This is a genomic window from Arthrobacter sp. MDT1-49-2 (assembly GCF_059090185.1).
The window spans coordinates 167,696-281,261 of record NZ_JBNHFK010000005.1; the positions used below are offsets into that span (position 1 = coordinate 167,696).

Annotated in this window: 100 protein-coding genes, 5 tRNA genes and 1 pseudogene (2 of these 106 cut by a window edge); 62 read left to right on the forward strand and 44 right to left on the reverse strand. The window is 66.7% G+C overall.

Features of this window, described 5'->3' with window-relative positions; genetic code table 11:
• A protein-coding gene (locus AC5RTS_RS08910; RefSeq protein WP_493991710.1) for a TetR/AcrR family transcriptional regulator crosses the window boundary here: on the reverse strand, window positions 1-33 show its 5' portion. It extends 540 nt beyond the left edge of the window; only the first 33 of its 573 coding nucleotides appear in the window; its start codon is at window positions 31-33; its stop codon lies beyond the left edge, outside the window.
• A gap of 47 nt (window positions 34-80) precedes the next feature.
• On the opposite strand from AC5RTS_RS08910, the gene AC5RTS_RS08915 reads away from it, so the two are divergent.
• A complete protein-coding gene (locus tag AC5RTS_RS08915; protein WP_493991711.1) occupies window positions 81-1,142 on the forward strand; it encodes an NAD(P)-dependent alcohol dehydrogenase in 1,062 nt (353 codons plus the stop codon).
• 67 nt (window positions 1,143-1,209) lie between these two features.
• Here the strand turns inward: AC5RTS_RS08915 and AC5RTS_RS08920 are convergent, their stop codons facing one another.
• From AC5RTS_RS08920 to AC5RTS_RS08930, 3 genes are all read right to left on the reverse strand, one after another.
• A complete protein-coding gene (locus AC5RTS_RS08920; protein WP_493991712.1) occupies window positions 1,210-1,956 on the reverse strand; it encodes a YcnI family copper-binding membrane protein in 747 nt (248 codons plus the stop codon).
• A 70-nt stretch (window positions 1,957-2,026) separates the two neighbouring features.
• Window positions 2,027-2,638: a hypothetical protein gene (locus tag AC5RTS_RS08925; RefSeq protein ID WP_493991713.1), complete on the reverse strand. Its 612-nt coding sequence runs from the start codon at window positions 2,636-2,638 to the stop codon at window positions 2,027-2,029.
• A gap of 110 nt (window positions 2,639-2,748) precedes the next feature.
• Window positions 2,749-3,204 (reverse strand): 23S rRNA (pseudouridine(1915)-N(3))-methyltransferase RlmH, encoded by a 456-nt coding sequence (locus AC5RTS_RS08930; RefSeq protein WP_229960300.1) that lies wholly within the window; start codon window positions 3,202-3,204, stop codon window positions 2,749-2,751.
• Window positions 3,205-3,360: 156 nt separating this feature from the next.
• On the opposite strand from AC5RTS_RS08930, the gene AC5RTS_RS08935 reads away from it, so the two are divergent.
• Window positions 3,361-4,227, forward strand: coding sequence for a patatin-like phospholipase family protein (locus AC5RTS_RS08935; protein ID WP_493991714.1), 867 nt, complete (start codon window positions 3,361-3,363; stop codon window positions 4,225-4,227).
• Between the two features lie 18 nt (window positions 4,228-4,245).
• On the opposite strand, the gene AC5RTS_RS08940 is transcribed toward AC5RTS_RS08935, so the two are convergent.
• Window positions 4,246-4,545 (reverse strand): hypothetical protein, encoded by a 300-nt coding sequence (locus AC5RTS_RS08940; RefSeq protein WP_493991715.1) that lies wholly within the window; start codon window positions 4,543-4,545, stop codon window positions 4,246-4,248.
• A 213-nt stretch (window positions 4,546-4,758) separates the two neighbouring features.
• Here AC5RTS_RS08940 and AC5RTS_RS08945 point away from each other — a divergent pair, with 213 nt between their 5' ends.
• A complete protein-coding gene (locus tag AC5RTS_RS08945; protein WP_493991716.1) occupies window positions 4,759-5,640 on the forward strand; it encodes a manganese catalase in 882 nt (293 codons plus the stop codon).
• Window positions 5,641-5,751: 111 nt separating this feature from the next.
• On the opposite strand, the gene AC5RTS_RS08950 is transcribed toward AC5RTS_RS08945, so the two are convergent.
• The 4 genes from AC5RTS_RS08950 to AC5RTS_RS08965 form a co-directional block, all read right to left on the reverse strand.
• Window positions 5,752-7,737 (reverse strand): serine/threonine-protein kinase, encoded by a 1,986-nt coding sequence (locus tag AC5RTS_RS08950; protein WP_493991717.1) that lies wholly within the window; start codon window positions 7,735-7,737, stop codon window positions 5,752-5,754.
• A 65-nt stretch (window positions 7,738-7,802) separates the two neighbouring features.
• Complete coding sequence (locus tag AC5RTS_RS08955) at window positions 7,803-12,152, reverse strand: type VII secretion EssC family protein (protein ID WP_493991718.1); 4,350 nt, start codon at window positions 12,150-12,152, stop codon at window positions 7,803-7,805.
• Between the two features lie 64 nt (window positions 12,153-12,216).
• Window positions 12,217-13,560 carry a type 1 periplasmic-binding domain-containing protein gene (locus AC5RTS_RS08960; RefSeq protein ID WP_493991719.1) on the reverse strand — a complete coding sequence of 448 codons (1,344 nt, stop codon included), beginning with the start codon at window positions 13,558-13,560 and terminating at the stop codon, window positions 12,217-12,219.
• On the reverse strand, window positions 13,557-16,448 hold the full coding sequence (locus tag AC5RTS_RS08965) for a hypothetical protein (RefSeq protein ID WP_493991720.1): 2,892 nt from the start codon (window positions 16,446-16,448) through the stop codon (window positions 13,557-13,559). Before AC5RTS_RS08965 ends, AC5RTS_RS08960 begins: the two co-directional genes overlap by 4 nt.
• Before the next feature lie 229 nt (window positions 16,449-16,677).
• Between AC5RTS_RS08965 and AC5RTS_RS08970 the strand changes: the two genes are divergently transcribed.
• The 4 genes from AC5RTS_RS08970 (at window position 16,678) to AC5RTS_RS08985 (ending at window position 24,248) form a co-directional block, all read left to right on the forward strand.
• Window positions 16,678-16,959 carry a pyrophosphorylase gene (locus tag AC5RTS_RS08970; RefSeq protein WP_227904994.1) on the forward strand — a complete coding sequence of 94 codons (282 nt, stop codon included), beginning with the start codon at window positions 16,678-16,680 and terminating at the stop codon, window positions 16,957-16,959.
• A 248-nt stretch (window positions 16,960-17,207) separates the two neighbouring features.
• Window positions 17,208-22,703, forward strand: coding sequence for a DUF6531 domain-containing protein (locus tag AC5RTS_RS08975; protein ID WP_493991721.1), 5,496 nt, complete (start codon window positions 17,208-17,210; stop codon window positions 22,701-22,703).
• Window positions 22,704-22,725: 22 nt separating this feature from the next.
• Entirely contained in the window at window positions 22,726-23,199 is a 474-nt protein-coding gene (locus tag AC5RTS_RS08980) for a hypothetical protein (protein WP_493991722.1), read from the forward strand.
• Window positions 23,200-23,489: 290 nt separating this feature from the next.
• Entirely contained in the window at window positions 23,490-24,248 is a 759-nt protein-coding gene (locus tag AC5RTS_RS08985) for a hypothetical protein (protein WP_493991723.1), read from the forward strand.
• Window positions 24,249-24,315: 67 nt separating this feature from the next.
• Here the strand turns inward: AC5RTS_RS08985 and AC5RTS_RS08990 are convergent, their stop codons facing one another.
• The 4 genes from AC5RTS_RS08990 to tadA form a co-directional block, all read right to left on the reverse strand.
• A complete protein-coding gene (locus AC5RTS_RS08990; RefSeq protein ID WP_493991724.1) occupies window positions 24,316-24,843 on the reverse strand; it encodes a DivIVA domain-containing protein in 528 nt (175 codons plus the stop codon).
• Between the two features lie 563 nt (window positions 24,844-25,406).
• Window positions 25,407-25,496 (reverse strand) — tRNA-Ser (locus AC5RTS_RS08995).
• Between the two features lie 74 nt (window positions 25,497-25,570).
• A complete protein-coding gene (locus AC5RTS_RS09000) occupies window positions 25,571-26,056 on the reverse strand; it encodes a pyridoxamine 5'-phosphate oxidase family protein (RefSeq protein WP_493991725.1) in 486 nt (161 codons plus the stop codon).
• Window positions 26,057-26,131: 75 nt separating this feature from the next.
• On the reverse strand, window positions 26,132-26,602 hold the full coding sequence (tadA, locus tag AC5RTS_RS09005) for a tRNA adenosine(34) deaminase TadA (protein ID WP_493991726.1): 471 nt from the start codon (window positions 26,600-26,602) through the stop codon (window positions 26,132-26,134).
• A 74-nt stretch (window positions 26,603-26,676) separates the two neighbouring features.
• Here tadA and upp point away from each other — a divergent pair, with 74 nt between their 5' ends.
• The 3 genes from upp (at window position 26,677) to AC5RTS_RS09020 (ending at window position 29,300) form a co-directional block, all read left to right on the forward strand.
• A complete protein-coding gene (gene upp, locus AC5RTS_RS09010; protein WP_227905014.1) occupies window positions 26,677-27,309 on the forward strand; it encodes a uracil phosphoribosyltransferase in 633 nt (210 codons plus the stop codon).
• A 535-nt stretch (window positions 27,310-27,844) separates the two neighbouring features.
• Window positions 27,845-28,711, forward strand: a complete 867-nt coding sequence (locus AC5RTS_RS09015; protein ID WP_493991727.1) for a winged helix-turn-helix domain-containing protein — start codon at window positions 27,845-27,847, stop codon at window positions 28,709-28,711.
• A gap of 64 nt (window positions 28,712-28,775) precedes the next feature.
• On the forward strand, window positions 28,776-29,300 hold the full coding sequence (locus AC5RTS_RS09020; RefSeq protein WP_227905016.1) for a SixA phosphatase family protein: 525 nt from the start codon (window positions 28,776-28,778) through the stop codon (window positions 29,298-29,300).
• 45 nt (window positions 29,301-29,345) lie between these two features.
• On the opposite strand, the gene AC5RTS_RS09025 is transcribed toward AC5RTS_RS09020, so the two are convergent.
• The 4 genes from AC5RTS_RS09025 to AC5RTS_RS09040 form a co-directional block, all read right to left on the reverse strand.
• Window positions 29,346-31,412: a YhgE/Pip domain-containing protein gene (locus tag AC5RTS_RS09025; RefSeq protein ID WP_493991728.1), complete on the reverse strand. Its 2,067-nt coding sequence runs from the start codon at window positions 31,410-31,412 to the stop codon at window positions 29,346-29,348.
• A complete protein-coding gene (locus AC5RTS_RS09030; protein ID WP_493991729.1) occupies window positions 31,409-31,978 on the reverse strand; it encodes an ABC transporter ATP-binding protein in 570 nt (189 codons plus the stop codon). Before AC5RTS_RS09030 ends, AC5RTS_RS09025 begins: the two co-directional genes overlap by 4 nt.
• A gap of 258 nt (window positions 31,979-32,236) precedes the next feature.
• Window positions 32,237-33,664, reverse strand: a complete 1,428-nt coding sequence (locus tag AC5RTS_RS09035) for a dihydrolipoyl dehydrogenase family protein (protein WP_493991730.1) — start codon at window positions 33,662-33,664, stop codon at window positions 32,237-32,239.
• A gap of 97 nt (window positions 33,665-33,761) precedes the next feature.
• Window positions 33,762-33,837, reverse strand: a tRNA-Arg gene (locus AC5RTS_RS09040).
• Between the two features lie 303 nt (window positions 33,838-34,140).
• Between AC5RTS_RS09040 and AC5RTS_RS09045 the strand changes: the two genes are divergently transcribed.
• Entirely contained in the window at window positions 34,141-36,024 is a 1,884-nt protein-coding gene (locus AC5RTS_RS09045; protein WP_493991731.1) for a phosphoenolpyruvate carboxykinase (GTP), read from the forward strand.
• Between the two features lie 97 nt (window positions 36,025-36,121).
• On the opposite strand, the gene AC5RTS_RS09050 is transcribed toward AC5RTS_RS09045, so the two are convergent.
• Window positions 36,122-36,577, reverse strand: coding sequence for a hypothetical protein (locus tag AC5RTS_RS09050; protein ID WP_493991732.1), 456 nt, complete (start codon window positions 36,575-36,577; stop codon window positions 36,122-36,124).
• Between the two features lie 2 nt (window positions 36,578-36,579).
• Window positions 36,580-37,986: a phosphomannomutase/phosphoglucomutase gene (locus AC5RTS_RS09055; RefSeq protein WP_493991733.1), complete on the reverse strand. Its 1,407-nt coding sequence runs from the start codon at window positions 37,984-37,986 to the stop codon at window positions 36,580-36,582.
• Window positions 37,987-38,081: 95 nt separating this feature from the next.
• On the opposite strand from AC5RTS_RS09055, the gene AC5RTS_RS09060 reads away from it, so the two are divergent.
• Window positions 38,082-40,244: a RecQ family ATP-dependent DNA helicase gene (locus tag AC5RTS_RS09060; RefSeq protein ID WP_493991734.1), complete on the forward strand. Its 2,163-nt coding sequence runs from the start codon at window positions 38,082-38,084 to the stop codon at window positions 40,242-40,244.
• A gap of 9 nt (window positions 40,245-40,253) precedes the next feature.
• On the opposite strand, the gene AC5RTS_RS09065 is transcribed toward AC5RTS_RS09060, so the two are convergent.
• Window positions 40,254-41,099, reverse strand: coding sequence for an alpha/beta fold hydrolase (locus tag AC5RTS_RS09065; protein WP_493991735.1), 846 nt, complete (start codon window positions 41,097-41,099; stop codon window positions 40,254-40,256).
• A gap of 197 nt (window positions 41,100-41,296) precedes the next feature.
• Here AC5RTS_RS09065 and AC5RTS_RS09070 point away from each other — a divergent pair, with 197 nt between their 5' ends.
• Window positions 41,297-41,785, forward strand: a complete 489-nt coding sequence (locus tag AC5RTS_RS09070) for a hypothetical protein (RefSeq protein WP_493991736.1) — start codon at window positions 41,297-41,299, stop codon at window positions 41,783-41,785.
• Here the strand turns inward: AC5RTS_RS09070 and AC5RTS_RS09075 are convergent.
• Window positions 41,770-42,606: a crotonase/enoyl-CoA hydratase family protein gene (locus AC5RTS_RS09075; protein ID WP_493991737.1), complete on the reverse strand. Its 837-nt coding sequence runs from the start codon at window positions 42,604-42,606 to the stop codon at window positions 41,770-41,772. The two genes, AC5RTS_RS09070 and AC5RTS_RS09075, sit on opposite strands and share 16 nt — an antisense overlap.
• An 87-nt stretch (window positions 42,607-42,693) precedes the next feature.
• Here AC5RTS_RS09075 and AC5RTS_RS09080 point away from each other — a divergent pair, with 87 nt between their 5' ends.
• Window positions 42,694-43,233, forward strand: coding sequence for a hypothetical protein (locus AC5RTS_RS09080; protein WP_493991738.1), 540 nt, complete (start codon window positions 42,694-42,696; stop codon window positions 43,231-43,233).
• A gap of 95 nt (window positions 43,234-43,328) precedes the next feature.
• Here AC5RTS_RS09080 and AC5RTS_RS09085 read toward each other — a convergent pair.
• From AC5RTS_RS09085 to AC5RTS_RS09100, 4 genes and pseudogenes are all read right to left on the reverse strand, one after another.
• Window positions 43,329-44,368 (reverse strand): annotated as a pseudogene (locus AC5RTS_RS09085) (aldo/keto reductase).
• 34 nt (window positions 44,369-44,402) lie between these two features.
• A complete protein-coding gene (locus AC5RTS_RS09090; RefSeq protein ID WP_493991739.1) occupies window positions 44,403-44,951 on the reverse strand; it encodes a GNAT family N-acetyltransferase in 549 nt (182 codons plus the stop codon).
• A 120-nt stretch (window positions 44,952-45,071) separates the two neighbouring features.
• Window positions 45,072-45,162: transfer RNA gene (locus AC5RTS_RS09095), tRNA-Ser, on the reverse strand.
• 95 nt (window positions 45,163-45,257) lie between these two features.
• Entirely contained in the window at window positions 45,258-47,381 is a 2,124-nt protein-coding gene (locus AC5RTS_RS09100; protein WP_493991740.1) for a prolyl oligopeptidase family serine peptidase, read from the reverse strand.
• A gap of 107 nt (window positions 47,382-47,488) precedes the next feature.
• Here AC5RTS_RS09100 and AC5RTS_RS09105 point away from each other — a divergent pair, with 107 nt between their 5' ends.
• The gene (locus AC5RTS_RS09105; RefSeq protein ID WP_493991741.1) at window positions 47,489-49,486 is read left to right on the forward strand and encodes an FAD/NAD(P)-binding protein; all 1,998 of its coding nucleotides are present in this window, start codon (window positions 47,489-47,491) and stop codon (window positions 49,484-49,486) included.
• Here AC5RTS_RS09105 and AC5RTS_RS09110 read toward each other — a convergent pair.
• Window positions 49,483-50,256: a hypothetical protein gene (locus AC5RTS_RS09110; protein WP_493991742.1), complete on the reverse strand. Its 774-nt coding sequence runs from the start codon at window positions 50,254-50,256 to the stop codon at window positions 49,483-49,485. The two genes, AC5RTS_RS09105 and AC5RTS_RS09110, sit on opposite strands and share 4 nt — an antisense overlap.
• Window positions 50,257-50,460: 204 nt before the next feature.
• Here AC5RTS_RS09110 and AC5RTS_RS09115 point away from each other — a divergent pair, with 204 nt between their 5' ends.
• Complete coding sequence (locus AC5RTS_RS09115; RefSeq protein ID WP_493991743.1) at window positions 50,461-51,411, forward strand: zinc-binding dehydrogenase; 951 nt, start codon at window positions 50,461-50,463, stop codon at window positions 51,409-51,411.
• Window positions 51,412-51,496: 85 nt separating this feature from the next.
• Here the strand turns inward: AC5RTS_RS09115 and AC5RTS_RS09120 are convergent, their stop codons facing one another.
• Window positions 51,497-52,990, reverse strand: coding sequence for an aldehyde dehydrogenase family protein (locus AC5RTS_RS09120; protein ID WP_493991744.1), 1,494 nt, complete (start codon window positions 52,988-52,990; stop codon window positions 51,497-51,499).
• 262 nt (window positions 52,991-53,252) lie between these two features.
• On the opposite strand from AC5RTS_RS09120, the gene AC5RTS_RS09125 reads away from it, so the two are divergent.
• On the forward strand, window positions 53,253-54,143 hold the full coding sequence (locus tag AC5RTS_RS09125) for a DUF2382 domain-containing protein (RefSeq protein WP_493991745.1): 891 nt from the start codon (window positions 53,253-53,255) through the stop codon (window positions 54,141-54,143).
• 68 nt (window positions 54,144-54,211) lie between these two features.
• Here the strand turns inward: AC5RTS_RS09125 and AC5RTS_RS09130 are convergent, their stop codons facing one another.
• Window positions 54,212-55,078, reverse strand: coding sequence for an alpha/beta fold hydrolase (locus tag AC5RTS_RS09130; protein ID WP_493991746.1), 867 nt, complete (start codon window positions 55,076-55,078; stop codon window positions 54,212-54,214).
• Window positions 55,079-55,230: 152 nt separating this feature from the next.
• On the opposite strand from AC5RTS_RS09130, the gene AC5RTS_RS09135 reads away from it, so the two are divergent.
• Complete coding sequence (locus AC5RTS_RS09135) at window positions 55,231-56,340, forward strand: carboxylate-amine ligase (protein WP_493991747.1); 1,110 nt, start codon at window positions 55,231-55,233, stop codon at window positions 56,338-56,340.
• Between the two features lie 155 nt (window positions 56,341-56,495).
• Here AC5RTS_RS09135 and AC5RTS_RS09140 read toward each other — a convergent pair whose 3' ends face one another.
• The 4 genes from AC5RTS_RS09140 to AC5RTS_RS09155 all read right to left on the reverse strand — a co-directional run bounded on the left by AC5RTS_RS09140 (window position 56,496) and on the right by AC5RTS_RS09155 (window position 65,056).
• Window positions 56,496-60,998: an ExeM/NucH family extracellular endonuclease gene (locus tag AC5RTS_RS09140; protein ID WP_493991748.1), complete on the reverse strand. Its 4,503-nt coding sequence runs from the start codon at window positions 60,996-60,998 to the stop codon at window positions 56,496-56,498.
• 364 nt (window positions 60,999-61,362) lie between these two features.
• On the reverse strand, window positions 61,363-61,926 hold the full coding sequence (locus tag AC5RTS_RS09145; protein WP_493991749.1) for a septum formation family protein: 564 nt from the start codon (window positions 61,924-61,926) through the stop codon (window positions 61,363-61,365).
• Between the two features lie 106 nt (window positions 61,927-62,032).
• Window positions 62,033-63,925, reverse strand: coding sequence for a glycoside hydrolase family 2 protein (locus AC5RTS_RS09150; RefSeq protein WP_493991750.1), 1,893 nt, complete (start codon window positions 63,923-63,925; stop codon window positions 62,033-62,035).
• A gap of 132 nt (window positions 63,926-64,057) precedes the next feature.
• Entirely contained in the window at window positions 64,058-65,056 is a 999-nt protein-coding gene (locus tag AC5RTS_RS09155) for a LacI family DNA-binding transcriptional regulator (RefSeq protein WP_493991751.1), read from the reverse strand.
• Between the two features lie 177 nt (window positions 65,057-65,233).
• Here AC5RTS_RS09155 and AC5RTS_RS09160 point away from each other — a divergent pair, with 177 nt between their 5' ends.
• Genes AC5RTS_RS09160 through galK form a run of 5 tightly spaced genes read left to right on the forward strand, consistent with a single transcriptional unit; the run spans window position 65,234 to window position 70,826 of the window.
• Complete coding sequence (locus tag AC5RTS_RS09160) at window positions 65,234-66,556, forward strand: extracellular solute-binding protein (RefSeq protein WP_493991752.1); 1,323 nt, start codon at window positions 65,234-65,236, stop codon at window positions 66,554-66,556.
• 10 nt (window positions 66,557-66,566) lie between these two features.
• Complete coding sequence (locus AC5RTS_RS09165; RefSeq protein ID WP_493991753.1) at window positions 66,567-67,520, forward strand: carbohydrate ABC transporter permease; 954 nt, start codon at window positions 66,567-66,569, stop codon at window positions 67,518-67,520.
• Between the two features lies 1 nt (window position 67,521).
• On the forward strand, window positions 67,522-68,484 hold the full coding sequence (locus AC5RTS_RS09170; protein WP_493991754.1) for a carbohydrate ABC transporter permease: 963 nt from the start codon (window positions 67,522-67,524) through the stop codon (window positions 68,482-68,484).
• 48 nt (window positions 68,485-68,532) lie between these two features.
• Entirely contained in the window at window positions 68,533-69,621 is a 1,089-nt protein-coding gene (gene galT, locus AC5RTS_RS09175; protein ID WP_493991809.1) for a galactose-1-phosphate uridylyltransferase, read from the forward strand.
• Window positions 69,618-70,826 carry a galactokinase gene (gene galK / locus AC5RTS_RS09180; protein WP_493991755.1) on the forward strand — a complete coding sequence of 403 codons (1,209 nt, stop codon included), beginning with the start codon at window positions 69,618-69,620 and terminating at the stop codon, window positions 70,824-70,826. Before galT ends, galK begins: the two co-directional genes overlap by 4 nt.
• A gap of 7 nt (window positions 70,827-70,833) precedes the next feature.
• Here the strand turns inward: galK and AC5RTS_RS09185 are convergent, their stop codons facing one another.
• The 3 genes from AC5RTS_RS09185 to AC5RTS_RS09195 form a co-directional block, all read right to left on the reverse strand.
• Window positions 70,834-71,463: a hypothetical protein gene (locus AC5RTS_RS09185; RefSeq protein WP_493991756.1), complete on the reverse strand. Its 630-nt coding sequence runs from the start codon at window positions 71,461-71,463 to the stop codon at window positions 70,834-70,836.
• Entirely contained in the window at window positions 71,460-71,960 is a 501-nt protein-coding gene (locus tag AC5RTS_RS09190; RefSeq protein WP_493991757.1) for a MarR family winged helix-turn-helix transcriptional regulator, read from the reverse strand. The genes AC5RTS_RS09185 and AC5RTS_RS09190 overlap by 4 nt, the downstream gene beginning before the upstream one ends.
• Window positions 71,961-72,038: 78 nt before the next feature.
• Window positions 72,039-72,126 (reverse strand) — tRNA-Ser (locus AC5RTS_RS09195).
• 62 nt (window positions 72,127-72,188) lie between these two features.
• Here AC5RTS_RS09195 and AC5RTS_RS09200 point away from each other — a divergent pair.
• The 8 genes from AC5RTS_RS09200 (at window position 72,189) to AC5RTS_RS09235 (ending at window position 79,580) form a co-directional block, all read left to right on the forward strand.
• On the forward strand, window positions 72,189-73,166 hold the full coding sequence (locus AC5RTS_RS09200) for an NAD(P)H-quinone oxidoreductase (protein ID WP_493991758.1): 978 nt from the start codon (window positions 72,189-72,191) through the stop codon (window positions 73,164-73,166).
• A gap of 167 nt (window positions 73,167-73,333) precedes the next feature.
• Window positions 73,334-75,646, forward strand: coding sequence for a carbon starvation CstA family protein (locus AC5RTS_RS09205; RefSeq protein ID WP_493991759.1), 2,313 nt, complete (start codon window positions 73,334-73,336; stop codon window positions 75,644-75,646).
• Window positions 75,643-75,843, forward strand: coding sequence for a YbdD/YjiX family protein (locus tag AC5RTS_RS09210; RefSeq protein WP_493991760.1), 201 nt, complete (start codon window positions 75,643-75,645; stop codon window positions 75,841-75,843). Before AC5RTS_RS09205 ends, AC5RTS_RS09210 begins: the two co-directional genes overlap by 4 nt.
• 132 nt (window positions 75,844-75,975) lie before the next feature.
• Window positions 75,976-76,233 carry a hypothetical protein gene (locus AC5RTS_RS09215; protein ID WP_493991761.1) on the forward strand — a complete coding sequence of 86 codons (258 nt, stop codon included), beginning with the start codon at window positions 75,976-75,978 and terminating at the stop codon, window positions 76,231-76,233.
• 44 nt (window positions 76,234-76,277) lie between these two features.
• Window positions 76,278-76,997: a bacterial proteasome activator family protein gene (locus AC5RTS_RS09220; protein ID WP_493991762.1), complete on the forward strand. Its 720-nt coding sequence runs from the start codon at window positions 76,278-76,280 to the stop codon at window positions 76,995-76,997.
• Between the two features lie 10 nt (window positions 76,998-77,007).
• A complete protein-coding gene (locus tag AC5RTS_RS09225) occupies window positions 77,008-77,469 on the forward strand; it encodes a hypothetical protein (protein WP_493991763.1) in 462 nt (153 codons plus the stop codon).
• A gap of 106 nt (window positions 77,470-77,575) precedes the next feature.
• Window positions 77,576-78,586 (forward strand): NAD-dependent epimerase/dehydratase family protein, encoded by a 1,011-nt coding sequence (locus AC5RTS_RS09230; protein ID WP_493991764.1) that lies wholly within the window; start codon window positions 77,576-77,578, stop codon window positions 78,584-78,586.
• A gap of 157 nt (window positions 78,587-78,743) precedes the next feature.
• Window positions 78,744-79,580, forward strand: coding sequence for an aldo/keto reductase (locus AC5RTS_RS09235; RefSeq protein ID WP_227929397.1), 837 nt, complete (start codon window positions 78,744-78,746; stop codon window positions 79,578-79,580).
• Between the two features lie 96 nt (window positions 79,581-79,676).
• On the opposite strand, the gene AC5RTS_RS09240 is transcribed toward AC5RTS_RS09235, so the two are convergent.
• The 4 genes from AC5RTS_RS09240 to AC5RTS_RS09255 are packed head-to-tail and all read right to left on the reverse strand — an operon-like array spanning window position 79,677 to window position 82,856.
• Window positions 79,677-80,060: a flagellar assembly protein FliW gene (locus tag AC5RTS_RS09240; protein WP_493991765.1), complete on the reverse strand. Its 384-nt coding sequence runs from the start codon at window positions 80,058-80,060 to the stop codon at window positions 79,677-79,679.
• Entirely contained in the window at window positions 80,057-80,947 is an 891-nt protein-coding gene (flgL, locus tag AC5RTS_RS09245) for a flagellar hook-associated protein FlgL (protein WP_493991766.1), read from the reverse strand. The genes AC5RTS_RS09240 and flgL overlap by 4 nt, the downstream gene beginning before the upstream one ends.
• Window positions 80,948-80,950: 3 nt before the next feature.
• Entirely contained in the window at window positions 80,951-82,351 is a 1,401-nt protein-coding gene (flgK, locus tag AC5RTS_RS09250) for a flagellar hook-associated protein FlgK (RefSeq protein ID WP_493991767.1), read from the reverse strand.
• A gap of 19 nt (window positions 82,352-82,370) precedes the next feature.
• Window positions 82,371-82,856 (reverse strand): flagellar protein FlgN, encoded by a 486-nt coding sequence (locus AC5RTS_RS09255; RefSeq protein WP_493991768.1) that lies wholly within the window; start codon window positions 82,854-82,856, stop codon window positions 82,371-82,373.
• A 304-nt stretch (window positions 82,857-83,160) separates the two neighbouring features.
• Here AC5RTS_RS09255 and AC5RTS_RS09260 point away from each other — a divergent pair, with 304 nt between their 5' ends.
• From AC5RTS_RS09260 to csrA, 30 genes are all read left to right on the forward strand, one after another.
• A complete protein-coding gene (locus AC5RTS_RS09260) occupies window positions 83,161-84,003 on the forward strand; it encodes a sigma-70 family RNA polymerase sigma factor (protein ID WP_493991769.1) in 843 nt (280 codons plus the stop codon).
• A gap of 156 nt (window positions 84,004-84,159) precedes the next feature.
• A complete protein-coding gene (locus tag AC5RTS_RS09265; protein ID WP_493991770.1) occupies window positions 84,160-85,017 on the forward strand; it encodes a flagellin N-terminal helical domain-containing protein in 858 nt (285 codons plus the stop codon).
• Window positions 85,018-85,197: 180 nt separating this feature from the next.
• Window positions 85,198-86,532 (forward strand): flagellar filament capping protein FliD, encoded by a 1,335-nt coding sequence (fliD, locus tag AC5RTS_RS09270; protein ID WP_493991771.1) that lies wholly within the window; start codon window positions 85,198-85,200, stop codon window positions 86,530-86,532.
• Between the two features lie 2 nt (window positions 86,533-86,534).
• Window positions 86,535-86,972 (forward strand): flagellar export chaperone FliS, encoded by a 438-nt coding sequence (gene fliS, locus AC5RTS_RS09275; protein ID WP_493991772.1) that lies wholly within the window; start codon window positions 86,535-86,537, stop codon window positions 86,970-86,972.
• Window positions 86,962-87,306 (forward strand): hypothetical protein, encoded by a 345-nt coding sequence (locus AC5RTS_RS09280; protein ID WP_493991773.1) that lies wholly within the window; start codon window positions 86,962-86,964, stop codon window positions 87,304-87,306. Before fliS ends, AC5RTS_RS09280 begins: the two co-directional genes overlap by 11 nt.
• A gap of 240 nt (window positions 87,307-87,546) precedes the next feature.
• A complete protein-coding gene (locus AC5RTS_RS09285; RefSeq protein ID WP_493991774.1) occupies window positions 87,547-87,888 on the forward strand; it encodes a flagellar basal body rod protein FlgB in 342 nt (113 codons plus the stop codon).
• Window positions 87,888-88,280 (forward strand): flagellar basal body rod protein FlgC, encoded by a 393-nt coding sequence (gene flgC / locus AC5RTS_RS09290; RefSeq protein ID WP_493991775.1) that lies wholly within the window; start codon window positions 87,888-87,890, stop codon window positions 88,278-88,280. Before AC5RTS_RS09285 ends, flgC begins: the two co-directional genes overlap by 1 nt.
• Complete coding sequence (fliE, locus tag AC5RTS_RS09295) at window positions 88,280-88,585, forward strand: flagellar hook-basal body complex protein FliE (protein ID WP_493991776.1); 306 nt, start codon at window positions 88,280-88,282, stop codon at window positions 88,583-88,585. Before flgC ends, fliE begins: the two co-directional genes overlap by 1 nt.
• A complete protein-coding gene (fliF, locus tag AC5RTS_RS09300) occupies window positions 88,585-90,180 on the forward strand; it encodes a flagellar basal-body MS-ring/collar protein FliF (protein WP_493991777.1) in 1,596 nt (531 codons plus the stop codon). Before fliE ends, fliF begins: the two co-directional genes overlap by 1 nt.
• 26 nt (window positions 90,181-90,206) lie before the next feature.
• Complete coding sequence (fliG, locus tag AC5RTS_RS09305; RefSeq protein WP_493991810.1) at window positions 90,207-91,250, forward strand: flagellar motor switch protein FliG; 1,044 nt, start codon at window positions 90,207-90,209, stop codon at window positions 91,248-91,250.
• Window positions 91,240-91,851: a FliH/SctL family protein gene (locus AC5RTS_RS09310; RefSeq protein ID WP_493991778.1), complete on the forward strand. Its 612-nt coding sequence runs from the start codon at window positions 91,240-91,242 to the stop codon at window positions 91,849-91,851. The genes fliG and AC5RTS_RS09310 overlap by 11 nt, the downstream gene beginning before the upstream one ends.
• Complete coding sequence (locus AC5RTS_RS09315) at window positions 91,848-93,179, forward strand: FliI/YscN family ATPase (protein ID WP_493991779.1); 1,332 nt, start codon at window positions 91,848-91,850, stop codon at window positions 93,177-93,179. Before AC5RTS_RS09310 ends, AC5RTS_RS09315 begins: the two co-directional genes overlap by 4 nt.
• On the forward strand, window positions 93,179-93,613 hold the full coding sequence (locus AC5RTS_RS09320) for a flagellar FliJ family protein (RefSeq protein WP_493991780.1): 435 nt from the start codon (window positions 93,179-93,181) through the stop codon (window positions 93,611-93,613). Before AC5RTS_RS09315 ends, AC5RTS_RS09320 begins: the two co-directional genes overlap by 1 nt.
• Entirely contained in the window at window positions 93,610-94,305 is a 696-nt protein-coding gene (locus AC5RTS_RS09325) for a C40 family peptidase (RefSeq protein ID WP_493991781.1), read from the forward strand. The genes AC5RTS_RS09320 and AC5RTS_RS09325 overlap by 4 nt, the downstream gene beginning before the upstream one ends.
• Entirely contained in the window at window positions 94,302-95,981 is a 1,680-nt protein-coding gene (locus AC5RTS_RS09330) for a flagellar hook-length control protein FliK (protein WP_493991782.1), read from the forward strand. Before AC5RTS_RS09325 ends, AC5RTS_RS09330 begins: the two co-directional genes overlap by 4 nt.
• Window positions 95,982-95,995: 14 nt before the next feature.
• Window positions 95,996-96,508: a flagellar hook capping FlgD N-terminal domain-containing protein gene (locus tag AC5RTS_RS09335; protein ID WP_493991783.1), complete on the forward strand. Its 513-nt coding sequence runs from the start codon at window positions 95,996-95,998 to the stop codon at window positions 96,506-96,508.
• A 42-nt stretch (window positions 96,509-96,550) separates the two neighbouring features.
• Window positions 96,551-97,738, forward strand: a complete 1,188-nt coding sequence (locus AC5RTS_RS09340) for a flagellar hook protein FlgE (protein ID WP_493991784.1) — start codon at window positions 96,551-96,553, stop codon at window positions 97,736-97,738.
• Window positions 97,739-97,948: 210 nt separating this feature from the next.
• Window positions 97,949-98,290 carry a flagellar FlbD family protein gene (locus AC5RTS_RS09345; protein WP_493991785.1) on the forward strand — a complete coding sequence of 114 codons (342 nt, stop codon included), beginning with the start codon at window positions 97,949-97,951 and terminating at the stop codon, window positions 98,288-98,290.
• Window positions 98,290-99,102, forward strand: coding sequence for a motility protein A (locus AC5RTS_RS09350; protein WP_493991786.1), 813 nt, complete (start codon window positions 98,290-98,292; stop codon window positions 99,100-99,102). The genes AC5RTS_RS09345 and AC5RTS_RS09350 overlap by 1 nt, the downstream gene beginning before the upstream one ends.
• The gene (locus AC5RTS_RS09355; protein ID WP_493991787.1) at window positions 99,099-99,911 is read left to right on the forward strand and encodes an OmpA/MotB family protein; all 813 of its coding nucleotides are present in this window, start codon (window positions 99,099-99,101) and stop codon (window positions 99,909-99,911) included. Before AC5RTS_RS09350 ends, AC5RTS_RS09355 begins: the two co-directional genes overlap by 4 nt.
• 74 nt (window positions 99,912-99,985) lie before the next feature.
• Window positions 99,986-100,870 (forward strand): flagellar motor switch protein FliM, encoded by an 885-nt coding sequence (locus AC5RTS_RS09360; RefSeq protein ID WP_493991788.1) that lies wholly within the window; start codon window positions 99,986-99,988, stop codon window positions 100,868-100,870.
• 4 nt (window positions 100,871-100,874) lie between these two features.
• On the forward strand, window positions 100,875-101,573 hold the full coding sequence (fliN, locus tag AC5RTS_RS09365; protein ID WP_493991789.1) for a flagellar motor switch protein FliN: 699 nt from the start codon (window positions 100,875-100,877) through the stop codon (window positions 101,571-101,573).
• The gene (fliO, locus tag AC5RTS_RS09370; protein WP_493991790.1) at window positions 101,573-102,079 is read left to right on the forward strand and encodes a flagellar biosynthetic protein FliO; all 507 of its coding nucleotides are present in this window, start codon (window positions 101,573-101,575) and stop codon (window positions 102,077-102,079) included. The genes fliN and fliO overlap by 1 nt, the downstream gene beginning before the upstream one ends.
• Window positions 102,076-102,930, forward strand: a complete 855-nt coding sequence (fliP, locus tag AC5RTS_RS09375; protein ID WP_493991791.1) for a flagellar type III secretion system pore protein FliP — start codon at window positions 102,076-102,078, stop codon at window positions 102,928-102,930. The genes fliO and fliP overlap by 4 nt, the downstream gene beginning before the upstream one ends.
• Window positions 102,930-103,205 (forward strand): flagellar biosynthesis protein FliQ, encoded by a 276-nt coding sequence (gene fliQ, locus AC5RTS_RS09380; RefSeq protein WP_227905168.1) that lies wholly within the window; start codon window positions 102,930-102,932, stop codon window positions 103,203-103,205. The genes fliP and fliQ overlap by 1 nt, the downstream gene beginning before the upstream one ends.
• The gene (locus AC5RTS_RS09385) at window positions 103,206-103,964 is read left to right on the forward strand and encodes a flagellar biosynthetic protein FliR (RefSeq protein WP_493991792.1); all 759 of its coding nucleotides are present in this window, start codon (window positions 103,206-103,208) and stop codon (window positions 103,962-103,964) included.
• Entirely contained in the window at window positions 103,965-105,092 is a 1,128-nt protein-coding gene (locus AC5RTS_RS09390; RefSeq protein WP_493991793.1) for an EscU/YscU/HrcU family type III secretion system export apparatus switch protein, read from the forward strand.
• Window positions 105,089-107,146: a flagellar biosynthesis protein FlhA gene (locus AC5RTS_RS09395; RefSeq protein ID WP_493991794.1), complete on the forward strand. Its 2,058-nt coding sequence runs from the start codon at window positions 105,089-105,091 to the stop codon at window positions 107,144-107,146. Before AC5RTS_RS09390 ends, AC5RTS_RS09395 begins: the two co-directional genes overlap by 4 nt.
• Complete coding sequence (locus tag AC5RTS_RS09400) at window positions 107,121-108,146, forward strand: hypothetical protein (RefSeq protein WP_493991795.1); 1,026 nt, start codon at window positions 107,121-107,123, stop codon at window positions 108,144-108,146. The genes AC5RTS_RS09395 and AC5RTS_RS09400 overlap by 26 nt, the downstream gene beginning before the upstream one ends.
• Window positions 108,147-108,226: 80 nt before the next feature.
• The gene (csrA, locus tag AC5RTS_RS09405; protein ID WP_493991796.1) at window positions 108,227-108,478 is read left to right on the forward strand and encodes a carbon storage regulator CsrA; all 252 of its coding nucleotides are present in this window, start codon (window positions 108,227-108,229) and stop codon (window positions 108,476-108,478) included.
• Between the two features lie 155 nt (window positions 108,479-108,633).
• On the opposite strand, the gene AC5RTS_RS09410 is transcribed toward csrA, so the two are convergent.
• The 5 genes from AC5RTS_RS09410 to tmk all read right to left on the reverse strand — a co-directional run bounded on the left by AC5RTS_RS09410 (window position 108,634) and on the right by tmk (window position 112,755).
• Complete coding sequence (locus AC5RTS_RS09410) at window positions 108,634-108,966, reverse strand: hypothetical protein (RefSeq protein ID WP_493991797.1); 333 nt, start codon at window positions 108,964-108,966, stop codon at window positions 108,634-108,636.
• Window positions 108,967-109,188: 222 nt separating this feature from the next.
• Window positions 109,189-109,261: transfer RNA gene (locus AC5RTS_RS09415), tRNA-Thr, on the reverse strand.
• An 85-nt stretch (window positions 109,262-109,346) separates the two neighbouring features.
• Complete coding sequence (locus AC5RTS_RS09420) at window positions 109,347-110,969, reverse strand: alpha/beta hydrolase (protein WP_493991798.1); 1,623 nt, start codon at window positions 110,967-110,969, stop codon at window positions 109,347-109,349.
• Window positions 110,969-112,111, reverse strand: coding sequence for a DNA polymerase III subunit delta' (locus AC5RTS_RS09425; RefSeq protein ID WP_493991799.1), 1,143 nt, complete (start codon window positions 112,109-112,111; stop codon window positions 110,969-110,971). The genes AC5RTS_RS09420 and AC5RTS_RS09425 overlap by 1 nt, the downstream gene beginning before the upstream one ends.
• Window positions 112,108-112,755, reverse strand: a complete 648-nt coding sequence (gene tmk / locus AC5RTS_RS09430) for a dTMP kinase (RefSeq protein ID WP_493991800.1) — start codon at window positions 112,753-112,755, stop codon at window positions 112,108-112,110. The genes AC5RTS_RS09425 and tmk overlap by 4 nt, the downstream gene beginning before the upstream one ends.
• Before the next feature lie 239 nt (window positions 112,756-112,994).
• On the opposite strand from tmk, the gene AC5RTS_RS09435 reads away from it, so the two are divergent.
• On the forward strand, window positions 112,995-113,566 hold the 5' end (the start) of the coding sequence (locus AC5RTS_RS09435; RefSeq protein WP_493991801.1) for a trans-sulfuration enzyme family protein. It continues 580 nt past the right edge of the window; only the first 572 of its 1,152 coding nucleotides appear in the window; the start codon lies at window positions 112,995-112,997; the stop codon falls past the right edge of the window.

Consider the following 113,566-nt stretch of genomic DNA (forward strand, 5'->3'; position numbering starts at 1 on the left):
TATGCGGCGGCGGGTTTCCTCGGCGTTTGGCATGGGAAAAGTATATCTTTACTACCAACTAGTAGGTAGTGTCTCCCGGTATGGAAACCATTGCCCTTCAGTCCTTAACCACCGGCGGTCCTCTGGAGACCGCAGTAATCCGGCGGCGTCCGTTGCGCGACGACGATGTGGATATTCGGATTGCTTTCTGCGGGATCTGCCATACAGATCTTCACGCCCTGCATACGGGTGTCGGGGGCGCCTTTCCGCTGGTGCCGGGACACGAGTTCATCGGGGAAGTTGTGGCGGTTGGTCCCGCCGTGACGCGGTTCGCGCCGGGGGACGGGGTGGCAGTAGGCAATATCGTTGACTCCTGCGGGGCCTGCAGGATGTGCCGGGCCGGGCAGGAGAACTTCTGCGAGGAATTTCCGACTTTGACGTACGGCGGGAAGGACCGCGTGGACGGGAGCCTGACCGCGGGCGGGTATGCCGGGCGGTACGTGGCCCGGGAAGACTTCGTTTATGCCCTGCCCGACGGACTCGACCCAGCCGGTGCTGCGCCGCTGATGTGCGCCGGGGTGACCGTGTGGGAGCCGCTTCGGGCAGCCGGCGTTGGGCCCGGCACCAGACTCGGTGTCGTCGGACTGGGCGGCCTCGGGCACCTCTCCGTACGGCTGGGCCGGGCGCTCGGAGCAGAGGTCACGGTCTTTACCACCACCCGCGCCAAGGCTTCAGACGCCCGGGCCCTGGGCGCCGGGCAGGTAATAGTTTCAACCGATGCGCGGGCCATGCAGGAGAGCCGCGGCACTCTCGACGTTGTCCTGGATACGGTGGCTGTTGAGCATGACCTGGCGCCGTACCTGAGGGCACTGGATCTCGACGGCATCCTGTATTCCCTCGGCTATCTCGGCTCATTCACCCTGGCCACCACGGATCTACTGATCGGGCGGAAGCGGCTGGCGTCCGCGGGAAGCGGGGGACACCGGCGCACGCAGGAGTTATTGGATTTCTGTGCCCGGCACGGCATTGTTGCCGACGTTGAGACTCTTCCGTGGAAGGAGGCGAACCTCGCCTTGGAGAGGCTGGGACGGAACGATGTCCGCTACCGTTTCGTGCTGGACCTCCGCGGCATAGATGAAGGCCTGGCGGGCACAGCCGAATAGCAGTGAGGCCCGTCCCTGCTTGGAGCTGGGACGGGCCTCAATGTGAAGAAACCTGGGAAAGGAGTGGCTAGCCCCGGGCGCGGCCCCGGGTGCGGATCAGTGCGGTGACGCCGGCGGCCAGACCCAGCAGCCCGGCACCGAGTCCGGTGTAACCGGCCACCTGGGCGGCCTCAACACCGTCGTCATCGTCGCGGTCGGAGTCATCCTCAGTCCCGGAGGACGCCGATGCCGGGTTGCCGTGGCTGTCCGTGGAACCGCCGTCGTGGCCGTGCCCGTCATCGTCCGCCTCGGTGATGGTGACCACCGGGGCGGGGGAGTCCAGGTCGTGGCCGGACTGCCCCTCCGCGGGCACCTGCGCCCAATCGGTTTCGCCCTCGGTGCAGGTCTGCAGGACGGGGAAAGCCAGGGTGGCGCCCTCATCCTCCGGCAGCGTGACGCTGAGCGTAAAGGTGTCCCGCACGCCGTCGGCCAACGGGTCCTGGGCGGTGTACACCACGGCGCTGGTGCGCGTGCTGACCTGTGAGCCGTTGGGCAGGGTCCGGGGTTCGGAGAGTTCCTCGGTGACCTTTTTGACGTCCCAGCCGGCGTGCGCGGTGGGGGTGGCATCCGTCAGCTCATCGGGAAGCGTGAAGGTCAGGGCCGTGGTGGGGGAGCCTTCGCAGCCGTGCGAGAGGTCAAAGGTGAGCAGGGCCGTGTCGCCGGCGCCCGTGGTGTCCGGAGTGACGTGGACGTGGGCAGCGGCAGAGCCGAGGCCCAGGGTCATCAGGGCGGCGGTGCCGCCGGCGGCAAGCAGGGCAGAGGTGCGGGTACGCATGGGTAAGCCTTTCAATGGCGCGCAGGGGCGCCGGGAGCCGCAGATTGCGGCAAGGGATAAGGAAAAGGGTTTAGGCCAAGGCGTACGACGGCGGTCCGCGCACCGGGCGGGCGGGGCAGTGCCGGGAGCGGGCCCGGCCGGGCGTCGGTGCAGGAACGGCCGCGGGGCGGACGATCCGGAAGGTGTGGGGTGCCGGAGCGGTGAACAGCGGGCGCAGCCAGGCCGCAGCTGCGTGCAGCGCATCTTCGCCGCGGGCCAGTGCCAGAGTTGTGAGGACCACTGCCGCAAGGTGCGCCAGGAACAGGGCGGGGCCGGCGTCGTGCAGGCCGTGCCCGGCAGCCGCAGGTACGGCAGCCGGCAGGCAGTCCAGCACCGCGCCATGGTGGCCGCCGTGCCCGGGTCCGGGAGTGCAGGAGACGGGATTGGCCGGCGTGAGCAGGGCGAAGGCCTGGTGCAGGCCAAGCTGGGCGGCGCCGAGCACCAGGAACAGGCGTCCCGGACGGAACCGGTGCCCCGCCGTGGCTGTGACGCCCGCGAGCGTAAATGCGGCGAGGGCGAACATAAGGACGGGCGCCGGAAGCGTTCCGCCCGCTGCCGTGTGTGCGCCTACGGCCAGGGCGAGGATCACTGCGGTGGCGGCTGCGGCACGCAGCAGCCGGAAGGGGTCAGTGCGCTGGGGCATGGCTCCCTTTCCGGTCCTGCCGGCTGCGGCGCAGGGCCAGCCGGACTGCTAAAAAACTGCCCCCAGTTTACCCCGGTCCGCTGCCCGGTCCGGCCGGATGTGAGGCGTGCCTATTCGTGGTGGTACGGGCGGCCGCCGGCAATCTCCTGCGCCCGGTAGACCTGCTCGGCCAGGATCAGCCGGACCAGCTGATGCGGGAAGACCAGCGGGGAGAGGGACCAGACGAAATCCGCCCGGTCATGCACGCTCTGGTCCACTCCGTACGCTCCGCCGATGATCAGCGTGACGTTGCGGGAGGAATCCAGCGGTTTCTGCAGGGTCTTTGCCAAGGCGGGGGAAGTGATGGCCTTGCCGCGTTCATCGAGCAGGATCACATAATCGGAGCCGACCTTGGCCAGCAGCCGCTCGGATTCCTCCTTCCGGGCTGCGTCACCCTCCCGGGCCGAATGTGGAATGGGCACCCACGTCAGGTCGAAGGGCTTCTTCAGCCTCTTCTCGTACCGGCGGATTCCGTCCACCACCCAGTCCTCGTGCTTGCGGCCCACCATTAGAACTCTTAATGCCATAAACCCATTCAAGCCCGGAACCGGCGCCGGAAGGTAACCGGCGGAACCAACCGCCGGTATGTCCCGGCGGACGGGGATCGGGCCTACACTGCCCAACAAGGTAGCGCGGGCCGGAACCGGCCTGCCGTCGACGGCGGAAGCCAAGGAGGAACAACTATGCGTTCAACGCGTGCTGTGGTGCTGGGTGGCGGCGGGGTGGCCGGTATCGCCTGGGAAATCGGGCTGCTGGCGGAACTGCTGGATCTGGGGGTGGATCTCAACGAGGCGGACCTGGTGTTGGGCACCTCAGCCGGATCAGTGGTGGGAACAGCCCTGCGGTTCGGGCAGGTGCGCGCCGCCGTGGCGGCCCAGGAAGCGTCGCCGGAGGGGACCAGCGGCAGGGACTACCAGGAGCCGGATACGTTCGACGGCGAGCGGTTCATGAACATCATGGGCGCGGCCGGCCAGGGCGGCGGCGGGGAAAAAGCCGCCCGCGCCCGGTTGGGGCGGCTGGCGCTCGCGGCGGATACCGCGCTCACTGAAGAAGCTTGGGTGAACAGCATCCGTACGCTGGTGCCCTACCCCGCGTGGCCCGAAAAAGCGCTGGGGGTTGCCGCCGTAGATGCCGAGGACGGCAGTTTTACCGTTTTTGACGGCAGCTCGGGGACTGACCTGGGGCTGGCGGTCGCGGCCAGCTGCACGGTGCCCACCGTCTGGCCGCCGGTGCACATCGACGGGCGGGTCTACATGGACGGCGGCATGCGCTCGGCAACCAATGCCGATGTTGCTGCCGGTCATGACAAGGTGCTGGTGGTGTCCTGCGGCCTGGAGGCACCGCAGAGCCCGTTCGGACCCACCCTGCCGCAGGCGCTGAAGACCATCTCCAAGGAGGGCAAGTCCTACCTGATCGAGGCGGACGCGCAGGCACTGCAGGCCTTCGGAACCAACATGCTTCTCGGCTCCACACGCAAGCCGTCAGTGGCTGCCGGCAGGCGCCAGGCCAAGGAAATTGCCGACGACGTCCGCCGGTTTTGGGAGGACTGACGCCTAAGGCGGGCTCCGCTACCGGTTGTCGGCGTCGACGTCGGTTTCCAGATCGGAACCCGGTTCGATCACCACGCCGTCTTCGCGCTGTTCAACGCCCGCGCCCTGCGCCTGCCCAGGGTCCGGCGCGCCGGAAGGGTCAGCGGTGCCTGCTGCCGCTGCCTCTTCGCGCTCCTGAATGTGCTTGACCAGGAACTCCAGTTCGTCGCTGTACTGCTGCAGACGGTCGGTGCGGGTCTCGTTGGCCAGAGCGAGCACCAGCTCCGTCTGGCGGTTGCGCAGCTGGGCAAGGGTGGGCTGTGATCCGTTGGTGTCCATGTGCTTCATCCTACAAAGGCAACGGCAGGGCAGGGTGCGTCCCTGCCGAAGGAAGGTGGCCGCAGCTCCCCTAGTTGTCAGCAGAGAGGGAAATGGCCACCCTTAGTAAGTTTGCTTACTACCTCCGGATTGGACTAGGTTTCTGTCACCGGCCTGCGGACCGCCACGTTTGGCGACCCGATCCGATGCGGGCCTGATATGCGGAGGTGAATAGTGTTCTTTCATAAGCAGGAACTACAGTTCAAGGCGACACCGGACAAGCCGGATGCCGTCTACGCGCGCAAACTCCAGGAAGTGCTCGGCGGCCAGTACGGTGAAATCACCGTAGCCATGCAGTACGGCTTCCAGTCCTGGAATTCCCACCTTCCCGGCAAGTACCGGGATCTTCTCTACGGCATTGCCGCTGAAGAAATGGGCCACGTGGAAATGCTGGCCATCATGATCGCCCAGCTGCTCGAAAAGGCACCGCTGGGCATTACCGACGACGCGGTCCAGTCGGATCCGACCATCGCAGCTGTGGTGGGCGGCATGGATGTCCAGCACGCCATTGTGGCCGGGGCGGGCGCCCGTCCCGTGGACAGCAACGGCAACCCGTGGACTGCCGGGTACGTGACTGCTTCCGGCAACCTGCTGGCAGACTTCACGGCCAATGCGAATGCGGAGATGCAGGGCCGCCTGGCCGTGGCCCGGCTCTACCACATGACGGATGACAAGGGTGTGCGGGATCTGCTTTCCTTCCTGCTGGCACGCGACACCATGCACCAGAACCAGTGGACTGCCGCTGCGAAGGAACTGCAGGAAGAGGGCTACGAACTCCTGCCTGTCCCGAGCAACTTCCCGATCAAAAAGGAAGAGCGCGAAGTGTCCTACCAGTACCTGAACTTCTCTGACGGAAAGCATGCCTCCGAGGGCTCCTGGGCCTCAGGTCCCACCCCGGATGGCAAGGGCGAGTTCAGCTACCACGAGGGCCCGACGACGTCGGCACCGATGCCGGACGTCACCCGCCCGGACGCCCGCTACTACGGCACCACCGACGTCCCCAACGTGGTGGAAAAGGTTGCCGGCACGGTTCAGGACAAACTGCACCGCGAGTAGCTCGGCCGTGACGTAAGGGGAAGGGGCCCGAAGGCCGCAGCCTGCAATCCAGGCAGCGGCCTCCGGGCCTCTTTGCGTGCGTCCGGCCGGAACATCGCCGCCCGGCGGGACCTACTCGCCCGAGCTCTCCCGCGAGGTGATGCTGAAGGGTGGGGACTGCAGCTCGGTGAAGTTGCCGACGCTGGCCCTTACGGTGCACTGCGGGGTGATCTGCAGGGCCGTCACGGTGAGCCCGGAGCTGTCCACGGCCAGCGCCCCGCCGCACCCGTCGGAAAAGCGCAGGCCCTTCTCGCCGCCGGTCACTGCGGTAAGCATCTGGGAGGGCCTGCCGGACGCGGGGCTGACGTACAGCGGATTGAGCTCATCGGCGCCTCCGGCCCACACGGGAAGCAGCGTGATTTTCAGCGGGCTGGGCGTCACCACGCGGGCAGGCGTGCGTACTTCCACGCCCATCAGGCGCTGGGCCGGATAGGCTGTGCCTTTCACCTCCGGATCCTGCGCCGCCGCCGTCGTGGCCTCGGATCCGGCACGCAGCCACTCATCGAAGGCCTGCTGGTCAGCCGGGGCCACCGGCACCTCGGCACTGACCTCAACGGACCCGCCGGCCGGGATCTGAAGGTCTGAGAGTTTCCAGCCGCATTCCACGTCGACGCCGGTGATCGAGGCCTGGTTCCGGGTCACCGCAGCGCCCTCCCAAGTAACGGCGGGACAGGTGTCACCTTCGGCGAGCCCCGGGATGATTTCAAGGAAGTCACCTGAGAGTGGAGCTTTCTGCGCCGCGTAGGCGAGGCTCAGCCGGACCTTGCCGCTGGACGGCTCGAAGGATGCACTGCGGGAAATGGTCAGCCCGGTGGGCATCGCGGTTCCCGCGGCCTGCGCGGAGAGACGCTCGGCAGCCACAGCGGTGTCGGCCTTTTTGCCGGACGGCGCCAGGACCACGAACCCGACAACCATCGCGACAAGGAGGAGCACTGCGGTGCCGCCGAGGAGCAGTGCCTTGCGGGTGCGCCAGAACGGCGGCTCCTGCGGCTCTGCGGCTGCGGCGGCCTCGGTCCGGGAAGACAGCTCGCGGCGCGGCAGGGGACGGGCGATGGTGGCGTTGCCGGATTCTCCCAGTTCGGGAACCACGGTGTTGACGCCCTCCGCCGGGGGCGAGGCCAGATCGGTAAGGTCCGCGTCGGAGAACGCTCCCCGGACCAGGGTGGCGGGGCGTTCCACTTCGTCGAATTCCTCGGGCGCCTCGCCGCGCGGCAGGGGTGACTGATCCGCCAGGCGGGGAGCCAGACGACGGAGTTTTGCGGCGGCCTCCGGTGCGGTGGGCCTGCCGGCCGGGTCCTTGGACAGCAGCCCGTCCAGGATTGTCCAGAGCTCATCATCCACGGGGATCCGCGGCGGACGGGAGGACACATGGCGGTACGCAACGCTGAAATCCGGTCCGGGGCCGGCAAAGGGGGTCCGGCCCGCGAGGAGCTCGTAAAGCAGAACCCCCGTGGAGTAGACGTCACCGGCGGGACCGGAGCGGCCGCGGCTGATGAGCTCGGGCGGCATGTACTGCGGTGTGCCGATGAGCCCGGTGGTTTCGCGGATCCGTTCACCCACAACATCGGCAATGCCGAAGTCGGAGACCCGGACATCTCCCGGGGTCCACTGGGGCCAGGGGTTTTCAAGCAGGACGTTGTCCGGCTTGATGTCACGGTGCGTGATGCCATTGGCGTGGGCCGCGGCCAGCGCATCGAAGACTTCGGCCGCCACGGCAAGCGCGTCCGCCGGCCGTAGCGGCCCGACGTCCTTGACCACTTCGCGCAGCGAACCGCCGGCCACGTAATCCATAACGATCGCCAGGCGGGAGCCCTCCACGACCATGTCGCGGACCGTAACAATGTTGGAACCCTGCAGCCCCAGGAGCACCGAACGCTCACGGACAAACCGCTCTACCAGGGAGGGATCATCAGCGTGTTCGGGGCGCAGGATTTTCGCAGCATAAGTCCGGCCGTCGGCGGACGTAACCGTCCAGACCTCGCCGGCAGCACCCGAGCCCACACGCTCGCCGAAGCGGTAGGACGCTCCCAGGGCCTGGCCCGTTTGTGCCAATTGCATGCCTTACTCCCCAACGCTGATGTTCTGTTTCCCCAAGCACCGCCGCCTTGCCCCGGCCCGATCCCTTAGGAACGGACCCCGGCGCTGATCGACTGAATCAACGCCATCCTGCCGCCGATGCCGATGTACCCGCGTCCGGTGGTGATGGCCACCGGAGCCTTCCGCGGGAGCATGCCGCCCAGCAGCTCGCCGTCGTAATCTACATCGGGTTGCAGCAGGACGCCCAGCCGGGATTTGCGCACTGTCTTGGTCCAATGACTGTACAGCCCGCGCAGATCCGCCGAGCGGCCCGCCGCGATGACACACAGCCCCGCCTGGCCGGACGCCACCACCCCGCCGATGGACTGATCGGCGTCTTCGAACCGTTCGGCGTCGTCGATCAGCAGGAACACCGGCCCGCGCTCAAGCCGCAGCGAAGCCAGCAGGGCGGGTACTTCATCCGTCCCGACGGCGACCCGGTCCAGGTCCGCGGAGGCCAGCGGGGACCGGCGGTCGCAGATGCCCCAGACCTGCGCCGGCCCCTGCGGTGTGGCGGTACCGCGCAGGGCGTCGGCCAGGGCGAGCAGCAGCGTGGACTTGCCGGAGCGGGCCGGGCCGGCAATCAGTGCGTGCTCGCCTTCGTAGATTTCCAGGAAGGCCGGGGAGAAATCCGCTTCCTGCATACCCACCGGGATCAGCCACGGCTCGCCCTCAAGCTGCGGCCGGGCGCCGAGTTCCTCCAGCGTGATGTCCGAGGGCAGGCGCCGGATGGCCGGAGCCTTCGCGGGCACATCCCCCCAGATCTGCCGGACCCTTTCCACTGCCTCGGCTATTCCGACGGCGGGGGTGGCCACGTGCATCTGCAGCGTGTTCCGCGGATCCACGCAGCGTCCGGGCAGGGGAGCGGGGATCGCCTTGCCGCGGATGCCGAGGGAGGAATAGTCATAGGTGTCGGCAAGGCGGAAGAGCCAGCGCTGCAGCGTCACTTCGTTCATGGCGGTGGGAACCGCCTTGGCACGTGTGGTGGAGACCGCGAATGACAGTCCCACGGCGGGGCCGTCGGCGTACGCCCGGTACAGCAGGTCCAGCAGCTGCTGGCCCTCATAGTCCTGGAACTCGTCACGCAGGGAGGCCAGACCGTCCAGCAGCACCACGGTGCGGCTCTTCCGGCTCGGATCCGCGCGGCGGGCCTCCATTTCGGTGTGCAGGTGCCGCAGGAAGCGGGCCTGCTGTTCCTTGGCCCCGGCGCCGGTGCCCACATAGGCCACGGTGTGCGGCAGGTCCTTGAGCACTTCGAGCTCCCGGGAGCCCATGTCCAGGATCATCAGGTCCAGGTCCGCCGGATCCGTGGAGCCGGCGAGGGTCAGCGCAATGGAGGCCAGGGTGGTGGTGGTGCCCGAACCCGCCACACCCAGCAGCATCAGGTTCCCGGCGGACATGTCCCAGCCGGAGGGGGACTGGCGCTGCAGCTCCGGCTCGTCCATCAGGGTGACCAGGACCGAGGAACCCTCGACTCCGCCGACCATCGGGACGGCGGGGTCTGCCGGGGACGCGACCGTCGTTGTTCCCGTCGGCTCGACGTCGGCCCCTTCGGCGTCACCCGGTTCAGTGCCGGCCTGCGGGAGGAAGCCCGCCAGTTCCACGCGTTCGCCCAGGGCCTCGGGCCAGACCGGGCGCGGCGGGGCGTACCCGGCGTCGGCGTTGGCCTCGACAATGGCGTCGATGAGCAGGTCCAGATCATTCTCGTCCGCGACGGCGGAGCGCGGCGGCGCGGGCGGCGGGACGGGGACGCCGAACGGGCCGATCTCGCGGACATCCACCGCAGGCCCGCCGCCGATCTGCGCGCGTCCGGTGACCAGGGCGGTCTGCACGGGCGTGATGTCGTCCTGGCCCAGTTTCACGTAGGCGCGGCCCATCTGGGCCCGGCCGATCGCGGAGGCGTCGGGGACGCCGATGACGTTGTTGGAGTCTTCGCGGCTCTGCACCCGCAGGGCCACGCGCAGGTTGGTGTTGGCCAGGATGTCGTCATTGACGACGCCGGCGGGCCGCTGCGTCGCCAGGATCATGTGCACGCCCAGGGTACGGCCCACGGCACCCACGCTGACCAGGGCCTGCAGCACGTCCGGGAAGTCCTTGGCCAGCATGGCGAATTCGTCAATCACCAGCAGCAGCCGGGGCATCGGCTCGGCCGGGTTGGTCGCCATGTAGGCGGGAAGGTTGTCGATGCCTTCGCCTGCGGCAGCGAACACCCGCTGCCGGCGCTCCATTTCTGCCTCCAGGGCCTGCAGGGCGCGGTCCGCGAGCTGCTCGTCCAGGTTGGAAATGGTGCCGATGGTGTGCGGCAGGCGTTCACACGCCTTGAACGCTGCACCGCCCTTGAAGTCGATCAGGATGAAGTTCAGCCGGGTGGGATCGTTACGCGCCGCGAGGCCGGCCACGAACGAGCGCAGGAACTCGGACTTACCGGAGCCCGTGGTGCCGCCCACGAGCCCGTGCGGGCCGTCCTTGACCAGGTCCAGGCTCAGGGCCCCGTCCTCACCGGTGCCGATGGGAGCGGAAATCCCGGTGGGAGCGTCCCAGAGCCGGCGGATGGCCGGTGCATCGGGCTGGCCGTAGCCCAGGAGGTCGGGCAGCCGCACGAGGGACGGCAGTGACGCGCCGGGAACGTTGAGTTCCGGATCGTCGAAGTGCGCCACCCGCATGGCACAGCGCAGGGCTTCCTCATGGTCGAGCCCGGCCAGGATGACGTCTTCCACGCGGGTGAGGTCCTCCGGCTGGTCCAGTGTGGCCGCGGAGTCTTCCCCCACCCTGATGATGGAGGTGCAGGAGGCCGGCAGCTGTTCCTCCGACGTCGCAATCACGATGCCGGCGGCCCGGGCCGGGCGGTCCTTCGGGTTGATGTGCGCTCCGGGGGCGGAGCGGCCCATGCCGAGCAGGGCGCGGGCGGGAGCGTCCCGTCCTTCGGTGAGTACCTCGGAGTCCAGCACCACCAGCAGTGCCGGGGTGGGCAGTTCCTCCACGGTGTCCTTGAGCGCCCGCAGCATGGCGACACTGGTCTCGCGGTGGGAGGACATCCAACGCTGGCCGTTGCTGCTGCCTGCCTGGCGGGTATGCGGCAGCCAGGAGGCCCACTCCCATTCCTCGGCGCGGCCGGCGTCGCAGAAGACGCCGACGGTCAGGTCCGCCGGGCCCACGTGCACCGCGGCCTGGACCAGCAGTGACCGTGCGAGGGCGAGGGCGCCGTCGCGCGGGCCCACAATGCCCACCACACCGGCATCGGTGAGGTCCACCAGTACCGGGGCGGCGAGCAGCCGGGCGGCGGCCAGGGATTCCTTGACCTTTTCATCCAGGCGTGATGAGGCTGCGCGGTCCACTTCGGGTTTCCACGGGACGTCACCGGTGCCGGCGTGCAGGGCGAGGAAATCGTCCGCATCGGCCCGGCGCTGCCACAGGGAGGTGGCGGGCAGCGCGGGGCGGCGCACCACCGTGGCCGGATCCGGGATCATCCGGTGGCGGCGGGCCGTCTCGGCTTCGGCCGCGGTGCGGATCTGCTGTTCGAATTCCTTGATCGCCCCGGTGAAGCGCTCGTCCTCATCCTTCAAGCCGCGGGTGTGCCGGCGTTTTTGCTCGAACCACATGCCCACGGCCATTACCGGGCTGAGCATGGCAAACATGGCGAAGCGCATATCGCCCAGGACCGCCACCATGACACCGGCCATCACCAGCGGCGCCAGGACCGTGATGTAGCTGAACTTGCTGGCCGGGGGCACGTCCTTGCGGGTGGGGGGAACCAGTGCGTCGCCGGGCGGGGCCTGCCCCGGCCGGGGAGGACGGTTGAACGGCGCCGTTGCTGCCGGGGTGAGGTTGTGCAGGCTGCCGGGCGCCGGGGCGGGGGTCTCGTCCAGTGAACGTCGCAGGAGGAGAACCGTGCCGCCGGCAGTGACGGTTGCAGTGTCCTCGACCAAGATGCCTTCCTCGCCGACGGTCTCACCGTTAACCAGGGTGCCGTTGGTGGAACCGCTGTCCAGGACCCGCAACCCGTCCTCTTCCCGGCGCAGGCGGCAATGGTCCCAGGACGCACTTTCGGCCGGAAGCGTCAGGTCCGCGTGCGGTGACCGCCCGATGAGCATTTCCCGGCCCTGCGGAACACTGGTGACGGTGCCGGCGCTCTGGCCCCCGGCCAGGGTCACGCTCCACCCGCGCACCCGCGGGGTGGCGGGCCACGGTGTCCGGGCAACGCGGCTGCCCTCGAGCAGCACCAGCTCGGAGACCGGCGTGGAGCCGGAGACCTGGGAGTCGTCCAGGAACACTGCCTCGGTGGGTGCCAGGCGCGGCCCGCCGGCGGTCTCCACGAGGTCTGCCAGCGTGGTGGACTGGGCAGCGTGCGCCACTTCGCATTCGAAGCGGCGCTCGTCCAGATCGATCAGCAAACGCACCGGGGCGTTCCTTCCATAGAGGAATGATGCCCCGTCCGGTATGAGACGGGCCGGGGCCGGGGAATCAGGGGGCGGCCGGAGACGGCACCCAAACGAGCCGCGGAGCGTTCTCGTCTGCCGGGCGCAGACCCAGATCCTGGGCTGAGGCGTGGACCGGGACCGGCTTCACGGTCAGTGCCAGGGGGCTGGTGAAGTCCAACGCCGGTCCGGCCAGCCCCTCACCCGGGCCGAAGGACATGGTGCGCAGCGCATCGCCCACCTCAGCCGGGTCGCTGCTTTCCGCCTGCGCGGCGGCACGGACCAGCGCGACGACGGCGTCGTGGCTGGACGTGTCGGCAGCCCATGCGGAGGCGGCCAGCGGAGCATCGCCGGTCAGGTTCCTGACCTTGGTATCCCCGGAGGCCAGGCGCACGGCGGAGAGGAATGCGGACATGCCGCGGCCCTGGGCATCCTGCTGCAGGGCTGCGCCGTCGCCACCGGCCGGTGCCAGGGTGATCAGCTGACCGGTGGCGGCTCCGTCCAATGCGGCGAGTTCGGCGGCAAAGGCCGGTGCGTCCGCGCCGTTCGGCAACACCATCGGAACCGATACATCGCGGGCCTGCAGTGCCTGCACCAGGCGGGCGAGACGCTGCGGTGTGGCGGCGGAGACAACGACGGCGTCAGCGGGGTCGGTGATCCGGACGGACTCAGCGTCCGCCGGGGCGCCTTCCACCGGCGGGAGCGGCTGGTTGCCGGTCTGAATGGCGGCCTCCTGGGCCAGGGCGGTAACGTCTTCAAAATCCTGGAGGTTCAGTGCCTGCGCGGCTTGGACCGTGGAGGGAACGGCGCCGCCGTCGTTGACTACCAGCACCCGGGACTTCCCCTCCAGGGCTGGGCCGATGGCTTCCTCGAGTGCGGCGCCGGAGGCCTTGGTGGTCCAGGTGGAGGGGGCCGGTTCCGAAGCCTCCGCGTACGGGAGGATGGCCGGCAGCCCCAGCTCCTCGGCGGCCTTGGCCGCTGCCAGTGCCTGCGGTCCGGTGCTGGTTACCACAATGCCGGAGACGCCGTCTTCGGCGAGGGCGCGCACGGCTTCGCGGGCGCCTTCTTCCGTGCCGCGGTCATTCCGGGGCGCGAGGGTTACCTCGGCGCCGCCCTGGCTGAACCGCTGGGCAGCCACCACGGCGCCCTGTGCGGCATTGTTGTATTCCGAGCCGGGTTCGCCGGAGGATCCGTACGTCAGGACAATGCCCAGGGACATCTTCTCCGGCAGCCCGTCAGCCTTCAGGGCCACGGGAACCGTCGCGGCTACCGGGTCGGTCTGCGGTGCTTCCTTGGGCCGGTTCAGGGTGACCGTCAGGGCGATCACCGCGGCGGCAACAACGGCCACCCCCGCGATGAGCAGGGTCATCAGGCGCGTGCGCGGGCTCATTCGCCGCCTCCGATCCGCAGGGTGTACAGGGTCTGCGACGACGCGCCGGCCGGCACCTCTAGGTGGAACGCCGGCAGTTCTTCAACAGCAGTGAGTGCGGCTTTGAACTGCGCCTGGCGGAGCAGCAGCCCGTCCACGTCGCGGGAGCGGATATTGGCATACCCTTCCGCATTCTGTGCGGCCAGGGCCAGCTGGTAATCGGCTGTATCCGCCTTGGCGGCGCTGGTGGTCATGGATCCGAGCAGGCCGGATCCGTTGACGGTCCGGTCACCCAGGTCCAGCATCACCTTGTTGAGGCTTGAGGACAGAAGGGCGTCCGCACCCTCCACGTCGCGGGTGGAGCCCGACGTGCTGGCGGCAATGCGCTCCAGGGATGCCTGGGTGCTCTTGGCCAGGGCACCGGCGAGGGCGCCGCTTTCCTCCTGCAGCTCACCGCGCTGCTTGTCCACGGTTTCGCCTGCGTCTCCCACAACCTGATCCGAGGTGGATTTCAGGCCGGAGATGGAGTTGTTGAAAGCGGTGGTGACGGAATCGGTGCTCTTGTCGCCAACATCGGTGACTTCGCGCACCTGGCCGTCCACGGCTTTCCGCACCGCTTCTGCAGTGTTTTCCTGGACGCCCTTCAGGGCTTCCTTGATGTTGTCCCCGAGTTCACGCTGCTGCTTTTCCAGTGCTGCGAGGTTGGTGCTGACTCCGGTGTAGGAGTCGATGGCGACGCCGAGGTCCGTTTCCAGGGTTTTGAGTCCAACCTCGGTGTCGTCGTAGCGTCCGGTGGCCGTACCGTCGAGAGCCTTGACTGCTTTGCTGACGTCATCCAGCTTTTTGTTGGTCTCGTCGAAGGACTTGTCCAGCGTCGAGAACGCCTGGTTGATCGCCGCGTCAGCATTCTTCGTGTCGACCTGGGCAAGGACGTTGTCCCAGGCCGTGGACTGCTCTGCCAGGCGCATGTCCAGCGGGTTGGAGAAACCGGCGGGCGGCGTCAGCGGCTGGGCCTCGGTGCCGTCAGCATTCTCGGGATTGCACGGAACCGACGTCAGATAGGAACGAAGCACCTCGGCCTGCTCAGCGGAGAGCTTGCCCTCGTCGGGGTCTTCAGGGTCTCTCCTGTCCACCAGTCGGCAAATCTCTGCAGCGAGGGCTTCGTTCTGCTTCGTCATTGACTTATCCCAGGGCGCCCCGACGCCAAGTTCGTACTGGGCGTCCGCTGCGGTGCCTCCGATAATCTCCAGCTGTCCCCGTAGTCCGTCGATGCTGTCCTTCGCGGCCTTGGACGCCTCGCGGGAAGCCCCGAGGGATGCCTTGGCAGCTTCGATGGCGTCATTGACCCCCTTCAGCGCCGCGGTGTAGTCATCCTTCGGCTTCGCCCGGTTCTGGAGGGCGGTGAGGCCTTCGCTCACTTTTGCCAGTTGTTTGGCGGAAGCTTCCTGCTCTGCAATGGCCTCCGTGACCAGCTCCGGGTTGAGCTCCTCCACCAGTGCGTCTCCGTCTTCGACCAGACCAATCAGGGCAGCGGAGATTGTTGCATTGGAGCCGTACAGCGAGCAGGTAATGGAAACTGCGCCCTCTTCGCCGCTCTCAGCCTCGGCCGCACAAACCTCAGCGGTCGGCTTCTCCGGCCCGATGGCGGTGCGCATGTCCGCCACAACCAGTTCGCGGCAGTCCGCGCTGACTGTTGCGTAGGCGTCCAGCTGGGATGCCATGGTCAGGATGCTGCCGTAAACGGTGCCCGCCTGCTCCGGCTTCGTGACGACGGCGGCACAGCCGTCGTCGCTGATTTCCGCCGGCGGAGGCGTGGCCGAGGTATCGCCGAGCATGGAGTCCACCGCGGCAACGGTCTGCTGCAGCTGGGCCATGGTCACCGACTCGGTGCCCTTGGTTGCGGTTTCCAGATCGGCGCCAAGGGAGGTGAGCTGGCTCTTCAGCCCGGTCATGGTTCCGGCCAGTGCCTCGGAATTGTCCCGCAGCTCGCCGGCGGTCTTGACGCCCAGGGTCTGGGAGGTGGTTTCCAAGTTCTTTCGGACTTCGGTGATGGTGGCGCCGGCCTTGATCAGTACGGTGTTGACGTCCGAGACCAGGGAAATGGTGCGGGTCTGCAGCTCCATTTCGGACCCGGCGCCGGAGGAGAAGGCTCCGGCGAGCACGCCTTCTGCGCTCATGTTGGTGCTGATGCCGGGCTGGACGGCCACGTCAATGGCGGGGACCTGGAAGTCCTTGACATCGGCGACGAGGCGCAGCGTGGTGCTCGCACCGGAACGCGGCGGTGCCAGCACCGTGGCCCACTGGACGACGGCGGCGCCGTCGTCTGCCCGGCTGAGCACGCCGTTGGTGCCCAGCGTGCCGTCCGCGGAGCCCGGAGTGATGTCGTCCACCCGCACGCCGTCGAGCTTGGTGGAGGCGGCAATGGTCAGCGGAGCGCCCACCAGGGCGGTCTCGGAACGGGTCTGGCCCGCGGCGTCATACTCAATGACCTGGGGCTTGACCGTCAGGTTCTCCACCGTCAGGTTGATCTCGACCGGGCCGGTATGGCCCTGCAGCTCAGCGAGGTCGGAACCGGATTTCTCGCCGGCACGGTATTGCAGGCCCACGCGGACCGGAAGTTCACCGACCACTTCTTCGGCGGTGTACTCGGTATCTTCAGCGGAGGATGCCCCGTCGGCGGCCACCGAAATGGTGGTTCCCTCGATGGTCTGGACACCGGCCGCCGGGGACAGCCCCACGTGCACGTTCTGCAGGAGCTTGACCGGGTTGGATACCGGCTCCGGCTCCTCCTCCGGGGTGCATGAAGTCGTCGCAATCAGCGCCGTGGATATAAGGACCACGCCCAGCAGCCGACTCCGTGCGGTCTTACCCCGCGGGTTCGGCAGGTGGGTTTTAGTTTGTCTGGGCATGGTGAATCGTCCCCTCATCCGTTCGCTGTGCCTTGAGCATCATAAGGGTTAGTTGCAAGAAAACAACCATCTTGACTCTGTTTGCGGTTGTTCAACCGAAATCGCGGCGTCAGAAACGGTTTATTTGTTCCTTGTCGGTTTCATGAGTTGTTGGTAGGGTTCCGTCCGTCCGGTCACCGGCGGTTATCTGTCCGGTGTCGAAGCAGTGACTCAATAGGGGGAAATTTTTATGTCACGCGTGTTGTCCACTGAACAGGCCAAGTCCGCCATCACCCAGGTGCAGTCCATCATCAACGGCGGTTTCACCGACCAGATCTCGGCATTGGATGCGCAGGGCAAGATCCTGTCCGATCCGAACACCTGGGACGGCCCGCTGGCCGCCCAGTTCCGGGGATCCACGTGGCCGGAAACCAAGGCCGCCCTGGATAAGGCCCGCCAGGAACTCGAAGAGCTTCGCACGCAGCTGCAGAAGATCTCGGAGAACATCTTCTCCGCCGGCGGCGGCGCCTAAGCGCCAGGCAATTCTCATCGTGTACATGCCCGGGTAGCCGGCGCCGCTGCGGCGGCTGGCTGCCCGGGCATTGCCCGGTTCACCGGCCCGGTTGAGGAATCCCGGGTCCGTTTCTGATGGTGTCCCTACCGGACGCCCTATTCCTGCTGCCTATCCCGGCGTTTCTTCCCGGGCGGCAACTTCATGCGTTGTTCGATATTCCGTTTTGTTCAGTGGGGGCCCTGATTATGGATTCTGATGTTGTTGAAATGAAGTTGTTGCCGGAGTCGCCAGCCGGTTACGGTGGCGGGCCGTTCAACTTCGCCAAGGCCAGTGAAGTGGCCACAGCGTTCGATAACGAGGTAACGAGAATATACGGGCAGTCCGGCTCCAGGGCCGCGCTGGTCGCCGAAGGTAAAACGGACTTTCAGGGATACTTTTCGCGTTTGTTCGAGACCAACGCCGCCACCGCAGCGAAAAGTGCAGCGGACCTCGCCGGTGCGCTGAGCTCGGTGGCAGGCCTGATCCGCGAGGTGATCTCCTACGCCGAGCAGGAAAACAACCGCCGCGAAGAGAACAACGAGTATGTCCGGGACTACCGGAACCGCAATGGGTGGGAGAAATTCCTGGACTGGTGGAACGGCGGGGTGGATGGCGAACAGCCGCCAAACACCGACCCCCTTCCCGGGCCCACTTTCTCCTCTGTGGCACCCGTTGTAGGTGTCAGAAACGATCCGACCCCGGGCAGCGGGGGCTATGGCGGCGGAACATCTTCCGCCCGGCCCGAAAACCTGTGGAACTTCGCCGCCGGCTCGCGCAGGCTGGACGATGAGCTGAAGAATACCCTCACCACACTGGAAGGTCTTCTTGAGGAGTTCAAGCAGCAGTGCATGTGGGGAGCCGTTGACGCCTCCGGCGTCATGCGCGCCTACCACGACTATCTGAGGGCCAATGAGAACGATGCCCGCTGGGCCGACCTCGTCGCGGGTGCCTTCTTTTCCGCCGGCAACAACGGGGGAGTCGCGGTGGTTTCGGATGCCGCATTGGCGGCATCACTCGCCGCTGCCGGCATAGACATAGCGAGGGACGGACTGACCATTGATCCGCCCAAGGCCTATGGTGCGATGCCGACCACCGGGTACGCCAACGACCCGGTGAACACGGCCACGGGTAACTTCATCGAACCGGAAACGGACCTGGGTTTTGCCGGAGCCGCCTCGAACCTGGTCCTGTCCAGAATGTACAACTCTCTGGCGCCGCAGGAAGGGCCCGGCGTGTTTGGCCCGGGTTGGTCTTCGGTGCTGGACCAGCATCTGGTGCTCTCGGATGAAGGCGCCCGCTGGATCCTGGCCGACGGCCGTGCCGTGGATTTCCCCCGCGAAGGCGAGGGTTGGGGCCGGTCGGTAGGGGAGAACTACTGGCTGACCCGCGAGCCGGCTGCAGCCGGACCTTGGTCGGAACTGAGCCTGCCCGAAGGCACCGCAGAGATCCTCCTTGTGAAGAATAATGAGGGTTCATGGTGGGCCTACACTACGGCCGGGGTCTGGCTCGGGGCCGGGTCAGGGCCGGGACGCATTGTGTCTGTGCACCGCGAGGATTCATCCGACGACGCCGGCCGCCTGGGTGAGGTCACCCGGCTGTCCCACGTGCGCGGCCGCTTCCTGGAGATTGACTATGTGAACGGGCGCGCCGCCGTGGTGCGGGCGTCCGACGGGCGCCGGGCCGAATACGGGTATGACGACGCAGGCCGCCTTGTCGCCGTCACTACCGAAACGGGCACCCGGACGTACCGGTGGAACGACGCCGGCCTGATCGACGCCGTCTACTCCGCCGCCGGCGTGCTGGAAGCGGAAAACACGTACGACGAGCAGGGCCGGGTCATCCTGCAGGTCACCCAGCATGGCCGCCGCACCCGTTTTGCATACCTGCCCGGCAGGGTCACTGTGGTTTCGGATGAGGACGGTACGCGGTCCAACTCCTGGATCGCGGACGCCAAAGGCCGTCTCGTCGGCGTGCTGGATTCGCACGATCAGCGGCAGTCCATGGCGTATGACCGGCACGGCAATCTCGTGTCCCTCACTGAACGTGACGGGTCCGTCACCGTGCACGCCTATGACGACCGCGGCCGCCGGATCCGCACGGTAACTCCTGAAGGTGCGGACCTGACCTACGGGTGGGACGAGCAGGACCGGATCACTACCGTAGTGTCCGAGTCCGGATCCGTTGTCACCTATGAATACGCCGATGACCTGACACGGGATCCGGCTGTGATCCTCGATCCGCTCGGCGGGCGGACCGAACTCACATGGGAGCGCGGTCTCCTGACCAGGATCACCGATCCGGTCGGAGTCACGGTCGCCTTTGAGCACGACGCGTATGGGAACCTGGTTGCCACGCGCAACGCACTCGGAGAGACCGCAAGGATCCTCCGTGATGCGGCCGGCCGCCCGCTCGAATCCGTCATGCCGTCCGGGGCCGCGACACGGTTCGCCTATAACGCTGCCGGGCTGCTGGTCCGGCGCGAGGATGCCGACGGCGCCGTCTGGACCTTTGAACACGATGCCGCCGGTCGGATCACCGCGTCTATCGCCCCCGACGGGGGCCGGACCGAGCTGCAATACGGTGCCAATGGCGAACTGGTGCGCACTACCGACCCGCTGGGCCGGACCAACGAGCGGGTATTTGACGAACTCGGGAACGTGACCGTGGCGATCCTGCCCGACGGTGCCCGCTGGGGCTTTACGCACGACTCCCTGTCCCGCCTGACCGGCGTCACCGACCCCGATGGCCATGACTGGGTGCGCGAGTATGACAGGATCGGGCACCTCACCGCCGTCGTCGACCCGACCGGTGTTCGTGCAGAGGCACGTACGGACCGGAAAGGAGGCAGCTCCAGCGTCTCCAGCGCTTTTGCCACTTCCGGCTACAGCTTTGATGTGTACGGGCGCCCCATCCGGGAAGAAGCCGAAGACGGTTCCGCGAAGCTCGTCACGTACGACGCCGCCGGCAACCCGGTGGAACTGGTGGACGGCGAAGGCGGACTGACCCGCCTGGGCCGTGATGTCTCCGGGAAGATCATCTCGGTGACTTCACCATCCGGAGCGGTGACCCGGTACGAATACGACATCTGTGGGCGTCCCTGGAAGACCGTCGACCCCCTGGGTGCGGTCACTGAACTGGTCTACGACGCGGACCAGCGGGTGGCTGCCCGGATTCTGCCCACCGGCGAAGCTGAGACCTTTGAGTACGACCCCTGCGGCAGGCTCGTTCTGCGGCAGACCCCCGGTCAGGGCAATGCCCGCTACGGGTATGACAAGGCGGGACGGCTGAATTTCTCCCAGGATTCCTGGTACGGCACCCGCCGGTTCAAGTACAACGCGGCCGGGGAACTGGTTGAAACGGTTAACGGTGTGGGCGGTCGGACCCGGTTCGAGTACGACCTCCGCGGGCGGCTGATCCGGATCACTGACCCGCTGGGCGGAGTGACCACTCGCACCTACACGGAAACCGACAAAGTCGAGTCGGTCAGGGATCCGCTGGGACGGGTCACCACGGCGACCTACGATCCGGCCGGGCGCCAGCTCTCCCAGACCGACCCTGACGGCAACACCACCACCTGGGTATATGACGCTGCCGGGCGGGAAGAGAGCACGTCCTACAACGGAAAACTCCTGGCCAGCGCTCATCGTGACGGGTTGAACCGCCGTGTGGTGGTTACCGACTACACCGGCGCGGACGGGCTGACGGTGGAGCATGAACTCGGCTTCAACCGGCGGGGCCAGCTGGTCTCACGCACCCGCGGCGGGCGGGGGCTGTCCTGGCACTATGACGCGGACGGTAACCGCACATTGTTCACCGACGCTGCCGGAACCACTACCGCCTACGTTCGGGACGCCGTCGGCCGGGTGACAACCGTGCGCAACTCCCGCCTGGGTGAAGCTGCGTTCACCTATGATCCGGCCGGACGCCTGACCGGGGCCACGGCCGGGGAGCTGGTCCAGGAATGGGAATACCGGAACGGCTACATCGCGGAGCACACCCGCACTGACCGGGCAGAGACCGCCGAAACTACGCTGATCGGTAGGGACGAGGACGGCAGGATCACCGGACTGACCCGTGCCGGGGCTGTCACTCGATACGGGTATGACAATGCCGGCCAGCTGGTTGCCGCAGCAACCACGGGCGGTTCTTCGACGTCCGTATTTGAGTGGGAGTACGACGCCGGTGGGCGGTTGGTGCGGGAAATGACCCCAGACGGTCCCCGAACCTACAACTACGATGCCGCAGGCCAACTGACAGCTGTCACGAACCAGGACGGCAGTCGGACGGAGTACGTCCATGACGGGCTGGGGCGTCGTTCCCGGCTCATCGGCTCGGACGGGTCATGGACTGAGTATGCCTGGGGCCCCACAGGTTACCTGCAGGTCGCGCTGGACCGCACCCCGGACGGTACGGAAACGCGTCGGCACGAGGTGTGGGTGGATGCCTTGGGTGAGCTGTCCTCAGTGGATGGCTGCCCGGTGTGGTGGGACAGCGCCACCTCGATACCTTCCCTGGCCGGGTTCGGCTCGGAACAGGTCCTGAACCTTCCCGGAGGGGTTACCGGAATAGGGGAAGGGTGGCTGGCACCGGGGTGGCGTGCTGCCCGGGCCACGGACCAGGCCGATCCGTGGGCTGTTCTGGGCGCCTCGGTTGTCCCGAAGCCGGGAATGGTTTCCGGGAGTGGCTCGGCGTTGTCCGGGATGGCAGGCGGGCTGCCGGCCGGGATCGGTCTGACAGCCGACGGAGGCATGGACATTGCGGGACTCGAGTGGCTGGGCGCCCGGGCATATGACCCGGCCGCCCGCGGTTTCCTGTCCACCGACCCGCTGGCCCCGGTGCTCGGCGCCGGCTGGGACGGCAACCGCTATTCCTATGCCGGCAACAACCCGCTGAACGCGAGCGACCCAACGGGCCTGAGCCCGCTGACGGATGCTGAGTTGGCGGACTTCCAGAAGTCACTGGGGAGTCACTGGGAATATGTGGCGGCAGGTGCTGCCGTCGCTCTGGGCGTTGCCCTTATGTTTACAGGCGTTGGTGGTCCGGTGGGCGTGGCGCTGATTGGTGCCGCATCGGGTGCATTGATCAGCGGAGGCATGTCGATAGCAACGTCGAAGGCCCAGAACGGGACAGTGGACTGGGCCCAGGCCGGCAAAGACGCTCTGATCGGCGGTCTTGGCGGCCTCGCCGGCGGTGTAGCGGCAGGTGCTCTGACCAAAGGCGCGGTGTATGCGGCTCGGACAGCCTCTGCATCCGGGGCAAGTCAGGCGGTGCAAACCGCTATCCGTCATGCCACCAGCAGTACGGTGCGTGGTGTGCTCTCAGCTGGAGCCTCCGGGGCTACATCCGGCGTTGCTGAGTACAGACTCAACACCCCCGATGGGGAGAGAACCGCGGGGGGATATATCCAGGCGGGAGGAGTGGGCTTCGTAGTCAATGCAGGGTTCGGCTACGGCAGCGGCAAGCTCTCTGAAGTGGCCACCGCAAGACTGCCGATTCCGCCCCTGCCGCCAGGGGCCAACGCTCATGTGGCTCCTACTTCACCTTGGGCACCGATAGTGGAGGACGCGGTGGGTCGCGCAGCCGGGGTTACCCAGGCGGTGATTGAGGAGACGATAGAGACAAGGGGCATCCCCAGCCCGGAAGATCTTGTTCCGGCCATTATCAGCGGCGGACTAAACGGCTCCGGTGGGCCCGTCGTTCAGCACCATGAGTTACCAAATTAGTATCAAGGAGGAACAGATTTAATTGGGTAAAGGAGAGGAGGATGAATTGAACCCACAAGCCGAGGGCAACATCTCAGCGGATCCGCCGAAGAAGCCGTCACGGTCTTGGAAGAGTAATTTGGCCTTTTGGGGAATTTTGCCCACCTTTGGGGTGCTCTTCCTAGCGCTGACGGTTGGACCGTTCGTTGTTAACGCCTATGACGACGACCACCGGGTTCGGATGGAATGCACTGTCACGGATGCTGAGGGAGGCACCTACAGTGGTGCCGGTCGTAATGTCGGATCGAGGCCGGAGCTAATCATCAGGACGTCGGACTGCGGGACGTTGACCTTGATTCATGAATTTGACCAGGCGGCCAACGATGAGATGGCTTCCGAGCTGGCGCAGGGAGGTAGGTTCGAGTTCGAACTGGGCCAGGCGTCGCACACCTTGATGGGTTTCTTTAACGTCATCGGTATGGCACCAGCGGTTTCTTCATACGACAAAGTCGACTGACTCAACCGAGGTCTATCCGCCTGCCTCCCCGAGGCAGGCGGATAGGGGCGCTGGCTGCTGCCGGACCTTGCCATTACCGGCGGCATTTTGGGGAGGCCCAGCTATGTGGTGTCGATTGGTGCAATGAATCTTATCGCCGGGCTTCGACCCATGCATGTCGCATTGGGCGGTCGCCCTTTTTGATCTGCGAAGAGGGCAAAGATCCGTCCGGTTACAGGAAACAGAGCGGCAGACGAGCAAATCGGTACTGAGCCAGTGAGGGGATGAAAGTGGCGGCTGCTTTAGCGCTTATGGCTGTTGTCGGTGCGGCCTCTTTCGGCGTAACCGTGCTGGCGATGCGCAGCTTCAAGGTTCGCCAGTTAGGCAGGAAACCCGTCCGCGGAGCCACGGTGAGGGTGGACGGGAGGGCTCTCGTATCGTTCGGGCTGCTGCTATCAGGTGTGTGGGTTTCTGTATCCGCCGGCGTGATTCTCGTGGTGTACACGACGGTACTTCCCGCCGTCGTCGTAGGCGTCCTGGTGTTCCTGATGGTGCTCCTACGGCCTGTGATTCACGCCAGGGGGCAGTCCGTTTTCTCCCTCCGCTACCAAGAAACCGTTGGTCAACGGCTTGATGAAGGACGAAACGATCTGGTGAAGGACGGCGCTCATCCGGGGATTGAAAAGCGGTCCGTGGTTGTTACGGAGCGCGATATTGAGCTCGGCGCCAGGGCGAACAAAGTCGCAAAGGTATTGGGTGTATGTGCTTTGATCCTGACTCTGGGAATCGCAATATTTGTGCTGGTTCTTCTTCCCCTGGATACGCGACTTGCCTATAGCGGGAGGTTGGGTCGGAACGGAATTCCCATGCCCATTGCGGTGGCGGTAATGCCGCTGGCAATTTTCCTGACCATACGGCCTGTGCTGAAACCTAAGTCCGATATAGATCATATGAATAAGGGTGACCGAGTGATCATCTATTGGATCGGTGTGCCCATGTCCCTGTTTTTCCTCTACGGACAATGGGTTATTGCCGAATCAATGCTCAGTGATGCCGGGGTGTTAGGCTGACCGATCGGCCCGGGCAGACCGCACGGAGGTCCGGCTGACGTAAACCGGCCGGGGCGTTTTACCAGGGTCAGGAAGCGTTGCCCAAGGTGTTGCCCGAAAGCTCAGACCTGAGCTTCGCATTTTCGGCGTTCCACTCCCGGAGGCCGAGAACAACCCGGTCCAGGAAATCGTCCACTTCGGCCGGCGAAACACCTTGCCGAATTTTCATTGTCTGGAACTTTCGGTTCACTACCTGATCCGGCGTAATCACCGGGCTGCCCATCAGGACGGGTTGGCTTAGGGGATCGGCTTTTTGCTGCTGGAGGCGTAGGTTCTCGTCGGCCAGCCGCCGCAGTTCAAGCACCGTTTGGTCCAACAGGTCACTGACCTGTTCCACGTCGTACCCACGTTCCCTGAGTCGCGGGGGCCTGAACCTGATGCCCTCGACGTCCTCGGCGGTCAGGGAAGGCCGGAATTTGGCTCCCGGTTTCGAGGCGGCCGCGGCCTTGGCCTTCAGTGTTTTGGCGAGCACATAAATCAAAACCAAAACCACTACGGCAATCCCCAGCCAAAGCAGCGGAGAAGCGCCGCCGTTTTCCGTCTCGTTCTGCACCACTGCAGAAAGTCTTCCGGTGAACATGTAGTGCAACCTTTCGCGAGCCGGCCACCTCTGCATGGTCTATGTCCCGATCAGTCTCGGGCCATCCGCCGGCGGATCCTTTTTGAACGTTGTTGCCTCAGCCTACCGGGCAATATCGGAATGCCAGCCGTTCCGGTTATGGTTATCTGCTCGCGGTGCCTGTCCGGTATATAAATGCCGGCACTCAAATGACTTCAGCATCTAAAAACGTGCTCGACATATCAGTAATACGACAAACACAGCACCTGGAGTGACAAGATTGGGCCTATCGACAGGCAATCGCCCAGGGAAGCCAGTGAGGGGAACCTGTGGATAGGTAACTAACCTCAACAGGAACGATCCTCAATGTCCGGCCCCGGTGGTCAGGCAATTCCGTCGCTTCGGTGGTCGCTTCCACGGCCCCAGCATAGGCGGCGTTCATCGACGTCCAGGGAACCATGACTCCCTCGAATCGGTCATCCATCACCCGAGATCACTGGAGCATGCACCACGAAGAGGCCGTTAATGCAGAAAACCCCCGGTTTCCCGGGGGTTTTCGCTGGCGGTGACGGTGGGATTTGAACCCACGTTGGCTTTTACACCAAACAACATTTCGAGTGTTGCACCTTCGGCCGCTCGGACACGTCACCAACGCGTCAACCTTACCGGGTCGAGGGCCCAACACCCAAAAGCTGCCCCGCCGCAGCCGCTGAAGCCTCGGGAACTAGAGGTCGATGACGTCGTTCTTGCCGACGTCGGGCGTTCCGCCGGTCACGGCAGCCTTGCCGATCTTGAACATGCTGGCGATCTTCGGCTCATCCGAGGCCCAGTATTCGGCCGTGGAGGAATCAACCTTCAGCAGCGCCACCGCCGGATCCTCGCGGCCGTGCTCGAACCAGGCTTCGACCGAGCTCTTCCACAGCTCCTCGATCTTCTCCTGGTCCTTGGTCACCGTGGCGGTGCCGCTGATGGAGAGGAAGCCCTCGGAATCGTTGATGGCCACATTCACATGCGGATTCGCGCGCACCTCGTCGGCCTTGGGGGAAGGATCGGGAGTGAAGAACCACAGGTTCCCGTCCTTGTCCGCCTCCTGCAGCTGCAGCGGCCGGCTGACCAGGTTTCCCTGCAGATCCGTGGTGGTTACCGTGGCGATCCTGGCCTTCTCGAGGATGCTGACAACAATGTCCCGTCCGTCCTGCTCTGATGCCATTGCGGAAACTCCTTTGCTCGTAGCGTTCCGGAGTTAGTAAGCCTACGTATAAACAGGGGCTGACGGAACGGGGGTTCAGGGGTTTCGCTTGGAGCCGAAGAAGTCGCGCAGCAGGCGGGCGGACTCTTCTTCGCGTACGCCGGGGAACACTTCCACCCAGTGATTCAGGCGCCGTTCGCGGAGGATGTCGAACACGGAACCGGAGGCGCCTGCCTTCTCATCCCAGGCGCCGAACACCACCTTCGGCACCCGGGCCAGCACAATCGCTCCGGCGCACATGGCGCACGGCTCCAGGGTGACCACCAAAGTGCAGCCGGTGAGCCGCCATTCGCCCACGGCCTCGGCCGCCGCACGGATCGCCAGGACCTCGGCGTGGGCCGTCGGATCCCCGGTTGCCTCACGCTCGTTGCGCCCGGTGCCCAGCACCTGGCCGTCCGGCCCAACGACGACGGCGCCGATGGGCACATCTCCGGTATCCAGGGCCAGCCGCGCTTCGGTGAGGGCAAGGTCCATCCACGCTTCGTGGGTCCGGGAAAGGTGCTGCATGCCACCATCGTCCCGCATCTGCGCGCCCGCGGGCGAACGCGGATAAGGGCGGGCCGGAATGGTAGTTTTGAGGTATGCGCGTACTTGTAGTGGATCACCCCCTCGTTGCCCACAAACTCACCGTTCTCCGCGACAAGGACACACCTTCACCGGTCTTCCGTCAGCTGACTGAGGAACTGGTTACCCTTCTGGCCTATGAGGCCACCCGGACTGTCCGCGTGGAGCCGGTCCCCATCGAAACCCCCGTCACCTCCGCCGTGGGCACCGGGCTGGTTAAGCCCACGCCCCTGGTGGTTCCCATCCTGCGCGCCGGCCTCGGCATGCTCGAAGGCATGACCCGCCTGGTCCCCACCGCCGAAGTCGGCTTCCTGGGCATGGCGCGGAATGAAGAGACACTGGAGGCCATCACCTACGCCGAGCGTCTGCCCGATGACCTCACCGGCCGCCAGGTCTTTGTGCTGGATCCGATGCTGGCCACCGGCGGAACCCTGCGTGAAGCCATCAAGTTCATGTTCAAGCGCGGCGCCGCAGAGGTTATCTGCATCTGCCTGCTTGCAGCCCCGGAAGGCCTCTCGGTGCTCCAGGAGGAGCTGCAGGACGCCAATGTCACGGTGGTGCTGGCCTCGATCGACGAGCGCCTGGATGAGAAGGCCTACATCGTGCCCGGACTCGGCGACGCCGGAGACCGCCTCTACGGCGTGGTCTAACCCCACCCGTCTCCACCCTTGGGCGGTGCCACCTCGTATCGCGGGCCGTCCAATATGTGGACAACTTTCATTTCTTGACGGCATCCGATCCGTAAGCGTGCTTACGGGACGGGTGCCGTTTTTGCTGGTTCCGATGCATCGTTTCTGAAACAGTTAGCGAAGGCTACAGGCATCTCGGTTAGGGCTTATGCATATTTATGCATAGCTATTCACTATGTCGTTTTGTGAAGTACGTCACAAAACGACCCATTGTGTCCACGATGTGAGACGGATGCGACATTGTTACTTGCGCACCAACCTTTGTTACATGCAATAATCCGAAGTGTGAACACCAACACGACAGCACCAGTCGCAGTCTTCCCCGGTGGCCTCCGTGCCACGCAGGAGACGTGCTGTTGTCGAATGCATATCTCTGGAGCCACCCCTTTCCTTAGATAAGACTCAGGCCCAAGTACGGGCATAACAGGCGCCATCTCGACCGGGCACACCCCCTGCATTCGAGCCGTGATGACGGCGATTCACGATGAGGTTCCACATGTCAGTAGCATCCGGTTACGTCCACATCTCCCTGCGCAATGCGCAGAATCGCGCCGGATCAGTTTCCCCGCGCCAGTCCGCCGGGGGCGGTTTCGACCGTTCCTACGCTGCCCAGCCGTTCGGAAACCAGTCCTACAGCGTCCAGTCCACCCTCGGGGCCCGTCCGCTCCGCACCTTTCCCGGACAGGATGCCAACCCCGTCACCGCACCCATGCCCGTGGTGACACCCAACGGGATTCCCGGTCCGCAGTCTGTCAGCACTGACACGTCTGCGCGCGGGTTTGTTATTTATGTGGGACTCGATGAGGACACCGCTGCCGCGCACGGCACGTCCCTCACGAAGCTTGCCCAGGAGATCCGGGCCCACGTCCAGACCCTGGTCCCCGGCGCCCAGAGCCACGCCGCGGTTGCCCTGGCTCCGGCCAGCGCCACCGGCACGGACATCGAGGTGGTCCGCCAGGCACTGGGGGATCCCACCGTGGCCCGCCGCCAGCCTGCGGCCCAGCCCGTGCCGGCGCCGCAGGTTCCGGCAGCAACGCGCCCGTCCGGGGTCCTGATTGACCTCTCCCGGCGGGAAGTGCACCTGGACGGGGATACGCTGAACCTCACGTTCAAGGAATTCGAGCTGCTGAACTACCTGGTGGAGAACGCCAGCCGGACGGTGGGCCGGGAAGAGCTGCTCGCGGGGCTGTGGCGCAATGCCGAAGAAGTGCCGAACGAGCGCACCATTGACGTGCACATCCGGCGCCTGCGGTCCAAGCTCGGACGCCTGGCCAACACCGTCCGCACGGTCCGCGGACAGGGCTACCGCTTCTACGAGCACCCCGAGGTTGTTGTCTGGGCTGCACCGGAATACAGCATCTAGCAGCGGGACGGGTGGCCGGTCAGCGGACGGAACTGGGGGTTCCGTCCGCGGCTAGACTTGGCAAATGACCGGCCACCATCTCAAAAAACTCCAGCTCCTGCGCCACGCTAAGGCCGACTGGCCGCGCGATGTTGCAGACCACGAGCGGCCGCTCTCCGGCCGGGGGCACCGGGACGCACCGCTGGCGGGGGAGTGGATGCGCGAGCACGGCAGCATCCCGGACTTCATTCTCTGTTCCTCGGCGCTGCGGGCACGGCAGACCTGTACCTGGGTCTGCAAGGAACTCGGCGACAAGGCGCCCACCGCCAAACTGGAGGACAGGCTCTATGCTGCCTCCCCGGAACGCATCCTCAGCCTCATCAACCATGTGCCGGAAACCGTGACCAGCCTGCTGGTGATTGCCCACCTGCCCGGCGTGCAGGAACTTGCGATGCGCCTTGCCTCGCCGGACTCGGATGAAGAAGCCGTCATGGAGATGGCCACGCGCTATCCGACGTCGGGCCTCACCGTGATGGAACACGCGCTGCCGTGGGCGGAACTGGACGGCCGCGACGCCCGGATTACCGACTTCGTGGTGCGCCGGGGCTGAGCCCCGCCGCCCAGCGCCCGCCGCGCAGCCCCCACAGGCCCGGCGCTAAATGTCGATTTCCGGCTGCAGGGTCTTGAGCGTCCAGAGGCGGTGCCGCTTGGCGGCGGTCAGGGACAGCACCAGTCCCAGCGCGGTATAGAGCAGCAGCCCCGCCGCAACGGCGCCCACCTGCCCCAGATCCCCGCCGTAGAGCAGCTGGCGCAGCCCGTTCACCATGTGTCCCATCGGCAGCACATTGTGCGCCACATGCAGCGGTTCCGGGATGGTCTGCCAGGGGAAGGTGCCGCCGGAGGAAACCAGCTGCAGCACCAGCAGGACGAGCACCACAAACTTGCCCACCGAGCCCAGCAGGGCCACGATGCCCTGGATCAGCGCCGAGAAGGCCATGGCGGCCATCAGCAGCAGCACCCAGGCGAGCACCGGATGGGCCGGATCAAGACCCAGGCCGAAGCGCACCGCGGCGTACAGGACGGTGGCCTGCACCAGGGAGACGGCCAGGAACGGCAGCCAGCCGCCCAGCGCGATCTTCCAGGGCGGGGCATTGGAGGCCAGGGCCCGGCGGCTGATGGGCCGCATGGCCTGCGCCAGCATGAAGATGCCCACCCACATGGCCAGGGTCAGGAAATAGGGGGCCAGCCCGGCACCGTAGGTTCCGGCCTCCGCCTGGTCCACCGTGCTGACGGTCAGCGGATCCGCGATCACTGCCGAGGCATTCGCCTTCTCCTCCTCATTCGGGTTGGGAACGTTGCCCGCGCCGTCGGCCAGCCGCCCGGCCAGTTCGTCAGCTCCAGCCTTCAGCCGGCCGAGGCCGTCCTGCAGGTTCGAGGCGCCGGCCGCGGCAGAATCCGCGCCGGCGGCCAGCTGCCGGGAACCCTCCAGGGCCTGCTGCTCGCCCGCGGCCAGGGTGCCGGCCCCCGTGGAAAGCTCACCGGCACCGGCGGACAGGTCCGCGGCGCCGGCGGCAAGCTGGGAGGCGCCATCGTTGGCGGCGCCGATGCCCTGCGTCAGTTCGGGGGTGGCGGAGGCCAGGGACTCTGCTCCGGCGGCAACCTGTGCGGCGCCGTCGGCCAGGGCCTGCAGCTGTTCCATCCCGTCCGTGCCGGTCTGTGCGCCGGCCAGCTCCTGTTGAAGCGCTGCGGCCTGCGCCGGGGTCAGGACGCCGCTGCCCACCAGACGGGCGACGGCGTCCGTAACGTTCTGCCGGGCGGCCTGGGCGGTCTCGGCAACCGTGGTGTTCAAGGCCGCCGTTCCATCGGCCACCTGCCGGGCGCCGTCGGCCAGGGCACGGGTCTGTTGCGGCAGCTGCGCGGTGGAGGCGGACAGCTGGCCAAGACCGTCCGATAGCTGGCCGGCACCCGAGGACACCTGGTCTGCGCCTGCGGACAGGTCTGCCGAGCCCGCAGCGAGGGCATCCGCGCCGGACACCAACTGCTCCTGCCCTGCCACCAAGGACCCGGCGCCGGAAGCGAGCGAGTCCAGGCCCGTGCCCAGCTCGGCGGCGCCGGAGTCCGCCGAGGCTGCTCCGTCGGCCAGCTGCCGGGCGCCGTCGGCGGCCTGTTCCAGCTGGGAGTGCACGGTGCTGAAGCCGGTCAGCAGCCGGCTGGCCGATTCCTCGCCCACTTCGGCGGCAACCGTGTCATGGACCGAGGCGGTCAGCTTGTCCACGATGCTGCTGAGCAGGTAGTTGTTGGCGTCATTGGTGGTGACATGCAGTGTCGCCTGGCGGGCACCGCCAAGGTCCGCGGGAGAGGCAAGGTTCGCGGAGAAGTCCGCCGGGATGGTCAGGGCGAATTCGTAGCTGCCGGCACGCACCCCGTCATCGGCGGCACCGGCCCCGTCAACGATTTCCCAGTCGAAAGTGCCGTCCTCCAGCAGGTTCTCCCGAACGGAGGCGCCGACGTCGAGGCGGCCGTCAGCGGTGTCCGCACCTTCATCGTCAACCACCAGCGCTGCCTTGACGCCGTCGAGGTTTCCGTAGGGATCCCAGTTGGCGTACAGGTAGATGGCGCCGTACAGCAGGGGCACCAGGGAGAGGGCAAGGATGGCCAGCTTGGGCAGGATGCCGGCGGTCATGCGTTTGAGCTCGCTCAGGGCGAGGCGGAAGACAGTCATGCGGAAGCTTTCGCGGTCTGGGCAGTTTCGGCGGCATCAGCCGGGGAACCTGTATCGGTATCGGCAGTGTCGCCGGTATCACCGGCAGCGGCGGAGGGTCCGGCCCACTCCGCGGGGATCTGTGCCACCACGGCAACAGCGGTCACCTGTCGGCCGGGTGCGGAGACGGCTTCAGCCAGGAGGGTGAGCCAGGTGTCCGGGTCCGGCCCGTGGCGGTCCGGTGAATCAATAACCAGCAGGTCGACGGCGGTGTCCGCCAGTGCCAGCCGGAGCAGCAGGTCCAGCCTCGCTGCCGGGCCAAGTTCCTCGATCCACAGCGGGCCCAGGCCTTCCAGCCCTTCGGCGGACAGCCAGGCGGCGGCGCCCGTTCGCGGCCGGCTGCGGCGGGGAATCAGTGCCAGGTCTTCGGCCACCAGGTCGCGGACGCGCAGGTGCCGTTCCGGTTCGGTGACCTCGGGGCAGTCCAGGAGTGCTGCATGCCGGCGCAGGTGCTCCAGCCGGGAGTCACGGCCCCAGGATACGGATCCGGAGGTGGGACGCATCCGGCCCGAAAGCGTCAGGGCCATTGCGGTCCGCACTGGCTGGCTCGGGCCGCAGGCAAGGAGCAGCTCCCCGGCACCGACCGTCAGGGATGTTGGCGGCAGAAGAGGGCTGTGACGTCCCTTCACGAATAGCTTGTCCGCACTGAGCATGGTCTTCGCCTCTTTGTCCGTGGATGCTGCGCGCCGGGCACACCGCGGGCGCATCTGCCAACCTAGGCCAAACTGACTGGTCAGTGCAAATAAGTGAACGGAGAGTTCTGCCACGTTGCGGAGGCGGCTGCCCTACAGGCCGTATTTCTCCAGCAGCCGGAGCCATACCTCGCTGATGGTGGGGTAGGCAGGGACGGCGTGCCACAGGCGGTCCAGGGGAACCTCGCCAACAATCGCGATGGTGGCCGCGTGCAGCAGTTCCGAGACGCCCGGGCCGGCAAACGTCACGCCCACCAGGACGCGGCGGTCCTCATCCACCACCATCTGCGCCCAGCCGGAGTAGTCGTCCGCATACAGCGCCGACCCCGCCACGGCGATGTCCAGCGAGGTCTCGGACACGTTGAGCCCGTCGGCCCGTGCCTGCTCAGCGGTGCGCCCCACCATGGCGATCTCGGGATCGGTAAACACCACCTGCGGCACGGCATACCTGTCCGCGGTGGCGGTGTAGCGGGTCCAGGCCGCCGAGGCGGGCGCGGGATTCCCGGCGGCCCGGGCCGCAATGGCATCACCGGTGGCGCGGGCTTCGTATTTACCCTGATGGGTGAGCAGCACCTTTCCGGCAGCATCCCCCACGGCATACAGCCAGCCGCCGTCCACACCTGCCACCTGTCCGGAGTCATCGACGTCCAGGGTGCGCGGATCCAGGCCCACCACCTCTTCCAATCCGAGGTCCGCCAGTGCCGGGCGGCGCCCGGTGGATACCAGCAGCTTGTCCGCCGCCACCGACCCGCCGCCCTCCAGCTCAATGCGGACGCCGCCGTCGTCGGATGCCCGGACCGAGGCAGGGGAGGTGTTGGTGCGTACATCCACCCCGGCGTTCTTCAGCCCCTGCTCCACCAGGTTGCGCGCCGGTTCCGGAAAGGATTTGAGGAGAGGGCCGCGGGCGAGCAGCGTGACGGCCGCACCGAGCCGGGCGTAGGCCTGGGCCAGTTCCACGCCGGAGACTCCGCCGCCGATCACCACCAGCCGGCCGGGAACCTCCTGCGCGGAGGTGGCCTCCCGGGTTCCCCAGTAATCAACGGTGTCCAGTCCCGGAAGCGGGGGAGGGGTGGGGGTGGAGCCGGTGGCCAGCACGACGGCGTGACGGGCGGAGATGTGCAAGGTCCGGCCGTCGGTGGTCCGGACGTCCACTGCGCGCGGTGCGCTCAGCCGTGCCCGTCCGCGGATCAGTTCGATCCCGGCGTCGGCCACCCACTCGGCCTGACTGGTGTCATCCCACTGCGAGGTGAAGGAATTCCGGCGCTCCAGGACGGCTGCGGTGTCCAGGGTGCCGGCGACGGCCTCGCGGGAACCGGCCACCGACCGGGCCTCGGTCAGAGCGGTGCCGGGGCGCAGGAGTGCCTTGGAAGGCATGCAGGCCCAGTAGGAGCACTCGCCGCCCACCAGGTCCGCTTCGATGAGGACGGCGGAGAGTCCGCCCTGAATCACGCGGCCGGCCGCGTTTTCACCCACGGCGCCGGCGCCGATAACCACTACGTCGGTCTGCAGAGTCTCAGTCATGGACCGAGCCTTGCACCCCCGGCGGGCCGGGGCAACCGGTGGGCGGACAACAAAAAACCCGGCCCGATCAGGTTGTCCTGATCGGGCCGGGTCCGAGTGGTGCGCGCGAAGGGATTCGAACCCCCAACCTTCTGATCCGTAGTCAGATGCTCTATCCGTTGAGCTACGCACGCATAAGAACTAGTCTATCAAAACCGATTCTCACCGGTTTCTTTCAAGTTCTTCCGTGGCTGTTTGGCCGTAGATAACTATAGCGGGCTTTTGAGGGGAGCGCCAATCGAGGACGATGACGTCTGTGTCACTAGACCGGTCTATGTGACGTTAGTCACATTAACCTGGGGTGCAGGGCACATAACTCGTGGATTTCAGGGAGTCTTTCCATTGCAGCCGCCAAAGGTGCGACCTTTTCAGCCGAAGCCGTTCGGAAGGCGCCACTAGCATCAAAACACACCACTGACCCAACGAAGGGAAGAGTCATGGGCGATGACGCGCGTCAGCTAGTTCTCGATGAGAGCGGCGAAAACGCTGCTAGCCAGCCGCTGGACAGCAAAGACGGTGGGGCTCCTGCCCCGACCACCCACCAGGCCCTCCTTGCGTGGGTGAAGGAAGTTGCCGAGCTGACGCAGCCTGACCGCGTGTATTGGGTCGATGGCTCTGAAGAGGAAAACCGGATCCTCACGGATGAACTTGTGGACGCCGGCACCCTGGTCCGGCTGAACCCGGAAACCTTCCCGAACTCCTTTGCGGCGTTCTCCGACCCGAAGGACGTGGCCCGCGTCGAAGAGCAGACCTTCATCTGCTCGGAAAAGCGCGAAGACGCCGGGTTTACCAACAACTGGATGGACCCGCAGGAAATGCGTACCAAGCTGAACGGGCTTTTCGCCGGTTCCATGCGCGGACGCACCATGTACATTGTTCCCTTCGTGATGGGCCACCTTGAGGCCGAAGACCCCAAGTTCGGCGTCGAAATCACCGACAGCGCCTATGTGGTGGCCTCCATGCGCATCATGGCCCGGATTGGCACCGACGTGCTGCGCAAGATGGAAGAGCTGGATGCCTTCTTCGTGCCGGCGCTGCACTCCGTGGGGTACCCGCTGACCGACGGCGCAGAGGATGTTGCCTGGCCCTGCAGCGATGAGAAGTGGATTGTGCACTTCCCGGAGGACCGGTCCATTTGGTCCTACGGCTCCGGCTACGGCGGCAACGCCCTGCTGGGCAAGAAGTGCTATGCCCTGCGCATTGCCTCCATCATGGCCCGCGACGAGGGCTGGCTGGCCGAGCACATGCTCATTCTCAAGCTCACCAGCCCGGAGCAGAAGGACTACTACGTTTCCGCCGCCTTCCCCTCGGCCTGCGGCAAGACCAACCTGGCCCTCCTCGATCCCACGATCGAGGGCTGGAAGGTCGAAACCCTCGGTGACGACATCACCTGGATGCGCTTTGGCAAGGAAGGGGAGCTCCGCGCAGTGAACCCCGAGGCGGGCCTGTTCGGCGTCGCCCCCGGCACCGGGTGGAGCACCAACCCCAACGCCATGCGCGCCATTGCCAAGGGCAACTCCATTTTCACCAACGTGGCACTGACCGACGACGGCGGAGTCTGGTGGGAGGGCATGACCGACGACGCTCCGGCACACCTGACGGACTGGCTCGGCCAGGACTGGACCCCCGAGTCCGGCCGCCCGGCAGCCCACCCGAACTCCCGGTTCTGCACCCCGATCGACCAGATCGACATGCTGGCGGACGAGTACCACTCCCCGAACGGCGTCCCGGTCTCCGCGATCCTCTTCGGCGGCCGCCGCAAGACCACTGTCCCGCTGGTGACCGAGGCCCGCGACTGGGCCAGCGGCATCTTCATGGGGTCCACCCTGTCCTCCGAAACCACCGCGGCCGCCGCCGGCCAGGTGGGCGTGGTCCGGCGCGATCCGATGGCCATGCTGCCGTTTATGGGCTACGACGCCGGGGACTACCTGCGGCACTGGATTGAACTCAGCGGCAAGGCCAACCAGGAGACGCTGCCCAAGATCTTCCTGGTCAACTGGTTCCGCCGCACTGCCGACGGCGGATTCGCGTGGCCGGGCTTCGGCGACAACGCCCGGGTGCTCAAGTGGGTCATTGAACGCCTCGAGGGCAAGGCCGGCGCCGTGGAAACCCCCATCGGGTTTGTGCCGACCGGAGACTCCATTGACCTCACCGGCCTGGACATGACGCCCGAGGATGTGGAGCAGGCAGTGCGCGTGGATCCGCAGGAATGGGCCACCGAACTGGACGGCATCGACGAGTGGTACGCCCGCTTCGGGTCCACCCTGCCGCAGGAGTTGCAGGACCGGCTGGCTGAACTGAAGGAACGGTTCGCTGCCTGACGCTGAAGATCACCGGTAAAAGCAAAAAGGGTGGTCCCGCCGAATCCGGCGGGACCACCCTTTTGTCTAGCTGCTGCTTTTGTTTAGCTGCTGTCGGTTACGCTTCGTCAGCGGCCCAGACGATCGGCTCGCCGGCTTCCCAGATGGGCTCGTTGAAGGTCCATTCCTCACCATTGACGGAGTACGCCTGGATGGCGGAAATGCAGACACCTTCGGAGTGCTCGGTCACCACGTGGATGGCGTCGGTGTTTTCTTCCGGCAGGTGGATGTCCGAGAACACTGCCACTGCACGGTTCTCGCCCTTCTGCTCGGTGAGCACCGTGTAGATGTCATCGATCATCGCGTCGGCGTCGAGGTCTTCGTCGCTTTCCTCCGGGGCAACGGCGATCATCCGCAGCTCGCCGTCGTTCTGCACCACCAGCGCGGCGGGCAGGAACGCGCCCTGCGCTTCCAGCTGTTCCTGGGCGACGCCCAGGGCCGTGCCGATCAGGGAGTTCAGGTCCTCCTGGACCTGGGCTGAGGGTTCGCTGCCGTTCAGTTCTACATCTGCCATGTTTATTTCCTCACTAGTTCAAGTACGTGGTCGCGGACGCGCTCCATGGTGGGCAGGTCCTCTGCTTCAGCGTTCAGCCGCAGGAAGGGTTCGGTGTTCGAGGCGCGGAGGTTGAACCACCATGCGCCGTCGTCGGAAGTGAAGGTCAGGCCGTCGAGGGCGTCCACCGTCACGCCGTCGCGCTCGTATTCGGCACGCACGCGGGCCAGCGCGGCCGGAACGTCCTCCACCCGGGAGTTCACCTCGCCGGAGGAGTGATACGGCTCGTATTCGCGGGCCAGGTCGGAGAGGGTGCGGTTCTGCTCGCCCAGGGCGGCCAGGACGTGCATGGCCGCCAGCATGCCGGTGTCCGCGTTGTAGAAATCGCGGAAGTAGTAGTGCGCGGAGTGCTCACCGCCGAAAACAGCGCCTTCACTGGCCATCACAGCCTTGATGAAGGAGTGTCCCACCCGGGTGCGGACGGCGCGGCCGCCGTCGTGCGCCACCAGCTCGGGCACCGCACGGGAGGTGATCAGGTTGTGGATGATCACCGGGGTCTCTTCCCCGCCTGCCTTCGCGCGGGCAATTTCCCGGCGGGCCACCAGTGCGGTGACAGCGGACGGGCTGACCGGCTCGCCCTTCTCATCGATCACGAAGCAGCGGTCGGCGTCGCCGTCGAACGCGAGGCCGATGTCGGCGCCGTGCTCGATGACGGCGGCCTGCAGATCCCGCAGGTTTTCCGGCTCCAGCGGGTTGGCCGGGTGGTTCGGAAAGGACCCGTCCAGTTCAAAGTACAGCGGCACAATATCCAGCGGCAGGCCGGGCAGGATGCTGTCACCCAGCACCGCCGGGGTGGTCATGCCGGCCATGCCGTTGCCGGCGTCCACCACAACCTTCAGCGGGCGGATCCCGGAGAGGTCCACCAGGTTGCGCAGGTAGCCGGCGTAATCGGCGAGCACGTCGCGGACGGAGATCCGGCCGGGCTGGGCCACGGTGTCAAAACCCTGGCCGTTCAGGTACTGCTCGGCGAGGGCCTGGATTTCCTGCAGCCCGGTCTCGGAGGAGATGGGCACGGCGCCGGCCTTGGCCATCTTGATGCCGTTGTACTGCGCCGGGTTGTGGCTGGCCGTGAACGTGACGCCGGCGGCGTTCAGCACGCCGCAGGCGTAGTACAGCTCGTCTGTGGAGATCAGGTCCAGCAGCAGCACATCGGCGCCCCGTGCGGTGGCCCCGCGCGCAAAGTCCCGGATGAACTCGGGCGAGGACGGACGCATGTCACCGCCCACCAGTACCGTCTGTCCGGCCAGGCCCTGCACGTCAACAAACGCGGCCCCTACGGCCTCGACGATCTGCGGGGTGATTGTCTCGCCTACGACGCCGCGGACGTCGTAGGCCTTAAAGGACGCGGAGAGGTCGAATGCATTGTTCACGTGGGCCAGTCTATAGGGCGCTCTGCGGCAGGGGACTTGTGCACACCGGTAATCCGGCGCAGGAAACAGTCAGAGGAGGCTGGGATAGTGGAGGTATGGAACGCACGGATATAGACGCACCTTCTGACCCCACATCCGACGGCGCGGCCCGGAACCCCGCCCTGCATGCCGAAGCCGTGCAGCTGCTGCGGGCACTGGTGGGGAACGATTCGGCGGAGTTCCACCAGGACCAGTTCGAGGCCATTGAGGCGCTGGTCTCCGGCGGCCGGCGTGCCCTGGTGGTCCAGCGCACCGGCTGGGGAAAGTCCGCCGTGTACTTCGTCGCCAGCCTGCTGCTGCGTGCCCGCGGAGCCGGGCCCACGCTGATTGTCTCCCCGCTGCTGGCCCTGATGCGGGACCAGGTGGCCGCCGCCGGGCGTGCCGGCGTCCGGGCCGAAGCCATCAACTCCGCCAACCAGCTGGAATGGCAGGAGATTTCCGCCAAGCTGGAAGCTGATGAGGTGGATGTGCTGCTGGTGTCGCCGGAACGGCTGAACAACCCCGGCTTCCGGGAACAGCACCTGCCCGAGCTGATCCGCCGTTCCGGGCTGCTGGTGATTGATGAAGCGCACTGCATTTCCGACTGGGGCCACGATTTCCGTCCGGATTACCGCCGCATCCGGAATCTGATCGAACAGCTCCCCGCCACCGTGCCGGTGCTGGCCACCACGGCCACCGCCAACAGCCGTGTGGTGAAGGACATAGAGGACCAGCTCGCCGCCGGCGGCGAAGATGTCTTTACCATCCGCGGTCCGCTGGCCCGGAAGTCACTGCGGCTGGGCGTGCTGCGGCTGCCCAATCCTCGGGCCAGGCTCGCCTGGCTGCTCACCCATTTGGAGGAGCTGCCCGGCAGCGGCATCATTTACGCGCTGACGGTTTCCGGCGCCGAAGACACCGCCCGGCTGCTGCAGAAGGCCGGGCATCCGGTCCTCGCGTACACCGGGCGCACCGATCCGGCGGACCGGGAGGAAGCCGAAGCGGCACTGAAGGAAAACCGGGTCAAGGCGCTGGTAGCCACCAGCGCGCTGGGCATGGGATTCGACAAACCGGACCTGGGCTTCGTGATCCATCTGGGTGCCCCCTCCTCCCCGGTGGCGTACTACCAGCAGGTGGGACGTGCCGGGCGCGGCACCCCCAACGCCGATGTCCTGCTGCTGCCCGGCGCCGAGGACCGGGATATCTGGCAGTACTTCGCCACCTCCTCCATGCCCGCCGAAGGTCCGGCCACCGCGGTGCTCGCGGAACTGGCCGACGGCGCGGTGCTGTCCACCGGGGTGCTGGAAACCCGGGTCAACCTCAAGCGCTCGCCGCTGGAACTGCTGCTGAAGGTGCTCTCCGTGGACGGCGCGGTGGAAAAGGTCACCGGCGGCTGGCGGGGTACCGGGCAGCCGTGGCACTACGACCGCGAACGCTACGAGCGGATTGCCGCAGCCCGGGTGAAGGAACAGCAGGCCATGCTGGATTACGAGAGCACCTCCGGCTGCCGGATGCAGTTCCTGTCCCTGCAGCTCGATGATCCCGCCGCGGCCCCGTGCGGGCGGTGCGACAACTGCGCGGGCCGGTGGTTTGCCTCCGACGTTGCCGAGGAGGCGGCGGACAACGCAGGACAGGCCCTGAGCAAGGTGGGTGTGGACGTGGACCCGCGGGGCATGTACCCCTCGGGCATGGACCGGCTGGGCGTGCCCGTGAAGGGCAAGATCAAACCGGCCCAGGCGGTGTCCTCCGGCCGGGCCTTGGCCCGGCTCACCGATCTGGGCTGGGGCGGGCGGCTGCGGGAAATCTTCGCTGCCGGCGCCGGAGACACTCCGGCGGATCCCGCCCTAATCAACGGGTGCGTCCAGGTGCTGGCCCAGTGGGGTTGGGACACGCGCCCGGTCGCCATTGTGTCCGTTCCCTCGCGGTCCCGCCCGCAGCTGGTGGATTCGCTGGCCCGCGGCCTGTCCGAGCTGGGCCGGATCCCGTACCTCGGGGCGCTGCAGGCTCCGCACGGCGGCCCCACGGGCGGGCCCGGCGGCAACAGCGCCTTCCGGCTCGCGTCGGTCTGGGACCAGTTTGCCGTGCCGCCCGAGGGCGCCGCGTGGTTCGCCGCGAACCCGGGACCGGTGCTGCTGGTGGACGACTTCGCGGACAGCCGGTGGACCCTGACCGAAGCAGGCCGGGTGCTGCGCGAGGCCGGGGCCGAATCGGTGCTGCCGTTTGTCCTGGCGCTGAAGGCCTGACCGGCAGCCTCAGCCCTGGGCGACGAAGCCCAGCAGCGCCTTGTTGACCTCGCTGTGGTGGGTCCACAGCAGGCCGTGGGGTGCGCCGTCGATCTCCACATACTCCGCCTCCGGCACCAGCGTGCGGAACCGGCGGGCCGTGGCATCGATGGGCAGGATGTTGTCTGCCGTGCCGTGCAGGATCAGTACCGGCTTCCCGCTGTCGCGGACCGCATCCACGTCCGCCCGGAAGTCCTCGATCCAGGTGGGGACCACGGCGTAGGCGGCCACCGGCGCGCTGCCGGCCGCGGTGTTCCAGCTCGCGGTCACGGCTTCCTGGCTGATCCGGGTGCCCAGGTTCTCCTCCAAGTTGTAAAAATCGGAGAAGAAACTGGTGAACCAGGCGAACCGGTCCTCCCGGGCGGCCGTTTCGATCCCGTCGAAGACGTCCTGCGGCACGCCGTCCGGGTTGTCCTCCCGGGCCACCAGGAACGGTTCAAGGGAGGCGAGAAAGGCGAGTTTCGCAACCCGCACGGCTCCGTACCGGGACACATACCGGGCCAGTTCGCCGGTGCCCATGGAAAAGCCGACCAGAATCACGTTGTTCAGGTCCAGTGTCTCCAGCAGGGTGTTCAGGTCCGCGGCGAAGGTGTCGTAGTCATAGCCGGTTCCGGCCATGGCGGACCGGCCGAAGCCGCGGCGGTCGTACGTGATGACACGGTAGCCGGCCGCCAGCAGCTCCCGGGTCTGCCGCTCCCAGCTGGAGCCGTCCAAAGGGTAGCCGTGGATCAGGACCACGGGCTGCCCCTGGCCGTGGTCCTCGTAATAGAGGTGCGTGGTGGTGCTGTTTTCGGTCCCTACTGCGATGTATCCCATGATTGATGCCTTCTTCCCGGAGCCGTGAGTATGGGCGAGTTGAAGGACGAGGGTATTTATCCGCCGCTCCGGCGTAAACACGTGGCCGCAAATCTCCGCCTGTGGCGGGAGGCTTCTTCTCCGCCGGACCGTGATGGCGTGCTAGGTTTTCCGGAAATGCCCGGGGATGCGGGGAAAGAGGGAACGGGGGAACGGCCATGGACGGGCAAAGCGGACCTGCAGTCGCAGAAACTGCTGAAGGCGCCCGGGATGCTGACGCCGGTGCCCACGCGGACCACATGGCAACCCGCTGGCTGTTCGCCGCCACCGGCACCGGTGCGCTGCTGGGGCTCGCATGGCATCTCACCGGCACCGGGGACCTGCCCCTCCTGCCGCGGAACTGGGTCGGCACGCAGCTGCAGGTCTTCGCCGCCGGCATCTTCGCGGCGGTGCTGCTCCTTGCCGCCTGGGCGCTCACCGCACGGGCGGAAAAACGGTGCGGGATCCGCCGGCAGCGCGGGGCGATGGCAGCCCTGGCCGGGGCTGCCGTCTTCTGCATTCCGTTCACCCCGGCACTGGTCTTCAGCCCGTTCTTGGGGGTGGCACTGATTTTGCTGGCCCTGCGCACCCGGCAGGGCGGCACGGCAGCAGTTGGCCTGGCGGCGCTGGCGGCGGCCCTGGTCCTGACCGGTTACTCCCCGCGGTAGACCGGCGGGCGCCGCTCGGTGAAGGCTGCGGTGGCCTCACTAAAGTCGTGGCTGGCCAGGAACGCCGAGTTCCAGACCTGCACATAATCCAGCCCGTCCTGCACGGAGTTCTGAATCCGCCGGTTCATCACCTGCTTGACGCCCTGCACCACCAGCGGGGAATTGGCTGCCACCTGGGTTGCCAGCTCGCGGCCGCGGGCGACGACGTCGTCGGCCACCTCGGTGACCAGACCAAGGGCCTGGGCACGGGCGGCGTCGAAATCCTCACCGGTCAGGGCCAGCTGCCGGGTGGCGCCTTCGCCGATGATCGCTGGCAGGCGTTGCAGCGAACCGAGGTCGGCGACAATAGCGACCTTTACTTCGCGGACACTGAACCGTGCCGCAGGGGAGGAAATGCGGATATCGGCCGCGGCAATTACATCAATGGCCCCACCGATGCACCAGCCGTCCACGGCGGCAATGACGGGTTTGGCGCAGCGGGCCAGTGAACTCACCGCGTCCTGCAGGGCCTGGATCTGCCGGCGGAAGCCCTCCCGCAGCCTGGCATCCATCCCGCCGGCCGCCAGCAGCGGGGCAAAGACCGGAGCCATGGCCGGCAGATCCAGACCGTAGCTGAAGTTCCCGGCGGACCCGTACAGCAGGACGGACCGGACATCGTCGTTGGTGCTCAGGGTGTCAAAGACCTCGGGCAGTTCGGTCCAGAAGTCCGGGCCCATGGCGTTGCCCTTGGACGGGCCAATCAGCTGGACCTCGGCGATGCCGTCATGAATTTCGACACGGAGGGACCGCAGTCCCGGCAAAGTGGTGGCGCTGGAAGTCATGGCATCTCCGTTGATTGGCCGTGCATTGTTGAACGTCAATATACCGGCCGTTTTAAGGGGTGGAGAAAGCAAAGCTAGGATCAAGGTATGGAGCTTGCGGTTATCATCCTCTTCGTCCTATCCATCGCTGTTGTGAGCGCGCTCGTGGGCAGGTTCGAGAAGCGCCGGGCCGCTGCGGCCAAGGACAGTCCGGCCCCGGCCGAACCGCGGTCCGCCGGCGGGCAGCCCGCCAAGCCCGCCCGCCCCTCGCGCCCGCGCCCCGCTCCCGGGGACACCGGCACCTCGCCCCAGGCCGCCAAGGACGCTGCAGCCCTGCTCAGTGCGGACCAGCACCGGCAGATCTATGCGGCACTTGGCCAGGGCCAGCCGGTCAAGGCACTGAAGCTTTACGCCATGTTCACCGGCGCCGGCATCCGCGCCTCGGGAGCTGCCATCCAGAACATGGCCGCGCACCCGCAGCCGTACGTGCGGCCCATCCCGGATCCCGCGCCTGAAACCGGGAGCGATACCCCGGCCGCTTCAAAACCCGAGGCCGCTGCGAAGGCGGGCAAGGCCGATCCGGTGGAGGAAGAGGAAATCAGCAAGTGGGCACAGCAGCTGCGCCCCGAGGATTTCCTCAAGCCCTGACGTTTATCCGCACCTGAAACAGCAACGCCGAACCGGCCCCCGGTTCGGCGTCGCTGTTCTTTGGTCTCTGTGCCCGGGCACTGAGCGCCCGGGGCCTAGCGTCCGGTGCGTCCGCCGCCGAGCAGGCGTTCGCGCTGGTTCAGCCCGTCCGGGCCATAGGGATAATTCCCAACCTGCGGCATGCTCAGCTCGGTGAGCCTCTCGGTCTCCTCCTGTGTGAGCGTGAGGAATGCCGCCCCCAGGTTGTCCGCGAGCTGATCGGTGGTCCGTGCACCGAGGATCACCGAGGTCACTCCCGGGCGGCCGGCAAGCCACGCCAGCGCCACCTGCGCCGGCGTCGCCCCGTGGGCGTGCGCGACGGTGCGCAGCTCGTCCAGGATCCGCCAGGTCCGTTCGTTGTGGCTGCGCAGGTCCCAGCCCTGGAACTGTCGGGTGGGGTTATCGCCCACCCGGGTGTTTCCCGCCGGCACCGTCTCGCGGTCATACTTGCCGGTGAGCCAGCCGCCGGCCAGCGGGGACCAGGGCAGCAGGCCGAGGCCGGCATCCAGTGCCGCCGGCACAATTTCCGATTCGATTTCGCGTTCCAGCAGGTTGTACTGCGGCTGCAAGGTGACCGGCAGGGCCCAGCCGTGTTCACGGGCCACGTACACGGCCTTGGTCAGCTGCCAGCCGGTGAAATTGGAGAGCCCGTAGTAGCTGATCTTTCCTGCCGTCACGGCGTCATTAAGGAAGCCCAGGCTTTCCTCCAACGGGGTGAAGGGGTCCCACGAGTGCAACTGGTACAGGTCCACATGGTCCACCCCCAGCCGGGTGAGGGAGGCATCCAGGGCGCGGCGCAGGTGCCGGCGGGAGGTGCCAAGGTCATTGGCACCCGGACCCATGGGGAAACGGCCTTTGGTGGCCAGAACGACGTCGGCGGCGGCGTCGGGATGGGCGTGCAGCCAGCGGCCGATGATTTCCTCCGACGCGCCGGCGGTATAGACATCCGCGGTGTCGATAAAGTTGCCGCCGGCGCCACGTAGTCATTGAGCAGGGCGTGCGAGGCCCGCTCGTCGGATTCATTGCCGAACGTCATGGTGCCGAGGGCGTAGTTGCTGACTGCAGTGCCGCTGCGGCCCAAAAGGCGCATTTCCATGGAGGCTTCCTTCACGGTAGGGGTGGGTGCCAGCTTATCCGCGGGCCGGGGTCTTCAGCAGTGCCGCGAACAACAATGAATCCCGCCGCGTTCCGTTGACTTTCTTATGCCCCCGCAGCCTGCCCTCGAGGGCGAAGCCGTTTTTCTCCAGCACGCGCACCGAGCCGGTGTTCTCCGGCGCGCAGGTGGCTTCCACCCGCTCCAGCTCCATGGGTCCGAAGGCATGCCGGAGCAACAGCCCGGCGGTTTCGGTGCCCAGCCCTTGCCCCCAGGATTCCCTCGCCAGGGTGTAGCCCAGTTCCCCGGTGCGGTCTGCAGTGCTGGTGGTCCACACCGCTGCGGTGCCCACCACCTCACCGTCCACCGTGACGGCGAGCGTGAACCCGGAACGCTCCGGCACTTCAGCTTCCGCGACGGCGGTGTCCACAAAGGTACGGGTCTCCGCTGGCGTATTTGGTCCCCAGGTGGACCACTGCGTGACCTCGGGGTCGGAGCAAAAGGCATGAATGGCGTCCACATCGCCGGGGGTGATGTCCCGCAGGGTCACGAGGGTGCCGGTAAGCCGGGTGCTGTTGGTTGCCACGGAGGCGAATCTACCGCAGAACGGTACGCGGCTGCCGCCCCGGCTGCCCCGGTCCGGGGTTCCTCACCCGATAGAAAAGGGGGCAGACGCAAAAAGTCCCCCGGAAAACCGGGGGACTAGTGGCGGAGACGGGGAGATTTGAACTCCCGGTGGGCTTTAGGCCCACACTTCATTAGCAGTGAAGCCCATTCGGCCGCTCTGGCACGTCTCCAACATACTTTTCAGTTTCCACTGTCAGCATGGCTCGCAGCTTCCGCTGCCAGCCTGACAAGACTACCGGCAACCGGCCGGTTTCGGCAAAACGCCTCAGGCGAGCCCGCCGGTCAGTGCTTCCCAGAGAAATTCGTAGGACATGGCGTACATGCGGGCGCTCTGCCGGTTGTCCGCCGCACCGGCATGGCCGCCCTCCAACGCCTCATGGAACCAGACCTTGTCGGCACCCATGGACTTCATCCGGGCCGCCATCTTCCGGGCCTGCACCGGCCCCACCCGGTCATCGCTGGTGGCGGTCCAGATCAGGGCGGGCGGGTAGGAGACGCCCTCCTTGATCAGGTGGTAGGGCGAGAAGGTCTTCACAAACTCCCACTGCGCAGGATCGTCGGGATCCCCGTACTCCGCGATCCAGGAGTAGCCGGCGGAGAGCTTGGTGTAACGGCGCATGTCCAGCAGCGGCACCCCGCAGGACACGGCACCGAAGAGGTGCGGATACGTGGTGAGCATATTGCCCACCAGCAGCCCGCCGTTGCTCCGGCCGGTGCAGCCAAGATGGTCCCGGGAGGCGACGCCGCGCGCGGCCAGGTCCTCTGCAACGGCAGCGAAATCCTCATACGCCCGGTGCCGGTTTTCCTGCAGGGCTGCCCGGTGCCAGGCCGGACCGTATTCACCGCCGCCGCGGATGTTCGCCAGCACATACACCCCGCGCCGTTCCACACCCCCGGCATCGGTGATGCGGCGTTCCAGCCAGCCGCGGCCCACCATGCCGCTGTACGCAGGAGTCAGGGAGGCTTCGAATCCGCCGTAGCCGTTCAGGAGGGTGGGGTTCCCGCCGTCGAGCAGCAGGTCCTTGGGGCCGACCTGGAAATACGGCACCCGGGTGCCGTCGGCCGAAACGGCAAAGTGCTGCTCAACGGTAAGTCCGGTGGTGTCGAAGAACGCCGGTGAGGTCTTTACCGCCGTCGCGGCGTTTCCTTCGGATCCGGCCGCAGCCAACGTGCCCCGGGAAACGGTGGACGGGGTCAGGAACCCGGTGCTGATCAGCCAGTAATCGTTGCCGGCTTCCTCATCCTCGTCGTCCACCGCGTAGGCGTCCACGGAGTGCAGCGGCGGGCAGGCGTCCAGCAGTTCCGCCCGCCAGCCCTCCTCCGGTGCCAGAACGGTGATTTCGGAACTGACGTCGCGCAGCAGGTTCAGCAGCAGGCGGTCGCGGGTCCAGCTCCAGGACTGCAGGGACGTGGACGGTTCCGGGGTGAAGATCCGGTGCACCTTCCGGTTTCCGCCGGTGAAGTCCGCCAGGGACGCGGCCAGCAGTGACCCGGCGGGGTGGGTCTCGCCGTCGAGCGCCCAGTCCGTGCGCGGACGCAGCAGCAGCCACTGCCGGTGAACATCCACGTTCACATCCAGGGGCACGTCCAGCTGCACCCATTCGCCGCCCTCCCGCAGGAAGGTGCGCGTGTTGTAGAAATCGATGATGTCCACGGCGATGTCGCGTTCGAAGCCGGGCGTCTGGTCCCGCTGCACCACGGCCATCATGTGCTCTTCCGGAACCTCGAAGTAAAGCTCGGCGTCCGCCAGTTCCTGGCCGCGCCGCAGGATCCGGCTGGTGCGGGGATAGGAGGAGGTGGTCATGGAGCCGGGACCGAAATCCGTGCCGACATACAGGCTGTCCTCGCCGGCCCAGCTGATCCGGCTTTTCGCCGTGGGGATGTCGAAACCGCCGGGGACAAAGGCGCCGTCGACGACGTCGAACTCCCGATAGCGCGCAGCGTCCCCGCCGTCGGGGGAGAGGACCAGCAGTGCACGGCCGTAGGAGACACCGTCCGCGGGACGCAGGAACAGAGACCCGCCCCAGACCCAGTCGATGCCCTCGGCGGCGCTGAGGGCATCGAGGTCCAGCAGCACCTCCCACTCGGTATCCGGTGCCAGGTAGCTTTCCCACGTGGTGCGGCGCCACAGGCCCTTGGGATGGGCGGCGTCACGCCAGAAGTTGTAATAGCGATCTCCGCGCTTGGCGACCATGGGGATGCGGTCGGTGGAATCGAGGACTTCCAGCAACCGTTCCTCGGTGCGCTCGAAACCGGTGCGGGACAGCAGTTCCTCGGTGACGGCGTTCTCGCGGCGGACCCAGTCCAGCTGCTTGTCGCCATAGATATCCTCCAGCCAGAGGAACTCGTCGGTCATTGCAGGGGCCTGGTCAGGGTTCACCGATGTCATGGCCCCATCCTAGTTCCGGACACCGGCCCGCGGTCCGGGCACCTTGCCTGTGGCCGGGAAGGCCGGCGCGGGAAGCCGGCCCCCGGGACTGCCGATACCCTAGATGCATGGGTCACACGCAAAGTCTCCGGGTAGCTGTCATAGGTGCCGGCCCGCGCGGGCTGTCGGTGCTGGACCGGTTGCTGAGCCACCGCCGCGCATCGGAGGACCGGCGGCCGCTGACCGTTGAGCTGGTGGATCCCTTTAATCCCGGTCCGGGCCACGTGTGGCGCACCGGCCAGTCCAGGCTGTTCCTGATGAACACTCCGGCGCTGTTTCCCACGGTGGTTCCCGCCGGCGACACGGTCCGTGACCTGTTGCCTTCGCCAAAGGGACTCTCCTTTAACCAGTGGCGCGAGCTGATGTCCGCACCCAACCGGGCCGGCGAAGGGCTCCCGGCCGGGGACCTGGCGGAACTTGCCGCCCTGGGCCCGGCGGACTTCCCGAGCCGTCCCCTGTACGGCCGGTACCTGGAATGGATGTACGAGCAGCTGAAGCACACCGCGGCTGAAGACGGCGTGGAGCTGGTGCACCGGCGCACCGAAGCGCTCGGAATCACTCGGGCGCCTGACGGACGGCTCGTCGTGGAGCTGGAGGCACAGCAGGTGCTGGCCGCCGACGCCGTCGTCCTGGCCATCGGCCATCTGCCGGCCCTGCTCTCGCCCGAGCAGGCACGCCTGCAGGGCGCCGCCGAGCGGCACCACCTCACCTACCTGCCCCCGGCGGTGCCTGCCGACGTCGACTTCTCCCGCCTTCCCGCGGGCGAACCGGTTCTGATCCGCGGGCTGGGGTTGAACTTCTTCGACGTGATGGCGGCCGTGACCCTCGGGCGCGGCGGGCATTTCGTGGCCACCGGGCAGCCGGCCGGCCGGGCGCTGCGCTACGAGCCGTCGGGCCGGGAGCCGCAGCTGATCGCCGCATCCCGCCGGGGCACCCCCTACCGGGCCAAGGCCCGGCTGGATTCCTACGTGCCGCGCAGCGTGCGGCTGCGCTGGCTCACCAGGGAAGCTGCCCTGGCGTTCAAGGCGGACGGGCTGCAGCCCGGCTTCGACCATGACCTGTGGCCGCTGCTGCACCGCGACGCTGTGTGGGCCTACTACAGCACCCTGGCTCGGGTGGCCGGTGACGAGCTGAACGGTACGCCGCAGGAATTCCTGGACCGGCTCGAAGCCGCACTGCACCTGCCCGGGCCGGAATGGGACGCTGCGAAGGAAGCGGTGCTGGACCGTTACGTCCCGGCAGCCCGGCGGACCAACCTGGAGGGCCTGGCCCAGCCGCTGGGCCGCCGCCCGTTCTCCGGTCCGCAGGACCTCGACGACGCCGTCCTCGCCTACCTCGAGGCCGATGCCGCCGGCTCGGCGGCGGGGGAGGACGATCCGCTGAAGATGCTCATCGGCGCCCTGAACGCCGGCCGCAGCCTGCTCAAATCAGTGGTGGCCGACGGCGGACTGGCCGAGGCATCCTGGCTGGCGGAACTGCGCGGCTGGTTTGAACCCCTGGTGGAGGGCCTGGCCAGCGGTCCGCCTCCGGAACGGATTGAGCAGCTGGCAGCCCTGGTCCGTGCCGGCTTGGTGCACTTTGTCGGCCCCGACCCGCGGTTTGACGTGGACGAGGCACGCGGCGTGTTCACCGCCTCCTCGCCCTGGGTCGGCACCGAGTACGCGGCACGGTCCCTGATGGAGGCGATGATGCCGCCCAACCGCGTGGACCGCAGCGTGTCTCCGCTGCTGGCAGGGCTGATTCGCGACGGGCTGGCCCGGCCCAAGGTGATGATGTCCGCTGACGGCACACCGGTGGTGACGCCCGGGCTGGATGTTACGCTCCCGCCGTACCGCAGCGTAAGTGTCAGCGGCGAACCCGTGTCCAACCTGTATGTACTGGGGCTGCAGCTTTCCTCGGTGCAGTGGGGTACGGCCATCGCCGCCGAAGCCGGGTCCGCCGCCGCGGAAGGGTCACGGACGCTGCAGGACGCGGATGACATCGCCGCCGCCGTGCTGGGAGGCAGCGCTTCGGGTGCCATTGGCGGTGACGCCGGAATGACGGCCGTGACGGCGGCCCGGCACTAGCCGTTGTAGGTCAGGGAGAGCAGCATCCCCTTCAACTGCCGGTAAACGTCGGTTTCCATCCAGGCCCTCGCCGCCGCGTCGTCGGCGATCGCGCCGGGTTCGATGACGGCATGGAACCTGATGCCGCCGTCCGGCATAAACACCGTGCCGTGGAGCGGGCCGGCGTCCATGCCAGCGGTATCGGGCAATGCGCCGTCCTCGAGCTGCATGTGGTAACTACGGCCGGTGACCTCCCACTTGTCATATCCGGTGTCCGGATCCGGGCCCATGTTTGTGTACTCAGGGCGTGACTCGAACTGGAAGAAGACCGGTTGCCCGAGTTTGCTGGTGTACCCCTCCAGCTGTTGTGCGTCGTACATAACGTGCCCCGGGCTGGGAACAGCGGCACCGTCGAGCGATACTCCGCTGTAAAACTCAGCCACCTGAGTGCCGGTTGCGTCCAGAATGCTGAAGCCGGCGGGCGAAACGTAGCCCACATCGTGGGCGGGGATGGGAAGCGGCTCTGCAGGAACAGCAGACCAGCCGGTTGGAAGAGTGAAGCTGTGCATCCCGTTGGGGGAAGTGACCTTAACCGGGGGCTTCTCCACCTCCGCAGAGGGAGTGGAAGTTGGTTCTGCGGAAGCCGAGGTGCTCGCCGTTGTGCTCTTGGACGCTGACGGCTCAGCCATCGGTTCCTCAGCATCCTGACCGCAGGACGTCAGCAATACAGCGGCAGCTATGACCACGGCGCAGGTGCGTGCGCGGGCCTGGAGCCAAACAAAACCGGTCATTCCATCCATCCCCCCGTTTACGAGCCGGAGTATTTCCGGTTCGTGTACGTCGCAGACTAGCAGCCGTGAAGCGGGCATTACGGTCGGCGCGCCCACCAGTCCGCGGGGCGCGAATCGACCCCCTCTGCCGTGGGGCCCAAACCTAGAATTCATGCAACGCACCACTGATTTCTGTGTGCTCCCGTCCCGAAAGGAAACCATCCGATGAAAGCTTGGCAGTACATGGGAAACCGTCAGCCGATCCAGCTGAACGAGGTCCCGGAACCCGTCCTAAGTCCCACTCAGGTCCTTATCGATGTAAAGGCAGCCGGCCTCTGCCACTCGGATGTGATGTACATGGAGGTGGGGGATTCCGCCATGCCGTTCCTGCCGATGACGCAGGGACATGAGAATGCCGGTGTCATCACTGCGCTCGGTTCAGAGGTCACCGGTTTCAAGGTGGGCGATGTGGTTGGGGTGTGCTCCTCCGGAGTTCAGCCGCCCCTGGGAATGTTCACCCCCGGCGGCTTCGCCGACAAGCTGGCTGCCGACTACCGTGACCTCGCGCGGGTCCCGGAGGGACTGGATCTCTCCCTCGCCGCTCTGGCAACCGACGCCGGCATGACCTCCTACCACGCCATGATCAAGGTCGGCGGTGCCGCTAAAGGCATGAAGGTTGGCGTTATCGGCTTCGGCGGGCTGGGGCAGATCGGCGCCCGCGCAGCCGTACTGGCCGGCGCCGAGGTGCACGTGGCCGAGATGAAGGAGGAAGCCTGGGCGGCGGCCCGGGAAGTGGGAGCCGTTTCCTGCGTCCGTGACGCCGAGGAATGGGTGACGGATCCCCGGCGCGGCGGTGACTTCGACCTCATCGTTGACTACGCAGGCTTCGACACCACGCAGAAGGCCGTGAACGCGGTGCGGCGCGGCGGCAAGGTGGTCCAGGTGGGTCTTGGAAAACCCACGTTCACCGTGGCGACCACCTCGATCCTCGGCAAATCGATCGAGGGTTCCCTTGGGGGCACGGTGGAAGACATCGAGGAAGTCTTCGACCTGATGCTTCGCGGCGAAATCACCCCGGGGTACGAGGAAATCGGCTTCGATCAGGTGGGTGAAGGTCTGGAACGGCTGAAGAACAACCAGGTCCTGGGCAGGCTCGTGGCCCGCTTCGGAAACTAGCCTCCGCTCCAACCCTTTGACACGACGGCGGCCCCGAACCAACAAAGGTGCGGGGCCGCCGTCGTGCTTTATGCCCGAATGCCGCTTAGAACGGGTAGTCGCGCGGAGCGTGCTGGACGCTGATGGTGTGGTCGGTGGTGAACTCATCAATGGCCCACTCGCCGTTGAACCGGCCCAGGCCGGAGTTCTTCTCGCCGCCGAAGGCAATGTGCGCCTCATCCTGGACCGGGAAGTCATTGACGTGGGTCATGCCTGCCTTGATGCGGCGGGCAAACAGTACGCCCTGCTCCAGGTTGGAGGTGAACACGGCACTGGAGAGGCCCAGATCGGTGTCATTGGCCAGGGCCAGCGCATCCTCGGCGTCCTTGGCGCGCATGATGCCCGCAATCGGACCGAAGATTTCCTCGCGGGCCAGTTCCATGTCCTTGGTGACATCTGCGAAGACGGTCGGGGAGAGGACCTGTCCGTTCAGTTCACCCTCAAGCACCAGACGGGCGCCCTCGGACTTGGCGGTCTCGATCTTGGTCTGCAGACCCTCAAGCTGGTTGGCGTTGATGATCGGGCCCACGATGTTCTTCGGGTCCGTGGGATCGCCGGAGTTCAGAGTCTTCACGTGTGCGGTGAACTTCTCCACGAACTCGTCATAGACAGCGTCTTCAACGATGATCCGGTTTACGGCCATGCAGATCTGGCCCTGGTGCAGGAACTTACCCATGGCCGCGGCGCGGACCGCCTGGTCCACATCGGCGTCGGCCAGCACCACGAACGGGCTGTTGCCGCCGAGCTCAAGGGCCGTGTACTTCAGGGTGGGGCCGGTGGCGGCCAGGGCGCCGATGTTCTTGCCCACCGGAGTGGAGCCGGTGAAGGAGATCATGCGGGGAACCGGGTGCTCGACGAACGCGTCACCGATTTCCGAACCGGCGCCGACGACGGCGTTCAGTACGCCTGCGGGCAGGCCCGCCTCTTCGAAGACCTTGGCAATGATCAGGGCGCCGGTGACCGGTGTATCGCTGGCCGGCTTCAGGACCACCGCATTGCCCAGGGCCAGGGCGGGAGCCACGGAGCGCTGGGACAGGTGCAGCGGGAAGTTCCACGGGCTGATGACGCCGACAACGCCCAGCGGGGCGCGGTAGACACGCAGTTCCTTGTTCGGCGTATCCGAGTCCATGATCTTGCCGGACACCCGGTGCGGGAACGTTGCCGCCTCGCGGGTGATGGAAGCGGCGGAAGCCACCTCGATGTTTGCCTTGAGCATGGTGCTGCCGGATTCGGCGTTGAGCCACGCGATGATCTCGTCGCGGCGCTCATCGAGGATTTCGGCTGCCCGGGCAATCACGGCGCGGCGTTCATTGGGGGTCTTCGCCGCCCACTCCTTCTGTGCCTCCGCGGCTGCAGCGTATGCGTCATCCAGGTCCTCCCGGGAGGCCTGCTGCATGGTCAGCAACTGGGACCCGTCGAAAGGGTTGGTGTCCGTGAGGACCTTTTCCGACCGGCCGTCGCGCCACTCGCCACCGATGAACTGCTTGGCGGGGATCCAGTCTGTGAGGGCGGGGGACGTTGCTTCAACCTGCGTTGTCATGACTTCTCCTTGATGAATCTTGACGTGTGTTGCAGGTTATAACGCCCCCGTCGGGGCGATCCATTCCCGAACGGTGGGGAAGGGACGGAGTCAAGGTGAAAACCAAACTCGGCACCCTATGTTTTCCCGCCGGCCGCGCCTACCGTTTGGGTACACAAGCCAATGCGGGAGCCGGAAGAAGGGAACCGAGCGCGCTAACAGTTTGGGGGATGCACGATCCAACACAGCACCAGGCGCTGCGGCGCAGATACAGGAGACAACCGTGATCACCACCGAACAAATTGACGCCATCCTCAACCACGGGACGGTCGAAGGGCCCAACGGAGAGAAAATCGGCTCCGCCGGGGAGGTCTACCTGGACGATGAAACCGGGCAGCCGGCCTGGGTGACCACCAAGACCGGCCTCTTCGGGTCCTCCGAGACCTTTGTTCCCCTGGCGGACGCCACCCTGGAAGGTTCAGTTGTCCGGGTGCCGTACTCCAAGAGCATGGTCAAGGACGCACCGCGGGTGGACGAGGACGGGCACATCAGCGAACAGGAGCAGGACGAGCTGTACAGCTACTATTCCATCGGAACGTCCTCGACCGGCCGCAGTACGGACTTCTCTGACAGCTCGGGAACATCCGGGTCCGCGGGAACGTCCGGTAGTGCCGGGTCCGCCGGAACGCACACGGACTCGGGCCACGGCGTGGATGCGTCCGGGCGCTCTCCCGGCCAGCACGCCCCCAGGGTGGGCCATGACACCTCCGGACCCACCACCGACGATGCGATGACCCGGTCCGAGGAACAACTGCGCGTCGGCAAGCAGAGCCGGGAATCCGGCCGTGCGCGGCTGCGGAAATATATCACCACCGAGAACGTCACCAAGACGGTTCCGGTGAGCCATGAGGAGCCCAGGCTGCGCCGCGAGCCGATTACCGATGCTAACCGCGACGCGGCAATGGACGGTCCGGCCATCAGCGAAGAGGAACACGAGGTGACCCTCCATGCCGAGGAACCGGTGGTGCAGAAGGATACTGTTCCCGTGGAACGGGTCCGGCTCGACACCGAAACCGTGACCGAAGAGGCCACCATCAGCGAGGACGTCAGCAAGGAAGAGATTGAAATGGAAGGCGAGGGCGGCCACGGCAGCGAAGGCCGGCATCGCTCATAGTGTCCCGGGCGCGACCGCCCTGGACGCAGCCGGGCAGCGGCGGCCGGAGGGTCCGCCGCTGCCGTGCGTCAGGCGGTGCTTCCGCCGGGGTGTGCCCGCATCCAACGGTCCAGGAGACGCGCAAACTCAGCGCTGTTGTCCTCCGGGAACCAGTGGCCGGCGTCCACTGCCACCACTTCAACCTCCGGGAAGCGGTCTTTCAGCCCGGTGGCCAGGAGGGGAGAGATGAAAGGATCCTCCAGCGGGACAATCACCTGCACGGGACCGGCGTACGTGCCCGTGGGGGGTGTGGGCCCGGATAACATGTTGGCCCGGTAGAGCTGCAGTCCGCGGACGGCGTTATTCCCGATACTCCGGCCCGATCTTTTTTCATAGCGCGGGGTAAGCACGTACTTCCAGGCGGCTTCCGGTACGGCAGGCAGTTGAAAGGCCGCCACATACGAGCTGCGGAGCGCCTGGTTGAGCGCCTGCGGCCACCGCTGGGGAGTCCGCACCCGGGACGCCAGCCAGTTCCGGACATGTCCGAGATCCGGTCCGGAAACGCTGGTGTAGCTGAGGATGCGTTCCTCTGCGCGCGGGTCCTGCAGGGCGGCCCAGCCCTGGATCGAACCCCAGTCATGGCCAGCCAGATGGACTCTGCCCGCACCGGTGGCGTCCAGTACCGCGTACAGATCCTCCACCAGCAGATTGAGCCTGTAGGACGACGTCTCCTCGGAATCCACGCGTGAGGCTCCGGCATTGCGGGTGTCGTACGTGATGACATGGCGGTCTGCGGCCAGCCGTTCCACGGCGCCGTCGAAGACATGATGGTCATCCGGGTAGCCGTGCACCAGGAGCAGGGCCGGGTTGTCCGCCGTTGGCGGGGGACCGTATTCGAACACCGCCAGATCGGCGCCCCGGCTGCGCACCGCCCGCTGCTGTTCCGCCGCCGTCACCGGCTGCCTACCTCACTGTGGACACTCATCCCGGAACCCTAAGCCAGTAGCCGGCGGGTTTACCAGAGTATTTGCCCGATATGGCCGGCCGACTTACAGTTGGGCTCCGGGTCAAGCAACGGCCCGCCCACACACCACTGAAGGGCGGAGCCATGCGCACCGTCGGGATTGAAGAGGAATACCTCCTGGTTGACGGCGACACCGGTGTGCCGCTGCCGGTGGGGCCGGTGATCTGCGCGTCGGCACCGGCGGACGGGCAGCTGATGGCGGAATTCAAGCAGGAACAGATTGAATCCGGCACCCGGGTGCATCTGGCCCTGGATACCCTCGCGGCGGACCTGGTTGCCTGCCGGGCGCTCGCCGACGCGGCCGCGTCGGCAGCGGGAGCACGGGCCGCGGCGCTTGCCACGTCTCCGTTGCCCTGCCTGCCCACCCTTACGGAAGGGGACCGTTTCGCCGGCATGGAACAGCGGTTCGCGCAGATTGCCCGGGAACAGCTCACCTGCGGCTGCCACGTGCACGTGGGAGTGGAATCCGATGAGGAAGGCGTGGCTGTCCTGGACCGGATCCGGCCCTGGCTTCCGCTGCTTGCGGCGCTGAGCGCCAATTCCCCGTTCTGGAACGGGGCGGACACCGGCTTCGCCAGCTACCGCTCCCAGGTCTGGAGCCGCTGGCCGATGGCGGGACCGTACCCGGTCTACGGGTCCGCCGGTAACTATCACCGGTTGGTCAATGACCTGCTGTCCACCCAGGTGCCCATGGACCATGGGCAGATTTACTTTGACGCCCGGCTCAGCCGCAGCCACCCCACCGTTGAGGTGCGGATAGCCGATGTCTGCCTGTACGCGGATGACGCCGTCCTGCTCGCCGCACTGGTGCGTGCGCTGGTGGAAACAGCTGCCCGGGAATGGCGGCGCGGGGTGCCGCCGCGGGAGGTTCCGGAGAGCCTGCTGCGGCTGGCCGCCTGGCGTGCGGGGCGGTTCGGCCTGGACGGGGAGCTGGTGGATCCCCTTGGAGCTGCCATTGCGGATAACGCCACCGTGGGGAAAACACTGCTGGAATACGTACGGCCGGTGCTGGAAGAACAGGGCGAAGTGGCCATTGTGGAATCCCTGGGCCGGCAGGTGCTGGGCCGCGGAACCGGGGCCCGCCGGCAACGGGCGGTGCTGGCGCGCACCGGCAGCCTGGCGGCGGTGGTGTCCGACGCCGTCCGCCTCAGCAATCTCAGCACGGCCCCGCTTTTTGACCGTCACCGCAGCTGAGCCGGCGTCACGGTACCGGGAAACGCACAGCTGCGGGTGAACACGCCCGCAACCAGAGGAAGCGCCGCCCCGGGCATCCGGAGCGGCGCTTCCTCTGGTTTGTCCTGTATCTAGTGCAGGGCACTTAGTACAGGACACTCAGTACAGGGCGGGGGCTACCTCCGGCCGGCCAGGCACAGGACGTACTGCGCCAGCTCGTAGGCGTAACGGGCCCAGCCGAGGATATCCCACCAGTTCTTCGGTGCCGTGGGGGTCTTGCAGACCGGCGCCGGCGGGGCAGGCTTCTCCACCGTTACCGCCAGAGTCACCGTGGCGCCGGATTCTGCGGCCGTCAGCACGATCCGTCCGGCCCCGGACGCCGACGCCGGTACGGTCACCGTGACGGAAGCCGAACCTGCGTTGACCGGTGCGGTGCCCAGCGGAGTGGCCGTGCCTGCCGCGTTCACGAAGCTGACGGCCAGCGAGGTGTTGGCCGGGCTGCCCAGTGACGTGAGGTTCAGCTGGGACACCGTGAAGGTTGCAGCCGTTCCCGCCTTCACCGTGGCAGGCGCTCCCTTGACCGCTACGCCCTGGCGGGCGAAATCAGGGGAGAGCGGGCTGTTGGCCGAGATGTAACTGATCCAGGCATCACGGTCCACCAGGCCGGTGTCGCGGGTGTTGGTGCCTTCCTGGAAGACGGTGAAGTTGTCTCCGCCCTGGGCCAGGAAGCTGAAGGTGCCCACCCGGTAGTCCCGGGCCGGATCCAGGGCGGCACCGTTGACGGTGACGGTCTGGATCCGCGAGCCCCGCGGCTGGTCCGGATCGAAGGTGTAGGTGATGTTGTCTGACAGGCCGAGGGCCAGGAAGGCCCGCGAGCTGCCGTCCGGCTGCCACTGCTGCTCCAGCATTGTCTTCAGCTGGGCACCGGTCAGCGTGGTAGTCCAGAGGTTGTTGACGAACGGCAGTACGGCGTTGGCCTCCGCGTAGGTGATCACACCGTCCTCACCGTAGTAGAGCTCGCCGCGCAGTCCGCCCGGGTTGGTGACGCCGATTTCTGCGCCGCCGCGTTCGGGGGAAGAGAGGGTGGACAGCAGCGAATCCGCCACCAGCCCGCCGAGCGTCGACTCGGAGCTGCGGTCATCGCGGGCGGTCCCCACGAAGGCCGTGGTGATATCCGCGGTCACGGATCCGATCGGCTGGTTGCCGATCTCGGCCGAGTAGGCCAGGGCGGCGTCGACAATCCGCTTCACCTCGGCAACCGCCGGGTAGGCGGCAACCAGCTCGGCGGGGGCGGTGGTGGTACGTGCCACGTTGGACGCGGTGTAGGAAAGCACCTCGTCCGTCTCGGCGTTGTACTCGAGCTTGATCTGACCGACGAATTCACCGTAGGAACCGGTCTGCACCACGGGACGGGTCTTGCCGTTTCCGTCCGGAATGGCCGCGTCCCACGCGTACTGCTTGTGGGTATGGCCGGTGTAGATGGCATCCACCAGCGGAGTGGTGTCATTGACGATCGAGGCGAACGCCCCGCCCGCGGCCAGTTCCTGCTCCAGGTCCGCGCCGTCCGGAGTGCCGCTGCCGGCACCCTCGTGGTACTCGGCGATGATGACGTCGGCCAGGTCCTGTTCCTCGAGCTGCTGCGCCACCCGGTTGACGGCCTCGACCGGATCCCCGAATTCGATGGTGCTGATGCCGCCCGGGGTGACCAGCGTGCCGGTCTCCTCGGTGACGGCGCCGATGATGGCAACCTGCACACCGTTCACGTCGATGATCTCGTACTCCTGCAGGGCGGGAGTGGTGGTGCCCTTGGTGTAGACGTTGGCGCCCAGGTACGGGAACTGCGCTGCCGAATCCACGCGTCCGGTGAGGTCCTCGAAGCCGGCGTCGAACTCGTGGTTGCCGACGGCGGAGGCCCGCAGCCCGAGGGCGTTGAGCACGTCAAGGGTGGGGGCATCCTGCTGTACCGAGGAGGCAAACAGCGAGGCGCCGATGTTGTCGCCGGCGGAGAGGAACAGCGAGCTGCCTTCCGGTGCGCCGGCCTTCAGCTCTTCAACCGTTCCGGCGAAGGGCACGGTGTTGGCGTCAATGCGTCCGTGGAAATCATTGATGTTCAACAGGTTCAGGGTGGAGGTGTCCGTACCCTCGGCGGTGAGGTTCATCCCCACGAGGATCGGGTCATGGTCCGAGGCGCGGTAGGGATCAGCGGCGTAGAAATCAGTGGCGTTGTAGTTGTAGCGGCTGTATTCCAGCGCCACGGACTCCACCGAGTTGATGTTCCAGATATCGGCGCCGGTAACCGCTTCATTGGCCGCCGGGGAGGCCAGGATGTGGTCGAGGCTGCCGACAGTGCCGCCGAAGGCGTAGGAGTGCTTGCCGGTGGTTGCGCCGAGATCAATGTAGCCTGCGTCGGTGAGGACCTTCAGCGGATCCTCGGCGTGGTAGGCGTTGAAGTCGCCGAGCAGGAAGACCTTGTCGGTGCCGGCGGCTTCCGAGGCGCTGGCGGCAAAGTCGACCAGTGCCTGGGCCTGGCGGACGCGGTCCGCGTTCCAGCCGCCCTGCCCGGTGTCGGCGTTCTCACCCGAAGCCGGAGCGGAGCCCTTGGACTTGAAGTGGTTGGTCACTGCCAGGATCTCGGTGCCCTCGTCAGCCCCGGAGGGCCGGAAGGCCTGAGCCATCGGTTCGCGGGCGTTGGAGAAGACAGCCTCGTTGTCCAGGATGGTGGATTCACCCACGGGCTCTGCCGTGCCGGTGCGGTAGATGAAGGCGGTGCGGATGACGTCTTCGTCCGCGGGCTGGGCTGCGGGGGAGCGGACGTAGTCCCAGGTTCCCGGTGCGTCAGCGTTCAGCGCGGCCACAAGGCGGGAGAGTGCGTCGTCGCGGTCCTTGCCGAACTTGGCGGAATTCTCCACCTCCATGAGCGAGACCACATCGGCGCCCAGGGCGTTGATGGCGGCCACGATCTTGGCCTGCTGGCGTTCCAGATTTGCCGCGTTGGCGGCGCCGCGGGCGTCACAGCCGCCGCGGACCGTGACGGGAGCTCCGCTGCGGTCATTGTAGAACGTGCAGCCGGCCAGGCTGTCTCCGGTGGTGGTGAAGTAGTTCAGCACGTTGAAGGAGGCCAGCTTCAGGTTGCCGCCCACACTTTCAGGGGCGGCGGTGCGGGTGTTGGAGAACGATGCCGGCTGGACCGCTGCGGCGTTGGCGGGCGTCAGCTCGGTCAGCGGCTGGAATTTCCAGGCGCTGTTGCGGAAGTCCAGGATGACGCCGGTGCTGAAGGTGGCTGCCGCACCGACCCGGACCGGGGTTTCCGGCGTCAGGTAGGGCAGCGGCTTGTCCATGTTGGCGGCGTTGAGGAAGTTGGTGCTGGCACCGTCGTCGAGCTTCACGGCCCGGGCAGCGTTGTCGGCCACGACGGCGGCGTGTTCCGCGGTGCCGACGGCGGCGACGGCGGTGGGCTGGACCAGTGCGGAGGTGCCGGCTGCGAGGCCGATTTCCGCGTACTGGTTCAGGGAGAAGTTGTCGGTGACGGTGAAGTCACCCTGCGGGGCGAGGAGCATTCCCTCCAGGGTTTCGCGTGCCTCGTCGGTGGCGGGCCAGGCCACGGCCGCCGGCTTGACCTCCGGAGCGGCTTCGCTGAGCTTGGTCATGGCCCCGGCTGCGACGGTGAGCTGGGTGAGCTCAAAGTACTCGCCCACGGTGCCGGTGACTTCGACGTAGTCGCCTGCGGCGACCTCGCCCACCGTGGCCGCGGAGAAGATGAAGATGCCGTCCGATGCGGTGTGCGCAGCGGGATCCAGGTCTCCGCCGGTTCCCGGGGTCTGGATGTAATACCCGTTGAAGCCGCCGGTGGGGTACACGGCGGTGACCTTGCCGCGGGTGGTGACGGACTGGCCGATCATCGGGCTGGCCGCGCCGGTGCCCTGGATCTCGGCAATCGGAACCACCGCGCCGGGCTCTACCGGCGTCGTGGGCGTGGGCGTGGGCGTGGGCGTCGGGGTGGGTGTCGGCGTCGGTTCCGGGGTCACCGCACCTGCGGAGGGCGTGGGGGTGACGGCGGTGCTGAGCGTGAAGTCCGCGGCGTTGTTGTTCGAGTCCGCGAAGCCGGTGCGGTTCAGGGACTTCGGATCGGAGTTGCCCGCCGGTGCCCCGGCTGCAGCAGTCTCGAACGTGTTGGAGGTGCCGTAGCCCAGCAGGTCGACGACGCCGGGGGCGGCGGTCACCGAGCCGGTGGGCAGGGGATCCACCCGGGTGGACTGGTTGGAGAGGATCAGGGTGCCGGCCGTGCCGGAGAAGCTGGCGCCGATGGTGGCGTCAGCGGCCGGAAGCGCTGCCCCGGTGGTGCCGTTGCTGGCACCCGAGACCAGGTAGTAGCCGCCGGGAGCAATGGTGCCGGAGAGCGCACCGATGCCGGTGGGGGCCGCGGTGGCGCCGGAGGAGCGGTACTGGAGGGACCAGCCGTCCAGGCTCACGGCCTCGCTGGTGGGATTGTAGAGTTCAACGAATTTCGTGTTGAACGGGGCGTTGGCGCTACCGCCGGACAGGTACGCCTCATTGATGATGATGCCGGGGACGGCGGCTTTGCCGTCCTGTGCGTAAGCCGGGAACGCGGTCAGCGGCGCGGCGAGCAGGCCGGCCGAGAGGGTTGTTCCCAGCACGGCCTTCCAGGTTGAAGGTCTCATGCCTCATACTCCTTGGTCGGCCGTGCCGGCCGACGGGTCATGGCCGCGCGGTGCGGCAAAGGGGGTGGCGCAAGTGATGCCGTCCGGAGGTGATGGCCGGCCAGCGATGGTGACGGGTGTTACGGGATGACGCTAAATGATGCAGGTTACAACCAGATGACCGCGAGGTGTCCTGCAACGTTGCAGGGCACGGCAGCCAGCCGATACTGCCAGCCCCCCCAGGATGACAGAAAGTGATTGCCAGCACAGTGTACTGGCTCCCACCCCCACTTCCACTTCGCGGGCCCGCCCCCGTCACGGACAGCAAAAAAGCGCTGCCGGCCTCGCGGCCGGCAGCGCTTTTTGAAACGTGGCAGGATCCGCCCTACCGGTCCGCGTCCCTGAAGGACTCGGAGGAGGAATTGCCGAAGGGGCCGAGCACCGTGCAGGCAATTTCCCTGTCATCGGCGTACGCCCAGGATTCAGGGCTGGGCACCAGGTAGGCAGCTTCCAGTTCCGAGCTTTCGTAGGCCCGGCCGACGTACCCTTCGAATTCGGCGGAGCAGAAATCCTGCGCCTCCGTGTCCACGGCGTCTTCCCCCGGGAACTTCCCGGCCGGCAGTGTGGTCAGGGCGTAGACCTCCTGCTCGTGCGGCTGGTCGCAGTGGACCACGTCCACTTCGGCCAGTTGTGCCTGCTCCTCATCAGCCGGCGGATTGGAGAAGCAGTCGCCGATGGCCAGTTCGGTCGCGTCCACGCTGCGGGCCGGAACCTTCGGCGTGGCCGACGGCGAGGGCGATGTGCTCCCCTCTGCCGCGGCGGACGGGGCCGCCGAGCCGGAGCCGGTCTCCGGATCCGACCCGCCGGATCCGGAGCAGCCGCTGAGCAGGCCGGCGAGCAGAACGGTGAGGACCAGCCCGCGCAGGCGGACAGGCTTCGGGTAATTCATCGCTGAGACTCCTTGTTTAGCGGCGCAGACTAGCGGCGCGGATTAGCGGCGCGGCCCACCCCCACGGCGGCCGGAAACCGTGCGTACAGCCTATGGCAGGTGCGCCTTAGTCGGTCCGCTCCTCGTAGGCGGCGGGGCGCTGCTGGATTTTGCGCAGCCGCTCGACGTCGAACTTCTGGCCGCGCTTGAAGTCATAAACTCCGTTCTTTTCCTGGAACACGTCCGTCAGCTGCGTGTAGCAGTACCCGAACATGTTCGGGTCATCGAGCAGGACGTTGGTCAGGCCCTCGAACCGGGCATAGAACTCCTCCTCGGACCGGACGCGGTCACCGTATCCCCAGGAATCGGCCTGGTCGCTGCCGACGGCCTTGCGTTCCTGCTCCGCCTCGGCCGCTTCCTGCTCGTTCCACCAGATGCCGCCGTATTCGGACACAAAGAAGGGCTGGCCGGCGTACGGGACGGAGTACTCGGTCTGTCCGTGCGGCAGCCCGATCTCGCCCAGCGTGGCGGGCCGGTTCAGGAACGGTTTGCCCTCGGCAAGGCCCTGCTGCTCGGTGCGGAAGGCCTCGGGATCCTGCTCGTAGGAGTGCGAGTCGTACACATCGGTCTCCCGCACGCGGTGCGAGTAGCCGGACGCGTCAATGACCGGGCGGGACGGGTCGGCCAGCTTGGTGGCCAGGAACATAGCCCGGGTGACGTCGTCGAGCACCGTAATGCGGTCATGCAGCACCTGGTGGGTCTCATTCAGCGGGCACCAGCCCACAATCGAGGGGTGGTTGATGTCCCGCTGCACCGCTTCCAGCCACTGCGAGACAAACGAGGCATCCGGTTTCTGGTTGGCGCCCATCGGTCCCTGCCCGGAGACGCCCCAATCCCCGAACTCGCCCCAGACCAGGTAGCCGCGCATGTCGGCGTGGAAGAGGAACCGCTCTTCGAAGACCTTCTGGTGCAGCCGGGCACCGTTGAACCCGGCAGCGAGGGAAAGCTCAATGTCATCGATCAGCGCCTGGTCCGAGGGTGCCGTCATCAGGGATTCGGGCCAGTAGCCCTGGTCCAGGACCAGCCGCTGGAAGACGCGGCGGCCGTTGAGCCGGAAGGAATTGCCGTCAATGCCGACCGAGCGCAGTGCGGTGTAGCTGCTGATCCGGTCCACTTCGGTGTCTCCGGTGCGCAGGGAGATCTCCAGGCCGTAGAGCTGCGGATCGCCCACATCCCAGATCCGGACATCCTCCGCCGGCACCGTGAGCACCAGGGACGGCGCCAGGTCATAGGCGGTGTCCACGGAGGCTTCCGCGACCGTGCGCCCGTCCGTGTCGGTGAGGGTGGCCGTCAGCGTGCCGCCGGGGAGGTTGGCGTTGAGCGGTACGGTGACCGAGAAGCTGCGGCCGGCGAGGTTCGGGGTGACCTGGATGCGGGTCACCGCCGTGCGGGGGACCCCTTCCAGCCAGACCGTCTGCCAGATTCCGGTGGTGCGGGTGTACTGGCAGTGCGTGTTGGCATACCAGGTGGCCTGCTTGCCGCGGGCCTGGACCTCGCCGTGCAGGTCACGGGCACGGACGGTGATTTCGACGTCGTCGCCCGGCGCCGCGATGCCGGAGAGATCCGCCTCGAAGGGGGTGAACCCGCCGCGGTGGCGGGCAACTTCGGTGCCGTTGGCCCACACCGTGGCGTCATAGTCCACGGCACCGAAGTGCAGGACCGGACGCAGCCCGGTCCAGTCCGACGGAACAGTGATGGTCCTGCGGTACCAGACGGCATCCATGAAATCGGTTTCGCCGATGCCCGAGAGTTCCGCTTCGGGGGCGAAGGGGACGGTAATGGTGGCGTTGAGCGGGCGTTCCAGCAGGCCGCGGTCCAGTCCCGAGTCGCTCCGGTCAATTTCGAAATCCCAGGTGCCGTTGAGGTTCACCCAGTTTTTCCGCACGAACTGCGGCCGGGGGTGTTCGGGGCGGGGGACATCCGTGGCGGATACGGGCGGGTCAAACGCGGGGAGGGTCATGGAACATCCTTCAGGCGGCGTGAAAATTGTGATCCCAGTCAACCGCAGGGACGACATTATTGCAACGTTAGAATTTTCCAGCGTCATCGTGGGTGTTCCCGCAGTGATCGGGCCTCGGTCAGGGCCGCCGGGTCAGGCGCGGACTGCCGGTGCGGAGGAATCGCGTTCGACGACGCGGTGCGGAATGACCACCTCGCCGGTCAGCTCCCCGAGCACCGAATCCAGTGCGGCCTCGGCCAGCGCGGCAAGGTCCGGAGCCACGGAGGTCAGCCCGGGGGAGGTGTAGCGGACCTCGTCGATGTTGTCCCAGCCCACCAGTGCCAGGTCGGAGGGAACCAGCCGGCCGAGGTCGCGCGCCGCGGCGAGGGCGCCGACGGCGAGCAGGTCATTGGCGCAGACAATGGCGTCCACGTCCGGCGAGCCCAGGATCTGCCGGGCCAGGTCGTAGCCGTCCTGGCGGAACCACGAGCCGGTTGCCGCCACCAGTGCGGCGTCGTACGGCAGGCCGGCAAAGCGCAGGGCCGCCTTGTAGCCCTCGAACCGCTGGCTTCCGGTGGACATGCCTCCGGTGCTGTCGGCGCCCAGGAAGGCAATCCGGCGTCGTCCGCCCTCCACCAGGTGGCGCACCAGATCCACGCTGGAGGCGACATTGTCGATGGCTACGTGGGGCACGTCGGTGCTGATAATGCGTTCGCCCAGGAGCACCAGCGGCGTGGGGTCGGTACGTTTGGCGATGGCCTCGGCGGTCACGGCTGACGGAGAAAAGATCAGGCCGTCAAACAGGCGGCCGTGCCAGCCGTGCAGGTAGTGCTGTTCGACGTCCACCGTGCCGCCGGAAATCTCGATGGAGATGGTGTAACCGCGCTGCTTGGCCGCCTGCTCGAGGGTCTGGGCCAGCACACCGAAGTAGGGATTGTGCAGATCCGGGACCACCAGGGCAATGGCCCGGGTGGAGCCCTGGCGCAGCTGGCGGCCGATCAGGTTGGGCGTGTAGCCCAGTTCCTCCACGGCCTGCAGGACGCGGGCGCGGGTTTCCGGGTGGACCACCGGGCGGTTGTTCATCACGTTGGAGACGGTCTTCCAGGACACCCCCGCACGCTCGGCGACTTCCTTGATCCCCACACGCTTCACTTGCCGGTTCCCTTCCCTGGTCGGACCCCGGGGTTCCGGGCCGGGTATTTCAATGGTTCGTCACCCAGAGTAGACGGTTACCAATTGCTAACGTTAGAATCCACGTCATGTGGTTCAGCTCACCACAGAGTCTGTCCTCAACGATGAGCCAGCACCGAAGGCCAGGAATGGAGCAGGATGAACACCAGATATCCGGACCGCAGGCAGTTCCTGCGGGGAGCGCTGGCCGCTGCCGTCACGGCAGCCGGCGTAGGTGCAGTGGCCGGTTGCGGCAGCCCGGGCGGAAACGGCGGCGGCCGTGCACCGGTGACCGTCTGGGACCCCTTCCAGGGATCCGACGGAGCGAACATGCGCGGCATCATCGCGGACATCCAGGAACGGACCGGGCTCAGCGTTGAACCCACCACGCTCTCCTGGGGATCCCCGTACTACACCAAGCTCGCCATGAGCTCCGCCTCCCAGCAGCCCCCGGACGCCGCCATCATGCACCTGTCACGGATGCCCGGTTACGCACCCGGCGGCCTCCTGGAGCCGTGGGACACGGACCTGCTGGCAGAGCTGGGCGTGGGCGAGAAGGACTTCGCGCCGGCAGTGTGGGAATCCTGCCAGTACGAGGGAAAGCTGTACTCGCTGCCCCTGGACACCCACCCCTTCATCTCCTTCTTCAACCAGGACCTGGCCGAGCGCGCCGGAGTGCTGGCCAGCGACGGAACCATGGACATCTCCTCCCCGGAGCAGCTGCACGAAGTGGGGACCAAACTCGCGGAAGCCACCGGCGGGTACGGGATCAGCTTCGGCTACCTGATGGATACCGCGCAGGCATGGCGGCTGTTCTGGGGGCTGTACCGGCAGACCGGCGGCCAGTGGAGCCTTGAACCGGGACAGAAGGCCGGGCTGGATGAGGACAAAGCCGCGCAGGTGATCGGATCCGTGGCGTCCTGGATGGACGGCAAGGCCCTGACCGAAAGCCTGGACTACGAGGGCGGCCTGGCAGCCTTCAACGGCGGACGGGTCGGCATGATCCTCTCCGGTGTGTGGGAGGTTGCCGGGCTCAGCGCCTCCGTGCCCAACCTCGGCGCCATGCCGATGCCCACCATGTTCGGAACGCCCGCCGCCTACGCCGACTCGCACAGCTATGTGCTGCCGCGGCAGCGGTCCATGACCGAGGAGCACCGCCGCTCGGTCTACGAATTCGTCACCTCGGTCATCCGGGACGGCGGACCCCAGTGGGGCACGGCAGGACACATCCCCGCCTACCTCCCCGCCCAGGACACCGCCGAGTACCGGGGCCTGCGGCCGCAGTCCGACTACGCCGCCGCGGGTGACAACGTGGTGTTTGATCCGCCCGCATGGTTTGCGGGGGCCGGCACCGACTTCCAGAACCAGATGTCCCAGGCCCTTGCCGATGCCTTCCGCGGATTGAAGAAACCAATGGACGCCGTCGGCGGCATGCTTTCCGCCATGGACCGTTTCCTCGCCGCCCCGAATCCGACTGCGTGAGGAGCCAGCCATGACCACCACCACCAACAGTCCCGCCAGCACGCCCCGCCCGCCCGCCGCAGCCGGCACCGGCCTTGTGCCCCGGCGGCGGCCCGGTAAGCCGGCCGCCGCCTCCCGCACCGGCTACTGGTTCCTGGCCCCGTACCTGTTCTTCTTCGCAGTTTTCCTTGTCTGGCCGATCATTTACGGGCTCTGGATGAGCCTCACCGACCGGTCCCTGGTCAATGACGAATCCTCGTTCGCCGGGCTCGCCAACTATTCAGAAGCCCTGACCGACCCGCAGATGTGGTCCAGCCTGGGCAACACCCTGTTCTTTACGGTCATCTCCTCGGTGCCGCTGATCCTGGTCTCCTTCGCCATGGCGTACCTCGTGTACACCGGGCTCAAGGGCCAGTGGCTGTGGCGGCTGACCTTCTTCGCGCCGTTCCTGCTGCCCGTCTCCGTGGTGACTGCCATCTGGGCCTTCCTCTTCACCAACGACTTCGGGCTGATCAACGGTCTGCTGGACCGTTTCGGCATCAGCCAGGTCGGCTGGCTCAGCGACGACCAGGTGGCCATGTGGTCCATTGCCCTGGTCACCCTGTGGTGGACCGTGGGCTTCAACTTCCTGCTCTACCTCTCGGCACTGCAGAACATCCCGGACCACCTCTACGAGGCGGCCCAGCTGGACGGGGCCGGCACCTGGCGGCGGCTGTTCTCCATCACCCTGCCCATGATGAAAAGCACCACGGGGCTGATTGTCCTGCTGCAGGCACTGGCATCGCTGAAGGTCTTTGACCAGATCTTCCTGCTGACCGCCGGCGGTCCCAACGGCGCCACCCGCTCCATCCTGCAGTACATCTACGACGCCGGCTTCACCGGATACCGGCTCGGCTACGCCTCCGCGACCTCCTACATTTTCTTCGCGCTGATTGTTCTGGTCTCCCTGGCCCAGATGTGGTTCGCGAAGCGGAAGGACTCCTGACATGGCTACGTCCACAACAGCGGCAACCGCCCCGGCCGGCTCCGGCCGGGAACCGGCAGGGTCCGACGTCGACGCCCGGGCCCGCGCCCGGGCCCAGAAAAAGCGGGAAGCCGAACACCTGCGCACCCTGACTCTCGGCCCCGGCAAAAAGGGCCGGGCCGCGGCATACACGGTGGTGGCCGTCCTGGCCGCCCTCTGGGCGCTGCCGATGGTCTGGGCAGTTCTCTCGTCCTTCAAATCCGAGGCCGACGTTTCGGCTGCGCCGCTGAAGTTCTGGCCCGAGGGCGGGTGGACGGCGGAGGCCTACCGCAATGTCCTGGCCGCCGGGGACATCCCCCTGTGGATCTGGAACTCGGTCCTGGTCTCCACCCTGGTCACGGTGATTACCGTAGCCATCTCCGCACTGGCGGCCTATGCGTTCTCCCGGCAGAAGTTCCGCGGCCGCCGCTGGCTGTTTGTACTGACCATTGCCGCGCTGATGGTGCCGCCGCAGATCCTGATTGTCCCCCTGTTTGACCAGATGATCGCCCTGCGGCTTTCGGACACGCTCCTGGGTGTTGCCCTGCCGCAGGTGGTGATGCCGCTGATGGTGATCGTGATGAAGAACTTCTTCGACCAGATCCCGGTGGAACTGGAGGAAGCGGCCCGGCTGGACGGGGCGAGTGACTTCCGGGTGTTCTTCTCGGTGGTGCTGCCGCTGTCCCGGTCCATCCTCACGGCGGTCTCGATCTTCGTTTTCATCAGTGCCTGGAACAACTTCCTATGGCCGTTCATCGTGACCAATTCCCCGGAGATCATGACGATCCCCGTGGGTCTGGGTACGGTGAAGAATGCCTATGGTGTGCAGTACGCATCGGAAATGGCGAGCGCCATGATCGGTGCGCTGCCGCTGCTGATCGTCTTTATGCTCTTCCAGCGGCACATCATCCGCGGATTCGCGACATCCGGCATGGGAGGCCAGTAAGTGTCCAGCACGTCCCCGGCTGCGCGGCAGGAAACTGCCGCGCTGCCCATCGTCCACCGCCGCCATCAGCTGGCGGACGGCCGCGAATCGCTGTTCTTCACGGACCGCGGCGGCCGGCCGGTGGAGGAGGTTACCGATGCCCGTCCGCTCGATCCCCGTTCCGGCAACGGCGAGGTCCGCTTCGACCGGCTGACCGGGGAATGGGTGGCCGTGGCCGCCCACCGGCAGTCCCGGACCTACCTGCCGCCTGCGGACCAGTGCCCGCTCTGCCCGTCCACGGACACCCGGGCCTCCGAAATCCCGGCCGGGGACTTCGACGTCGTCGTGTTTGAAAACCGTTTCCCCTCCCTGGGCCCGGCGCTGGGCGAGCTGCCCGACGACGGCGCGCAGCTGTGGGGGAGTCCCTCACCGGCGTTCGGGCGGTGTGAAGTGGTGGTGTTTACCCCCGAGCACAATGCCTCCTTCGGGCAGCTGCCGTATGAACGCGCCCGCACCGTGGTGGAGGCCTGGGCGCAGCGCACCGAGGAGCTCTCCGCACTGCCCGGCATCCGGCACGTGTTCCCGTTCGAGAACCGCGGCCAGGACATTGGCGTCACCCTGCACCACCCGCACGGCCAGATCTACGCCTACCCGTACGCCGCCCCGTATGCGGCGCGGCTGGCTGAACGTTCCCGCCGGCACCTGGCTGAGCACGGGAAGCCGCTGATGGGCGAGCTGCTCCGGGCCGAAACCGAGGCCGGGGACCGGATGGTGCTGCAGGGAGAGCACTTCTCCGCCTATGTGCCCTATGCCGCCCGCTGGCCGCTGGAAGTCCATCTGGTGCCGCACCGCCAGGTGCCGGACCTCGCCGCACTCTCCGGAGCCGAACGCGATGAGCTCGCCGGCCTGTACCTGGATCTGCTGCAGCGCGTGGACGGGCTGTATGACACCCCCACCCCCTACATCGCGGCGTGGCACCAGACACCCGTCACCGCTGCCGACCGGGAGGCCGGGAGGCTGCACCTGCAGCTGACCAGCCCGCGCCGGGCAGCGGACAAACTGAAGTTCCTGGCCGGCTCCGAGGCGGCCATGGGCGCCTTTATCAATGACACCACCGCGGAACAGACCGCCGCGAAACTCCGGGAGGTCCGCGCATGAGCGCCGCCGCCAACGCCGAGCCGCTGCAGGACCGGGCAGAGAGCCTGTCGCGGCGTTTTGCCGAGGTCTACGGCCAGGAGCCCGACGGCGTGTGGCGCGCGCCGGGGCGGGTAAACCTGATCGGGGAGCACACGGACTACAACAACGGTTTTGTGCTGCCCTTCGCGATTGACCGCAGCGCCCTCGTGGCCGTGCGGCTGCGCCGGCCGGGCCAGGATCCTGAAGGCGAGGCCGACGCCGTCCGGCTCGCGTCCACCTATGGGCAGCAGGGCCGGGGGCTCTCGCGGGCTCGGTTCCGGACCGGCGACCTGGTGCCGGGATCAGCGGAGGGCTGGGGCAGCTACCCTGCGGGAGTGGTCTATGCACTGCAGCAGCGTGCCGGGGTCTCCGTCCCCGGCTTTGACCTGCTGCTGGATTCCACCGTCCCGGTGGGCGCCGGGCTGTCCTCCTCCCATGCCGTGGAGGTGGCGGTGATCGTGGCCCTGAACGACCTGCTGGGCCTGGGCCTGGACCGGCCCGGGATGGCCCGCCTGACCCAGTACGCCGAGAACGAGTTTGTCGGCGCCCCCACCGGAATCATGGACCAGTCGGCTTCGCTGATGGGGCAGGAAGGCGGTGCCCTGTTCCTGGATTGCCGATCCCTTGACGCCGAAAACGTGCCGTTGCCGCTGGCGGACCATGGTTTGGAGGTGCTCGTGATGGACACCCGGGTGGCGCACAGCCACGCCGACGGCGGCTACAGCGCCCGCCGGGCGGCCTGCGAGCGCGGTGCGGCTGCCCTCGGCGCGGACTCACTGCGCGATGTGCCGGCCGATGCGGACCTCTCCGGACTGGATGCGGAGGTTCAGCGCCGGGTACGCCACGTGCTGGGCGAGAACCAGCGGGTCCTGGACGTGGCCGCGGAACTGCGCGCCGGAAATGTGGAGGGCATCGGCGAGCTGCTGGTTGCTTCCCACACCTCGCTGCGGGATGACTTCGAGGTCTCCTGCCCGGAGCTGGACCTGGCCGTGGAGGCAGCGCTCGCGGCCGGTGCCCTGGGTGCCCGGATGACCGGCGGCGGCTTCGGCGGCTCCGCCATAGCCCTGATCCGCGCCGACGCCGAGGAAGCCGTCCGGGCGGCTGTGCTCTCAGCCTTCGCGGACAAGGGCTGGAAAGAGCCGGCACTGTTTACCGTCCTGCCCGCCGCCGGCGCGGGGCGGCTCTGAGCTCCCGTCACCTGGGCCCGAGCGGGATGACTGCCCGGCCGTCGCGGGGAACCGGGTCACCCTCCTCGATCGGTGACTGGACAGCGTAGGAGAGGGTTGCGCTATCGCGTCCCCACTGCACGGAAAATGCCCCGGCGCCGAACGGATCGTAGCCGTCATCGGTCAGGACGGTGTCCCGGAGGACGTACACGGGTCCGTGCTGCTGTTCATAGACGACATGCGTCCCGAGCAGCAGGAAACTCCGGTTGTTGATCAGGAGTGTATGGTCCCCCGCCGGGGCCGACACTTTTTCATAGCCTGGCCCTGAACTCAGGAGGGCAATGAATCCGTACCCGGCCAGCAGCGCCAACGCGAGGCAGCTGGCGGCTGTGCCGAGGATGCCGGCGGACCAACGCCACACCCCGTGGCGGACCAGGCCGCTGAACCAGGGAACCATTGCGACCGACGATCCGAGCAGGAACCCCCAGGCTGCGGCCAGGGCAACCAGCCGCAGCTGGCCCGACCCGATTCCTCCGCCCAGATAGACCAAGGTCCCGGCGTCACGGAAGCGGTCAAGCAGATAAGCCAGGGCGACCAGCCCGGCCGCCTGGACCAGCCGGCTGATGCCGGCGATCAGCGCCGGCGGGAGCGCGGTCATCCTTCGCCGCCTGAACCGGTGTCCGAGCCGCTGTCGGACCCGCGGTTCACCTCGGCGTCAATGGCACGCATGCCCTGCTCCAGTGCGCGGAGGTCTTCCACGGCGAGCCGGGCAAGAATGTCGAAATTCAGCTCCGGACGCCCCGAGACGAGCCGGCGGACCAGGGTCCGGCCCAGCTGAGTGGCTTTTACCCGGCGCACCCGCGCATCCTTGGGATCCTCCGAACGCACGGCCACACCCTGCGCGACGAGGCGGTCAATCAGCCCGGACATGGAGGCCATCGAGACGCCGAAGGACTCCGACAGCCCGCGGCCGGTGGCACCCTCCTCCGTGGTGACCAGGATGGTCAGCACCTTCAGCTGCCGGACCGTCAGGTCCGTGGAAAGCAGCGGGTCGAGAAAGGTGGGTACCGAGGAGGACTGCAGTGAATCGGCGAGGCGTTCAAGGTCGCGCAGCAGCCGCTCGCGTTCCTGCTGCTCATTGTCTCCGTCGGTCATGTGTTCACCGTAGTGGCCCGGGGCGTTGCCGCAAATACAAAAAGCGGCCCCATAAAAGGGACCGCTTTTGTCTTTGAGCGGAAGGTAAGGGATTCGAACCCTTGGTACGGGGTTACCGCACACTGGTTTTCAAGACCAGCTCCATCGGCCGCTCGGACAACCTTCCTCACTATGTAGTCTGGCAGAAGGGATGAAATCACCAAAATTCCCCAAAGCAGGAAGGACAGCATGAAAGCCATCGTTATTGGAACACGCGGCGGCCCCGAAGCCCTGGAGGTACAGGATGTGCCGGCGCCTGAAGCCGGACCCGGGGAAGTGCTGATTGATGTCATTGCCGCCGGCATCAACCGTGCGGACGTGCTGCAGCGCCAGGGCCACTATCCGGTTCCGGCGGGAACCTCCGAATATCCGGGCCTGGAAGTGTCCGGCCGGATTGCCGCGCTGGGGGAGGGCGTCGAGGGGCTGGCCGTGGGCACCGAGGTGGCCGCCCTGCTGACCGGAGGCGGCTATGCGGAACAGGTGGCCGTCCCCGCCGTGCAGGTCCTGCCCCTGCCGGACGGCATGGACGCCGTCACCGCAGCGTCGCTGCCGGAAACCGCGGCCACGGTGTTCTCCAACCTCTTTATGGCCGCCGCCGTGCAGGAAGGGGACTACGTCCTCATCCACGGTGCTTCCGGCGGGATCGGCACCATGGCCATCCAGATGGTGGCCGCGTTCGGTGCCGTCCCGATTGTCACCGCCGGATCCGCTGAGAAGCTGGAGCTGGCCGGTTCGCTGGGCGCGCAGGTGCTGATCAACTACAAGGAACAGGACTTCGTTGAAGCGGTACGGGAAGCGACGGACGGCCACGGGGCCGACGTCATCCTGGACGTGGTGGGCGCGAAATACCTGCAGCGGAACCTGGACGCGCTCGCCGTCGCCGGCCGCCTGGTCATCATCGGCCTGCAGGGCGGAGCGAAGGCGGAGCTGAACCTGAACCAGCTGATGACCAAGCGCGCCGCCGTCATCGGCACCACCCTGCGCGGACGTCCCGTGGAGGAAAAGGGTGCCATCATGTCCGCCGTGGGCCAGTACGTGTGGCCGCTGCTGGCCTCCGGGGCCATCCGTCCGCTGGTGGACCGCACCTTCCCGCTGGCGGAAGCAGCCGCCGCGCACGAGTACTTCGACTCCGGCCGGCACACCGGCAAGATCCTGCTGACCGTTTAGCGGATACTCGCTGAACGACGGCGGCCGCTTACCCGGCGCGGCCGCCGTCGCCCTTAACGTGATGTAACACACCCTTGCGGTAGTAACCTCTAGGAGCAGGGCCCACTCCCTGCCTATCGGTATGACGGTCAACGAAGACAACGCCACCGCACACAGAGGGATTCATCATGAGCGAGAAACATCGGCGCCGGGCCGAAACCCCGGACACACCAGGGCCCACGGGCCGGCCGGACGGCGACGTCCTGGAACAGGACCCGGCCCTGCCGCCGGTTGCCGTGGATCCGGAGATCCTCGAAGCTGAAGACCGGCGCTGGACCCCGGCAAAAATCGCCATCTGGGTAGGCATCGCCCTGCTGGGCGGCCTGAGCTGGACCATGCTCGCGGTGGTACGCGGGGAGACCGTGAACGCCATCTGGTTCGTCTTCGCCGCCGTGTGTACCTACCTGATCGGCTACCGCTTCTACTCCAAGCTCATCGAAGCCAAGCTGCTCAAGCCCAATGACCGCCGCGCCACACCGGCCGAATACAAGGCGGACGGCAAGGACTTCGCCGCCACGGACCGGCGGGTTCTCTACGGGCACCACTTCGCCGCCATCGCCGGCGCCGGCCCGCTGGTAGGCCCCGTACTGGCGGCCCAGATGGGTTACCTGCCCGGCACCATCTGGATCATCGTGGGCGTGGTGTTTGCCGGCGCGGTCCAGGATTACCTCGTCCTGTTCTTCTCCATGCGCCGCGGCGGACGGTCCCTGGGCCAGATGGCCCGCGACGAGCTGGGCCTCATCGGCGGCACCGCGGCCCTGATCGCGACCCTGGTCATCATGATCATCATTGTCGCCATTCTCGCCCTGGTGGTGGTCAACGCCCTGGCGGAAAGCCCGTGGGGTGTCTTCTCCGTCAGCATGACCATCCCCATCGCCCTGTTTATGGGCGTATACCTGCGCTACCTGCGGCCGGGCAAGGTCACCGAAGTGTCCGTCATCGGCTTTGTGCTGCTGCTGGCGGCCATCATTGCCGGCGGCTGGATCGCCGACACCCCGCTGGGTGACGCCCTGACCCTCGAGCCGACCACCATCGCCTGGGGCATCATCATCTACGGCTTCATTGCCGCCGTCCTGCCCGTCTGGCTGCTGCTGGCCCCGCGCGACTACCTCTCCACCTTCATGAAGGTGGGCACCATCGTGATGCTGGCCGTCGCCATCATCATTGTCCGCCCGGAAATCAACGTCCCCGCGGTCAGCGAATTCGCCAGCCGCGACAACGGACCGGTAGTGGCCGGCCCGCTCTTCCCCTTCCTGTTCGTCACCATTGCCTGCGGTGCGCTCTCCGGCTTCCACGCCCTCATCTCCTCCGGCACCACCCCGAAGATGCTGCAGAAGGAACGCCAGACCCGCTTCATCGGCTACGGCGGCATGCTGATGGAGTCCTTCGTGGCCATCATGGCGCTGGTGGCGGCCATCTCCATTGACCGCGGCATCTACTTCGCCATGAACGCCTCCGCCGGTGCCACCGGCGGCACGGTGGAAGGCGCCGTTGCCTTCGTGAACAGCCTGGGCCTGGCCGGCGTGAACCTGACCCCGGACATGCTCTCCTCCCTGGCCACTGACGTGGGAGAGGAATCCATTGTTTCGCGCACCGGCGGCGCGCCCACCCTCGCCGTCGGCCTGGCCACCATCATGCATTCGCTGATCGGCGGGCCGTCCATGATGGCCTTCTGGTACCACTTCGCCATCATGTTCGAGGCCCTGTTCATCCTCACCGCCGTGGACGCCGGCACCCGCGTGGCCCGCTTCATGCTGCAGGATTCCATCGGCAACTTCGTTCCGAAATTCCGGGACATGTCCTGGCGGACAGGGGCCTGGGTGTGTACGGCCATCATGGTGGCCGGCTGGGGGTCCATCCTGCTGATGGGGGTCACCGACCCGCTTGGCGGGATCAACACCCTCTTCCCGCTCTTCGGCATTGCCAACCAGCTGCTGGCCGCCATTGCGCTGGCCATCTGCATGGCGATCCTGGCGAAGAAGAACGCGTTCAAATGGCTCTGGATTGTGGTCCTGCCCCTGGGCTTCGCCGCAGTGGTGACCATCACGGCGTCGTTCTACAAGATCTTCTCCCCGGTCCCCGCCGTGGGCTACTGGGCCAACCACGAGGCGTTCCAGGCGGCACTGGCCGAAGGGAAGACCAGCTTCGGTACGGCCAAAACCGTGGAAGCCATGGAGGCGGTGGTGCGCAATACGCTCATCCAGACCACCCTGTCCGTGGTCTTCGTGACGCTGGCGATCATTGTGATCATCACGGCCGTTATTGCCAGCATCCGATCCTACCGGGCCGGCGGCGCCCCGAGCGCGGAGGACCCAGCCGTTCCGTCGCGGACCTTCGCACCGGCAGGTTTCCTGGCCACGCCGGCGGAGAAGGAGATCATGGCCCAGTGGGATGCCCTGCCGGAGGAGAACCGGCCCGGGAAACGGGCAGCGCATTCATGAGCGCCGCAGTTGCCGTCCGGCAGGGCGTGGCCGGGTTCGTGCGGTTCTTCCGGGACGTGATGGGGGAGGACGCCTACCGCAAGTACGCGGACTTCCACGCGGCGTCCGGCTGCGAATCGCCGCTGATGAGCGAGCGGGAGTTCTGGCGGGACAAGATGGACCGGCAGGACGCCAACCCCGAGGGACGCTGCTGCTGACGGCTGCATAGCCGGCCCAACCACGACGGCGGTGCCGCGGCTTTTTCGGAAGCTGCGGCACCGCCGTCGCCCGTTCACGTCCCTTTGTTGCGTTCCCTTGAGTGTCCGCGCGGATGCTGATTGGGTGGAGGAATGCGAAAAAAAGACGATCTGGAGGCGCTGCCGGAGCACCTCCGCGAAGACATCAGCGCCACCTCCGCCCCCAATGTGGAGGATGAAGACGGGCACCTGGAACAGGACATCAACCTGCCCGCCGAGGAGAAGGCCTCCGGCCCCGAGTTCGACAGCCGGCATTACACCGCCGGCCAGCTGAACGCCGGCGCCCAGGTCGCGGGGCTGAGCCCGGACGGCGAATACGCGAAAAACCGCGAGGAAGAGCTGGAAAGCTGACCACCCCGGCGGCAACCGGAACCAACCGTGAGAGCATTAATCCCATGACTGAACAGAACGGATCCTCCGAACGGCCGCAGGCCGCGGACGTTCCGGTTGGACAGAAGTCACCCGAGACCCCTGACGACGGCGGAACAGGGCGCGCCCCTGCAGGCGATACCGGCGGCGCGGCTGCTGCCGGGAACGGCGCCGCGGCGGGGCACCAGGCTGATGGCCAGGGGATGGAGGGCCAGTCTGCGGACGGGCATCACAAGTCCAAAAGCGGCCCGGCCAAGCTGAATGAGCTGGTGGATGAACCCGCAAAGGTCATGCGGATCGGCACCATGATCAAGCAGCTGCTCGAAGAGGTGCGCAATGCACCCCTGGATGATGCCGCCCGGAACCGGCTGGCGGAAATCCATGCCCGTTCGGTGAGTGAGCTGGAGGACGGGCTGGCGCCGGAGCTCGTGAATGAGCTGCACCGCATCAACCTGCCGTTCCTGGACGATGCCACCCCCACCGACGCCGAGCTGCGGATTGCGCAGGCCCAGCTGGTCGGCTGGCTGGAAGGGCTGTTCCGCGGCATCCAGACGGCCATCGCCGCCCAGCAGACCGCCAACCAAATGGCTGCCGGCCGCCTGCAGTTGCGCCAGCTGCCGCCCGGGACCATGCTGGCCCCGGGAGTTGTTATTGGAGATGACGGGGAACCGCACCGTGCGCAGGGACCCCAGGGAACGGGTAGCCCGCGGCAGGAACCGCACTCGGGCCCCGGTCAGTACCTGTAGTAGGACGTAGATGGCACTTTTTGCAGCCGCCCGGCAGGGGCGGAAGGACGACGTCGAACTCGGCAAGGGCGTGTGGCGCCGTGCCCATGACCGGTTTACCCGCGGCCTGGACCGCTATTACCAGATGCTGGAGGGCGTGGAGGATGACGCCCTCTACAACGGGCTGGTGACCGTTGCCAATGACCTGGCGGCACTGCTGCCGCGCGTGCGCGCCGTATGCACCCAGGCCCAGCAGCAGCAGCCCAGCAGCGGGCAGAACATTCCCGGCGCCATGACCGCCGTGCACCGCGCCCTCTCGCGCAGCGGCAACTCCCTGGCCGCCGCCGCGGAAGCCGCGGCCATGTCCCGGCTGGAAGGGGAGCGCTGGGGGATTGCCTCGGCCGGACTGGAGAACGTGCACCGCCGGGCTGCCCTGGTGCAGGACGATGTGGCCGAAGCCGAGCGGGCGTTGAACGAAGCTGCGCTGCGGTAGGGGATTGCCGCATTTGGTGACCCCCCACCTCGCTGGAAGCGCCGTTTGCGTTGTGCCGGCGGCATAAACCAGTGCTTTTCCGTTCCAAAACTGTGAGTGTCATCGCATGAGGATTCTTGTACTGGGTGGAACGGCTTGGCTCGGTTTCGCCGTCGCAAAGGCCGCGCTGGCGATGGGTCACGACGTCACGTGTGTGGCACGCGGGGACAGCGTGCCGCCGGGCGCCGGTCTCGTTCGTGCGGATCGCGAAAACGACGATGCTTTGCAGAAACTGGGCATGGACCGGTGGGATGCGGTAATCGACGTGGCCCGGCAGCCGGCATTTGTGCAGCGTTCTGTTCGGGATCTTGAAAAGGCCGCCGACCGATACATTTTTGTGTCCACGGGAAATGTCTATGCATCTCAAAAAGAGGTGGGCGCGGACGAAGACTCACCTCGTTTACCTCCCCTCCAAGCCGACAAAATGGCCACGCCGGATGATTACGGGCCCGCCAAAGTGGCTTGCGAGGATGCTGTGCTGGCAGCTTTCGGCCCGGACCGGAGTGTGATTGCCCGGGCTGGACTGATCGGCGGCCCGGGCGATCCCAGCGGACGCACCACCTACTGGGTCCGCCGATTCGCCAGCCCTTCGAACGAGACCGGTACCGTCCTCGTGCCGGATGCGCCGGAGCTGCCCACCGCCATGATCGATGTCCGCGACCTTGCCGCCTGGCTGGTCCGTATGGCGGCAAACCGCACCGGTGGCATTTTCAATGCTGTCGGCAACCCTCTCTCCTTCCTCGAACACACGAACATTGCGCGTTCCATTGCCGGGCATCAGGGGCCGGTTATCGCGGCCCCGGAACAATGGCTGCTGCAGCAAGGCGTCAATGAATGGGCGGGGGAAGGGTCTTTGCCCTTCTGGCTCGTTGATCCCGAATGGCACGGCATGAACGCGAGATCCAACAAGCGTGCCGTCGATGCCGGGCTTCAGCTGCGTCCGGTGCAGGAGACGCTGAGTGACATCCTGGTTCAGGAACCGGCCCTGGGCGCTGACGAGACTCCCCGGTCGGGACTGGCCAATTGGAGAGAGGCCCAGTTGCTGAATGACCTGACCGAAGTTGGGCTCGTACGCTGAACAGGCCGCAAACCGAGGTTCCGGGGGCCTCGAGGATCCGTCCCACCTCGAACCCCGCCCGCAAAGTATTCACGGGAAACGGGAATAGGGTCAGCGCTCTTTTCGCGGTGAGCTTATCGGCTTTGTTTCCGGGGGCCCGCGGGATAAGGATGTGGGAATGACTACATCACCGGTTCTGACTTTTAATGACGGCAACACCATTCCCCAGCTCGGCTACGGCGTGTGGCAGGTTGAGGACGAGGTTGCCGAAAAGGTAGTGGGGCAGGCCTTCGAGGTTGGCTACCGCCACATCGATACGGCCAAGATCTACGGCAACGAGGCCGGCGTCGGCCGCGCCATTGCCGCCACGTCGGTTCCCCGCGAGGACATGTTCATCACCACCAAGGTGTGGAACGCGGACCAGGGCTACGAAGAAACCCTGAAGGCCTTCGACGCCTCCATGGAGCGTCTCGGCCTGGAAACCCTGGACCTGTACCTGATCCACTGGCTGCAGCCGAAGCAGAACAAGTACGTGGACACCTGGAAGGCCCTCGTGGAACTGCAGAAGCAGGGCCGCGTAAAGTCCATCGGCGTCTGCAACTTCACCAAGGAAGCCCTGCAGGAAATCATCGACGCCACCGGCGTGGTCCCGGTCCTGAACCAGGTGGAAACCCACCCGTACCTGAACCAGGCCGACCTGCGCGCCTTCGAGGCAGAGCACAACATCCTGCACGAGTCCTGGTCCCCGCTGGGCTCCGGCAAGGGCCTGCTCGAGGATCCCAAGCTGGTGGAGATCGCCGCGAAGTACGACGGCGCCACTCCGGCCCAGGTGGTCATCGCCTGGCACCTGGCCCTGGGCAGCATCGTGATCCCCAAGTCCGTGACCGAGTCCCGGATCCGGGAAAACTGGGAAGCGCTGAACCTCAAGCTCAGCGATGAGGACATTGAGGCCATCAACGCGCTGGACAACGGCACCCGCTACGGCGCGGATCCGGCCACGGCCGACTTCGCCTAACAGCCGAGAAACACCAAAGGAGCACACCCCGCGGGGTGTGCTCCTTTTTCGTGTGGTGGGTCCGGCCGGCTTGGCGTGGTCCCGCTAGGCCGGGGGTTACGCGGCGACCGGCTCCAGCGGAGCACGGACCGGCCAGTCCTGGCCTTCCAGGATGACCTGGGCGCAGCTGCCGGTGTGGACGTTGAGCACAATCGGTGCCAGCAGGTTGACGGTGGTGCCGTCCAGTGCCGGGTTGGCGACCACCAGCACCGCAGCGTCCTCGGAAGTGGCCAGGTCCAGCTGGCGGCGCTGGTCGTCGGTGATTTCCGGATGGTAGTCCGGCAGGTACACCGAAGCGTCCAGTACATAGAGGCGGTGGTTGCCGCCGGACGCGGCGGTGAGGGCGAACAGCCCCGCGGCGCCGTCGATCTCTTCCAGCTCGAAATGCACCTCCGGAGCCAGTCCGGGAGGCGGCGTCAGGAACGTCAGGCCCGTGCTCATCGCAGGAAGTCCATCAGCGTCGGCTGCAGTGCCCGTGCGGTGACGGCCAGGGCCGACTGGTAGGCGACTTCCTGCAGCTTCATGTCCAGGATGACCTTGGCGGTATCCAGGTCCTCGATGCCGGAGCGGCGGGTCTCCAGGCTGATGGACTGGTCCGCCAGGGTGTCCTTGGCCTTGAGTGTCGCTGCGTGCCGCACACCCAGGGCAGAGTGTTCGCGCAGCACGGTGTCGGCGGCGGCGTCGATCTTGGTGAGGTACCCGGAGGAATCCTTGTTGGCCTTCAGATCGGAGACCAGGTCATCCACCAGCCGGAAGACGGAATTCTCGCCCTTGCCAAAGACTGCTTCACCATCGGTATCAACGCGCATGAGCGTACTGCTGTCCAATCGGCGCGTAGTGGGGGTGCCGCTTCCGCTGTAGTCGTAGGTGCCTGCGGCATCCTGGGTGAAGGCCTTGCCGGTGTCCGAGGTGCCGGCAAAGACGGTGCGGCCCAGGTAGGTGGTGTTGGCCTCGCGCAGCAGGTCCGTTTTCAGGCCCTCCAGCTCGGTGGCAATGGCCTGACGGTCCGTGGGGGACATGGTGCCGGTGCTGGCACTGAGCGCCAGATCCTTGACCCGCCCGAGGATCTTGTTGGTGTTGGCGAGGGCACCGTCGGTGACACTGAGCCAGCCCTCGGCGTCGCTCACGTTGGAAGCGTGCTGGGTGTTGGCCCGGATTTCGGCCCGGACCTTCATTGCGTTGGCGGTGCCGGTGGGATCGTCGGAGGGACGGGCAATGGCGGAGGAGGAGGTGACCTGCTCCTGCAGCTTGGCCATCCGGGACATGCTGGCCTGCAGGTTCTGCTGGGCCGTCCGGGCCATGGTCTGGTTGGTGGTGCGGCTGATCACGGGTTACCTTCCCACAATTCCGGTGCGGTTGATGAGGGTGTCAAGCATTTCGTCAATGGCGCTCATAACGCGCGAGGCGCCCTGATACGCGTGCTGGTACATCAGCAGGTTCACGTTCTCCTCGTCCAGGTCCACCGAGGCGTTGGACAGCTGCAGGTCCACGGCCGAGGAGGAAGCCACGCCGGCCAGGGTGGCCTGCTGCAGTTCCGCCCGGCTTTGGGCCGCGGTGGCGGTGACGAAGCCGCTCCACACCTTGTCCGCGGAACCGGCCTTGGAGCCGAGCTGGGAGATCGCTTCGGCCAGGCTACCGTCCAGGGCACCGGCGTTCGGGTACCCGGCGGCAATGCCGGAGGCATTCGTCGGGATTGCCTTCAGGGTGGTGGCTGCCGGATTGCCGACGGCGAAGAAGTTCAGTCCGGTGGTCCCCGCTGTGGTGGCGCCCTGCGCATGCAGTTCGTTGACGGAGGCGGCCAGCGTGGCGGCTACCTCGTTGTAGGACGCTGCGGCCTTCGCGAAGACGCCGCCGCTGCCGGCGGAGGCGAGCAGGGAAACGGCACCAGCAATTTCGCCTTTGCTGATTCCTGCCGTGCCGGGACGGTCCGTCCAGCCCACGGCGGTTTCCCGGGAGTCCTCCATGGAGGTACCGCCGGTGACCTGCAGGGTACGGGCGTTGGTGCCGGAGACCAGGGCGTTGCCGTCAATGAGCACATCCACCATGCCGTCCGCGGATTCCCGGACGGTGGCGCCGCTCAGGGCGGAGATGGTGGTCGCCAGGGCGTTGCGCTGGTCCACCAGTTCGTTCGCGGAGGCGCCGGAAGCGAGCGTGGACCGGATAGCACCGTTGAGGGCGGCCAGCTGCGCGGCGCTGGCGTTGAGCTCGCCCACCATGTCATTGAGCGAGCCGCGGGTGCTGTTCCACTGGTCCTTGACGGTGTTGTACCCGTTGGCGATCTGGCCGGCGACGCCGCCTGCCGCGTTCAGCAGCACGGCAGCGGCAGCGTTGTCGCCGGGGCTGTTTTTCATGCCCTGCCACGCGGCGGAGAAGTTCTGCAGTGCAGCGGAGAGGCCGTTTTCACCGGGTTCGTTGAAGCTGTCCTCCAGATCGATCAGCGCATTTGCGCGGACCGCGGAGTAGCCGGCCACAGCGGCGGTGCTGCGCACCCGGGTATCCAGCTGCAGGCTGCCCAGACGGGCAATGGAATCCACGGACACACCCTGGCCCACGCCGGTGCCGGCGGCGAATTTGCCGGTGGGCGCCACCGAGGGGGCGGCGGAGGTGTTCAGGCGCTGGCGGGTGTAGCCGGCCACATTGGCGTTCGCCACGTTCTGGCCCACTACGTCCAGTCCCTTGCGGGCGGCCGAGAGGCCGGTGTACGCCGTGTTAAGGCCGCTGAAGGTGCTCATTGCTTAGAGGTCCTTAACGTCAGATGTTCTGGTCAACCAGCCGTGCGGCTGACGTATGAGCGGCCGAGGTGCCGGACGCCGTGTAGGTATTGGCTTCGGGATTCAGCCCGGCCAGGGTTTCCTGCGCCGAGCGCGCGGCGGTGCGCAGGAACTGCTCATTGATGTCCCGCAGTTCGCGGATCTTCACGGTCAGCTCCGTCATGGCCTGCAGGTGGGCGCCGAAGATCTCGGTCCACGGTCCGGGTGGGGCAGCGGCCACCAGCTCGCGCAGGGTCGCGTCTTCGGCAGTGCCCCACTCCGCGGCCAGGCCGGCGACGGCGACGGCGCGGCCCAGATCGGCGGCGCGCAGGCGCTCAAGAACCTGCTCCACTTCACGGGTGGCATGCGTCAGCCACTTGGTTTTCCCGGAGGTAAGCAGCAATTGTTCTTCTTCGAGCTTGAACACAAGAAGTTCCAATAACTCGCGTTCCTCCCAGAGAAGCGCCGAGAGTTTCTGGGTACCCATGCTTAGCTCACCTCCTAGGTTGTGCACTGAATATCTATAAGCAGAACTAAGACGTCTGCTTCCAGGCCCCAACCTGCGGCAAAAGTCTTCGGTTTGGCGTACATCTGGCTATTTGTCCGCCACAAATGACTATCGGCCGGTTCCCTCTCAATGTTAGTGGTATGTTTCAGCTAAAGCGCTTGAGCGTGGATACCGCAGGGGACTCAGCCACTGACCACGAAGCCGGCGCACAACTGGAGACAGTTGGGCAACTGGAAAAAACAGTTGGGTCATTTGGGGAAACAAGGGCTTGGGGGTCCAAAAATTGAATCGCGCTGAACGCAATGCCCTCGTGGTGGAAAATCTGCCGCTGGTTGGCTATCTCGTATCCGAAGTCTGCGCCAAAGCCACGCACCTCTCGCGTGATGATCTGGCGTCCGCCGGGTCCATAGCCCTTATAACGTCGGCGGATTCCTTCGATCCGACTCTCGGGGTGCCATTCGGTGCCTACGCCCGCCGCCGCATTGTCGGCGCGTTCGCGGACGAGATGCGCTCCAGCGACTGGGCCACCCGCTCCGCGCGCCGCCGGATCAAGGAAACGCTGGCCGTCAAGGAAACCCTCACCGCTGCCCTGGGCCGCACACCGAACGTGGATGAGATTGCCTCCGCCCTCGGCGTCGACCGTACCGTGGCGCAGGATGCCCTGACCGATGCCTCCCGCACCGTGTCCAGCCTGGATGAGTCCGTCTCCGACTTCCTTGTCACGGACCTGCCCACCCCGGAAGGGTCGCTGCTGGCCTCGGAGCGGCTGAAGTACCTGACCGCCGCTGTGGCCGCGCTGCCGGAGAAGATGCGGTACATCGTGGAGGAGATCTACTTCCATGACCGCACGGTGAAGGATCTGGCCGAAGAGCTGGGCAGCACCCATTCCGCCGTCTCCCAGCAGCGTGCCGAAGCCGTCCGCCTGCTCCGCGACGGACTGGGCACGCATTACTCGGACGAGGGTGCTGCCCCGCAGATCTCTTCCCGGATTTCTCCGGCCCGCCGGAACGCCTACCTAACCTCAGTGGGGGACCGGACGGCCGGCGGTATTACCCGTCATCACCTGGCGCCGGTCATGCCTGCCGCGTCGGTACTGCCTCCGCTGTTCAATCCTGCAGCGTCCTAGGGGCTCCGGCTGCGAATACCGGCCAATAATCCGTTGAGGAAAAGGTTTAAAAAACTTTTCCCGAATTCCTAACACCGAATGATGCTCCGCCGATAGCTATGGTTGCAGGCCCACGGACGGGCCTGCGAACACAGCCCGCTCACGGAGGAATACATCATGGGTTTCACAATTAACACCAACGTTTCATCGCTCAACGCCATGCGTAACTTGAACCTGAACCAGACGCAGCAGGCCAAGTCGGTGGAGCGCCTCTCCAGCGGTATGCGCATCAACCGTGCTGCCGACGACGCTGCAGGTCTCTCGATCTCGGAAGGCCTGAAGAACCAGGTTTCCGGCCTTCAGGTTGCCGGCCGCAACGCTCAGGACGGCGTCAGCCTCATCCAGACCGCTGAAGGCGCCCTGACCGAGGTCCACAACATCCTCAACCGGATGCGCGACCTGGCCGTGCAGTCCGCGAATGATACGAACAATGAAGCATCTCGCGGAGCCATCGAGTCCGAGGTCACCGCTCTCACGAGCGAGCTCGACCGCATTGTCGAGAAGACCAACTTCAACGGCATTCAGCTGCTGGACAATACGAACAACGTTGACGCGACAGTAACCAAGGCAAACGTGAGCATTCAGGTTGGCGCTTCTGCTGAGGACACCATCGTTGTCGATCTGGCGGACGTTGCCGGCACAATGACGACGCTGAAGGGCACAGGCGATACTGCGCTCTCGGTCTCCACCGAGGCCGGTGCCCAGAAGGCTATCGCGGCTCTGGATAAGGCCATCGCCAGCACCTCGGAGCAGCGCGCCACCCTCGGTGCACAGCAGAACCGCCTGGAATCCACCGGACGCTCCATCGCGGTGTCCGTGGAGAACCTCTCCTCGGCCAACTCCCGCATCCGCGACACGGACATGGCTCAGGAAATGGGTAACTTCACCAAGTCCCAGATCCTGTCCCAGGCAGCCACCGCCATGCTGGCCCAGGCCAACCAGATGAACTCCGGCGTTATGTCGCTCCTGCAGTAGTAGCACCGCCTGACCAGATTCATCAGCAGTAACCGCAGAGCCGGCAGGTGAATGGCCGCTGGCGGCGGGGAAACATGACTTGGACCTCACGCTTCCCGCCGCCAGCCCATTCCCTGCCTTCGGTTTTTCACAGCACTACCGGCAGCACTCTTCCAGCAGGACTTCTCAAGGAGCATTTCCATGGCGCTAGGCATTGACGGGCTGATCAGTGGCATCGACACCACCGCCATGATTGCTGACCTGATGAAGATCGAAGCCCGCCCGCAGGCGATGCTCAAGCAAAAGGTCGAAACCAACAAGCTGTTCGCCACGGCCCTGCAGAACCTGAACACCAAAATCGCTTCGCTGGCCGAGGCCGCAGGGAAAATCGCCAAGGCAGGTGGCACCGATCGGTATGCCGCCGTCACCGGTGCGGAGACGGTTCAGGCGACCGTAAAGCCCGGTGCCGCCGCCGGTTCGCTGGACCTCACCGTCAACAAACTGGCCACCGCCCAGGTATCCCTCTCCGGTGCCATGGCCGCCTGGCCCAACGGTGACGCCCTCGCCATCTCCGCCAACGGAACCATCACCGAGCTGGACACCGCCGGCAAAAGCCTGGACGAGGTGATCAGCACCGTCAATAAGGCCAACCTGGGTGTCACGGCCGTGAAGATCGCCGCCGGCAGCGTGGACGGCGTGCAGCAGTACCGCATGCAGTTCAGTGCCGCCGCCACCGGCGCCGCCGGGGCATTCACTGTCTCCCAGAACGGCACCGATCTGGGCTCCATCCGTGCCGGTTCCGACGCCGAGGTTACCCTCTGGGCCGGTGTTCCGGGCGCGGAAACAAAAATCACGTCCGCCACCAACACCTTCGCGGACCTGATGCCCGGCGTCGACATCACCGTCTCCGCGGTGTCCACCGACCCCGTCACCGTCGCCGTGAGCCGCGACACCAAAGCCATTTCCGACGTCGCCGCCTCCCTGGTCGCCAGCCTCACCGACGTGTTCACCTACATCGACCGGAACTCCACCGTCAGCGTGAATACCTCGGACGGCGTGACCAAAACCGTCGGCGGCGTGTTCACCGGAGACTCGGCCACCCGCTCCCTGAAGCAGTCCATCATGGACGCCGCCACCGGCGCACTGGAGGGGAGTTCGACGTCGACCATCGGCATCACCCTCACCAAGTACGGCACGGTCGAGTTCGACGCCGAGAAGTTCACCGCCGCCCTCAAGGCGGATCCGGAGAAGACCCAGGGCGCGCTGGCCGCCATTGCTGCCCGGGTCGAAACCGCAGGCAAAGCCGCGTCGGACAAATACGACGGCTCCATCACCAAGCGGATCACCAGCCAGGAATCCATGGTGCGGACCCTAAACACCCAGGTGGAGGATTGGGACCGCCGGCTGGCCTCCCGCGAATCCACGCTAAAGCTCATCTGGACCAACCTGGAAGTCAAACTCGGCTCGCTGAACAGCCAGATGGACTGGCTGACCGGCCAGCTCGATTCCCTCTCCGCCAACTCGAGTAAGAAGTGACCGTGAACTACGGACTTGCGGCCAAACGCGCCGAATATGCCCGGAACGCAGTGCTCTCCGCCTCACCGGCGCGGCTGCTGACCATGCTCTACGACCGGCTGCTGCTGGACCTGGCCCGGGCCGAAGAAGCGCAGCGGAACAGCAACTGGCAGGTGGCCTCGGAAAACCTGCTCCATGCCCAGGCCATCATCACCGAACTGCTCGGCACGTTGAAGACCGATGTGTGGGAGGGCGGGGAGAACCTGCACGCCCTGTACACCTATTCGCTCTCCACCCTGATGAACGCCAACATCAGCCGCGACGCGCAACTGACGCGCGAGTGCATTGACCTGCTGGAGCCGATCCGGCTGGCCTGGCATGACGCCGCCGGCCAGCTCCCGGCCGCCGGCGCCGCACCGGCAGCGGCCGGCATCCCGGGAGGGGTCCTCGGTGTCGGCTGAATCCGCGGAGCCCTACCGCACCCCGGCGGACCTGGCCAACTTCCTGCTCTGGGAAACCGTCCTGACGCAGCTCGAAGACAACCTCGAGGCCTTCCTGGAAGGACAGTCGCTGGTGGAACAGGCCAACGAACTGGCCGCCGAATGGGAGCCGCCGGCCGAACTCGGTCCGCTGCCCCAGGAACTGGCAACGCGCGCCCGGCTGCTGTCCAAGGCGCAGGCCCGGGCCTACGCCCACCTGCGCAGCGAATCCCGCACCAACCGCAAGCAGTCCATGCTGATTAACAGCATTCCCGGACCGTCCTCGGCACCGGTTTATCTGGAAGTCGACGGATAACCGGGAAGTCAAAAACCTCAGGGTGCCGTCGAAAAACAAATACCAAGGGTACTTGCTGATTTCCAAAAGCAAGGCTGCTGTCTTTCCGCGTAACGCATACCTGCAAAAAGTAAAAAAATTACTCGGCATTCCACTTACATGGATTTGCGCCATGCCGATAATTCCCAGTGAGCATGGATCGCTCACGCATTAGGCCACGGATCGGCCGCACTGTCCCTTTAGCGAGAACTGGGTTCCACTGTGTTCGATTCCGTTTCCTCCATTGCGCTGCAAAGTGCCCTGGACGGGCTGGCCCTCCGCCAGCGCGCCATCGCGAACAACATTGCGAATGTGAATACCCCCGGCTACCAGGCCCAGCGCGTCAGCTTCGAAGACGCCCTCGCCAAATCGGTCAAGGCCGGCAACGGTGCGGCAACCGCCACCACATCACGCTCCCTCGAGCCCACCCGCCTGGACGGCAGCAACGTCAACCTGGACACGGAAACCCTGTCCAACATCGATACCGTGCTGCGCTACCAGTTCGCCACTCAGGCCGTTGGCGGAGAAGCCAACTCCCTCCGCACCGCAATGAGGACCAACTAATGACTTTTGACGCCATCGGCATTGCCGCCACCGGCCTCACCACGCACCGCAAGTGGCTGGACGCGGTCTCCGACAACCTGGCCAACGCCAACAACGTCTCCAGCACCGACGGCGCCGCCTTCCAGGCCCGCTACGTCGTAGCCCAGGAAGGCGCGGAAGGCAACGGCGTCTACGTTTCCGGCGTCCAGTACGGCGACGCCGAGGGCCGGATGGTCTACCAGCCGGACCACGCCCTGGCCGATGCGGAAGGCTACGTCCGCTACCCGGACATTGACCTCTCGGAACAGATGGGCAACCTGATCCTCGCCCAGCGCGGCTATGAAGCCAATGCCGCCGTCGTTGACCGTGCCAAGAGCACGTATGAAGCAGCACTGCAGATTGGACGCTCCTAATGCCTGTTCCCGCCATCGCGGCCGTCAGCGGCACCACGCCCACGGCCTACGTTGAGATGGTGAAGCCGGCCGTCTCCACCGACGGATCCTCCTTCGCCTCCTCGCTGACCGGAGCCGTGGACAACGTCACCGATCTGTCCGCCCAGTCCAAGACCCTCGCCGTGCAGGCCGTCACCGGCGATCTGGATGACATCCACGCCGCCACGATCGCCTCCACCCGGGCGTCCCTGACACTGGAACTGGTTGCCGCAGTACGCAACAAGGGCGTTGACGCGTTCAACGAGATCATGCGGATGCAGGCCTGATGCCGCCGGCAGTGAAAGGCATGGCCGGCCGCTTCGGCTCCACCATCCGGGAATTCAGCCTCGCCCAGAAAACCATCGCCATCATCGGCGTCGCCGTCCTGGCCCTCGGCGTGGCATTGCTGGCGTCCTGGCTGACCAAGCCCGCGTACACGCCGCTGTTCTCCGGCCTGCAGGCCGAGGACGCCAACAACATTGTGGAACAGCTCAAGACCGACGGCGTTCCTTACGAAATTGCCGGCGGCGGCGGCACCATCATGGTGCCCGAGGAAAACGTCTACGACCAGCGGCTCAAGGCCGCCGGCGCCGGCCTGCCCTCCGCCTCCACCGGCGGTTACTCGCTGCTGGATGAAATGGGGGTCACCTCCTCCGAATTCCAGCAGTCCGTCACCTACAAGCGGGCCCTGGAAGGCGAAATCGCCAAGACCGTGGGGTCCATTGACGGCGTCAAGAACGCCTCGGTGCAGCTGGCCATCCCCGAAGACACCGTGTTTGTCTCCGAAAAGTCTGATCCCACCGCGTCGGTCTTCGTCGAAACCGCCAACGGCACTACGCTTACCGCGGACCAGGTGCAGGCCATTGTCCACCTGACCTCCGCCTCCGTGGACGGTATGCAGTCCACCGACGTGGCCGTGATTGATGCCACCGGCACGGTGCTCTCCGCCGTCGGTGTCGGCGCCACCGGCTCGGCGGACAAGCAGGCCACGGACTACGAGCAGCGCGTGGGCGCCTCCGTCCAGTCCATGCTGGACCGCGTGGTGGGCCCCGGCAACGCCACCGTGGCAGTGGCCGCGGACATGAACTACGAATCCGCCAACCGGGTGGAGGAGTCCTTCAACGCACCGCAGGACACCCCGGCACTGAACGAGTCCACGAGCGTGGAGGAATACACCGGCGCCAACGGCAACACCGCCGCCGGCGTACTGGGCCCGGACAACATCGCCGTGCCCAACGGGGGGAACGACGACGGGTCCTTCCGTTCCGAGACGAGCACCAAGAACAACGCGGTCAACAAGGTCACCGAAACCCGGGAGATCCCGGCCGGTTCCCTGAACCGGCAGACGGTCTCGGTGGCGCTGAACACGCAGGCCGCCGCCGGACTGAACGTCGCGGACCTGGAAGCCCTCGTGGCCTCCGCCGCCGGCATCAACGTGGAACGCGGGGATGAAATCACCGTGGAAATGGTGTCCTTCAACGCCGACGGCGCAGCCCAGGCACAGGGTGCCCTGGCCGACGCGCAGGCAGCGGAGGAAGCCGAACGCCGCGCCCAGATGCTGCAGATGGGCATCATCGTGGCCGGCATCGTGCTGGTGGTCATCCTGGCCCTCGTGGCTTACGCCATGCGCTCCCGCCGGCAGAACCGCGAAGTGGTGGATCTCGGCGAACTGCCCGAACTGGACCCGCTGGCGCCCGCCGCCGGCCTGGCCATGCTGGGCGAGCCGGTGCCGGAAGTTCCCACGGACACGGCGTCGCTGCAGATTGTTGCCGCCACCGTGGACCAGGACCGCAAGCGCGCCGAGCTCGATGCGCTGGCCGCCCAGGACCCGGTCCGCACCGCTGACTACCTGCGTAACCTCATGGAGGAGACCCGGTCATGACCGAGCTTGCCACGGCCCCGGTGGGGATGCCGCTAGCGCTGGTCCCCACCGCCCAGCCCGAGACCAAGGAACTGACCGGCATCCAAAAAGCCGCCGTCATCCTGATGCAGCTGGAGACCTCCCGCGCCGCTGTGGTGATGCAGCAGTTCACCGAGGCGGAAGCACAGCTTATTGCCGCGGAGATCGTCCGGCTCAAGCGCGTGGATGCCAGCCTGGCCGAGAAAGCCATCAACGAGTTCTATGACATGACCGTTGACGGCCGCCGCCGTGCCCACGGCGGCCGCGACGTCGCCATGGGCCTGCTGGAAGCCTCCTTCGGCGTCGAGCGTGCCTCCGGCGTGATGGAGCGCCTCGCTTCCTCCATGGCCGGCAAGTCCTTCGAATTCCTCGAAACCGCCGAACCGAACCAGGTGATTTCCCTGCTGGACGGGGAACTGCCGCAGACCATCGCCCTGGTCCTGGCGCATATGCGCCCCCAGCGTGCCTCCGCGGTACTGACCGGCCTGAACGCCGAACTGCGTACCGACGTGGCGCAGGCCATCGCCACCATGGCCCGGGCCACGCCCGAGGCCGTGCGCGTGGTCGCCGAAACGCTGAAGTCCCGTGCGTCCGCGCTGGGCGCCGCCCGCGAGGCGTCGGACGCGATCGGCGGGGTGCAGCCCCTGGTGGACATCATCAACCGCTCCGATGCCGTCACCGAACGCGCCCTGCTGGAAGCCCTCGAGGAACGCGATCCGGATCTTGCCGAGGAAGTCCGCTCCCGGATGCTCACCTTCGCCGACCTGGTCAAGCTCGAACGCCGGGACGTGCAGCTGGTGCTGCGCGGCATCGACGTCGGCACCCTGGCCCTGGCCATGAAGGGCGCCACCGAGGCGGTGCTGGACGCCATCCGCACCAACGTCTCCGAACGCAACCGCGAATTGCTCGACGACGAAATCAAGGTCTCCGGACCCGCCCGCCTGTCGCAGGTGGAAGAGGCACGCGCCAACATTGTCCGGGCCATTCGCGAAATGGAAGCCCAGGGCATCATCGAGGTGCACCACGCGGACGAGGAGGAATATGTCTACTGAACAGCAGACGTTCTCCCGGCTCGTCTACACCGCGCTGGGCGCCACCGACGAAGACCAGCTCAATGCGCAGGTGGAAGCCCGCGGCCACGCCGCAGGGTATGCCGCCGGCCTGCGCGCCGCCGCCGCGGATACCGAGCTGCTGCGCCGCACCCTGCGCGAGCAGTACGAGGATGAGGTACGCCGCGGGCAGGAACTGATCAACCGCACCGTCGCCACCTTGAACGCCGCGGTCTTCAGCCTTGAAGGCCGCACCATCGCCCTGATCACCGATATGCAGGACACCCTCGCCGCAGCAGCCATCGAACTGGCCGAAGCCCTGCTGCGCCGCGAACTGGCCGACGACGAAGCCTCCGCCCGCTCCGCCCTGGTGCGTGCACTGGAAGGTGTGGACACGGACCTCGTCCAGCGGGTGCGGATGCATCCGGTGGACCTGGCAGCGCTGGATGAAGAGACCCTCCGCCGTGCCCGCGTGGACTTTGTGGGCGACGCCGGGCTGCAGCGCGGAGACGCCGTCACCGAGTTTCCCAACGGCTACCTCGATGCCTCCCTCAGCGGCGCTCTTGAGCGTGCCCGCCGGGCCCTGCTCGAGGATGCCGGATGACCGCCACCGCATGGCGCCCCCGCAGCGCCGGTTTCGCCGCCGCCCTCCGCACCGCCGCCCCGCAGCGGGTCGGCAGGGTGTCCTCCGTGCTGGGCCTGAGCGTGGAAATCTCCGGCCTGGACTGCGGTGTGGGTGACCTGGTGTCCATCGGTGAACCCGGTTCCGCCGTCGACGCCGAGGTAGTTGCCGCCACCCGCGAAGGCGTGCGCTGCATGCCGTTCGGCCGGCTCACCGGCCTGACCGCCGGAGCCCCCGCCCGGTCCAAGGGCACCCCGCTGCTGGTTCCCACCGGCACCGGACTGTTCGGCCGCGTGCTGGACGGCCTGGGCCGGCCCATCGACGGCAAGGGCCCGCTGGACATTGAAGCCCTGGTCCCGCTGGACCACGAAACCCCCTCCGCCATGCTCCGCACCCGGATTGACACCCCGCTGCAGCTGGGCGTGCGGGCACTGGACACACTCACCACAGTGGGCCGCGGCCAGCGCATGGGCCTGTTCGCCGGGTCCGGCGTGGGCAAGTCCTCGCTGCTGTCCATGATTGCCCGCGGCACGGACGCCGAAGTGTCCGTCATTGCCCTGGTGGGGGAGCGCGGCCGTGAAGTCCGCGAATTCCTCGAAGATGATCTGGGTGCCGAAGGCCTGGCCCGCTCCATCGTGGTGGTCTCGACGTCGGACGAACCGGCCCTGATGCGCCTGCGCGCCGCTTTTGTGGCCACCCGCATCGCCGAGTCCTTCCGCGACCGCGGCGCCGACGTGATGCTGATGATGGACTCGCTGACCCGCGTAGCCATGGCCCAGCGCGAAATCGGACTCTCCGTGGGCGAACCGCCCGCCACCCGCGGCTACCCGCCCTCCACCTTCTCCCTGCTGGCCCAGCTGCTGGAACGCGCCGGCACCGGTGAACAGGGGTCGGTCACCGGCATGTACACCGTGCTGGTGGACGGCGATGACCACAACGAGCCCATCGCCGACAGCGCCCGGTCCATCCTGGACGGCCACGTGGTGCTGGACCGCAAGCTCGCTGTCTCCGGCCACTTCCCGTCCGTGGACGCTCTGGCCTCCATCTCCCGGGTGGCCTCCCGCGTCAACCCGCGCGAACGCAGCGACGCGGCTTCCACCCTTCGCCGGGTCATGGCTGCGCGGCGGGCGGCACAGGATCTGCTCGACGTCGGCGCCTACCAGCGCGGTTCCAACCCGCTGGTGGACGCGGCAGTGGATAACGAAGACGCCATCAACGCCTTCCTGCAGCAGCGGATGGATGAACAGACCCCGGCGGAAACCGCCTGGACGCAGCTGCACCAACTGACCCGGATGCTGGGGGTGTCCTAATGTCCCGTGCCTTTCCGCTGGCCGGCCTGCTTCGCCTGCGCCAGCTCCAGCAGGACCGCGCAGCCGGTGAACTCTCTGCCGCCAACGCCCGTGACCGCGAAGCCCGGCAGGCCCGCGTTGAGGCCTATGCCTCGCTGGAAACCTCCAGCAGCGACGCGGTGGACGCCGCCACCATGAACGCCATTGCCGCCGCGCGCGCCTCCTCCCGGAGCATGCTCGCGGACCTGAACGCCCTGGGCACGCAACGGACCGCCGAGGTGGAAGCCGCGCGCGCCGAGTTTTCCGCCGCCCGCGCCCGGTCCGTGGGCCTGGAAAAACTGCAGGGCAAGCACGCCGAGGCAGAAGCCGCCGAGAGCCTGCGTGCAGAACAAACCATCCTGGATGAACTTGCCGGCACCGCCTGGCACCGCCGGCAGAAGGAAGCCAACTCATGAGTATGACTGACGCCCTGGGGCGGATCGACGAAATCCGGAGCACCCTGAGCCAGCTCTCCGGCGCCGCAGGTGCCACAACAGCTGCGCTCGGTACGACGTCGTCCGCAACGGGAACGGATGCGCAGTTCGCTTCCACCCTGTCCTCCCTGACGTCCGCGGCAACCGGGACCGCGGGGGCTGCAGGGGCCGCTGCGGCTGCCACCGGCGGAGCCGCTGCCGACGGCAAAGTGCTCGACGCCGTGCAGAAGTACCTTGGCCTGCCCTACATCTGGGGCGGCAATGACCCGGCACAGGGGCTGGACTGCTCCTCCTTTGTACAGAATGTCTACAAGGACCTTGGCTACACACTGCCGCGCGTCACCTGGGACCAGATGAACTCCGGAACCGAGGTGGCCTCCCTGGCCCAGGCCCAGCCCGGCGACCTGATCTTCAGCCACGACGGCGGACACGTAGCCATCTATCTGGGCAACGGAAAGGCCGTGGACGCTCCGCAGCCGGGGCAGACCATTGCCATCCGGGATGCCTGGGAGAACGACAGCAACATCACCACCATCCGGCGCATCCTGCCCACCGAGACTGCCGGCACCGCCGGATCCCTTTCGGCGCCCGGTGCTGCCGGCGTTCCCGGTATTTCTGACCTGGTCGCCTCCGCCCGGGCCGCGCAGGCCGCACTGATGGGATCGGCAGCATGAGTGCCGCCGCCGGGCTCCTCCGGCCTGCCGCCCCTGCGGTACGCGACTCTGCCCTGCACGGAGCACTGACCGGCGCCCGGGCGGGGTCCGGTTCGCAGGATGCGGCGCAGGGCTTCGGCTCCTCCCTCGAAGATGCCGTCAACGCCGCGCAGGACAGCACCGGTAATAAGGACAGCACCGGTAATAAGGCACAGCGCCGCGACGCGGGGACGATGTCCGCGGGGCCCGGTGCAGATGCATCCGATGCCTCCCGAGCTGGCGCGGCTGCGTCGTCTGCTGCAGGGTCCGCGACGACGGTTTCCTCAGCGGATGCTTCTCAGGACGGTACTTCCCTGCACGGCGCCTCCCTGTTGGCGGAGACAGCCGGGGGAGCGGCCCTGGCCGCCGCGTTTTCCGGCCTGTCCGGTAGCAGCCTGCCCGGCATGTTCCTGCCCGTGACAGACGGTTCCGGTGCCGGTCCGGTTGCCGCCGCAGAAACCGTATCTGCGGGGGAAGAGGCACCCGCTGCAGCAGCCGCTGTCCCTGCCGGAACCGCATCCGCGGAAACCGGAACGCCGGCCGGGGCCAGCACCGCCGCCAATGCAACCGCACCGAGCGCCGCCACCAATGCCGGCATCATGACCGCTGCCGGTGGTGCCGCTACGATCAACACCGGTAACGCCGCTACCCGCCTTCCCGGACCCGGTGCGGGCTCTTCGGAAGCGGCATCTGTGCCTGCAGCGCCTGCACCCCTGACCGAGGGAACCGCCGGCACCTCCGGCACCGCAGGCACCACCGCAACGGAAGGCACCACCGAGACCGCAGGCACCTCCGCGGCAACGAGCGCTGCCCCGGCTCCGCACCAGCAGAACACTGCAACCCAGGCCGGCTCAGCTGCGCACGCTGCGCAGGTTCCCGCCACCACCGCCACCGTGTCCGCTGCAGGCCAGTCGGCCGGTTCGGCCGGTCCGGCTGCTGCCCCGGGAGCAGCGCAGCCGGCATCCCGGCAGGCCACGGGGACAGGCGCCGGCGTCAGTGCTGCCGCTGGCCCTGCTTCCTCCACCGCCTTCGCCGCCATGCTCTCCACCGCGGCCGGCAACGATACTGACGGAACGGCCGCGCTCGGAACGACAGTGCCAGGAGTACCGGCGCCGGAGGGTGCCGCTCCCGCCGTCGCACCGGTTGCTCCTGCCGCCGTTCCCGTTCCGCAAACCGCCGCGCAGCAGGGCGTCGCCGCCCCGGCAGCCGCGCACCCCGCTCCGGCACCAGGCACACCGCTGCTGAACCAGGTGGCACAGCCGCTTTTCAGCCTCGCCACCGCGCAGCAGGGTGAACACGTGATGACCCTGAGCGTCACGCCGGAGAACCTCGGCCCGGTAACCGTCCGTGCGCACGTAGGCGCCGACGGTGTGCGGATTGAACTCTTCGCGCCCTCCGATACCGGCCGCGAGGCACTGCGGACCCTGCTGACCGACCTGCGCCGGGACCTGGCCGCTTCCGGGATGAGCGCCAACCTTTCCCTGTCCTCACAGGACTCCCCGGGCAGGGAAGGCACCGAACGGGGCGACGGAGAACCGCGGCCCGGAACCGGCACCGACGCGCCGCCGGGCCAGCGCCGGCCCGAGGCAGACACCGTCCCACGCACTTTCCGTCCCGGATTTACCGGCACGGCCTCAACCATCGACTTCCTGGCTTAGAAAAGGAGACCACTGTGCCCGTTGACGCAATAGCGGCAATCGGCGGCGGAAACACCGCCGCAGCAACCCGCGCGCCCAAACAAACCCTGGACAGCGAGGTCTTTATGCATCTGCTGGTCACCCAGCTGCGCAACCAGGATCCGAGCTCGCCCATGGACACCAATGAGATGATCGCCCAGACCACCCAGCTGGCCTCCATGGAACAGCTCACCGCCATGGCCAAGATGGATGAAGAGAATTTCTCCCTCCAGATGCGCATTGCCGCGGCAGCGCTGATCGGCCAGTCCGTCACCTACACCAACGAAGCAGGGGAGTCCGTCACCGGAATCGCCCGTTCCGTGTCCTACGCAGCCGGTGTTCCCACCGTCAACGTCGACGGCGTGGACATCCAGCTGGACAGCATCTCCGGCGTCGTCTCAACAGCTGCAGCCGCACCGCCGGCAGCAGCACCGGGCTCCGCTCCCGGGACCGCACCCGGGACCGAACCGGAAGACACCGCGCCGGTCCCCGCACCAGCCACTGCATAACCCTCCACCTCCCGGCACCACCCAAGCTGAAAGGCGCCAGCCATGCTTCGCTCCCTTTACTCCGGCATCTCCGGACTCCGTTCACACCAGACCATGCTTGACGTCACCGGCAACAACATCGCCAACGTCAACACCACCGGCTACAAGGCCACCGCCGTCCAGTTCCAGGACACCCTCTCCCAGTTGACCCAGGGCGCCACCGCACCCGGCGCCAACAACGGCGGCGGCAACCCGGCACAGGTGGGCCTCGGCGTGCTGGTCTCCGGCATCACCACCAACTTCACTCAGGGCTCCGCACAGTCCACCGGCCGGGCCGAGGACCTGATGATCTCCGGCGACGGCTACTTCATTACCCGCCAGGGCGCCCAGACCACTTACACCCGCTCCGGTGCCTTCAACCTCGACGCCTCCGGCCGCCTGGTCTCCACCGACGGCAGCATTGTCCAGGGCTGGACAGCCGATGCAGCCGGCAACATCAACACCGGCGGTGCGGTAGGCAACATCACCCTGCCCGACGGCGCCATCTCCCCGGCCTCCGCCACCAAGACCGCCACCATGGGCGGCAACCTCCCGTCCGAAACCCCGGCGGGCGGCTCAGTGGTCAAGGACATGAACGTCTACGACGCCAACGGCAACGTTTCCGTAGTCACCATGACCTTCACCCGGGTCGGCACCTCCGGTGCACCCGGAGAGGGGTGGACGGTATCGGCAGATGACGCCACCGACGTCACGCTCAACTTCGAGAACGGTGTGCAGTCCACGGGCAACCCCAAAACCTTCACCGTAAACGGCGTGGCCGTGGACCTCACGGCGCTGACCAGCTACGCCGGTGTCAGCACCGCCTCGGTGACGGGCCAGGACGGCCGCAGCGCCGGCACCCTGGAATCCTTCTCCATCGCCAAGGACGGCACCCTGATCGGGTCCTTCACCAACGAGTCCAAGATCGCCCTGGGCCGCATTGCGCTGGCCACCTTCACCAACCCTGCCGGTCTGGAGAAGGCCGGCAACTCGGGCTACACCGCCACGGTGAACTCCGGCAACGCCGTCATCACCGGTCCCGGCGAGGCCGGCAGCGGCGGCATCGGGTCCGGCATGCTGGAAATGTCCAACGTGGATCTCTCGCAGGAATTCACCAACCTGATTGTTGCCCAGCGCGGCTTCCAGGCGAACGCCCGCATCATCACCACCTCGGATGAAGTGCTGCAGGAACTCACGAACCTCAAGCGCTAGTTCCGGGGACCTCTCCGGGTGAACGGCTCCGCGGCACGGTGTGCAGCGGAGCCGTTCCGCGCTTAACCCGCACCGGACACGCACCTTGCGTGCCCCGGCGTCGTTGTTCCCGCGGTGCCGCAGCCGGTCTTCCTAACGACGGCGTTATTCCGGCCGAAAGTAGGGGTGAGGACCTATCGGAGTCCTGCGGAACCGAACCTGGACGGGGCAATGATTGTACTTACGCGTCTCAATGATGCTCAGTTCGCGATCAACCCTGACCTGATCGAGCGGATCCACGTCAATCCGGATACCACGCTGGTCATGGTTGACGGTTCGAAATACATCGTGACCGAAAGCCTGCAGGAGGTCATCGACCGGATTGCGGCCTACCGGGCACAGGTGATTTCCATGGCCCGCGACATTCCGCCGCAGATTTACGAACGGCCCGGTCTGGGCCTGGTGCCGGAGGTTTTCTCCGCGGAGCCGGCCGGTGACAAAACCGGTGACAAAACAGCCGGGGACAGTACGCCCGGCGGCAAGACAGTGCCCCTTCGCCCTAGGAACAGCTAATGGATCCAGCAACAATTATCGGGTTAGTCCTGGCCTTCGGGTCGCTCTACGCCATGATCACCCTCGAAGGCGCCCACGTCTCCGCACTGCTGCTCCCGGCCCCGATGATCCTGGTTTTCGGCGCCACCATTGCCGTGGGGCTGGCCGGCGGAACGCTGAAGGACTTCCTGATCTCCTTCAAGGCCGTTCCGCGCGCCTTTATGGGTAAGACCCCGCAGCCGCAGGAGACCATTGACCGGGTGGTCCTGCTGGCCGAGAAGGCGCGCAGCGAAGGCCTGCTGTCCCTGGAGCAGGACGCCGCCGAGGTGGAGGATCCGTTCCTGCGCACGGCGCTGCAGAACATCGCCGACGGCACGGACGGTGAGGAACTGCGGATGCTGCTCGAGGACGAAGTGGCCACCAAAACCGCCAGCGACAAGATCCCGGTCAAATTCTTCAACAGCCTGGGCGGTTACGCGCCGACCATCGGCATCATCGGCACGGTGGTGTCCCTGACCCACGTGCTGGAGAACCTCTCCACCCCCGACCATCTGGGGCCCATGATCGCCACCGCCTTTGTGGCCACCCTGTGGGGCCTGCTGTCGGCAAACTTCATCTGGCTGCCCATCAGCACCCGACTCAAGCGCCTGGCCGATCTGGAAGCAGAGGAAATGACCCTGCTGATGGAAGGCGTCCTTGCCCTGCAGGCGGGCAGCCAGCCGCGGCTGCTCGGCGAACGGCTCCGTGCCATGGTGCCGGCGCATGCCCTGGGCACCAAGAGTGAGAAGGCGGACAAGGCCGACGTCGGCGACAAGGTGCAGGACGCAGCGTGAGCGCCAGCAAGCGGCGACGCCCGAAGGTAGAGGAGGACGAGCACCCGGACGAACGCTGGATGGCCTCCTACATGGACATGGTCACCGTGCTGATGTGCATGTTTATTGTCCTGTTCGCCATGTCCAGCGTGGACGCCGAGAAGTTCGCCCAGCTCAAGGAGTCCCTGGCCACCGGATTTGGTGCCGAGGAAACCAATACCGTGGACACCGCCGTCGGCATTGTGGTGCCGCCGGAGATGGTGGACAGCGAGGAGGTCATCGAGCCCGACGCCGCCCTCGCCGCGAAGGAAGTTGATGACCTCTCCCAGCTGCAGGACGCCATCTATGCCGGCCTGCAGGAGAAGGGCCTGGAAGACGCCGTCCGCTTTGAGATGGATGAACGCGGCCTGACCATCCGTCTGGTCAGTTCCGAAATGTTCTTCGCCCCGGACCTGGCCGACCTCACCGGCGAGGCCGTGCGGGTGCTGGATACCGTGGGGCCGGCCCTGGCGCCCACCACCTACCAGGTCTCCGTTGAGGGGCACACCGCGCAGGTGCGCCAGTTTGCGGACAACGCCCTTGACTGGGAACTCTCCTCCTCCCGCTCGGTTAACGTGCTGCGCTACCTCGTGTCCAAGGGCGGAGTGGTCCAGGACCGCATCAAGGCCGTGGGCTACGGCGAATCACGTCCGCTGACCCCCGGCCTGTCCGCGGCGGAACTGGCGCAGAACCGGCGGGTGGACATAGTGGTGCTGTCCGGGCAGAGCGAGGACGTACGGTCGCTGATTCCGGGCATTGTGGCCGAACGCAAAGCCACGGCAGGCACCTAGCTTCACTGCTTACGCACCCGGCCCGCCTGCCGATAGTGCGGGATGTGACGGTCCAAGAATCACCTTCCTTAGGCGTGCCTGCGCGGGGTACGCATTCCAAATCCAAACCTGTTGAGGTCTACGACTTCAGCCGGCCCACCACCCTCGCCCGCGAACATGCGCGGGTGCTGGAAATGGCCTTCGATACCTTCGCCCGGCAGTGGGGCACCCAGCTCACCGCCAAGGTGCGCGTGCTCTCGCAGGTCACCTCCGAGGACGTCCAGGTCCTCAGCTATGACGAATACGCCGCGTCCCTGCCGGACAACACCGGCATGGTGCTGTTCAACATGGGCAGCATCCCGGCCAAGGCCGTCATCCAGTTCCCCGTGGCGGCGGCGCTGTCCTGGGTGGGGCACATGCTCGGCGGCACCGGCTTCCAGACCGCGCCGGACCGCAAGTTCACCCACATTGAGCAGGCCCTGCTGGGCAAGATCATGGATGACGCCGTCGAGGATCTGCACTATTCCCTCGGCCACCTCCTGACCGCCCCGCTGACGCTCTCCTCGGTGCAGTACAACTCCCAGTTCGCGCAGGCGGCAGCATCAGGGGATCCCATGATCGTGGCGACCTTCGACATGGCCGTCGGTGAAACCACCGCTCCGGCCACCGTGGCCATTCCCGCGGCGGCCGTGCTCCCGCAGCTGGACCCGCTGGGTGCGCAGGCCAGCACTGCCACGCCCGCCGAACTTGTCCAGCTGCAGATGGAACATGTGCCCGTCAAGGTGTGCCTGCAGCTCGAACCCATCGTGGTGAAGCCCGCCATGGTCCTAAACCTTGCCGTGGGTGACGTCCTGAATCTCGGGCACCCGCGCCACCGTCCGTTGAACGTGACCGTAGACGGTCAGACCCTGGCCCAGGCAGCCGTCGGAGCCAGCGGCTCCCGGCTGGCCGGCAGCATCGTCAGCATCGAGGAGAACTAACGCTATGACCAGCCCCCACAGCCTGCACGCCGACGCCGTTTCCGCCCTGGTACGCGGCCTGCCCACGACGATTGTCCTGGAACCGATTCCGCACACCGGTGCCGGGGTCCCGGCGGCGCACACCGCCGCTGCCGTCACCGCCTCCTTCGTGGGGTCCGAGTCCGCGGACCTGGCCCTGATCCTGGACAGCTCCTCCCCGCTGGCCGACGTTGCCGGCACCGATTCGCCGCTGGTGTCCGCCGCGGACGTGCTGCGCCCCTCGCTCGAAGCCGCCAGCGCCACGCTGGGTGTCGGCGTCCTGGGCGAAGCCCGCACCGAAGACGCCGCCGCACTGTTCGCCGACCCGGCCACCGCCGTGTTCGAACTGCGCGCCCCGGAGGGCACCGCCGGCTGGTTCGCCATCCGCCTGCGGGACACCAGCGCCGCCGGAACCACCCCGGACAGCTCCATCGCGGGCAAAATGGGCCGCATCAACAACATTGAGATGGCCCTGACCGTGGAAATCGGCCACACCCGGATGTCCGTCCGCGACGTCCTGAACCTGGAACCCGGCCGTGTGGTGGAGCTCGACCGCTCCGCGGGAGCTCCTGCCGACATCCTTTTGAACGGACGGCTCATCGCCAACGGCGAGGTAGTGGTCATTGACCAGGATTACGCGGTGCGCATTACCAAGATCCTGGACGTGGTCGAGGGGCTCAATTAGTGGAAACCCTCTTCCTGGGGCTTCGTGTCCTGGTGTCCCTCGGCGCTGTGCTCGGGCTGCTGTGGTGGCTCCAGCGCAGGTTCGCCCGCACCAACGGTTCGGCTGCCAGCCAGCCCGAGGTGCGGGTGATCAGCCGGCAGCCGATCACTCCGAAGGCCTCCGTGGTGGTGCTGGAGACCGGCGGCCAGCGCTTTCTGCTGGGCGTGACCGAAGGGTCCGTGAACGTGCTGCACACCGCCGATGCACCCGTTGAACCCGCACCGGACACCGCAGCTGCGCCCGACGCCGGGTTCGCTGCGTCGCTGCAGGCCGCGGACGGCATCAGCCGGGATCCGTATGCACCCGTCCCGGCCGGGCACACGGCCGCAGCGCACCGCGCCGGCCGGGGCGCACACGCCCTGCCCGGGGTTCCTCCCGGAAAGTCCGCCCTGAACGGTTCCATCCTCTCGCCGGAAACCTGGCGCCAGACAGGTGCCGTCCTGCGCAGCCGCGGACGCAAAGGGTGAGTACCGCCGCCCCCGCGCGCCACGCCGGACTCCTGCGCGCCCTGACCCTCGCCGCGGCACTGCTCTTCGCCGTCGCCGCCCTGCTGCTGCTCGGAGCCGCCGCCGGTCACGCCAATACCCTGGACCCCGCGCCTCCGGTGGCGCCGGAGGACCCGACCGCCCCCGCCGCACCGAACGACGGCGGACTCAGCATCGACATCAACGGTCAGGACGGCGGGCCCTCCACCGCCGTCACCACCCTGATCGGCATCACCCTGCTCTCCGTGGCACCGTCACTGCTGCTGATGCTCAGCTCCTTCACCAAAATCTTCGTGGTGCTGGCGATGACGCGCAACGCGCTCTCGCTGCCCTCCATCCCGCCGAACCAGGTGCTCGCCGGGCTGGCCCTGTTCCTGTCCCTGTTCATCATGGCCCCGGTCATCAGCGAGATTAACTCCATCGCGGTGCAGCCCTACCTCAACGGCGACATCAATTTCGACTCCGCGCTGGACACCGGATCAGGCCCGCTCCAGCAGTTCATGCTCGCCCACACCCGGGAAGAGGACATTGCGCTGATGACCCGGGCCGCGGGACAGGACAACCCCGAGAGCCCGGAGTCGGTGCCGCTGACCACGCTGATACCGGCCTTTATGATCTCGGAGCTGCGCGCGGCGTTCATCATCGGCTTCGTCATTTTCATCCCCTTCCTGGTCATCGACCTGGTGGTGGCCGCGGCCCTGATGTCCATGGGCATGATGATGCTCCCTCCGGTGATGATCTCCCTTCCCTTCAAGATCCTCCTGTTTGTCCTGGTGGACGGCTGGGGACTGATCATTACCTCGCTGATCAACAGTTATCAGGGCGGTACCTGATGGATACCAATGCCGTCCTGGACATTGCCCTGCAGGGGCTGTGGGTTGCCGCGAAGCTCTCGGCGCCGGTCCTGATCACGGCCCTGGTGGTGGGTTTCGCCATTTCGCTGCTGCAGTCCATCACGCAGATCCAGGAAGTCACGCTCTCCTTTGTGCCCAAGGCCGTGGCCGTAGGCATCGCCCTGCTGGTCTGCGGACACTGGATGATTTCGGAAATAGTGTCCTTCACGCACGAGATGTTCGCCAGGATTCCGTCCCTGCTCGGCGGCAGCTAAGTGAATATCACCCTTGACCAGAACTGGATCGAGGCGTTCCTGCTGGCGTCGGTGCGGATGATCGCCTTTCTGGTGATCGCCCCGCCGTTTTCCTACAATGCCTTCCCCGCCCGGGTGAAGGCCATGCTCGGCCTGGGCCTCGCCCTCGCGGTGGCACCCCAGGTCAGCCAGGGGTACAGCGCACTGGGCACCGGCGCCTTCTTTATGGCCCTGGTGCTGGAACTGCTGGTGGGGGCACTGCTCGGCTTCCTGGTGTTCGTGGTGTTCTCCGCCGTCCAGTCCGCGGGCAACCTGATCGACACGTTCGGCGGCTTCCAGCTGGCGCAGGCCTTCGACCCGCAGTCCATGGTCAACGGCGCCCAGTTCACCCGCGTCTTCCAGATCACCGCCCTGGCGCTGCTCTTCGCCTCGGACGGCTATCAGCTGATCATCGGAGGGCTGCTGCGCAGCTTCACCGCGCTGCCGCTGACCGGGGGAGTGGACCTGAGCGAACCCGCGGCGGCCATGGTCACCGCCGTCTCGCAGATGTTCCTGGCCGCGGTCCAGATTGCCGGCCCGCTGTTGGTGGTCCTGTTCCTGGCCGACGCCGGGCTGGGCCTGCTCACCCGGGTGGCACCGGCACTGAACGCCTTCGCCCTCGGCTTCCCGCTGAAGATCCTGCTGACCCTGACTCTTGCCTCGATGGTGTTCCTGGCCCTGCCCCGGATCGTCTCCTCGCTGGTCTCCACCATTGTGCGCGCCGTGACGGGGGTGGAGTAGATGCCGGAACCGGACTCAGGGGAACGGACAGAGCAGGCCACCCAAAAACGGATGAAGGACGTCCGTTCCAAAGGCCAGCTCTCCCGCTCCGAAGACCTCACCGCCTGGGTGGGCGTGGGCGCCACGGCGCTGATGATGCCGCTGACCATCTCCCGCGGCTCCGAGGCCGGAGCGGAAATGCTCGACGGCGTGTCCACCATTACCGCGAACCCGGACCCGGAACTCGCCCTGGCCATCATGACCGAAGGGCTGGGCACCATCGGCTACGTCCTGGGACCGATGCTTGGCGTGGTGGCCGTCGTGGTGCTGCTGACCGCGGCGGTGCAGGGCGGCATCCACATGAAGAAATTCAAGGGCAAGTTCGAGCAGTTCGATCTGGTCAAGGGACTCAAACGCGTCTTCGGCACCCAGGCCCTGTGGAACGGCGTGAAATCGCTGCTCAAGACCGCCGTCGTGGGATTGGTGCTGTATGCCGTGATCCAGCAGCTGATGCCGGTCCTGATGTCCGCCGGCGGGCTGCCGGTCGCCGCTGTGCTGGAAGCGGCGGGCAGCGGCACTGCCCTGCTGCTGCAGACCGCCGTGGCCGCCGGACTGGTACTCGCCGCCGCGGACATTTTTGTGGTGATGAAGCGCAACCGGAAGAAAACCCGGATGACCAAAAAAGAAGTCAAGGATGAAAACAAGAACTCCGAAGGCGATCCGCTGATCAAATCGCAGCGGCGCTCCCGCCAGCTGGCGATGAGCCGGAACCGGATGATCGCCGCCGTGGCGGACGCCGACGTCGTGCTGGTGAACCCCTCGCACGTGGCGGTGGCCCTGAAATACGAGCCGGGCAAATCGGCGCCCCGGGTCGTGGCCAAGGGCGCGGACAACATTGCCGCACGCATCCGCGAGGAAGCCGAAAAACAGCGCGTGCCCATGGTCCAGGACATTCCCCTGGCCCGCGCCCTGCACAGCTCCTGTGAACTGAACGCTGAAATTCCCGTCGAACTCTATAACGCCGTGGCCCGTGTGCTGGCGTTCGTGATGTCCCTGAAGCGGCGCGGCGCCGCGTACGGGATGCACACCATGGCGGCAGCCCCGCCGGAACCCGGAACCACCCCACAACACCGTAAGGCCGCGTCATGAACCGCAACCGCAACCTCCTGAAACTCGCCGTCCCGGTGGGTGTCGTCGGCATCATCCTGCTGCTGGTGGTGCCTGTGCCCGCCGCGCTGCTGGACATCCTGATCATCCTCAACATCCTGCTGGCCCTGGTGATCCTGCTGACCACCATGTTTGTCCGCAAACCGCTGGATTTCTCCGTCTTCCCGTCCCTGCTGCTGGTGGCCACCCTATTCCGGCTGGGCCTGAACGTGGCCTCCACCCGGCTGGTGCTGGGCGAGGGATACGCCGGCCAGGTGATCGAGGCGTTCGGCCATGTTGCGGTGAACGGCTCCCTGATTATCGGCGCCGTGATCTTCCTGATCCTGGTGGTCATCCAGTTTGTGGTGGTCACCAAGGGCGCCGAACGCGTGGCGGAAGTCGGGGCGCGGTTCACCCTCGATGCCATGCCCGGCAAGCAGATGGCCATTGACGCGGACCTGAACGCCGGACTGATCACCGATACGCAGGCCCGCGAACGCCGGGCCGAGGTCTCCGCCGAAGCGGACTTCTACGGTGCCATGGACGGCGCGTCCAAATTCGTGAAGGGTGATGCCATTGCCGGTCTGATCATCATCATCATCAACATCATCGGCGGCATCGCCATCGGCATGCTCCAGCGCGGCATGTCCGCCGGGGAAGCGGTGAGCACCTACAGCCTGCTGACCATCGGCGACGGCCTGGTCACGCAGATCCCCGCCCTGCTGATGGCCGTGTCCACCGGCATGATCGTGACCCGGTCCAACGCCGAAGCGGACATGGGCTCCACCGCCGGCGCGCAGCTGGGCCAGTCCCGCAATGCGCTGATGATTGCCGGCGGGGCCGCCATTGTGATGGCGCTGATCCCGGGCATGCCGAAGATCCCCTTCATCGTGATCGGCGCCCTGCTGATCCTGGTGGCCCAGCGGATCAAGGTCCGCGAAGGAACCGAACAGGCGGAGAAGGACGCGGCGCAGGCCGCCCTGGACGCGCCCGCCACCTCGGAAACCACCGAGGACCTGATTGAGCAGATGCGCGTGCACGCCCTGGAAATCATGCTCGCCCCGGACCTGGTGGACATTGTCACCGGCGGGTCCGACGACCTGCTGGCCCGGGTCCGGGCACTGCGCCGCAAGATCGCCATGGACCTGGGCATTGTGGTTCCGCCGGTCCGTACCCGGGACAGCGTGGATCTTCCGCTGTCCACCTACGTCATCCGGATTGCCGGTGTGGAGGCCGGGCGCGGTGAGGCACCGGCTGGCCGGATCCTGGCCCTGGGGGACGCCCTGGACGGGTTGCCCGGCACCGCCACCGTGGAACCGGTGTTCGGGCTGGCCGGCAAATGGGTGCCGGCAGAGATGCAGCACGCCGCGGAGATGTCCGGTGCCACGGTGATTGACCGTGTCTCGGTGCTGGTCACGCACCTCTCCGCCGTCATCACCGCCAACGCCGCCCGGCTGCTTACCCGCGAAGATGTGCGGGTGCTGACCGAAGGCGTGAAACAGGTCAACCCCTCCGCGGTGGAGGAACTGGTCCCCAACGTGCTCTCGCTGGCCGAGGTGCAGCGGGTCCTGCAGGGGCTGCTGGCGGAGGAGATCCCCATCAATGACCTGCCGCGCATCTACGAGTCCCTGCTGCTGCGGGCCAAGGTCTCGCCCGACCCCGAGGGCCTGATTGAGACCGCCCGGACCGCCCTGGGGCCGGCCCTGGCCGCCCAGTACGTTGCCGAGGGCGTCCTGCGTGTGATCATGATCGACCCGGCACTGGAGCAATCCATGCTGGAGGCACTGCGTCCCTCGGACCAGGGCAGCCAGATCCTGCTTGACCCGGCACGGATCGACGCGGTGCTCGGTTCGCTGAAAAACGCCGTCGCCGGAGCGGAGAACGCAGGTTTCAACGCGGTGCTGGTCTGCGCGCCCGCCCTGCGTCCGGCCATCCGGCGGCTGGTGACGTCCCAGACCGGCGGACTGCCTGTCCTGTCCTATCAGGAAGCCACTGCAGGTAATGTTCCTATCGAGACTGTAGGGGTGGTACGTGGAACCGAGACGATTTCAGCTTGAAGGGCCGTCGCTGGATGCGCTGAAGGCCAAGGTGCTGGCCGAACACGGCCCGCGGGCCAGGATTATTGCTGCCGAGAAGGTGACGGTGGGCGGGATAGGCGGCTTCCTGTCCCGGCACCACTATGAGGTCACCGTGGAACTGCCGCCCAGCGGCCGCCGCCGTGCGCCGGTGGAACCGGACCTGCCCAGCCGGGCCTCCATGGCCCGGGCCGGCATCTCGGCCCTGCTCGAAGAGGCCGAGCGGGCGGAATCCACGCTGCATCCGGCTGCACGAAGTGCGCAGTCCGGGCCCGCGGCCCAGCCTGCCCCGGCGGTTTCCACCGGCTCCTTCGCCTTCGCGGAACTGATTGACAACATCTCGGCAAGCACCGGTACTCCGGCCGCACCACCGCAGGGGCCGGCTGCGGGCCGCGTCGTGCAGCCGGACGCCCGGCTGTATCCGCCGCTGAACCAGGGCAGCATCAACCAGGGCAGAGAGCCGGAACGCCGCGCCGCCGTCCCGGCGGCACCTGCCCCGCTGGGCAACGCCGGAGATCTGGTCATGGTGGTGGGCCTGGGGGATGAGCCGCTGCACGTCTGCCGGTCCATGGCAGAGCAGGCCGGGAGTGGTGCCGCCGCAGTCCGGGTCGCCGGCGCGCTGGAGACCGACGGCGTGGGCCGGGCGGCGGACCGGCGGGCTGTTGCCACGGCACGCGCGGCCGGTGTGATGGCCGGGCACAGCATCTATCTCGCCTACGGGCTGGGCCGGTCCGGGACGGAAATGGGCCGGCACGCCACCCTCATCGCAGCACTCGCGGCAGACCAGGTGTGGGTGGTGGTTGACGCCGGTCGCAAGCCCGAGGACACGGCTGCCTGGGTAGGGGCGGTGCGCAACGCCGTCCCCGTGGACGCGGCGGCGGTTGAAGGCATTGACACCACCGGGACGCCCCAATCAGTGAACGCCCTGAACCTGCCGATCGGCTGGCTCGACGGCGAGCCCTCGCCCTCACCGGTGCTCTAGGGCTGGCCTGCGCCATGACGCTGCGGCGGTCCCGCCTGCAGCTTCCCGGCAGGCGCCGCCGGTTGCGATAGAGTGAGCGGATGCTGGTGCTAACACGCAGGTCCGGAGAGCAGATCCTGATTGGGGATGACATTGTCATTACCGTCCTGGATTCCCGCGGTGACGGCGTGCGCATTGGCATCGACGCGCCGCGCGGGGTCAAGATCCAGCGCCACGAGGTAGTCCGCGCCGTCGAAGAAGCCAACGTGGCGTCCGCCGAAGCCCTCCCCGACGCCGAAGAGCGCATCAAGGCTCTGCTGGCCGGCCGTATCGCGCCCCCGGAAAGCAAATAACCCCGGAGATCCCCTGCTCTCGACGCCCAGCCGGGCGCGCTCCGGCATATCGATAGTTAAGCCAAAAACAGAAACCCCCGTTGTTCCTTGGGGAGAACATCGGGGGTTTCCGGTCAACTGCCCGGGGACGGCCGGGCATATCAAGGGACCGGCGGCTAGGAGATACCACGCTGTGCGCGTTTGGCACCCAGCCACGGGAACCGGCTGCCGGCGGAAACCCGCCTGGCAGACGCTGTAGCGTCCCGCCGGACCAAGCCGGGGGACGGGTTGTGAGGAGCCAGCCCGAAGTATTCGGGAAGGACGCGGCGCTCGTGTGCACTGCAGCGGACACCGGGGTACTGGAAGCTGCGGATAATCCAGCGGCCGCGGTCTTCGATCCAGTTAGGCACCATGCGACGGTTGCACTCCGTGCAGACGGGAGCCATGTAGTTGTCCCGCTGGACCTGCGTATAGCGGCGGGCGGTATAGCCCAACGGCGCGGTATCCATGCGTTTCTCCTCGATTCTCCGGCGGTGTGCTGCCGGTCTGGCTCCTCTCCGAGATTAGGTGCGCCGGCACCGGAAACCATCAATCAGGGCGCAAGAACAACCGAATTTCTCCGCAGGGTTTCCGCAAGGCCGCGGCTGGAGCCGGCAGGTACGCGGCGGGTTGCCACGGGGACGCAAAAGGCCCCCGGCGCGGTGGCGCCGGGGGCCTTTCTTTTCCTGCTGAGCCTCCTGCCAGAATCGAACTGGCGACCTTCTCATTACGAGTGAGACGCTCTACCAACTGAGCTAAGGAGGCGGGCTTCATCAGTCCGTTGCCGGCCAGAATCCACAAGGAACTACTTTATACGTACCGGCGGGTGCGGTCAAAATGAGCGGGGTGCTCAGCAGACGGTGTTCTCCTTGGGCAGGGTTCCGTCCACGAAGTAGTCATCGACAATATTGTCGATGCACTCGCTGCCGCGTCCGTAGGCGGTGTGGCCTTCCCCTTCGAGGGTGACCAGCGTGGCGGACTCCATCTGCCCGGCCAGGGCTTCGGCCCATTCGTACGGGGTGGCGGGATCGCCGGTGGTGCCAATGACGAGCACATCATCGGCGCCGGAGGCCTTGATCGGATGCGGTTCATTCACGGGTGCGTAGGGCCAGGCCTCGCAGGTGATGCCGCCGTAGGCCAGGTACTTGCCCAGGGTGGGGGAGGCAGCCTGCAGTTCCTGTGCGTCGGCTGCCATCTGCGCGTCGTCGGACACCATCGGGTAGTCCAGGCAGTTGATGGCGTTGAAGACCACAAAACTGTTGGACGCGTAGGTGCCGTCATCGGTGCGGTCGGCACTGATATCGGCGAGCCGGAGCATGTACGTCGGATCGCCTTCCGTCAGCACCTGCTCAAGCGCCTGCGACAGTGCGGGCCAGTTGGCGTCGTCGTAGAGCGGAGTAATGAAGCCGGAGACAAAGGTGGAGACCGTGACGGTCCGTCCGTCGGCAGCGGTCAGCGGGCTTGCCTCCACGGAGGCGAACAGTGCCTGGATGGTTTCCACCGCTTCGTCGACGCTGCCCTCCAGCGGGCAGTTGCTGCCCGAGAGGCAGTCCTCCACGTAGGCGCGGATGGCCTTTTCGAAGGCGGCAGCCTGGCCGAGCGTAATGTCCTCGTTGCTGGCGGCGGGGTCCAGGGCGCCGTCGAGCACCAGGCGGCCCACATTCTCCGGGAACAGTTCAGCGTAGGTGGCCCCCAGGAAGGTTCCGTAGGAGAAACCGAGGTAATTCAGCTTCCGGTCCCCGACGACGGCGCGGAGGATGTCCATGTCCCGTGCGGCGCTGGTGGTATCCACAAAGCCGAGCAGTTCGCCGGATTCCGCGGCGCAGGCATCGGCGAATTCCTTGGCGCTGAGCCGCGCCTCGGCCAGCCCCTCAGGAGTGCCCGGGTCCACGTATTCGGCGCGGGCTTCGTCCAGTTCTTCGTCGCTGAGGCACTCCACGGGGGTGGAGCGGCCCACCCCGCGGGGGTCGAAGCCAAGGATGTTGAAGTTCTCGCGCAGCCGGTCGCTGGTGACGTTCTCCACGTACTCGCTGACCACGGAATACCCGGACCCGCCGGGTCCGCCGGGGTTCAGCAGTACGGTGCCCCGGGCGTCCTTGTCCGCTTCGGCCATCACCACGGCAAGTTCCACGGTGCCGGCGCCGGGGTCCGCATAATCCAGCGGAGCGTCCACGGTGGCGCAACGGAGGCTTCCCTCGCAGTCGGTCCAGGTGACCTCCTGGCTGTAGAACTCCATCAGGTCCTCGGGAACGTTGCCGATGACATCAGCGGCAGCAGTGGTGGCCGTGTCGCTGCTGCCGGTGTCCTCCGTGCCGGACTCGGTACCGGAAGTGCAGGCGGCGGTTGCAGCCAGAAGAACCACCGAGGCGGCGGCGGCAGCCAGCCGCGGAAAGCGGCGGCGGGCGGGGGCGGTGGTCATGTCATGCTCCTGGCGGGGTAGGTCAGCGCTCGTGCCGATGGCGGGTTTGGTCATTACAGCAGGCTCAGCGTCATGGCTTCGATGGCCAGCAGCGGGGCCACGTTGGTGGTCACCAGCCGGCGGCGCACCGTATTGATCTCTTCCATCCGCATCAGCGTTTGTTCCGGCGAACCGTAGGCGGCAAACTCATCCAGTTCGCGGCGGAGTCCTTCGTTGACCAGCGGTCCGCCGCTGCCGAGCTGGATCATCAGCACGTCGCGGTAGAAGGACAGCAGGTCTGTCAGGGCGCGGTCGAAATAGTCGTTCTTGGACCGCTTGGCCCGGCGCACCTGGTCCTCTTCGAGCCGTTTGAGCTGGCTGCGCAGCGCCGGGGGCAGGGTGCCGCCCGCAGGTGCCCCGAGGGACGCGAGCAAGGCTTCCTTCTCCGCAGCGTCCCGCTGTTCAAAGGAGCTGGTCGCCTCGGCTTCCGCCAGCGCCACCAGGTCCGCGGCGGCTTTCATGGCCCCGGAGACGTTCTTCAGCATCAACGGCAGCCGGACAATACTGTCCCGGCGGGTGCGCGCCCCTTCGTCGGTGGCCAGCCGCTTGGCTACGCCGATGTGGCTCTGGGCGGCGCGGGCAGCGCCCAGCGCCACGTCCGGATCGATGCCGTCGCGGCGGATCAGCAGCTCCGCTACGTCTTCCACCGGCGGCAGCCGCAGGCCCACGGGCCGGCAGCGGGAGCGGATGGTCACCAGGACATCGCCCGGGCTGGGAGCGCAGAGCAGCCAGATGGTCCGCGGCGGGGGTTCTTCGATGGCCTTGAGCAGCACGTTGGTGCTGCGTTCCTGCATGCGGTCCGCGTCTTCGACAATGATGACCCGCCACCGCCCGGTGGACGGCTTGTCCTGTGCCTTACGCACCAGTTCGCGGGCCTCGTCGATGCTGATGGTGACCTTCTCCGTGGTCACGGAGGTCACGTCTGCATGGGAGCCGGCCAGGACGGTCCGGCAGGCTTTGCACTCTCCGCAGCCGCGGCGAGCCGGGTCCTCCTGGTCACAGACCAGGGCTGCGGCGAAGGCGCGGGCGGCGTTGGAACGGCCGGAACCGGGCGGGCCGGTGAACAGCCAGGCATGGTTGGGGCGGGCTTCCGCGGCGCCGCGGCGCAGCTGCTCCACCACGGGATCCTGTCCCTGCAGGTCCTCCCAGACACTCACGGCAGCAGGGCTTCCACGCGCCGCAGGATGGTCTCGGCCAGTTCCTCCACGGGACGGCCGGCGTCGAGCACCAGATAGCGGTCCGGGTCCGTCTGCGCGGTTTCCAGGAAGGCGCGGCGGATCTGCAGGTGGAAGGCGTCGGGTTCCGATTCCAGCCGGTCTTCGGCGGCCTGCCCTGCGGTCCTGCGGTCGCGTCCGCGTTCGGGATCAACGTCGAGCAGCACCGTCAGGTCCGGTTCCAGGCCTTCGGTGGCCCACTCGTTCAGGCCGCGCACCGTATCGGTGCCCAGGCCGCGGCCCGCACCCTGATAGGCCACGGAGCTGTCGATGTAGCGGTCGCAAACCACCACGGTTCCGGCGGCGAGCGCTGGCCGGATCACCTGCCGGACGTGGGCGGCCCGGGAGGCAGCGAAAATCAGGGCCTCGGTCCGGGCATCAATCTCGCCGTTGCCGTGCTCCAGCACAAGGGCACGCAGTGCCTCACCCACGGGGGTGCCGCCGGGCTCGCGGGTGCGCAGGACCGAATGCCCGGCTTCCTGCAGGGCAGCGGCCAGACGTGATGCCTGCGTGGACTTGCCGGCACCGTCTCCGCCCTCCATGGCAATAAAGAGGCCGCGGGATTCGGGGGGAATAGAAGTGCTCACCCGCCTAGCCTACCTAGTTCACCTGTGAAGCCTGAGTCCGGGCAGGCCGGGCCGGGAGTGCGGGATGGGTGCGGCCAAGGGCACGGCTACGGCGTCCCCGCAGCGCCGCGCGCGTCCGGGAGTCTGGCGGGCCAGGAGCGGGTATATGCGGTAAGCGCCAATCCTTCCGGCGGCACACTTTTTGGTGCCCGGCGTAACACGCAACCCGTCGGAGCAGGACGGCGGTTTAGGCTGGCACCATGAGCCACACTTTTGCCAACGGGCCAGCAGCGGACCTTTCTCCCGAGACCCTGGTTGTCTCGGCCGGCCGTCCTCCGCGGGAACACGACGCCCCGGTGAATCCGCCGATCGTGCTGACTTCCACGTTCTTCGGCACCGGGACACCGGTACCGGGGGAGCGGGGCTACGGCCGGTACTCTAACCCCACCTGGGACCCGTTCGAGGAAGCGCTCGCCGGCCTGGAAGGCGCCGAGCAGCCGGCCCTGGTCTTCTCCTCCGGCCTCGCCGCCGTCATGGCGGCCCTGTCCCTGGTGCCGACGGGCGGGGTGGTGGTGATGCCGCGGCACAGCTACCAGGGGTCGCTGCTGCTTGCCGCGGGTGAAGCGGAAAACGGCCGGTTCAGCGTGCGCACCGTGGATATCGCGGATACTTCGGAGGTCATAGCGCAGCTCGACGGCGCGTCCCTGCTCTGGCTGGAGAGCCCCACCAATCCGATGCTCGAGGTAGCGGAAATCGCGGTGCTGGCCGACGCCGCCCACGCGGCCGGCGCGCTGGTGGTGGTGGACAACACCTTTGCCACCCCGCTGGTCAC

Bases quoted from the DNA above. Each gene is read 5' to 3' on its own strand.
- AC5RTS_RS08915 (WP_493991711.1), top strand. From the start codon at position 81: ATGGAAACCATTGCCCTTCAGTCCTTAACCACCGGCGGTCCTCTGGAG.
- AC5RTS_RS08920 (WP_493991712.1), bottom strand. From the start codon at position 1,956: ATGCGTACCCGCACCTCTGCCCTGCTTGCCGCCGGCGGCACCGCCGCC.
- AC5RTS_RS08925 (WP_493991713.1), bottom strand. From the start codon at position 2,638: ATGCCCCAGCGCACTGACCCCTTCCGGCTGCTGCGTGCCGCAGCCGCC.
- AC5RTS_RS08930 (WP_229960300.1), bottom strand. From the start codon at position 3,204: ATGGCATTAAGAGTTCTAATGGTGGGCCGCAAGCACGAGGACTGGGTG.
- AC5RTS_RS08935 (WP_493991714.1), top strand. From the start codon at position 3,361: ATGCGTTCAACGCGTGCTGTGGTGCTGGGTGGCGGCGGGGTGGCCGGT.
- AC5RTS_RS08940 (WP_493991715.1), bottom strand. From the start codon at position 4,545: ATGGACACCAACGGATCACAGCCCACCCTTGCCCAGCTGCGCAACCGC.
- AC5RTS_RS08950 (WP_493991717.1), bottom strand. From the start codon at position 7,737: ATGCAATTGGCACAAACGGGCCAGGCCCTGGGAGCGTCCTACCGCTTC.
- AC5RTS_RS08960 (WP_493991719.1), bottom strand. From the start codon at position 13,560: ATGAGCCCGCGCACGCGCCTGATGACCCTGCTCATCGCGGGGGTGGCC.
- AC5RTS_RS08965 (WP_493991720.1), bottom strand. From the start codon at position 16,448: ATGCCCAGACAAACTAAAACCCACCTGCCGAACCCGCGGGGTAAGACC.
- AC5RTS_RS08970 (WP_227904994.1), top strand. From the start codon at position 16,678: ATGTCACGCGTGTTGTCCACTGAACAGGCCAAGTCCGCCATCACCCAG.
- AC5RTS_RS08975 (WP_493991721.1), top strand. From the start codon at position 17,208: ATGAAGTTGTTGCCGGAGTCGCCAGCCGGTTACGGTGGCGGGCCGTTC.
- AC5RTS_RS08985 (WP_493991723.1), top strand. From the start codon at position 23,490: ATGGCTGTTGTCGGTGCGGCCTCTTTCGGCGTAACCGTGCTGGCGATG.
- AC5RTS_RS09000 (WP_493991725.1), bottom strand. From the start codon at position 26,056: ATGGCATCAGAGCAGGACGGACGGGACATTGTTGTCAGCATCCTCGAG.
- tadA (WP_493991726.1), bottom strand. From the start codon at position 26,602: ATGCAGCACCTTTCCCGGACCCACGAAGCGTGGATGGACCTTGCCCTC.
- upp (WP_227905014.1), top strand. From the start codon at position 26,677: ATGCGCGTACTTGTAGTGGATCACCCCCTCGTTGCCCACAAACTCACC.
- AC5RTS_RS09015 (WP_493991727.1), top strand. From the start codon at position 27,845: ATGTCAGTAGCATCCGGTTACGTCCACATCTCCCTGCGCAATGCGCAG.
- AC5RTS_RS09020 (WP_227905016.1), top strand. From the start codon at position 28,776: ATGACCGGCCACCATCTCAAAAAACTCCAGCTCCTGCGCCACGCTAAG.
- AC5RTS_RS09025 (WP_493991728.1), bottom strand. From the start codon at position 31,412: ATGACTGTCTTCCGCCTCGCCCTGAGCGAGCTCAAACGCATGACCGCC.
- AC5RTS_RS09030 (WP_493991729.1), bottom strand. From the start codon at position 31,978: ATGGCCCTGACGCTTTCGGGCCGGATGCGTCCCACCTCCGGATCCGTA.
- AC5RTS_RS09035 (WP_493991730.1), bottom strand. From the start codon at position 33,664: ATGACTGAGACTCTGCAGACCGACGTAGTGGTTATCGGCGCCGGCGCC.
- AC5RTS_RS09045 (WP_493991731.1), top strand. From the start codon at position 34,141: ATGGGCGATGACGCGCGTCAGCTAGTTCTCGATGAGAGCGGCGAAAAC.
- AC5RTS_RS09050 (WP_493991732.1), bottom strand. From the start codon at position 36,577: ATGGCAGATGTAGAACTGAACGGCAGCGAACCCTCAGCCCAGGTCCAG.
- AC5RTS_RS09060 (WP_493991734.1), top strand. From the start codon at position 38,082: ATGGAACGCACGGATATAGACGCACCTTCTGACCCCACATCCGACGGC.
- AC5RTS_RS09065 (WP_493991735.1), bottom strand. From the start codon at position 41,099: ATGGGATACATCGCAGTAGGGACCGAAAACAGCACCACCACGCACCTC.
- AC5RTS_RS09070 (WP_493991736.1), top strand. From the start codon at position 41,297: ATGGACGGGCAAAGCGGACCTGCAGTCGCAGAAACTGCTGAAGGCGCC.
- AC5RTS_RS09075 (WP_493991737.1), bottom strand. From the start codon at position 42,606: ATGACTTCCAGCGCCACCACTTTGCCGGGACTGCGGTCCCTCCGTGTC.
- AC5RTS_RS09080 (WP_493991738.1), top strand. From the start codon at position 42,694: ATGGAGCTTGCGGTTATCATCCTCTTCGTCCTATCCATCGCTGTTGTG.
- AC5RTS_RS09100 (WP_493991740.1), bottom strand. From the start codon at position 47,381: ATGACATCGGTGAACCCTGACCAGGCCCCTGCAATGACCGACGAGTTC.
- AC5RTS_RS09105 (WP_493991741.1), top strand. From the start codon at position 47,489: ATGGGTCACACGCAAAGTCTCCGGGTAGCTGTCATAGGTGCCGGCCCG.
- AC5RTS_RS09110 (WP_493991742.1), bottom strand. From the start codon at position 50,256: ATGACCGGTTTTGTTTGGCTCCAGGCCCGCGCACGCACCTGCGCCGTG.
- AC5RTS_RS09115 (WP_493991743.1), top strand. From the start codon at position 50,461: ATGAAAGCTTGGCAGTACATGGGAAACCGTCAGCCGATCCAGCTGAAC.
- AC5RTS_RS09120 (WP_493991744.1), bottom strand. From the start codon at position 52,990: ATGACAACGCAGGTTGAAGCAACGTCCCCCGCCCTCACAGACTGGATC.
- AC5RTS_RS09135 (WP_493991747.1), top strand. From the start codon at position 55,231: ATGCGCACCGTCGGGATTGAAGAGGAATACCTCCTGGTTGACGGCGAC.
- AC5RTS_RS09140 (WP_493991748.1), bottom strand. From the start codon at position 60,998: ATGAGACCTTCAACCTGGAAGGCCGTGCTGGGAACAACCCTCTCGGCC.
- AC5RTS_RS09145 (WP_493991749.1), bottom strand. From the start codon at position 61,926: ATGAATTACCCGAAGCCTGTCCGCCTGCGCGGGCTGGTCCTCACCGTT.
- AC5RTS_RS09150 (WP_493991750.1), bottom strand. From the start codon at position 63,925: ATGACCCTCCCCGCGTTTGACCCGCCCGTATCCGCCACGGATGTCCCC.
- AC5RTS_RS09160 (WP_493991752.1), top strand. From the start codon at position 65,234: ATGAACACCAGATATCCGGACCGCAGGCAGTTCCTGCGGGGAGCGCTG.
- AC5RTS_RS09165 (WP_493991753.1), top strand. From the start codon at position 66,567: ATGACCACCACCACCAACAGTCCCGCCAGCACGCCCCGCCCGCCCGCC.
- AC5RTS_RS09170 (WP_493991754.1), top strand. From the start codon at position 67,522: ATGGCTACGTCCACAACAGCGGCAACCGCCCCGGCCGGCTCCGGCCGG.
- galK (WP_493991755.1), top strand. From the start codon at position 69,618: ATGAGCGCCGCCGCCAACGCCGAGCCGCTGCAGGACCGGGCAGAGAGC.
- AC5RTS_RS09185 (WP_493991756.1), bottom strand. From the start codon at position 71,463: ATGACCGCGCTCCCGCCGGCGCTGATCGCCGGCATCAGCCGGCTGGTC.
- AC5RTS_RS09190 (WP_493991757.1), bottom strand. From the start codon at position 71,960: ATGACCGACGGAGACAATGAGCAGCAGGAACGCGAGCGGCTGCTGCGC.
- AC5RTS_RS09200 (WP_493991758.1), top strand. From the start codon at position 72,189: ATGAAAGCCATCGTTATTGGAACACGCGGCGGCCCCGAAGCCCTGGAG.
- AC5RTS_RS09205 (WP_493991759.1), top strand. From the start codon at position 73,334: ATGAGCGAGAAACATCGGCGCCGGGCCGAAACCCCGGACACACCAGGG.
- AC5RTS_RS09210 (WP_493991760.1), top strand. From the start codon at position 75,643: ATGAGCGCCGCAGTTGCCGTCCGGCAGGGCGTGGCCGGGTTCGTGCGG.
- AC5RTS_RS09215 (WP_493991761.1), top strand. From the start codon at position 75,976: ATGCGAAAAAAAGACGATCTGGAGGCGCTGCCGGAGCACCTCCGCGAA.
- AC5RTS_RS09220 (WP_493991762.1), top strand. From the start codon at position 76,278: ATGACTGAACAGAACGGATCCTCCGAACGGCCGCAGGCCGCGGACGTT.
- AC5RTS_RS09225 (WP_493991763.1), top strand. From the start codon at position 77,008: ATGGCACTTTTTGCAGCCGCCCGGCAGGGGCGGAAGGACGACGTCGAA.
- AC5RTS_RS09230 (WP_493991764.1), top strand. From the start codon at position 77,576: ATGAGGATTCTTGTACTGGGTGGAACGGCTTGGCTCGGTTTCGCCGTC.
- AC5RTS_RS09235 (WP_227929397.1), top strand. From the start codon at position 78,744: ATGACTACATCACCGGTTCTGACTTTTAATGACGGCAACACCATTCCC.
- AC5RTS_RS09240 (WP_493991765.1), bottom strand. From the start codon at position 80,060: ATGAGCACGGGCCTGACGTTCCTGACGCCGCCTCCCGGACTGGCTCCG.
- flgK (WP_493991767.1), bottom strand. From the start codon at position 82,351: ATGAGCACCTTCAGCGGCCTTAACACGGCGTACACCGGCCTCTCGGCC.
- AC5RTS_RS09255 (WP_493991768.1), bottom strand. From the start codon at position 82,856: ATGGGTACCCAGAAACTCTCGGCGCTTCTCTGGGAGGAACGCGAGTTA.
- AC5RTS_RS09265 (WP_493991770.1), top strand. From the start codon at position 84,160: ATGGGTTTCACAATTAACACCAACGTTTCATCGCTCAACGCCATGCGT.
- fliD (WP_493991771.1), top strand. From the start codon at position 85,198: ATGGCGCTAGGCATTGACGGGCTGATCAGTGGCATCGACACCACCGCC.
- flgC (WP_493991775.1), top strand. From the start codon at position 87,888: ATGACTTTTGACGCCATCGGCATTGCCGCCACCGGCCTCACCACGCAC.
- fliE (WP_493991776.1), top strand. From the start codon at position 88,280: ATGCCTGTTCCCGCCATCGCGGCCGTCAGCGGCACCACGCCCACGGCC.
- fliF (WP_493991777.1), top strand. From the start codon at position 88,585: ATGCCGCCGGCAGTGAAAGGCATGGCCGGCCGCTTCGGCTCCACCATC.
- fliG (WP_493991810.1), top strand. From the start codon at position 90,207: ATGCCGCTAGCGCTGGTCCCCACCGCCCAGCCCGAGACCAAGGAACTG.
- AC5RTS_RS09310 (WP_493991778.1), top strand. From the start codon at position 91,240: ATGTCTACTGAACAGCAGACGTTCTCCCGGCTCGTCTACACCGCGCTG.
- AC5RTS_RS09315 (WP_493991779.1), top strand. From the start codon at position 91,848: ATGACCGCCACCGCATGGCGCCCCCGCAGCGCCGGTTTCGCCGCCGCC.
- AC5RTS_RS09320 (WP_493991780.1), top strand. From the start codon at position 93,179: ATGTCCCGTGCCTTTCCGCTGGCCGGCCTGCTTCGCCTGCGCCAGCTC.
- AC5RTS_RS09325 (WP_493991781.1), top strand. From the start codon at position 93,610: ATGAGTATGACTGACGCCCTGGGGCGGATCGACGAAATCCGGAGCACC.
- AC5RTS_RS09330 (WP_493991782.1), top strand. From the start codon at position 94,302: ATGAGTGCCGCCGCCGGGCTCCTCCGGCCTGCCGCCCCTGCGGTACGC.
- AC5RTS_RS09340 (WP_493991784.1), top strand. From the start codon at position 96,551: ATGCTTCGCTCCCTTTACTCCGGCATCTCCGGACTCCGTTCACACCAG.
- AC5RTS_RS09345 (WP_493991785.1), top strand. From the start codon at position 97,949: ATGATTGTACTTACGCGTCTCAATGATGCTCAGTTCGCGATCAACCCT.
- AC5RTS_RS09350 (WP_493991786.1), top strand. From the start codon at position 98,290: ATGGATCCAGCAACAATTATCGGGTTAGTCCTGGCCTTCGGGTCGCTC.
- fliN (WP_493991789.1), top strand. From the start codon at position 100,875: ATGACCAGCCCCCACAGCCTGCACGCCGACGCCGTTTCCGCCCTGGTA.
- fliQ (WP_227905168.1), top strand. From the start codon at position 102,930: ATGGATACCAATGCCGTCCTGGACATTGCCCTGCAGGGGCTGTGGGTT.
- AC5RTS_RS09390 (WP_493991793.1), top strand. From the start codon at position 103,965: ATGCCGGAACCGGACTCAGGGGAACGGACAGAGCAGGCCACCCAAAAA.
- AC5RTS_RS09395 (WP_493991794.1), top strand. From the start codon at position 105,089: ATGAACCGCAACCGCAACCTCCTGAAACTCGCCGTCCCGGTGGGTGTC.
- csrA (WP_493991796.1), top strand. From the start codon at position 108,227: ATGCTGGTGCTAACACGCAGGTCCGGAGAGCAGATCCTGATTGGGGAT.
- AC5RTS_RS09410 (WP_493991797.1), bottom strand. From the start codon at position 108,966: ATGGATACCGCGCCGTTGGGCTATACCGCCCGCCGCTATACGCAGGTC.
- AC5RTS_RS09420 (WP_493991798.1), bottom strand. From the start codon at position 110,969: ATGACCAAACCCGCCATCGGCACGAGCGCTGACCTACCCCGCCAGGAG.